Source organism: Pseudomonas graminis, from assembly GCF_001705435.1.
GTDB lineage: Bacteria > Pseudomonadota > Gammaproteobacteria > Pseudomonadales > Pseudomonadaceae > Aquipseudomonas > Aquipseudomonas graminis_B.
The window spans coordinates 1-113,097 of the sequence record NZ_MDEN01000055.1 but is presented as its reverse complement, the minus strand read 5'-3'; the positions used below and the strand labels follow the sequence as shown (position 1 = coordinate 113,097).

Here is a 113,097-nt window from a genome sequence, read left to right as displayed (position 1 = left end):
GGTCATCTTCAGACCTGGATACTTTTTGATCAGATCGCCGGCCAGCTTGTCGGTTTCGCGGCTGGCAGTGCCATTGCCAATCGCGATCAGATCGACGGAATGCTTGGCGCAGAGGGCTGCCAGTACCGCGATGGTCTGATCCCACTGGTTTTTCGGCACGTGGGGGTAAACAGTGGCGTAGTCCAGCAATTTGCCGGTGCTGTCGACGACGGCGACCTTGCAGCCGGTGCGCAGGCCCGGGTCAAGACCCAGCGTGGCGCGTGGCCCCGCCGGTGCGGCCAGCAACAGGTCGTGAAGGTTATGAGCGAATACGTTGATCGCTTCGGTTTCGGCACCTTCGCGCAGCTCGCCGAGCAGGTCGGTTTCGAGGCTGGAGTACAGCTTGACCTTCCAGGTCCAGCGCACGACTTCGGCCAGCCACTTGTCTGCAGGGCGGTTCTGGTTCTGCAGGCCGAAGCGCTCGCTGATCATCATTTCGCAGGGGTGCAGGGTGCCGGGCAATTCTTCCCCGACTTTCAGGGCCGAGCTCAGCACGCCCTCATTGCGACCCCGAAAGATTGCCAGCGCACGGTGGGACGGCATGCTCTTGAGCGGCTCGTCGTGTTCGAAGTAGTCGCGGAACTTGGCGCCTTCTTCCTCTTTACCCGGCACTACACGGGCACTGATCACGGCTTCGTGCTTGAGGAAACTGCGCAGCTTCTCCAGCAGCGTCGCGTCTTCGGCGAAGCGCTCCATCAGAATGTATTTGGCGCCTTCGAGCACGGCCTTGATGTCGGCGAAGCCTTTTTCGGCATCGACGAACCGCGCGGCTTCGGTTTCCGGGGTCAGGGTCGGATCGTTGAAGATCCCGTTCGCCAGCTCACCCAGACCGGCTTCCAGTGCGATCTGGCCTTTGGTGCGACGCTTCTGCTTGTACGGCAGGTACAAGTCTTCAAGGCGGGTCTTGGTGTCGGCAAGCTTGATATCGCGAGCCAGTTCAGGGGTCAGCTTGCCTTGCTCTTCGATGCTGGCAAGGATGCTGATGCGGCGCTCGTCGAGTTCGCGCAGGTAGCGCAGGCGCTCTTCCAGATGACGCAGTTGCGTGTCATCGAGGCTGCCAGTGACTTCCTTGCGGTAACGAGCGATGAAAGGCACCGTTGAGCCTTCATCCAGTAGCGCGACGGCCGCTTCGACCTGTTGCGGGCGGACGCCGAGTTCCTCGGCGATGCGGCTGTTGATACTGTCCATAAAACCACCTGGCAAATGTGTGTGCATAAAATCAGCGGCTGGCGAACCGCCTTGAACGAGCGTTGCCTGACCTTGAAGGCGGCGCATTATACCCAGTGAGCCTTGAATAGGGGATTGCCCGGTCGATACGCCGGTTTCAGCCCGCGTAGCCGCCGTGAATCAGCCTTAAGTGACTCAACGAGAGCACCCATGTGGATTCAGGAAAAATCTGCTAACAATGCACACGGTGCGCATCACTGCAGCTACGCCATAATGCGCGCCGAGATCAAAGGAGCTTCCAATGAGCAGCACTGCACAAACGGCTGAAGGCGAGAAAATCCTCATCGTTGACGATGACCCGGGCTTGAGCAGCCTGCTAGAACGCTTTTTCAACAGCAAGGGCTACCGCGCCCGGGCTGTGCCCAACGTGGAGCAAATGGATCGGCTGCTGGCGCGCGAAGTGTTTCACCTCGTGGTGCTGGACCTGATGCTGCCGGGCGAAGACGGGCTGTCCGCCTGCCGCCGCCTGCGCGCCGCGAACAATCAAGTCCCTATCATCATGCTCACCGCCAAGGGCGACGAGCTCAGTCGCATCAAGGGCCTCGAGCTCGGCGCTGATGACTACCTCGCAAAACCTTTCAACCCTGACGAACTGATGGCCCGCGTTCGCGCTGTGCTGCGTCGTCAATCCGCACCCGTACCTGGCGCGCCTGCCACGGAAGACGAAACCGTCACCTTTGGCGACTACGCTCTGTCCCTCGCCACCCGCGAGCTCAAGCGTGGCGACGAAGTGCACATGCTCACGACCGGTGAATTCGCCGTGTTGAAGGCATTGGTCATGCACGCCCGTGAGCCGCTGACGCGAGACAAGCTGATGAACCTGGCTCGGGGCCGTGAGTGGGACGCTCTGGAGCGCTCCATCGATGTCCAGATCTCCCGTCTGCGCCGTCTGATTGAAGTGGACGCTGCCAAGCCGCGTTACATTCAGACGGTCTGGGGAGTGGGTTATGTTTTCGTGCCAGACGGTGCCAACAAGCAGTAACAGCAAGTTCGACGGTAACCTGCCGGGCCTGTCTCACGCCCGCCTACGTTAGCCAGTCACCTCGATGTTCGCGAAAGCGGCCATTGGCGTGACTGGTTTTTGCTGTGTCATGTGTTCCGCAAATTCGCGAGCCCGGCTCGCTTCCGCAAAGTGTGTAGCTGCTGTTATGAAGACACCGCTCTGGTTCCCGCAAAGCTTTTTCTCCCGCACCCTGTGGCTGGTGCTCATTGTCGTGCTGTTTTCGAAGGCGCTGACCCTCGTCTATCTGCTGATGAACGAGGATGTTCTGGTCGATCGTCAATACAGCCACGGCGTTGCACTCACTTTGCGGGCTTACTGGGCGGCCGATGAGAGTGACCGGCAGACCATCGCTGACGCCGCCGGACTGATCCGCGTGGTGGGCGGTGGTGTACCGGAAGGCGAGCAGCACTGGCCGTACTCCGAAATCTACCAACGGCAGATGCAGGATGAGCTGGGCGCGGACACCGAGGTGCGACTGCGTGTCCACGCGCCCCCCGCGCTATGGGTGAGGGCGCCGAGTCTTGGCGATGGCTGGCTGAAAGTGCCGCTGTACCCGCATCCGTTGCGCGGGCAGAAAATCTGGAGCGTGCTGGGCTGGTTCCTGGCGATCGGATTACTCTCGACGGCCTCGGCCTGGATCTTCGTCAGCCAGCTCAATCAGCCGCTCAAGCGCCTGGTGTTTGCGGCCCGCCAGTTGGGCCAGGGCCGCAGCGTGCGTTTGCCGGTGGGTGACACGCCCAGCGAGATAACCGAGGTCTACCGCGCGTTCAACCAGATGGCCGAAGACGTGGAGCAGGCCGGGCAGGAGCGCGAACTGATGCTGGCCGGGGTGTCTCACGATTTGCGGACGCCGCTGACCCGGCTGCGTCTGTCCCTTGAGCTGATGCCGACCAATAACGAGTTCATGGAAGGCATGGTTCGCGACATCGAAGACATGGACGCGATCCTCGATCAATTCCTGGCATTCATCCGGGACGGGCGTGATGAAGAGGTCGAAGAAGTCGATCTGGTCGAGCTGGTCCATGAAGTCGTCGCGCCGTACAACAACCCGGTGGAGCAAGTACGGCTGTGCCTGGAGTCCATTCCGCCTTTCCCGTTGCGACGGGTTTCCATGAAACGTTTGCTCAACAACCTCATTGGCAATGCGATGCACCATGCCGGTGACGGGGTTGAAGTCGCGGCCTATGTTTCCGGCGACAGCGGCGCGCCCTACGTGGTGCTGAGTGTGCTGGACAGGGGCATGGGGATCGATCCGTCGGAGCTGGAAGGTATTTTCAATCCCTTCATCCGTGGTGACCGCGCCAGAAGCGGCAAGGGGACAGGGCTTGGCCTGGCGATCGTCAAGCGCATTGCCGCAATGCACGGCGGTAATGTCGAGCTGCGTAATCGTTCGGGAGGCGGGCTGGAGGCCAGAGTTCGCCTGCCGTTGGGGTTGTTGCTGCCGCGGGATGCCGATTGATTCGTTCGTGATTCTGCCTGGAGGCCGTGGGCGGGTGGGGTACTCGCGACCATAGCCTCCGTGCAGAGACGGGCTTGGGGGTTATCCTTTGCCTTTGGTGCGGGTCATGTGCGGCCCGCCGTTTTTCTCGATGTACTCGATGATTATCCCCGCGACATCCTTGCCGGTGGTGGTTTCAATGCCTTCAAGACCTGGCGATGAGTTCACCTCCATCACCAGTGGCCCGTGGTTGGAACGCAGGATATCGACGCCTGCCACACTCAGGCCCATGACCTTGGCCGCGCGAATGGCTGTCATGCGCTCTTCCGGGGTGATCTTGATGAGGCTGGCGGTGCCGCCGCGATGCAGGTTGGAGCGGAACTCCCCCGGTTTCGCCTGGCGCTTCATCGACGCAATGACCTTGTCACCCACCACGAAGCAGCGGATATCGGCGCCACCGGCTTCTTTGATGTACTCCTGCACCATGATGTCCTGTTTCAGCCCCATGAAGGCCTCAATCACGGATTCGGCCGCGGTCGCGGTTTCGCACAGCACCACGCCAATACCTTGCGTCCCCTCGAGCACCTTGATTACCAGAGGCGCGCCGTTGACCATCTGGATCAGGTCAGGGATGTCATCCGGTGAGTGGGCGAAGCCGGTGACGGGCAAGCCAATGCCTCGACGTGACAACAGCTGCAGCGAGCGCAGCTTGTCGCGGGAGCGCGCGATGGCGACGGATTCGTTGAGCGGGAACACGCCCATCATTTCAAACTGACGCAGCACGGCGCAGCCGTAGAAGGTCACGGAGGCGCCGATGCGGGGTATCACCGCATCAAAGCCTTCCAGGGGTTTTCCTCGGTAGTGGATCTGCGGCTTATGACTGGCAATGTTCATATAGGCGCGCAGGGTATCGACCACCACGACCTCATGGCCGCGCTGGATTCCAGCTTCGACCAGACGACGAGTTGAATACAGACGCGGGTTTCGCGAAAGCACAGCGATCTTCATGCAGCACCTGTGGCAGAGAGATTTGAAGCCGGGAACACCGGCTTGTCCTGAATATATGTCACACCCGGATTGACCACCAACTGGCCGTCAATCAGGGCTTTGGAACCCAGCAGCAGCCGGTAGCGCATGGCCTTGCGGCAGGCCAGCGTGAATTCCACCGGCCAGACCCTGTCCCCCAGCGCCAGCGTCGTACGAATGACGTAGCGAACCTGGGCGTGGCCGTTGGAGCTTTTGATGGTTTTCATCGCCACCAATTGAGCCTCACAGCGACGGTGACGCAGCTGCACCACCGTCCCCAGATGAGCGTTGAAGCGCACCCATTTCTCACCGTCCCGTTCGAACGGCTCTATTTCTGTCGCGTGCAGGCTGGAAGTGCTGGCACCGGTGTCGATTTTTGCGCGCAGCCCGGCGACGCCCAGATGGGGCAAAGCCACCCATTCGCGCAGGCCGATGACTGTCAGATGGTCAAATGTTTTCAAAGCGGTTCCGTTCGTTTACACGTTCTGCCAGGCGCCGGCATCGATGTGCGCCAGCGCTTGGAATGCAGGCTTGGCGAACCAGTAGCCCTGCATGAGGTAAATGTTGCAGTCGGCGAGGAAGTCCCGTTCGCCCGCATCTTCGATGCCTTCGGCGATCACTGTAACGTTCAGGTCCGTACACATTGTGACAATGCCGCGCACGATGGCCTGCCGTGCAGGGTCCAGATGGACGTTGCGCACCAGGGCCATGTCGAGCTTGATCAGGTCAGGCTGAAAGTCGGCGAGGAGGGTGAGTCCGGAGTGCCCGGCGCCAAAGTCGTCGATGGCGGTCTTGAAGCCGAACTGGCGATACTCCCGAAGAATGTTGGTCAGGTGGCTGTTGCTGCAGATGTGCTCGGTTTCGACGGTCTCGAAGATCAACCGGTCCAGCGGAAAGTTGTGGGCGCGGGCCGCTTCAAGGGTGCTGCGAATGCACAGGTCGGGGCGATACACCGCGTTGGGCAGGAAGTTGATCGACAGGTATTCGTCCATTCCCAGCCGGGCGGCAGTTGAAATCGCGCGGGTTCGGCACAATTGATCGAAACGGTAACGGTTGGTGTCGTCGATCTGGTTCAGGACAGACAGGGCACCCTCGCCGTTGACGCCTCGTACCAACGCCTCGTGAGCGAATACCGAGCGGTCGCGGACGTCCACGATGGGCTGATAGGCGAATTCAAATTCGAAATCCAGTGCGGAGCTTTCTCTGCAGCCCTGGCACCCACCAGTCAATGACGTTGGGAAGTCTGTCACGTCGTTCTCCTGAAGCCGGCGCTTTAGTCTGGTGGGCAGTGTAAACGAGGGTGGCGGTTACTGCGTCCCCGGCGTGACGTAGTACGATTCTGACCATTACAAGATTGAGGAATTCAGATGACACAGAAGTCAGACGAGGACGACAAAGTCCGTCTGGACAAATGGCTTTGGGCGGCGCGTTTCTTCAAGACGCGTGCGCTGGCAAAAGCCGCCATTGAAAGCGGTAAGGTTCATTGCCGCGGCGAGCGTTGCAAGCCGGGAAAAGAGCCGCGGGTAGGGGACGAGTTCCAGATCAGAGCGGGTTTCGATGAGCGGACCGTTGTGGTCCAGGCGTTGTCGATTGTCCGCCGTGGCGCCCCCGAGGCTCAGTTGCTGTACAGCGAAACCCCGGAAAGCCTCGCCAAACGCGAGCAAGCCGCCGAGATGCGCAAGGCCGGAAGCCTGGGCGTGACCACTGACGGCAGGCCGACCAAAAAGCAGCGTCGGCAATTGTTTCATTTTCGTTCGGGTGACGACTGACGATCTCGCCGCTTTCCGGGATCGCGCATTGATCGACCCCGGACTGCTCTGTAGCAACAGGCAGCTTACAAATGAGAGCCCTGCTTCATGATGCTCAGGCATTTGAGCAGCGGCAGGCGGCCCATCACGTTGAAGACTGGTGCCGTCAGTCGAAACAGAACCCCGGTAGCGGTGGCCACGAACGGGGTGTAGCAGCTCCAGCCCAGCGCGAGCAATGCGATCATTACACCGCCAATGTAGTCGTCCTGACCCCAATGGGCCCCGGCGACCAGGCGCGGCATCATGAACAGAAACGCCAGGGCCCAGATGACCACGCGCTGGCCGACTGTGCGGCTGTAGACGCTCATGAACATCGCCCAGATCAGCAGCACCGAAGCGTGGTCGCCCGGGAAGCTCTGGCTGGAACGATCCTTGAGCTGCCACTTGTCCTCCAGCTCCGGGAATATGTCGCTGAGCTTGATGGCATCGGGGATCATCACTGACGCGCTGTCATGTTGCAGCGCGCTGTGGTCGATGATTTTGGAAAACACCGTGCGGATGATCAGCAGCAGGATCAGCGTGAGCACAAAGCCGATCAGCGCGGCACGCGTTTGCAAGGATTTGAACACCCAGTCGCCCTTTATGAGCAGCGTGAGCAGAATCAGGCCGACGACGATGTCGAAGGGTCGCATGCTGGCAATCGTCCAGACCCACAGCCACGCCTTGTTTTGCTCAAGCGGGCGGTTCAGCAAGTGAAACAGGCCTTCGTCGAAGTGCGTGAAAGCCGCGTGTCCCGTGGGCCACACCCACAGCAGTAGCAGGCCCAGCGCCACCAGATTACACAGCAGGAATTTTTTGGCGTTCCACTTGGGTTGGAACAATGCGGGATAGTCCATAAAATGCCCCCATCGGCATGGCAGTGCACCAAGCGGTGCGAAACCGCGCTTTATAGGCGCTTGTCATCATTTTGTCATCCATTCAGATACCTTCTCCTATGTCAGACTTTGCGGATACCGATTACACCCAGCGTTTCATCTTTGACGAGAGCGACGTGCGCGGCGAGCTCGTGGCCCTTGAGCGCAGCTACGCCGAGGTCCTTGCCAAGCACCCGTATCCCGAGCCAGTGGCTCAGTTGCTCGGCGAAATGCTCGCCGCCGCTGCGCTGTTGGTGGGCACGCTGAAGTTCGACGGCCTGCTGGTTCTGCAGGCTCGGTCCCTTGGACCGGTGTCGTTGCTGATGGTCGAGTGCTCCAGCGAGCGTGAACTGCGCGGGATTGCGCGTTACGACGAGGCCTTGGTGAAGCCGGACGCCACGCTGCTCGACCTGATGCCCGATGGCGACCTGACCATGACCATCGATCCACGTCAGGGCAAACGCTATCAGGGCATCGTGGGCCTGGACGGCGTCGACCTGTCGGCCTGCCTGTCCGAATACTTTGTGATGTCGGAGCAATTGCCGACGCGTTTCTGGATCAAGGCCGACGGCAAACGCGCACGTGGGCTGCTGCTGCAACAACTGCCGGCTGAGAAGCTGAAAGATCAGGATGAGCGTGAAGCCAGCTGGCAGCATGTCAATGTGCTGGTTGACACCCTGACCGCCGAAGAACTGCTCAGCCTGACCAACGAAACCGTGTTGAAACGCCTGTTCCACGAAGACGTCGTGCGGATGTTCGACGTCCAGCCACTGGTGTTCCGTTGCAGCTGCTCGCGCGAACGTTCTGGCAATGCGTTGGTCAGTCTTGGTCTGGAAGATGCACAGCAGTTGGTGATCGAGCATCACGGTGCGGTGGAGATCGACTGTCAGTTCTGCAATCAGCGCTATCTGTTCGATGCAACGGATGTAGCGCAGCTGTTTGCAGGGGGCGGGGTAGATACCCCTTCCGATACCCGCCATTAATGTAGTGCGGGTCCTGCGCTGAAAGCTTTCCGCCCGGCCCGCTTGACTCTTCTTCATGTAGTTCTGACAGGAGGGCCCTACCTTTTTTGGGCTTTTCTGGCATAATCCGGCCACTTTTTAGCTGTAGTAGTGTTGGTTTTTCTACTACAAAACGTTTGGAGCACTCGGCCATCGAGCCGACGGGGAATCTCATGACGCAAGCCAATAACGCCGTTCACACCGATCTCAGTGTCGACGATCTGGTTAAAGAAGCCCTCAAACGCGAAGAAGGCGTGCTGTCCGATACTGGCGCACTCGTCGTGGAAACAGGCCACCGCACAGGCCGCTCGCCTGTCGACCGCTTCATCGTAGACGAACCCTCCACCCAGGCTGCGATCGCCTGGGGGCCGATCAACCGCAAGTTCCCGGCCGACAAGTTCGATGCCCTGTGGGCGCGTGTCGAGGCGTTCAACAACGCTCAGGAACACTTCGTTTCCCACGTGCACGTAGGCGCCGCCGAAGATCACTACCTTGCGGTCAAGATGACCACGCAGACTGCCTGGCAGAACCTGTTCGGTCGCTGCCTGTTCATCAATCCGGCCCAGTACAACCCGGCCGGCCGTGAAGAATGGCAAGTGCTCAACGTGGCTAACTTCGAGTGCGTGCCTGAGCGTGATGGTACCAACTCCGACGGTTGCGTCATCATCAACTTCGCCCAGAAGAAGGTCCTCATTGCCGGTATGCGTTACGCCGGTGAAATGAAGAAAGCCATGTTCTCGGTGCAGAACTTCCTGCTGCCGGCTTCCGATGTGCTGCCAATGCACTGCGCGGCCAATATCGGTGAAGACGGCGACGTGACGCTGTTCTTCGGTCTGTCCGGTACCGGTAAAACCACACTGTCCGCCGACGAGACCCGTTACCTGATCGGTGACGACGAACACGGCTGGGGCGAAGGCGTTGTCTTCAATATCGAAGGCGGTTGCTATGCCAAGTGCATCGACCTCTCCGAGAAGAACGAGCCGGTTATCTGGAAGGCCATCAAGCACGGCGCCGTGCTGGAAAACGTGGTGCTGGACGCAGCCGGTCATGCTGACTACGCCGACGGCAGCCTGACTCAGAACAGCCGCGCCGCTTACCCGCTCGAGCACGTTGAAAAGCGTTCCGAGAAGAACCTGGGCGGCGAGCCAAACGCGGTGATCTTCCTGACCTGCGACCTGACTGGCGTGCTGCCGCCGGTGTCGATCCTCAGCGAAGAACAAGCGGCCTACCACTTCCTGTCGGGTTACACCGCACTGGTCGGTTCCACTGAAATGGGTTCTGGCGCCGGCATCAAGTCGACGTTCTCTACCTGCTTCGGCGCACCGTTCTTCCCGCGTCCGGCGGGCGAATACGCAGAGCTGCTGATCAAGCGCATCCGCGGTTTCGGCTCCAAGGTCTACCTGGTCAACACCGGCTGGACCGGCGGCGGCTACGGTGTTGGCAAACGCTTCAACATTCCGACCACCCGCGGCGTTATCGCGGCCATTCAGAGCGGCGCGTTGATCGGTGCAGAAACCGAGCACCTCGACACCGTCAACCTGGACGTCCCGACCTCCGTGCCAGGCGTCGAAACCGGACTGCTCAACCCGCGCAACACCTGGGCTGACAAAGCGGCGTACGACGAAGCCGCCAAAGCACTGGCCGGCCTGTTCATCGAGAACTTCAAGAAGTTCGAAGTGAGCGACGCGATCAAGGCAGCGGGCCCGAAGCTGTAAGATCGGTACCTGCTAAAAAGAAACCGCCCTTCGGGGCGGTTTTTTTATCCTGCGCGGTAGCTAGCCGTCAGCCTTCGTCGTCACCGGAAAGTCCTGAGTGATGTCGAAGCTGCCCTTCGCCACAACGCTCTTCGCATTACACAGCTTGGCATCGAACCCCGGGTGGCGTTCGCCGTGCTCGGCCGCGTACGCAGCGGCTTCCCGAGTACATTCGTCGGTGGGCTGTTCAGGGGAAAGCGCCGCGTTGAACTGGAACGTGCCGATCAACCGATAGCGGTCGAGCAGTTTGTTGGGGGAGGTGAGTTTCTCGATTTTGCTGAAGACGAGCTGGACGTTGCTATTGCCCCCACCCTTGTCCGTGTCGAAATACTGATAGTACGAACCGGTGTCGTAGGACGCGCTATTTTCATCGTGGGCCACTTCGACGCGGCCACCCTGAAACATGATCGCTTTCTTCTCTTGATCAGGGTTGTCGAAAGAGAACCCGAGGATAGGGCCGATACTCACCTCATTGCGGTCGCCTTCGGCTTCCTGATCCGCGCTGAGTGTCAGCCAGTTGGAGCCGGGCAGCTTGCCGGGCAGGAAGCCAACGGCTACTTGATCGCCTTTTGCCTCGTAGTGCAGGTTGAGCGCGCCACTGACGTCGACAATCATGCTCTTCTGAAGGGGCGACGCACTTGCGGTCGCCGTCCCGGCTGTCTTGGCTTCATCGCCGCAGCCCGAAAGAAGAGCGGCGGTGACTGCGAGTAACAGCGGTAGCAGGCGTGTATGGGTTCGCGGGGCTGCTTGAGGCATGTTGTTCCGTCCGTAATCGCTGCGGTTGTCTCTGACTCTAGCCTCCTATGACCGCAGAATGCGCCGGCGGGTCAATGAGGCGATGACAAAAAACGGAACGAAGAAACCGCCCTCAGTGGGCGCGGTTTCTTCGGGAATTCTTTTTCGCCAGCGCAGCGCTCAGCCAGGAGGGCGTTGGCGTTGATCCGTGCAGTCAGAAACCTGAACGGCGGGATGCTTCGCGGGTGTGGATCGAACCTCAAGAGATATCTTTGTACGCGCTGGCTCCTTTCGCGAGGTTCGCCGCCAACCCTTCCGCAGGCTTAAACGGCGTTCCCGCTACCATGCTGAAACCGGTTCCCTTGTCGGCATAACTGACATACCGCTCTTTTTTGTGGTCTTCAACCAAAACAGTGTATGAGTGGCTTCGCATCTTGATGAACTTGGCTTCATGCATAACGATACTTTGGTGCAGTTTGCCAATGTCGATGGTCGACAAGTTGAGTTTTCTTTGTAACTTCGTTCCCCATCGGGTCAGACACACTTCGGCGTAATGCCGCACCAACTTGCCAGGCTCTGTCAGGTCACCTGGCCCACTCGCTCCCGAGAGCGACGCGTTACCCACCAGCGTCGCGTGACGTCCGGCCATGGGATAGATGCTGACTTTGGTCTTTGGAGCTGTTTTAGGAATGATGCAGGAAAATCCTTTAGAGCGTTCGTCGCGGGCATAGAACGCCACATATTCTTTGACGTTGCTGCCGAGAGAAACTTTTTCAAGCTGGTAATTCAAGGGGCCGGGCACCGGGTCCACCGCAAATATGTTGACCGGTATATGACGCGTGGCCGGATTAGCCAGCAGCGCATTGGCGAGCATGTGACAACTGACGCCGCCACGACTCCAGCCCACCAGATTGATTTGCTTTGGGATCAAGCCGCCTTTTCTCAGGTTCTTGATCAGCTGTTGCTGGAGTTCCTGCGGGCTGATGCGATTGCCGTAGTCGTACTGCCGCCAGAACCATGAGCCGTGTGCCTGGGCGTCGGGAATAGGCACATCGGCTCGCTTGAGGCGCTGGTAATCGGCTTCCGACAGTTTGGTTCTTTGCCAGTCGAATTTGCCCTGAATGATGTTGACGGCATGCTGCACATTCTCGTGCCAGCCTTTGCCGAAAGCGGGGCCAGTCCACCCGAATGCTTTGGGTTCGGTGAACAGCTCATCGGCCTGCATATTGCCGCTACCCGGCCCGTCAATGACGATCCACTCGGCGAACTCGTGACCTTCAATGTTATTGGCCAGCGTCGCAACCAGCTCACCGTTCCAGTAGTTCTTGTGCAGGTGGTCGTATTTAGTCGAGCCCGTGCCGCAAAAGAAAATTGTAAAAGTTGTCATATTTATAACCTCGTTGGTGGATAGGAATCACGAGGTTAGAAGACTGATTGTGGACGCGTCCGCTGTTGTTGTTACTTCATGTTCAGTGGAGCGCTAATGACTATCTGGTGGCGTGAATTGTTTTTCCATCACGCTGAATAATCCCGGGCCGCTGTGCAGTACTGCTCTTGCGCCAGTTTGTTCTTGTCGCTCTTATCTTTGGCGACGCGTTTGCTCCAGTCGCTGCACATGTCTTTGAAGTAGGGTACGGCGGCGCGGCGGCATTCACGGTGTTCGACACTGTCGGCCAGGAAGTTCATGCAGACACTGCTGGTTTCAATATGGTTGTTGGAAATGCGATAGCGGGCTTCATAGCGATTTCGCCCGTCTATTTCACGGATGAACACACCTGCTACTTCATAGCGCCGCGCGGGCTCGGTTTTGGGTTTGGCGGCGGCGGCCTTGTAGGTCGCCATGTAACGATCTGAAACCATGCCTTGGGGTCGAGTGGCTTGGGAGTCGTTGGCCTGAGCTTCACCGAAGCGGCAATTGATGACATCCCGGTCGATCACGTTGCCGTCTTTCAGGCAGGCGTCGAGCGGCCGCGCCGTGGCGGGTTGGGAGACTTCAACTTTGGGGGCGATATAAACCACTTGTTCGACGTTGCGCACCTGAGCGACGGGCTCTGGGTCAGTCTCACTGACCACCTCTGCGATGGGCGGCGCAGGAATGACCGTTGCTGCAGGCTTGGGCGTGCGAAACATTTGCGCGATCAGAAAGATAATCGCGATCAGCAGCGCGAGGCAGATCAGAACGCTACTCAGCGGCCAGTTGCCGTTGCCGGATGCGGCAGCTCGCCGGGCAGGATGCGAGCCGAGCACAACGTCGAATTGGCCGGGGGCCAGCCGTTGCATGGTAAGCCCGTCATCCTCGGGCTGGGGCGTGGATTGCATTGCCTCTCCTTGGCGAATCGTGTGTTGTCGACCGGTTTGCAGTCAATCGGGGTGGCTGACGTACAGCGCTTGAATACGCGTCGCGCGAGATTAATCCTCGGCATGACGTTTTGCCAGCATGGCGCGCGGTATTTGTCCGCGCTGTATCCTGTCCGATATTTCTGTAATGGTTTAGGTGTATTGCGCCCGGACCCACCGCGCTATGGTTCACGCCCTTGCGACGGTCAAAGGAGTGGCAGCACATGCATCAAACCCTTGAGCAGGTTTTCGGTTATCGGCAGTTTCGCGCCGGACAAGAGGCCGCCATCAGTGCCGTGTTGGCAGGGCGCTCCGCCGCAGCGATCTTTCCCACGGGGTCCGGTAAATCCCTCTGCTATCAGCTGCCGGCGTTGCTGCTGCCGCATCTGACGCTGGTGGTATCACCGCTGTTGGCGCTGATTCAGGACCAACTGGCTTTCCTCCAGCGACACGGCATTGCGGCGGCGAGCATCGACTCAGCCCAAAGCCGCGATGACGTCGCTGACGTCATGGCCAGGGCGCGCTCCGGCGAGTTGAAAATCCTGATGATCTCCGTCGAGCGCCTGAAGAACGAGCGCTTCCGGCATTTCATCACTCAGGTGCCGATTTCGCTGCTTGTAGTGGACGAGGCCCACTGCATTTCCGAGTGGGGCCACAACTTCCGGCCCGACTACCTCAAACTCCCTGACTACCAGCGCGAGTTCAATATCCCCCAGGCGCTGCTCCTGACAGCGACAGCGACACCCCAAGTCATCAGTGACATGCAGAGCAAGTTCGGCATCGCCCTGAACGATGTGGTGACGACGGGCTTCTACCGGCCCAACCTCACGCTGCGGGTCGAGCCGGTTGCAGGCCGGGACAAGCGCCGGCGTCTGGTGGAGTGGCTTGGCGAACGGGCCGGTCCGCCGAGCATTGTCTACGTTACGCTGCAGAAGACCGCCGAGTTCGTGGCGGCTCACCTGTCGCAGAACGGCATCCCGGCGCACGCCTACCATGCCGGTCTGCCCCACGATAAGCGCGAGTCGATCCAGCGGCAGTTCATGGACGGGCGTCTGAACTGCATCGTCGCCACCATCGCTTTCGGGATGGGCATCGACAAGAGTGACATCCGCAACGTCGTGCATTTCGATTTGCCCAAATCCATCGAGAACTACAGCCAGGAGATCGGTCGTGCGGGCCGGGACGGGGCGACGTCGGAGTGTCTGGTGCTGGCCAATCGCGACAGCCTGAACGTGCTGGAGAACTTCGTGTACGGCGACACACCGGAGCAGGAAGGCATCCGGTTGGTGCTGGAAGATCTGCAAGGCGCGCGTAACGACAGTCAGTGGGAGTTTCTGCTGGCGCCCTTGTCGGACCTCAGCAATATCCGTCAACTGCCGCTCAAAACGCTGTTGGTGCAACTGGAGCTGCGCGGGATCATTGCGCCGCGTTATTCGTACTTCGCGGAATACCGCTTCAAATACCTGATCGAACCGCAGGTGCTGGTGCAGCGCTTTCAAGGCGAACGACGTGAATTCGTGCAGGCGCTGACCGATACGTCAAGCCGGGCGCGGACGTGGGCAACCGTCAACTTCGACGCCATGTATCAGCAGTATCAGGCCGAGCGAGGGCGCGTGGTGACGGCGCTGGATTTCTTTCAGGAGAAGGGCTGGATCGAACTCGAAAGCAAGCAGATGACCGAGGTCTACAGCCTGATCGCCGCCGACTTCGACGCCCAAGCGCTAAGCGAAGAGTTGCATGACTACTTCGTCCACCACGAAAAGACCGAAGTCGCGCGCATCCACGCCATGCTCGAGCTGTTTGCCAGCCAGCAGTGCCTCAGTCATCGTCTGGCTCAATACTTTGGCGACGACCGTGCGCCCGCGCATTGCGGCCACTGCTCTGTGTGTGAGGGGCATGTCGCCGTGCTCCCCGAGGCGCCAGCCTTGACGCCGTTGAGCGAGCAGGACTTCGCGGATCTATGCAGCGAGTTCGTTGGCAAGCACCTGGAGGCCCGTGGGCATGAGCCGGGCGCGGAGTGCCTGACGCGGTTTCTGTGTGGGATCAGCGTGCCGATGTTTACCAAACTCAAGGCTCGGAACATCGGCGGGTTTGCGGCGCTGGAGGCTTACCCGTATGCGGACGTGCGGGAATGGATTCAGCGCCAGATTCAATAGCGGTCACGGATTTCATCAACCAGGAAGCACAGCAGACAAACCGGAGGGAACCCCCATGAACGACACCCCGCAGCGCGCCGATTATCGCCACTTCCAGCCGATCGTGACGCGCTGGCATGACAACGATGTGTACGGTCACATCAACAACGTCACGTACTACAGCTTCTTTGACAGCGCGGTGAATACCTACCTGATCGAACAGGGCGGACTGGATATCCATGACGGTGAAGCGGTGGGATTTGTGGTGAGTTCGTCGTGCGATTACTTTGCGTCGATTGCCTATCCGGAGCCGATCGAGGTCGGGCTACGGGTTGGCAAGCTGGGCAACAGCTCGGTGCAATATGAGCTGGCGGTCTTCAAGGCGGGGGAAGACGAGGCGCGGGCGGCAGGACGCTTCGTGCATGTATTCGTGGATCGGGCATCCAATCAGCCGGTGCCGATCCCTGCGGCGTTGCGGCAGGCGCTTGAGCGTTTGGTGGTCTGAAAATGATACCGGCCGCTTTATGGGCGGCCGGTGTTCATCGGGTCAGGTGCGCGAGTCGGGCTCGACGGCATCAGTCACGATGGTGTTTGCGATGACCATGCGCGTGACCGCGACCGTGTTTGTAGTCGCGGCGATCGCCACGGTAGCCACGGCCTCGGTCATCGTCACGGCGGCTTTCGTCGCCCATGTAGTTGCCGAGTGCGCCGCCCGCGCCGCCGCCTGCTGCTGCGCCAATCAGACTGCCGGTGCTGCCACCGACGCTGCGACCGACTACGTTGCCGCCAGCAGCACCCAGGCCGCCGCCGATGGCGGCTTCGGTACGGTTCCGGCGGTTTGCGCCCACTGCGCCACCAGCCGCGCCGCCAAGGCCGGCTCCGATTGCCGAACCTGTGCTGCCGCCGACCTGTTGGCCAACGACGGAGCCGAGTACCCCACCCAATGCGCCGCCCACGCCGGCCGTCACGTTATCGCCTGCTGAGGCAAAACCGCTGACCAGTGAGAACGATAACAACAGAATCGAGGAATACTTCATGTATTGATGCTCATAGGGATGACGCCGCGATCCTGCGATCATGAAGAAAATGTCACAATCTAAATCCGACGAATAACACGACCTGTATACAAAACGCTAACTTATTGTTTTGGCTTGGGAACCGAAGTCGTATTGGTGAGTCATACGCTACTTGATAAAGGCCCGAATCTCGCGATTCGGGCCTTTTTTTGTGGCGCTATATCCTGCTATCGCCGCAAGGAACCTGTGGGAGTGAGTTTGCTCACGAAGGGGCCGGGACCTTCAGCCTTTTTCTCCGGAGGCTGAAAGCAGGTCTTCGCGGGCAAGCGTGCTCCTACAAGGTTCTTCAGCTCAGGATCAAATAATCCGCGCTGTCTCCGTATGCCGTTCCAGCTTGATCGCCACGAACTTGGACGTCGGCGTGCTGCTGCCGTCGCCCACGCTTTCCAGCGGTACCAGCGGGTTCACTTCCGGGTAATACGCTGCAGCCTGGCCGGCCGGAATGTCGAACGGCAGCAGTGTGAAGCCCTTCACGCGACGTTCGATGGCATCGCCCCAGATCGACACGATGTCGACTTTCTGACCGGGTACGAAGCCCAGACGAATGATGTCGGCCTCGTTCACGAACATCACGTCACGCTGACCTTTCACGCCGCGGTAACGGTCGTCCAGGCCATAGATGGTGGTGTTGTACTGATCGTGAGAACGCATCGATTGCATGATCAGGTCCGGCACGATGCCTGTCCCGCGAATGCTTTCATGCACCAGGTCGCTCGGCAATACGTTCGCCTTGAAGTTGGCCCGCGCACTCGGCGTGTTCCAGCGACGGGAGCCTGCGGCGTTGCCCAGGTAGAAGCCGCCCGGGTTTTTGATCTTCTCGTTGAAGTTCTGGAATGACGGAATGGTGTCGGCGATCAGGTCGCGAATGCGGCTGTAGTCCGCCACCAGCCACAGCCAGTCCACCGGCTGCTTGCCCAGTGTTGCGTTGGCAATGCCCGCCAGGATCGCAGGCTCGGAACGCATCTGCGGCGACAGCGGCTTCAGCTGACCGTTGGACGCGTGGACCATGCTGAACGAATCTTCAACCGTTACCGCTTGCGGGCCTTCGGCCTGGATGTCGATGTCGGTACGGCCGAAGCACGGCAGAATCAGCGCTTCCTTGCCGTGGGCCAGGTGGCTGCGGTTGAGCTTGGTGCTGATCTGCACGGTCAGGTCGCAGTTGCTCAGGGCTTCGAAAGTGCGCGGGCTGTCCGGGGTGGCTTGAGCGAAGTTGCCGCCCAGACCGATAAAGACTTTCGCGCGGCCTTCGAGCATCGCGTGAATCGCTTCGACGACGTTATGGCCGTTTTCACGCGGCACCTTGAACTGGAAACGTTTCTCCAGCGCATCAAGGAAAAATGCCGGCGGACGTTCGTTGATGCCCATCGTGCGGTCGCCCTGCACGTTACTGTGACCGCGCACCGGGCACAGGCCTGCGCCTGGCCGACCGATGTTGCCGCGCAGCAGCATCAGGTTGGAGACTTCCTGAATGGTCGGCACCGAATGGCGATGCTGAGTGATGCCCATCGCCCAGCACATGATCACGTTCTTGCCTTTGGCGTACATCCGCGCGGCGAGTTCGATGTCGGTCAATGGCAGACCCGATTGCTCGACGATGAATTCCCACGAGGTGTCGTCAATGGCAGCGAGGTATTCCAGCACGCCATTGGTGTGTTCGTTGAGGAAGGTGTGATCGAACACCGATGGCTCGTTGTTCGCCTGGGCTTCGCGTTCCCATTGCAGCAGGAACTTGGCCATGCCGCGCAGCAGGGCCATGTCGCCGCCCAGTGCCGGACGGAAATACGCCGTGTTGGTCGGCTCGGAGCCGTTGCTGAGCATTTCCAGAGGGTGCTGAGGGTGCTGGAAACGTTCCAGGCCGCGCTCTTTCAGCGGGTTGACGCACACCACTTGCGCGCCGCGTTTGACCGCTTCACGCAGCGGTTCCAGCATGCGCGGGTGGTTGGTGCCCGGGTTCTGACCGAGGACGAAAATCGCGTCCGCGTGCTCGAAGTCATCAAACGTTACGGTGCCTTTGCCGACGCCCACGCTTTGCGACAAAGCAACGCCGCTCGCTTCATGGCACATGTTCGAGCAGTCGGGGAAGTTGTTGGTGCCGAAGGCACGCACGAACAGCTGATACAGATACGCCGCTTCGTTGCTGGCACGGCCCGAGGTGTAGAACTCGGCCATGTTCGGGTTCGGCAGATTGTTCAGGTGCTTGGCAATCAGCGCAAAGGCGTCGTCCCAGGCAATCGGCTTGTAGCGATCGGTCTGGGCGTCGTAGACCATTGGCTCGGTCAGACGGCCCTGATATTCCAGCCAGTAATCACTTTGCTCAAGCAGCGAGCTGACGCTGTAGCGGGCGAAGAAGGACGCATCGACGCGGCGCTTGGTCGCTTCCCAGTTCACTGCCTTGGCGCCGTTCTCGCAGAACTTGACCATGCCGCTTTCCGGCGAATCACCCCACGCGCAACCCGGGCAGTCGAAGCCGCCGTTCTGGTTGGTCTTGAGCATCGTGCGGATGTTCTTCAGGGCGTTGTCGCTGGTCAGCCAGAAGTGGGCGACGCTGATCAATGCGCCCCATCCGCCGGCCGGGCCTTTGTAGGGCTTGTAGCGGGGGGTCGATACCTTGTCGGCTTCTTTATGCATGCTCACGCTTGATTCTCCAACGCAGGACTGTAAACCCGCGGCGCACTGTGTTTAGGCAGATGAATGAGGTTGAGGTTGTGGCGTCGGGCCCATTGCAGCGCCAGGCCGGTGGGCGATGACAGGCTGACGAGGGTCTGAATGCCGGCACGTAATACTTTTTGAATGAGCTCCAGACTGCAGCGGCTCGTGACAATGGCCAGACCGCCCGTGGTCGGGATGTCCTGACGAATCAGCGCGCCGATCAGCTTGTCCAGAGCGTTATGTCGGCCGATATCTTCACGACCTAAAAGAATTTCGCCTCGAGCGTCCATAAACATCGCCGCATGGACCGCGCCGCAGTGTTCGCCCAACGGCTGAAATTGGCCCATACGCTCGCGCAGACCTTTCAGCCATTCGGCGGGGGGAAGGGGCGCGCCGGGCAGCACGTTGAGCTCGGGCAATGCCTGCTCGACGGCTTCGACGCCACAGAGGCCGCAACCGCTTGTGCCGGCCAGTTGCCGACGCTGGGTCTTGAGGTTCCAGAAGGCGCGGCTGGCGATTTCGACTTCTGCGGTCTGCGCAGAGCCGCAGCCACCGAGCTTGATGTCGTAGATCTCATCCGGTGATTCGATGAGGCCGCTGCCCACGCTGAAGCCGACGATGAAATCTTCCAGGTCAGTGGGCGTGACCAGCATGACCGCCTGGCTGATGCCGTTATAGGCAATCGCCAACGCGACTTCCTCGGCAAGCACATTGGGCTCGCTGACATCGTGTTCGAGGTTCGTATAGCTGTAGGACTGGCTTGCGGCGGGCGCGGGCAATTGTTGTGCGGGCGCCGTGATATCCATGTGCTTGGCGTGCATCGGGGGTGACCGGCAGATTGATTAGGCTTAAGCCTAGGCCTCCGGTCGAATTACGTCTAATCGCTAGTACTGATGCACCGATAGATGATGTCGATCAAGACGCCTCCATCATCGTGTGGTAAAGCGCCAGGCAGGCTTCAGCCAGTGCCGACCGCGGGGCCGAGCGACGCATGATCAAGCCGAGCCGCGCCAGGGTTTGTGCCTCTTCAATCGGCTGCAGTCGGAGGTGCTCGGTCAGTGACTCAAGGCCGCCGTCCAGCGGCATGATCGCGCAGCAGAACCCGCCATGCACCGCCTGCAGCAGCTGATGGACCGCATCGGTCTGGATGATCGGCTGCGGATGAAGGCCGCGACTGTGAAAGTTGTGATCGATGGATTGCCGAAAATGCATGCCACTGGTGAGCAGCCCAAGGGGCAGTTCGGTCAGGCTTTCCCAGCTCGATGTCGCTTCGGCAAAACTGAAATAACGCTGGTCGTACATCAGCCCCATGCGGGTTTCGGCCAGTTCCAATGAGTCGAAGCGCTCGGAGTCGAGTCGGTCGAGGTACGAAACCCCGAGGTCCAGGCGGTTGCTGGCGAGTTGATCGAGGATCTGCTCGGAGCTCAGTGATGAAAGCTCAAAGCGCATGCTCGGGTGCAGAGAATGCAGACGTTGCAGCAAGGGCAGTGGATCGAAATTCGACAGCGGCACCACGCCCAGCCGTAATGTGCCCACCAGATTCCCGCGACAGGCGGCCGCTTCAGCCTGCAAACCGTCGTAGGCCGCCAGCACCGTGCGCGCCCATGCCAGGACGCGTTCGCCCGGGGCGGTGAATCCTTCGAAACGTTGGCCACGATTGACCAGCGGCAGGTCCAGCTCTTCTTCAAGGCTGCGCAGACGCATCGACAGTGTCGGTTGCGTGATATGGCAACGCGCAGCCGCTTGCCCGAAGTGACGTGTTTCGTCGAGGGCGATCAGAAATTTCAGCTGTTTAATGTCCATCTTCATTCCTTGAGGCACAGGCTGGCCCGGCGAAGTCTATCGCGACCGAACGTCCAATGGCTTGAAACCTTGAGACCCGGCCACGGGTCGGAGGTTTGTCGGGCAATGTCAGCGGAACAGATGTTGCGCGGGAAACCACAACGACACTACGACGTCACCAAGGAGAAACCCATGAGTCTGTTCAGTTTTGTGAAGGAAGCCGGTGAGAAGCTTATCGACCTGCTCACCCCAGGAAACGCCAACGCCAGCGAAGAGCTGAAAAAGCACATCGAGTCTGTCGGGCTGGGCAATCCCAACGTTCATGCAACGGTCGACGGCGACAAGATCACTTTGACGGGCGAAGTCACCAGTCAGGAAGAGAAAGAGAAGATCGTGCTGGCTGCCGGCAACATTTCCGGTGTGGGTAGCGTTGATGATCAGCTGACTGTTGCCGCTGGCGCAACTGCTGTTACCGCTGCGAAGTTCGTCACTGTTGAGAAGGGCGATACGCTCAGCGCGATCTCCAAGCGCGTGTATGGCGATGCCAACAAGTATCAGAAGATCTTCGACGCCAACAAGCCGATGCTGAAGGACGTAAACAAGATCTACCCAGGTCAGTCTCTGCGCATTCCTGAGTAACGCGGCGGTCTTACTGACCGTACGCCAACTCTTGCAGGAGCGCCCTTGCCGGCGACATTCGGACATCACGACCCATGTTTGGGTGGGGTGTGCGAGTTAAGCGGGCAAGCGTGCTCCTGCTTCGTTTTGCGCTTATAACCCCTTCATCAACGCCCGATAATCCTCAACGGCTTCGAATTCTTCGGTGTCTTTCGGCCCTTTGCGGCTGTCCGGTTCGCGCACTGCCAGCAAATGGCCGATACCGTATCGCCCAGCGCTGCGCAAGATCGGCAAGGTGTCGTCGATGAACAGGCTGCGCGCCGGGTCAAACTTGATGTCGTCCTGCAGCGCATCCCAGAACTGCGGGTGTTCCTTGGGATAGCCATAGTCGTGGGAGCTGATTAAGCGCTCGAAGTAGGGCGCCAGTTCCAGTCTTTCCATCTTCAGCGACAGCGAGTCACGGTGAGCGTTGGTGATCATGATCACCCGTTTGCCGGCCTGCTTGATGGCGGCCAAAAACGTCTCGGCATCGGGGCGCAAGGCGATGAGGTGGGCGATCTCGACTTTCAGGTCTTTCACCGGCAGGTTCAACTCCGAACTCCAGAAGTCGGTGCAGTACCAGTTGAGGGTGCCGGCGTTTTTTTCGAAGAGAGGCATCAACTCCAGCTGCGCCATTGCCAGGCTGACCCCGTGCACCTCGGCGTAGCGCCTGGGCAGATGCTCCAGCCAGAAGTGATTGTCGAAATGCAGGTCGAGCAGGGTGCCGTCCATATCCAGCAGAACGGTGTCGATATCGCGCCAGGGCAAAGAAGGCATGCAGGTCTCTCGGCGTTGGAGGGGTCGCGTGGGTTTGCGGCGAAGACATCCGCAAAAGCCACGGTATAGTAACCCGACTACGCCAAGGAGCTCGTCATGCAGCAGAAACCTACCGTCCTCTCTCGCGAAATCGTCGCGAGCAGCCGCCTGTTCCGCGTTGAAGAGGTGCAGCTGCGCTTTTCCAACGGCGTCGAGCGCACCTACGAGCGGCTGGTCGGCAGCGGCAGCGGTTATGGCGCGGTAATGATCGTGGCCATGCTCGATGCCGATCACGCCGTGCTGATCGAGGAATACTGCGGCGGCACTGATCAGTACGAGCTGTCGCTGCCAAAGGGCTTGATCGAGCCGGGCGAGGACGTGCTGGCCGCCGCCAATCGCGAGCTCAAGGAAGAAGCCGGTTATGGCGCGCGGACCTTGGTGCACCTGACCGAACTGTCGCTTTCGCCGGGCTACATGAGCCAGAAAATCCAGGTCGTGCTGGCCACCGATTTGTATGAAGAAACGCTGCCCGGCGACGAGCCTGAGCCGATGCGTGTGGACAAGGTCAATCTGCGCGAGCTTGCCGCTCTGGTTCAGAACCCGCAGTTCACTGAGGGGCGCGCGCTGGCTGCGTTGTACCTTGCCCGCGACCTGCTGGCCGAGCGTGGGGATTTTCTGCCATGAACCCGACATTCGCGCCATTGCCGCACCCGCTGCTTGCCCCCGTCATCGAGCTTTGCCGCCAAGCTGGGGAAGTCATTCTGCCGTTCTGGCGCTCCGGCGTGGAGGTCGCGGTCAAGTCGGACGACTCGCCGGTAACGGCTGCTGATCTGGCCGCCCATGAGCTGTTGGTAGCGGGGCTCAAGGCGCTGGATCCGAGCATTCCTATTCTGTCCGAAGAGGACGCGAATATTCCGTTGAGCGAGCGCAGTCAGTGGCAGCGCTGGTGGCTGGTGGACCCGCTGGATGGCACCAAGGAATTCATTGCCGGCAGTGAAGAGTTCACCGTCAACGTGGCGCTGATCGAGAGCGGTCGCGTGGTGTTTGGCGTGGTGTCGATGCCGACCAACAACCGCTGCTATTTCGGTGGCGCCGGGCTGGGCGCGTGGCGCAGTGACGATTCGCAGCATCTGGCGCCGATCAGCGTGCGCAATGAGCCGGGCGCGGGAGAAGCGTTCACCGTGGTCGCCAGCCGGCGTCACTCAAGCCCCGAGCAACAGAAGTTGCTGGCCGGTTTGTCGGAAGTGATGGGTGAATTGGAGCTGGCCAATATCGGCAGCTCGCTGAAGTTTTGCCTGTTGGCCGAAGGGGCTGCCGATTGCTACCCGCGTCTGGCGCCCACCTCTCAGTGGGACACGGCTGCGGCCCAAGGTGTGGTGGAAGGCGCGGGCGGCGTGGTATTGAACCTGGACGGCACGACGTTCGAATATCCAGCGCGGGAGACGCTGCTGAATTCGTACTTCCTGGCGCTACCGGGGGAAGCCACGTGGCGCGACGCGTTGCTGGCGCTGGCGCTGACCTGAAGCTTTCGGTTCCCTCGTAGGAGCGTGGCTTGTCCCGCGATCGGCGACGCAGTCGTCGCAGATGCAGCGCTGGGTTTTCCAGAGCGAATTGCACCGATCGGATTTGCGACCGCTTCGCGATCGATCGCGGGACAAGCCACGCTCCTACAGGTGGAAGGATGTGTTCAGCGATGCAGCACGAACTGCCCGACGAATTCTACTGCCGTTTCTTCTGAATCTTCCGCCACGATCCGGGTGTGCAGCGCCAGTCGTGCGCGGCCGCGGCGTTGGTAGAGCTTCAGAAATTTCTCCCAGCTCGCTTCATCCGTTCCGTCGCAAATGGCGACGCCATCGCGGGTGACCGGCAGGGGATAACTGATCTGGCCGTCCTGGATCACGATGTGCCCGTCGTCGATCCCGGCTTCTTTGAGCCGCAAATACAACCAGCCCCATCCTGCCAGCACCGCGCCGCAATACAGGCTGCCGCCGAACAAGGTGTTCTTGTGATTGACGTTGGGCGCCAACGGCAGGTGTAGACGAAGTTGGTGCTCTCGCCAGCCCAGCACCTTGATGCCCATCTCCCGGGTGAGGGGGATGTCCCGGTGCAGCACCGCTTCCAGGTCTTCAGCAGACGAGCAACCCCGATCAGTCATTGTCGTCGGACCCCGCGCCGTTGAAGGTCAGTCCGTGCTTGCGCAGTTTGTCGTGCAGGGTTTTGCGTGGCAGGCCCAACGCTTCGGCGAGGCTACGGACCGAGGTGTGCGGGCGGGTCAATTCGGCGGCGATCAATGCTCGCTCGAACGCCTCGACCTGTTCGCTCAGCCCGCCATTGGACGCCACCAGATCTGGCTGCGCCTCGCCTTCCAGTTCCAGCTCAAGGCCCAAGGCGAAACGCTCGGCGGCGTTCTGCAGTTCACGCACGTTGCCCGGCCAGGTGTGGCGCAGCAGCAGCGCACGATGCCCAGGCTGCAGTTCATGGCGTGGCAGGCCGTGGCGCAAACTGGCGGTGTCGGCGAAATGCTGGAACAGCACCAGTGCATCTTCGCCACGCTCGCGCAGCGGCGGAATGCGCAATGGGGCAACGTTGAGGCGGTAATACAAGTCGGGCCGGAAACGCCCTTGATCCGCGGCCTGACGCAGGTCCTCCTTGGTCGCTGCGATCACCCGGATGTCCAACGGGATCTGCTGATTTCCCCCCAGGCGCTCGACCACGCGCTCTTGCAGCAAGCGCAGCAGCTTGACCTGAACGTCCATGCTCATGCTTTCGATTTCATCCAGAAACAGCGTGCCGCCGTTGGCGAATTCGAACTTGCCGATGCGCCGCTTTTGCGCGCCGGTGAAGGCCCCCGACTCGTGGCCGAACAGCTCGCTTTCCACCACTGACTCGGCCAGCGCCCCTGCGTTGATCGCCACGAACGGACCGTTTCTGCGATTGGACAAATCGTGAAGGGCGCGGGCGACCACTTCCTTGCCGGCACCGGTTTCACCGAGAATCAACACGTCGGCCTTGGTCGCGGCCAGCGCACCGATCTGATCGCGCAGGCGCTGAATGGGGGCAGACAACCCCACCAGTCGCGTGCTCAGTTGCTGACGATCGCTGAGCTCAAGGCGCAGGCTGCGGTTGTCCAGCACCAGCCGGCGCAGCGCCAGAGCCCGCCGCACGCTGTCGAGCAGTGCATCGCTGGCGAAGGGTTTTTCCAGAAAATCGTAAGCACCCGCGCGCATGGCCTGCACTGCCAGCGGTACGTCGCCGTGGCCGGTGATCAGTAGCACCGGCAGCTCAGGATCCTGGGCGTGCAACTGGTGGAGCAGTTCGAGGCCGTCAATCCCCGGCATGCGAATGTCGCTGACGATGACGCCCGGCCAGTCGCGCTCGATGCGCGCTTGCAGCCCTTTGGCGTCGCTCAGCGGCAGGATTTTCAGGCCGGCGAGGTCCAGCGTCTGGCTCAGCGCCTGGCGCAGGTGCGGGTCGTCGTCGATCAGCACCACCTGAATGCGGCTGTCGATGGCGTCGGTGCTCATGCAGATAAGTCCTCAGACGGTTGAAGGTTGACGCCCGAGGCGCCGGTGCGCATCCGCAACGTCAGCAGCGCGCCGCCTTCCGGGTGATTGGCGAACAGCAGCTCGCCACCCAGGGCGCGCATCAGCGTATCGCAGATCGCAAGGCCCAGGCCGAGTCCCTGTGTGCGTGTCTTGGTGGTGAAGAACGGCTCGCGGGCGTGCTCCAGTGCCTCTTGTGAAAAGCCCGGGCCGTTGTCACGGATGAACAGATTGACACCCTCGGCGTTGTACTCGGCGCTGATCCACAACTTGCGCGGCGGGCCTTTCTCGGTCAGTGCGTCCAGCGCGTTCGCCAGCAGATTGCCCAGCACCTGACGCAGGCGCGTCTCGCCGGCCTGCACCCACAAGGTGGCGGCGGGCAGGTCACGAATCAGTTCCACTTCCATCGCTCGCCGTCGCTTGGCAAGCAGGGCCAGTGCATCGTCCAGCGCCGGTTGCAACGCCACGCTTTCAGGCGCATGCCGGTCGCGCCTTGCGAAGGCGCGCAGGTGCGCAATGATCGAGGCCATACGACCGGTGAGTTCGCTGATCAGCTTGAGGTTGCCGCGGGCGTCCTCTGTGCGCTGATGGTCGAGCAGCACTTCGGCGTTTTCGGCGTAACTGCGAATCGCGGCCAGTGGCTGATTGAGTTCATGGCTGATGCTCGCCGACATCGTGCCCAGCGCCGACAGCTTGCCGGCCTGAACCAGTTCGTCCTGGGCGCGAAACAGTTCTTGCTGCGCCTGCTCGCGTTCGAGCACTTCCTGGCGCAGTCGCTGGTTGACGCCTTCCAGGTCGCAGGTCCGCTCGGCGACTCGCACTTCCAGTTCACGGCGCGCCTTGGCCTCGAAGTTGATGCGATCCAGATAATGCCTGCGCCTCTGCATCATTAGCCCCAGCAGCAACATCAAGACCAGCAACGCCGCGCCGCCAATCGCCACGACGGTTCGAACAGGCCTCGACAGGAGCACCTTGGGCGCGAGGATGTTGACGCTCCAGCCGGTTTCGTCGATCTGCTGGGTTTGCGTGAGCCAGCCGTTTTCATCCAGCTGCAGCGGGCGCGGATCGCGGGTCGGGTAGGGCTGAATGGCGACGATGGCCTGCTTTTCTTCCTCGCTGAGCGGGCGTGTGGCGCGGAAACGCCAGTTGGGGTTGGAGGTGAGGATCACCACGCCGTTGTGGTCGGTGACGAGCAACTGCTCTGGCGTCTTGCCCCACAACGTTTCAGTGAGGTCCAGATCAACCTTGACCACCAGCACGCCAATCACGGTATCGCCGTCGCGCACGGCGGCGGCGAAGAAGTAGCCGCGTTTGGCCGACGTCGTGCCCAAACCGAAAAAGCGGCCGAGGTTGCCGGCCATGGCGTTGCTGAAATACGGGCGAAAGGCGAAGTTGCGGCCGACGAAGCTGTCGCGTTTGTCCCAGTTCGACGCAGCGAGGGTCTCGCCATTGGGCGCCATCAGGTAGATCACCTCGGCGCCGGTCTGGCTGGCGGTGTTCATCAGCAGCACGTTCGCCTGGGTCTGGGCCTGTGTGTCCTGCGGGTTCGCCAGCATGGCGCGCAGGCCAGGCAGGTCGCCGAGAATCTGCGGCAGCACTTCGTAGCGGTGCAACGTGCCCAGCAGGTTGGCAACGTACAGGTCGAGGGTCTGGCGATTCTGGCTCAGCAGCTCATTGCGGTAATAGTGTTCGGCCAGGCGTTCGAGCGGCCACAACAGCGGGGCAAGGATCAGCGCCAGCAAGGCAAGGCTGCGCCAGCGAGGACGGCGGGGAAGGGCGTTAGTGCTGATCATGGAATCGCCGGTGGGTGCGTTGCGATGCAGGGCGGTTGCGGACGAATCAGTATTCCGCAGCCGCTCAACATCGAGTCGGCCCATTATGCCTACCGCTGCTGCGCTAAGCACTCCAGCAACGCATCGTGCCAGTCGGGCTGGCTGACACCCCACTCGCGCTGCAACAGGCTGCAATCCAGGCGTGAATTGAGCGGACGTGCGGCCGGCGTCGGGTACGCGCTTGAAGCAATCGGCTCAAGTACTGCGCAGGGTTTGCCGCTGTTGATCAATTGCTGACCGATCGCTTCAGCGAACCCGAACCAGGACGTCTCGCCGCTGGCGGTCAGGTGATAAACACCCCAGGCGCCCGGCGCCCCATCGCGCCAGCGTTCAATCAGCGCGCCGGTGCTGGCGGCGATGGTGCCGGCCCAGGTGGGTGCGCCGATCTGGTCGGCAACAATCGACAGCTTCTCGCGGTCTTGGAGCAAGCGCTGCATGGTCAGCAGAAAGTTGCGCCCGGTCAGGGAATACACCCAGCTCGTGCGCAAAATCAGGTGCTGCCCGCCCGCTGCGGCGATGGCCCGCTCGCCCGCCAGCTTGCTGCTGCCGTAGACGCCCAGCGGGTTAGGCGCGTCCGATTCAACCCACGCGCCGGCCTTGCTGCCGTCGAACACATAGTCGGTGGAATAGTGAATCAGCGGAATGCCCAGCGCGGCGGCTTCTTCAGCAAACACACCGGGAGACGTCGCGTTAATGGCGAAGGCCAGGTCCGGCTCGCTTTCGGCCTGATCCACCGCCGTGTGTGCGGCAGCGTTGATGATCAGGTCAGGCTTGATGTCGCGAACCACCGGGCGGATGGATTCCGGCTGACTCAAATCCAGCTGATCGCGACCCAGCACGATCAGCTCGCCCATGTTCTGCAGGCGTTGCTGCAGCGCCTGGGACACCTGGCCCTGTTGCCCGCTGATCAGAATCCGCAGCGGCGCGCTCACGGAAACAGGTCCGCGTCTTTCAAGAGCTTGCCGACCTGATCCTTGGCCGACAGTTGAGGCGCTTCGCTCAAGCCCCAGTCGATGCCCAGCTCGGGATCGTCCCAGCGAATGCAGCGCTCGGCCGACGGCGTGTAGTAGTCGGTGGTCTTGTAGAGGAACTCGGCGTAGTCGCTCAACACCACGAAGCCGTGGGCGAAACCCTTGGGAATCCACAGCTGACGAGCGTTCTCGGCAGACAGCTCCAGACCGAACCACTGGCCGAACTGCGGGGAGCTGCGACGGATGTCGACGGCGATGTCCAGCACGCGGCCAGCGGTCACGCGCACCAGTTTGCCCTGCGGGTTTTCGATCTGGTAATGCAGCCCGCGCAGGACGCCTTTTTGCGAGCGCGAGTGATTGTCCTGCACGAACTGATCGGCGACGCCGGTGGCCTCGGCGAAGGCCCGGGCGTTGAAACTTTCGTAGAAGAAGCCACGCTCATCGCCGAACACTTTGGGTTCGATGATGAGGACTTCAGGCAACTTGCTGGCAACCACTTTCACTGACTTTCCCCTGCGATCTTGAACAGGTACTGACCGTAGCCGGTCTTGCCGAAATAGTCAGCCCTGTTCAACAGGTGAGCGCGGTCAATCCAGCCGTTCTGGAAAGCGATTTCTTCCAGGCACGCGACTTTCAGGCCCTGACGATGCTCGATGGTTTGCACGTACTGCGACGCGTCCAGCAGGCTGTCATGGGTACCCGTGTCGAGCCAGGCGAAGCCGCGGCCAAAGCGCTCGACGCGCAGGTCGCCGCGCTTGAGGTAGGCGTTGTTGACGTCGGTGATCTCCAGCTCGCCGCGCGGGGACGGCTTGACGTCCTTGGCGATCTGAATGACTTCATTGTCGTAGAAGTACAAACCCGTCACGGCGTAGCTCGATTTAGGCGCCTTGGGCTTCTCTTCGATGGACAGCGCATGGCCGTGCTCGTCGAAATCGATCACGCCGAAACGCTCCGGGTCCTTGACCCAGTAGCCAAACACGGTCGCGCCAGAGGTGTTGTCCGCCGCACGCTTGAGCTGCTCGCTGAAGTGCTGACCGTGGAAGATGTTGTCGCCCAGAATCAGGCACACCGAGTCATCGCCGATGAATTCTTCGCCAATCAGGAATGCCTGCGCGAGGCCGTCCGGCTTCGGTTGCTCCTTGTAATGAAAGTGCACGCCGAACTGACTGCCGTCACCCAGCAGCGCCTTGTATTGCGGCAGGTCCAGCGGCGTCGAGATGACCAGAATGTCTTTGATCCCGGCCAGCATCAGCACCGAGATCGGGTAATAGATCATCGGCTTGTCGTAGATCGGCAACAGCTGTTTGGAGACCCCGAGGGTGATCGGGTGCAGGCGCGTGCCAGAGCCGCCGGCCAGAACAATTCCTTTAGTCATGCAATCAGTTCCTTCACGTTGGTGCCCAGGCGTTCGCCCTGATAACTGCCGTCTTGCACGTTGCGGCACCATTCAAGGTTGTCGAGATACCACTGCACGGTTTTGCGCAGGCCGGATTCGAATGTCTCTTCCGGTGTCCAGCCCAGTTCGCGTTCGATTTTGCTGGCGTCGATGGCGTAGCGCATGTCATGGCCGGGGCGGTCGGTCACGTAGGTGATCAGGTCCGCGTAGTTCGCCACGCCTTTGCGCTGTTCCGGCGCCAGCTCTTCGAGCAGCGCGCAGATGCCGCGCACGACGTCGATGTTCTTTTGTTCGTTGTGGCCGCCAATGTTGTAGGTCTCGCCGACCTTGCCCTCGGTTACCACTTTGAGCAGTGCGCGGGCGTGATCTTCGACGAACAGCCAGTCACGCACTTGCAGGCCGTTGCCGTACACCGGCAGCGGCTTCCCGGCCAGGGCGTTGAGAATCACCAGCGGGATGAGCTTCTCGGGGAAATGGAACGGGCCGTAGTTGTTCGAGCAGTTGGTGACAACCACCGGCAGCCCGTAGGTGCGCTGCCAGGCACGAACCAGATGGTCCGACGCCGCTTTGCTGGCCGAGTACGGCGAGCTTGGCGCGTAGGGCGTGGTTTCGGTGAACAGGTCGTCCACGCCGTGCAGGTCGCCATACACTTCGTCAGTGGAGATGTGGTGAAAGCGGAAGGCGGCGCGCTCGGCGTCGGGCAAGGTCAGCCAATAGCTGCGAGTCGCTTCCAGCAGGCTGTAGGTGCCGACGATGTTGGTCTGAATGAATTCCGACGGTCCGTCAATCGAGCGGTCAACGTGGGATTCAGCCGCCAGGTGCATGATCGCGTCAGGCTTGAAGCGCGTGAGGACTTTACTCACTGCGGCCTGATCAACGATGTCCTGTTGCACGAACTCATACCGAGTGTTCGTGGCGATGCTCTGCAGCGACTCAAGATTGCCGGCGTAGGTCAGCTTGTCGAAATTGAGAACGTCGTGATCGGTGTTGTTGATCAGATGACGGATCAGCGCAGAGCCGATGAAGCCGGCGCCACCGGTAACAAGTATTCGCATGGATAAACCTTCTTCCCTGGAAAGACGTAAGACGATAAAGGCGTAGGACGATGGAGCATAGCTTGTGGGGCCTTGCTGACTGGCGCAAGAAGCAATCCACCGACGAGCGATGATATTAATTGATGGCCCATCGTAATTAGCGCCATTAAACCGCCGCAGGTGTTGCACGAGTTTAACGCCTGGCCTATCTATCGGTCTCTCAAGGCATTTCTTGACTGTCGCAGGTCGCGGGGTTGCTTAACGGTCGCGCAACTGGCGATATTGTCGGCGTGCCTTTATCTCTCAGGACTCCCTCCATGTCGCTCGACACTTTGATTCGTCGCTCCAGCCTGCCATGCCCGGACGTCGACGCCGCGCAGGCCGCCGAATGGCTGACGACGTATTACGGGCTGTCGGGGACGTTGAAGGCGTTGGGCAGCCATCAAGACCGAAACTTCCTGCTGGACTGCGATGACGGGCGACGTTTCGTCCTGAAGATCTGCCACGGTGCTTACTCAGCCACCGAACTTGCCGCGCAACATGCAGCGTTGCGGCATCTGGGCGCTGCGCCGCAAATGCGCGTTCCGGCAGTGATGCCGGCGCTGAAGGGTGAGGACTTGCTGTCCGTCGAGCACAACGGCAATGCCGTGCACCTGCGCGTTCTGGAGTTTATCGACGGGCAGTCACTGGCTCACGTCGCGCATCTGAACCGGCACATCGTGACCGGATTGGCGCAGCTCTGTGCCCGTGTCGACGTGGCGCTGGCCGGGTTCGAGCACCCAGGCCTGGACCGTGTGTTGCAGTGGGACCCGCGTCACGCCTTCGCGTTGATCGAGCACCTGCTCCCGGTCATCGCCGATGCCGACAAGCGCGCCTGTATCGCCGAGGCCGCCGAGCAGGCCCAGGCCTATTTGCTGCCGCTGGTGGCGTCGCTGCCGGTGCAGGCCATTCACATGGACATCACCGAGTACAACGTGGTCTGGGCGAGAGATGCCCATCGCCAGTGGCAGCTTCAAGGGCTGATCGACTTTGGTGATCTGGTGCGCACGTGGCGCATCGCTGACCTCTCGGTGACCTGCGCCGCGCTGCTGCACCATGCCGAGGGCGATCCGTTTTTCATCCTTCCCGCCATTCAGGCCTATCACCGGATCAACCCGCTTCAAAGCGAGGAACTGCTGGCGCTGTGGCCATTGATCGTGGCGCGCTCGGCCGTACTGGTCTTGAGCAGCGAGCAACAGGCGAGCATTGAACCGGACAATGCTTACATCCAGGCCAATCTGGCCAGCGAGTGGAACATCTTCGACGTCGCCACTTCCGTGCCGATTGCGTTGATGGAAGCGGCGATTCTCGACGCGGTGGGTGAATGGGAAGCGGACAAAGAGGCCGAGCCGTTCTCGCCGCTGTTGCCGAGCTTGAGCGGGCAGGGTTTTGCTTTGGTCGATCTGGGTGTGCTCAGCGAGCATTTCGTCGCGGGCAACTGGGAACAAAGCGGCATCGACGAGCAACTGCTGAAAGAGGCGGCCGAACATGGTCTGGCCGCCAGTCGCTATGGCGAATACCGGCTGTCCCGCACCCTGCCAGACAGTGCAAAAGAGCCGGACACCTTCGCGCTGCATACCGAATTGCAGATCCCCCATGGCACCGCTGTTCATGCGCCATTTGCCGGCAGCCTGCGTCACACGGCCGACGGCGCGTTGCAGTTGGTGGGCGCCGAAGTGAATCTGCGTCTGTGGGGCGTGCGCTCTGACTTTGACGCCGGTGTCGAGTTCGGCGCGGGCGACGTGATCGGGCAGGGCGGCGGCGCGTTGATCGTGCAGCTGTGTTCGGAGCCGGACGTGAGCCCGCCGCTGTTCACTGCGCCTTCGCGAGCCGCAGCCTGGCGTGCGTTGTGTCCGTCACCCAAAGGGCTGCTGGGTTTCGATTGCGATGCGCCGACGTTGGCAGATTCTGCTGCGCTGCTTGCCCGTCGCGATGCCAGTTTTGCTCGGTCCCAAAAGCATTATTACCAGGCCCCGCCGCAGATCGAGCGCGGCTGGCGCAACCACCTGATCGACATGCAAGGCCGTTCTTACCTGGACATGCTCAACAACGTCGCGGTGCTCGGTCATGGTCATCCACGCATGGCCCAAGTCGCCGCGCGGCAGTGGTCGCTGCTCAATACCAACTCACGCTTTCATTACGCGGCGATCGCCGAGTTTTCAGAGCGCCTGCTGAAGCTGGCGCCCGCCGGGATGGATCGGGTGTTTCTGGTGAACAGCGGCACCGAGGCGAATGACCTGGCGATTCGTCTGGCCTGGGCCTACAGCGGCGGGCGCGATGTCTTGAGCGTGCTGGAGGCTTATCACGGCTGGTCGGTGGCGACCGATGCCATTTCGACGTCCATCGCCGACAACCCGCAAGCGCTGAGCACGCGCCCGGATTGGGTGCATCCCGTGGTTGCGCCCAACACGTATCGCGGTGAGTTTCGTGGCGCGGACAGCACACCGTTCTACCTGCGCAGCGTGGACGCGCATCTGACTGCGATGGCCGAGCAGGGGCGGCAAGTGGCGGGTTTCATCTGTGAACCGGTGTACGGCAACGCCGGCGGAATCTCGCTGCCGCCGGGCTATTTGCAGCAGGTCTACGACAAAGTCCGCGCCCAGGGCGGCGTGTGCATCGCCGATGAAGTGCAGGTGGGGTATGGCCGTCTCGGTCACTCCTTCTGGGGCTTCGAAGAGCAGGGCGTAGTGCCGGATATCATTACGATGGCCAAAGGCATGGGCAACGGTCATCCCCTCGGCGCCGTTATCACCCGTCGCGAAATCGCTGAAGCGCTGGAGGCTGAGGGCTATTTCTTTTCGTCGTCCGGTGGCAGCCCGGTGAGTTGCCGCATCGGCATGGCGGTGCTCGACGTCATGGAAGAAGAAAAGCTGTGGGAAAACGCCCAAGTGGTTGGCGGCTATTTCAAGGAACGCCTGCTGGCGCTGATCGACAAACATCCGCTGGCCGGGGCCGTCCATGGTTCGGGGTTCTATCTGGGGCTTGAACTGGTCCGCAATCGAGAGACGCTGGAGCCTGCAACCGAGGAAACGACCTACCTGTGTGATCGTCTCCGTGAGCTGGGGATCTTCATGCAACCTACGGGGGATTATCTGAATGTTCTCAAGATCAAGCCGCCCATGGTCACCACCCGGCGAAGCGTGGACTTCTTTGTCGACAGCGTGTCGAAGGTGCTCAGCGAACTGGAGAGCTGAGTGGGCTCTTATCCGTCACGATTGGACTTTATTCCGATATATATCGGCGTTAGATGCCCGGATCTGCGCCGATTGCTTGATTAGTGTTTTTAAATCCGATTTTTATCGTCTATAACGTCTGTCTTCTTTTGCCGCAGACGCCCTCGTCGTTTCATGGAGTTCTGATTACTGTGACCACTCTCAACAGCACCCCCCGCGCCGATGGTTTCTATATGCCTGCCGAGTGGGCGCCGCAGACGCAAACCTGGATGATCTGGCCCGAGCGCCCTGACAACTGGCGTCTGGGCGGCAAGCCGGTGCAGAACGATCATGTTGCTGTGGCCAAGGCCATCGCCCGGTTTGAGCCTGTCACCGTCGGCGTCTCGGCTGCACAGTACGACAACGCCCGCGCCCGCCTGAATGTGCCCAACATTCGCGTCGTCGAGATCAGCAGCAACGACGCCTGGGTGCGTGACAGCGGGCCGACCTTCGTCATCAACGACGCGGGCGAGGTCCGTGGAGTCAATTGGGGCTTCAATGCCTGGGGCGGTTTCGACGGCGGGCTGTACGCGCCGTGGAACCTGGATGAACAGGTCGCCAGCAAAGTGTTGGAAATCGAGCGCTGCCCCCGCTACGTCACTGAAGGTTTCGTGCTGGAAGGCGGCTCGATCCACGTCGATGGCGAGGGCACGCTGATCACCACCGAAGAATGCCTGCTCAATCGCAATCGCAACCCGCATCTGTCCCGCGACGACATCGAAGCCGTGCTGCGCGATCACCTGTCGGTCGAGAAGATCATCTGGCTGCCGGACGGTCTGTACAACGACGAGACCGACGGGCATGTGGATAACTTCTGCTGCTACGTGCGTCCCGGTGAAGTGTTACTCGCCTGGACAGATGATCCGAAAGACCCCAATTTCCCGCGTTGCCAGGCGGCCATGGCGGTGCTGGAAAACGCCCGCGACGCCAAGGGACGCCCGTTCGTCGTGCACAAGATGCCGATCCCGGGCCCGCTGTTTGCCACCGAAGAAGAGTGCGCCGGGGTGGATCAGGTGCACGGCAGTCAGGAGCGCAACCCATCGGTGCGCCTTGCGGGTTCCTACGTGAACTTCCTGATCGTCAACGGCGGCATCATTGCCCCGTGTTTCGACGATCCGATGGATGACACGGCCCGCCAGATTCTCCAGCAGCTGTTCCCTGAACACGAGGTGGTCATGGTCCCGGGCCGCGAAATGTTGCTGGGTGGAGGCAACATTCACTGCCTGACGCAGCAGCAGCCGGCGCCCCACCGCAGCTGAGTTGGTTCGCTTCTTGCTGTTATCAAGCCCATCAGACGATGGGCTTTTTTATGGCTGGACGGTTTCAAGCCGGTCGTAGGAAGACGGGATCCCAGCAGCGCGTAAATGCCCTTGCGGGGTCGTCCGTCTGTAACAAAAGCTCCGTAGATTTCGCAGTCCACGACATAAGAGGTTGTCCTTATGAACGCAGGTCATGAGTTGCGAGTGGCTCGAGGTTTTTCTGCGAGCAGTGAAGCACGGCAGATGATGGCGGACTGGTTACGGACGACCCGGATCCCGCTGGTGCGCATGCAAGAGCTGCAGGCGCTGAAACAACGCGGTGATTTTCGCAAGATGCTGTCCAGGCGATACCCCAGCGGGTTGATCAATGACGCGGAAATCGAAGCGCTGCTGGGCGTGCTCCACAGCTGACGAAGGGTGAGAACAGGCACTGCAGAGCCTCCGTTTGACTCCCGTCAAATTGACACCTTCCGCAGACGGGGGATAGCATTCGCGCCTCCACCGCCTGTGGCCTAGCGCCATGTACGTGCATCAGTCCTCCACTGTGATGATTTCGTGCGGGCTTCCGGGACTGTTTCAGAGCCGGAAGACGCAATTGCCCACACCGGGCATTTGCCACAGCGCGCGATTAATCCGCTCACAAGGACAACAAGATGAAACAGCGTATCGGCCTGCTCGCCCTGAGCATTCTCGCCGCCACTCACGCCATGGCGGACGGTCAGGCAGATTCCAAGGGATTCGTTGAAGACAGCAGCCTGAAGATCAACCTGCGTAACGCCTACATCAATCGCGATTACAAAAACGGGCCGCAGGACCGCTCGGAATGGGGGCAGGCGTTCATGGCCGGCTACACATCCGGTTTCACCCAAGGCGTGGTGGGCGTCGGCGTTGATGCTTTCGGCCTGTACGCAGCGCGTCTGGACGGTGGCAAGGGCAAGAGCGGCGCAGGCGGTATCGACTTCTTCAAGCAGGGCGACAGCGGCAATGCGGCGGACGACCTGTCGCGTTTCGGCGGTGCGGTCAAATTCCGGGTGTCCAATACCGAACTGAAGTACGGCGACATGATGCCCGAGCTGCCAGTGCTGACGTACGACGGCTCGCGCCTGCTGCCTGAGTCCTACACCGGCACCATGATCACCTCCAAAGAGATCAAGGGCCTTACCCTGGTGGCCGGCCGCTTCACCGCCGAAGCCCGCAAGAGCGCCGAAGGCCGCGACAGCGGTGATCTGAAGAGCATCAACGTGTACGGCGGCAGCTATAAATTCACCGAGGCCCTCAGCGCTGCGTTTTACGCCTCCGACGACGAAGACGTGCTGAAAAAGCAGTACGTGAACCTGAACTACGTCTGGGCGATGCCGAAAGATCAGTCGCTGACCTTCGACTTCAACGGCTACAAGACCAAGCTGGACAAAGACTTCGCCGTCGACGACGCCCGCGACAACAAGATCTGGAGCCTGGCGGCGACCTGGGCGGTGGGCATCCACTCATTCACCCTCGCGCATCAGCGCAGCACCGGCGAGACCGGCTACACCTACGGCGGCTACCGCAACGCAGGCGGCACCGGCGATGGCGGCAACACCATCTACCTGGCGAACTCCTACTGGTCGGACTTCAACGGCAAGGACGAGCGTTCGTGGCAGGTGGGCTATGGCGTGAACCTGGGCACCGTCGTGACGCCGGGCCTCAGCTACCGCGTGGCCTACGTGCGCGGCGACAACATCGACGACGGCAGCGACCGTGGGCGTGGCGAAGAGCGCGAACTGTTCAGCCAGTTGACCTACGTGGTCCAGAGCGGCCCGGTCAAAGACCTCTCGGTACGCCTGCGCAACTCGTTCCTGCGCGTCTCCAACGATGTGGACCAGTACAACGTCGGCGGTAACGAAACGCGGATCTTCGTCGATTACCCGATCAACGTGTTCTGATGTCGAACGGCTGAAGAGCTGACGGCTTCACCCAGACGCCCCGGTCGCAAGATCGGGGCGTTCGGGTATGAAGGTTCACTGAACTGGCGATCCTGCCCGCTCTCCCGCTACCATCGCCGCATCCCACTCCAGCCGGTTTCACCATGGCAATCGCCGCGCCGCCCGACCTCTCCAACACCGCCGTCCCTGTGCAGCCTCTGTCACGGACGTATCCCCGCGGATTGTACATCGAGCCCCATGAACATGAGTGGGGGCAGGTGCTGTATGCGATGTCGGGGGTGATGTGGGTCGAGACGCCCCATGAGGCGCTGGTCGTGCCGCCGCAGCGCGCGGTCTGGTTGCCGCCCGGCGTGCCCCATGGGATTCGCGTGGTGTCGGATCTGGAAATGCGCAACATCTACCTGCGGCCGGCGCTCGCCCGAACCCTCGACGCCACCGTTCAGGTACTGGAAGTCGGCCGATTGCTGCGCGAGTTGATCGTCGGTCTGGTCGCCGAGCAGGACAAGGAGTCGGACTACTACGACGCCGTGGTGAAACTGGCGTTGCTCGAACTCAAACGCGCCCGGCGTTCGCTGCTGAGAGTGCCGATGCCCGATGACAGCGACCGCAGGCTGATGAGCGTTTGTCAGGCGGTGATGATCGAGCCATCCATCGACGTGTCATTCGAGCAGCACGCGGAAAACGCCGGCGCCAGTGTGCGAACGTTGTCCCGGCTGTTTCAGGCGGTGCTCGGCATGGGCTTCGCCGAATGGCGGCGGCAGGTGCAACTGGCGACCTCGGTGGCGGAGATCATTCAGGGCGTGCCGGTCAACGCCATTGCCCGATTGATGGGGTACTCGCCCAGCAGCTTCAGCGACATGTTCCGCCGCGAACTGGGCATGGCGCCCTCGCAGTACCCGGTCGTTGATCCATCCCACTAACGCCTGCGCCGATACTGTCCGAAATTCAGAAGCTCTTGGCCGGCAGCCCTTGCCGGCCCTCCTTACACTCTGGTCATCGCTTAACGCCGTCGCGCCTCTGGTCGCAGTGGTTGGCCTGCTTGACATGCAGGCCGGTGAATGGCTCTGGCGTGGGCAGGCAGTTCTTCTCCCATCTGGCCTCCTGAACCGACGGCCCCCTTTCCCCACTCTGGATGAATCCATCATGAAAGCACTGCAATTCTCCCGCACCGGCGACCTGGCTGCGCTGGAAGTCGTCGATCTGCCCACGCCCGTCCCGGCGGCCGGCGAAGTTCTGGTGCAGATAAAAGCAGCGGGCCTGAACCCCAGCGACGTCAAAAACGTCCTGGGCCGCTTCCCCTACACCACGATGCCACGCATTCCGGGTCGTGATTTTTCGGGCGTGGTCGTGGAAGGCCCGCAGGAACTGATCGGCAAGGAAGTATGGGGCACCGGCAAGGAAATCGGCTTTGTCCGCGACGGCTCCCACGCCGGCTACATCACGCTGCCGGCCAAAGGTGTGGCGATCAAGCCCGCGTCGCTGAGCTTTACTCAGGCCGCCAGTCTGGGCGTGCCGTACACCACGGCATGGGACGCGCTTGAGCGCAGCCTTGTGCAGGCCAGCACCCGGTTGCTGGTCATCGGCGCCAATGGCGCAGTGGGAAGCGCCGCCATCGCACTGGCGAAAGTGCGCGGCGCTCAGGTGCTGGCAGCGGTGCGTAAGCCGGATCAGCTGAAAGCGCTGCAAGAGCAAGGCTTCAGCGCGATCCAGCTCGACAAACCGGAAGACCTCGGTGCTCAAGTGAACGCTGTTTTTCCAGGCGGCGCCGACGTGATCTTCGACACCACCGGCTTCTGGCTGCCGGCTTCTGTGCCTGCGCTGGCCCAGTTCGGTCGCATCGCAATCATCGCCGCGCCGGTGGACGGCCACGTGCAATTGCCCGCGCTTGCGCTGTACCGCAAGGGCGGTTCGGTGGTGGGGATCAACTCGCTGCTGTACGGCGTCGAAGCCTGTGCACGGATGCTGGAGCAGTTTGGTAAACAGTTCGACGACCGCACCTTGCCGCTGCCAACCGGGCTGATTGAGTCGCCGTTGGAGGAAGGCCTGGCGCGTTATGCGGAAGTGAATCAGGGCGGCGCCGACAAGGTCATTCTGCTGCCGTGACAGGCAAGCACGAATCTTGGGGCAAGGCCGCCGGATTACTGGACGGGTAGCCCTTTGAGGTAGTCATGCTGGACGCGTTTGATCGAGCCGTTTGCCCGCAGCGTCTCGATCGCGGTTTTCAGCTTTTCGACCATCTGGGGGTCGCAGTCTTTCGAGCACGCCAGATACAAATCGGCAGTCATCAATGCCCGGCTCATCATCAGCGGGCGATCACTGATCTGCTTCCAGATATAAAGCGTTTCCGGCACGCCGTTGAACCACGCATCCACCCGGCCCTTGAGCAGCATCAGCGCCGGGTTCTCGCCAATCTTCAGCGGATAAATCTGCGCGGCTGAAAAACCTTCCTCACGTAGACGCGTCTCCTGCGCCGAGCCACTGCCCACGGCAATCATCTTGAAGGCCTTGCGCGCCTCCTCAAACGTCTCGACGTGACGATCAAGGCTGAAAAATGCCCGGTCCATTGTCATCACCGGCGCGATCCAGATGAAGTTGTCTTCGCGACTTTGCGTGCGGGTCAGCGGCGCGATGAGCTTGTTGGTACCAAGCTCCACATCCCGCTGCGCCCGCGGCCACGGTGGCGACAGCAGGTGGGCGGAATACCCGGCCATCGCCATGGCTTGGAGGGTGATGTCGCCCGCGATTCCGTGCTGGTCGCCTTGACTGACCATGGTCAGCGGCGGCGCTTCGGCCACGTACACGTCAACGACCGGCAGCGCAAACGCCGTTGACGAGCACGCCAACAGCGCGCTGGCCGCATAACGGGTACAACAGGAAATCCATTTCATGGCAGTTATGCTCAGGGGAAATAAGGCGCCAGGACAGCCCTTGTGCCGGGTTTGTTATCCAGTCTGGCATCGATCTTCATTTCTGCCGGTCGCAGTGCGCGTCCTGCGTCTACTGCAGAGAACATACTCAGGTGGCGGCGACTCAGGTCTTGTTGTGCTCATTGGTGTAGCGACCGCTCATCTCCCAGCCACACTCCACCAACATCTCGATCCAGTCTTCGTACGAGTCATCCACATCCAGCAAGTTCATGAATTGATCTTCGATATGGCACCGAAAGGTCTGCTCCTCGACGTTCCACTCCACATCCCGAATCCGCCAGACGCGCTGCATCGGCAACTGAATGTTCAAGCCATGGAAAGGGACGAACGGCAGCTCCACTTCGTAGAGCAGCTTGGACCATTCAGACGAAATCTCCGGGGTCTGGTGGGTCCAGACGTACTTGATCAATCGGACTTTGTGCACGGTTGGGCCTTCTGTCGTGTTTCTGATGACGGGTCGCTGTCCTGACGTAGACGCGAGGGCCCGTTGGATGGGTATACGTTACTCGATGGGGGCGGGATGGGGGAGGGGGCGCTCTGAATCTAAGGGCGCCGTTTGAACCTGACGGTTTGGTTCTCTCCGCGTGGCAGCCGTTTAGGAGCGATCCTGGTGAATGACTACGTTGAGCCCTTCTTCCTTGTCTGGGGCTTGGAAGTAGCTGGTGATCAAATCGAATTCAGCGTCGGTTGCCGCGAAGTCATGCTCGCCACGCTCGTTTCTGAGGTGCAGCCGGGCTCGGCAGGTTTCGTCATCGACGTCGATGAAGTGAAGGCTGTGCGAGGCCTGGGCGGTATCCGCCAGGCTGCGTAACCAGTGGCGGTCTGCGGGAGTGTTGGCGGGGAAATCAATCACCACATTGATCCCGGCTTTTAGCATGTCGATGACCAAGGGGCCGATGACATCTCGGAGTCTTCTTGAGAGTGACACGTAGTCGGCGACCGAGTGGATCTGGTCTGGATAGAGTCTTGAGAGCCAATGGTCTTCAGTCAGCAGGATTGCTGCTTGTTCGGCTTTTAGAGAATTCGCTAGGGTGGATTTCCCTGATGCGATCTTTCCGCACAGGAGGTGGAGTGTGGGCTTGGCCATTAAGACGTGTCCTTATGTCGAAGCACGATGATGCCTGTGGATTGAGGTCGGGACAATCAGGGGCAGTGCCGGGATGGCTGAGGCTTTTGAGTTGGTAAGTTCGTACTGCATCTCTCAATTGGAGAGATCTTGGTCCGGGGCAGCGTGAAAACTCGGGATCGGTACTAGAGGAGAAACTTGTACCAAGATCAGGCTATTCCGAGGCTGCTGAGACAAGGCGGTGTCGGATGCTCTGCACAGGCCGTCTGTTCTCAAATCGAGCCCAAATACAAAAGGCTCACCTTTCGCTGGGCCTTATTGCCAAATCTGGTGCGGCACCAGACTATGTGGTTCTTGTTATGAGGGCAGAGTTTTCCCGGGCTGAAGATTGGTGGGCTTTGCGACCTACCCCAAAGCTATCTATAAATAAGCCTGCTGATCATAGTGTTTTTTGTAATCGAATCTGAGAGAGAAGGTTAGCACTATAATGTGCGTGATGAAGGCAGATAACTAGAAGCGCTGAGCCGCATCATTGAATTGGTTCACGCCTTGGTGTGAACCAATTTCAAGTAGGAGATGTTCTAATTGTCACCCTGCACGGCTAAATCCATAAACATTTTTTACTCGCTGTGCAAAATAGCCACCTACGGAAGAGGCATGTACTAATTCTTGATATACATCGTCAGGTACATCATAGTACTCATATATGGATCCGTTTAGGAACTCTATTTCGAGAGTCTGCGAAGAGGCATCATGCCCAACAGATGCTATATTTGAAGAGCTAACAGATACACGTTCCATGATTTTTTCCTATTGTGAAATATCTTGGTTTCTCCAGGCGCTTACTAGCCTTGAGTAATCTTCATTGCTTCGTGTAGAGCTCCATTTTTCACCAATTTTTGGATCTGAGCTATTAGGGTATTTGTCATCTGGTAAGATATTGAACCTACACCGTGTTGGAAGTTGTGCTGCTTCGCCAACTATAATTGCCTCCCCGGTTCTTAGGACAGGAAGTGAGTCAACAATCCCGGCTAAACCGTCCGACATTGCTGCTTTAACTATTCCGCGATCCGTAGCATTGTTTATACGCAGTGAAATGATTGTTCCACATTGAGATAGAATGGTTTCATCTATCTCGGAGGGGCGCTGACTAACAATCATGGCTCCGACGCCGAATTTCCGACCTTCTTTAGCAATTCGCTGGACCATCTCTTTTGCGTGGCCGCCTTCTGACTTGCCAAGATAGCGATGAGCTTCTTCTAGAACTATAAGAAGCGGTCGCTCGCGCATACCTTCTGTAAGATTCCTGCCCCAAATTGCTGATTCAAAAATAATATCCAGGACTGCACATAAAAGAAGCGTCAGCCGCGCTGAGGGCATGCCTGACAAGTCAAATATGGTTATCGGTTTATCATGGCCTAACCAATCTTCTAAAAGCTCATGTAAGTCTTTATTAGTCGCGCCGGCACTGTCTGGATTCCAATCACCAGGCTCTAACAGAAATGAATACTGTGTGTCTATCAGCCGTGACTTCATCAAGTCAAGCTGCCTCTTCATTGCTCCGGCGCCACCTTTTTTTGGCAGTGCAGGGCCAGTTCCGGGAGGAAGAAATTTAGGCGCGACTAAGGAGTCAAAGTCTCCTCGTCCGTTTACAGCATATGCCGGGGTGGTCATCGCATTGTCACTATAATTAATAGTATCCTCGTGACAAAGGTCATACCAGATTTTCTTTAATCTATAAGGCAGCGGGGTAGTGCTTGTTATCTTATCTGCGTCTATGTTCTGTATGTTGTTTTTGACGATGCCAAGTTTCTTCTCGTCTACGGTTTTATCCATGAAAAGTGATCGTTGAGAGTCGTTAGGGTTGTTGCAAAGGAAGTCTATAAGTTTGTCTGGCGAAATGCACCAAAATGGTATGTATAACTGATTTTCGCCTGAGGGCATAATTGAGAAGGTCTTGGCTACATCATTAAGTGCTGGGCCATATTCGCCGTGAATATCTATCAGTAGAATTCTCGCAGAGGGTAAAGAGCTACCATCCTGTTTTATCACCATCGAACGAAGGATGCTGGCAGTACTTGTCGACTTTCCGGAGCCGGTAGATCCTAATACTGCAGAATGACGAGCGACCAATTTGTCCAAGTCCAAGCTTATTTCGATTCCCTCGGAGCTGGATAGCCTCCCGACTTGAAAGTGACTATTTAAATTTTTTCGGAATATCAACTTTAGATCACTCTCCACAACAAAGTGAACGTGATCGCCTATGCTTGGATATTCGCTTATTCCGCGATCAAAATTTCCTCCAATGGATTCTCCTACTAACTCTACTTTAATCCATTTTCTATCTGAAGATATTTTTGAGTCGGCATCAACCGTTGATGATTCGCTAGATTCAGAAATCACTCCGTATAGATGGTTGTAGCCCAAAGGTATTTTAACGAAACTTCCGACTTGCCCTATCCGGTAATTACGCCCTTCCAGCACGACAATTCCGGACTCTACCGAGGCGGCTAGCTCAACGGCCAATGACGAGCTCGAAACAGCGCTCACCACTCCTAAAAAAGTTGGTAGGATAGCAGTCATATGGTTTCCTCTAGCATATCCAACGGGGCTGGAGGCGCCGCATCTTGAGATATATCGCTACCAGCTGTTGCTAAAAAACGAGCTAGCCGAAGGAAGTCTCCAAGTAAGAACTTATTGTCCTTGTAGTATTCCGCTCTGATTTCGTGCCAGTTTTTGGTTGGAGGGGTGCCGATTTTCCACTTCGCTTCCACGCCATTGATAACTGCCCCATCGCTACAAAAGACACTTATTCCTGGGCACTTTAGGGCCAGTTCCTTTGCGGCTTTTTCATCGGCTAGGCTGTTAAATTGAAAGGCGAATAGCGCGGCTGTAGGGTTCGCCAATAGGCACTCAAGCAGGCGAGAGGAAATATGTGCATCTGCAAAAGAAAACCCAGTACATAAAATTAATGTGTCGGGCTCAAGGATGAAATTTTTAAGGCGTTCAAAAAGAGAGGAAAAGGGAGCAGCTTGTGTCTGGTCATATTTTATATGCGAAGGATATACCATGTTGGCATTTTTTGAGTTCGGTACACGAACAACTTCACCGTTGGCATTTGATTCCCAGCCAATGGAGCCATGGAGTTTCCAAAGCCTAACCCAGCGTGGCGGAAGATCATTTTTTGAAATGCTTGATGGATCGAAAAACGCGCTCTTGGATCCGCTGAATCCGTCAAAATATGGTGTTTTTGCTCGCTCTAAGGCATGCTCAATCAAAAGGTCATAATTTGTAGTGAAAATCTCAACCGCATACTTTCTATTAATTCCATTAATCCATGACACGACTTCGGAATAGGGGTTTGCTCCCACTGGTAGATCCTTCGCCACTACCTCCCGAATCGAGTTGCATATTGCTTCAGATAACGCAAAAAAATCCTGCTCCGAAAAATCAAATAGCCTGCCTCCACCTATCACCTCTGCAAGCATCCTGACGCGTGATAGAACTTTTTCAAGATTTGAATCAGCAAAGGAGGATTTTATTTGATCGTAGACTCCTCGTTGACTCTCAGAAAGCTCGGCTAACACTATTTTTTCGAGGCCGGCAATATTTGGTATCAGCGGCTGCCAGGCTCCAGCCTCACCTATATTTATGCTCACAGGTGCACCCGCGCCGATGAGCAGACCTATTTTCTTTCTTCCATTTGTAGCAAGTTGGCGAAATCCAAACATGTGCTGGTCTGGGTTGTGCGAGGTATTTTCCACATTCTCACCTGCGATTTTATTGGCGTTCCCATCGTAATAGCGGAGATTTATTTTTTACGCCTACTATGGGCCTTTTAGATCGGCAAACTTCGCAGCCATTGTTGGGTTACCGCGGTTTAGTTTTTTTATTGTGACATCCTGCGCTTTGTCGTTCGCCAAGCGAAGATTCCTGTCTGTACCTAAGAGCGCTTCTTTTGTTTTTTGGAGATGGTCAATTGATTTATCGATTTCGCTAATGGCTGTCTGGAATCGTTTTGCGGCTAAGTCGTAGTTCTTTGCAAAAGCTGATTTAAATGTTTCCAGCTCGGATTCGAAGTTCTCGATATCTATATTTTGCTCTTTCATGAGAGCAAGTTCGGACTTGAACTGCAAAGAATTTATCGCGGCATTCCGTAGTAAGGTTATAATCGGTATGAAAAACTGAGGTCTGACGATATACATTTTGGGGAATCTATGGAAAACGTCGACGATGCCTGTATTGTATAGTTCGCTTTCAGGCTCTAATAGGGACACTAGCACGGCGTACTCGCATCCTTTTTCGATGCGATCTTTATCCAGTTCTCTAAGAAAGTCTTCATTCTTTTTTTTGTTGCAGTTTGATCGTCCTCGTTCTTCATTTCGAACATTACGGAAACTATATCTGTTCCCGCTTCATCCCAGTCGCGAAATATGTAATCTTCTTTACTGCCAGTCCGTGTGTCGTTATCTTTTTCGAAGTAGGCTCTTGGGAAGGCAGTAGATCGGATACGATTAAACTCCGTTTCACAGTGCTGCTCGAGGGTTTCACCAACCATCTTTGTTGATAGTCGAGCCTTCATGTCCCGCAAGCGCTCGATAGCGTCATCGCGATCTTTGATTTGCGTTTCGTATTTATCCTTAAGGGACTTTTCAGCAAGTTTTTTCTCTAGTTCGGCTTTCTCGAGGTCACTTTGCAGTTTATCTCGCTCTTTCTCAATAGAGCTGACGGCCTCGGTAATTGCGAATTTTTTTCCGATCTCAATGGACTCGATTTTAGATTTTAACTCTTGAATTTCAGAATCTTTAGTCGCCTTGGTTTTTTGCAATTCGTTTAGAAGCTTTGCCTCTGCTAATTGAGAGGAGGATTGTTGCTCTCTATGTATTTTCTCAAGTTCGTATGTAAGAGCATCTCTTTCTTTTTCTACACCGTTTAATGCTTCACTGATCGCTAGTTTTCGAGCCAGTTGCTCATTGTTAATACAGGATCGAAGTTCTTGAATCTCTGAGTCCTTGCTAGCAGTCGCCTTATACAATTCGCTAGCTGCTTTCGCAGTCGCGAGCTCAATGGCGCTCCGCTTCTCTAATTCGGCTAGGTCGAGTCTTTCATGTAGTTGTTTCTCGAAGTCAGTATCTCGGACCTGCTTCAGAATATCTGCGTATCCAGCTTCATCGATTTTGAAGGCCTTTGCACAATGCGGACAGATAATTTCATGCATTTTTTGCCTCCGTGCAGATTTCTGAGTTCCTGATACTTGAGGACCAGCTTCCAGCTGCTGGCCTAGGTGGTTAGCTCGCTTGCGTGTCGGGGTATCAGTCCCCCGACCTCATAACCTCATTCGACTCTAGCACATGGCAGCGTGCTATCAAGGTGAGATGTTCCACGCAGGTTCCGAGTGCCCCTTAAGGGTTATTCGGACCAGCTCCCATTGTTGGCTTTATAACGACCGCTTGCGCTGAACACTCATGATTCTCAATCGATCAGTTAGTAATTGGGCGGTCAGCGTAGTAGCAACGCGTCGAAGGGTAGAGGGTGGAAGCTGCATTGGACGACGAGACCAGTGACGCGAGATCCTGAGCCAGGGAAGGCAGTGATGTGATGACAGGGGCATGCTTGACTGTCAGTCAGGTACAGCCCATTCCTTGGGCTGCGGCACCACCATCTGCATCGCTGTTGCTAGTGACTTCGGTGTTTGTCACGCCGATTGTCACGAGGGGAAATGCCGCAATGCCTTGTACAAGTTGGTCTGCAGCGGCGGTAAGAGCGCCCCTCTCTTTCCGGAAGAAAGAGACGGGCGCAGGTTGGCGCAAGGAAATGCCTACGCGAATAGATCGCAGCAGGGCAGCTACAAAGACGAACCGCCCACCTTGGCGATCGATACCTCAATCAACGCCCGCGCCGCATCGAGCTGATGCACCACCGAGCGCGCCAACGGGCGGAATTCCAGCGTGCAGTTATCTGCGACTTCGTAGGCGGTGGCTGCGGCGCAGGCGAGGTATTCGGAGGCGGTGAGCAATGCGTCCTCAACTCTGACGCCGGGCTTGACCGAGAACAGGCTCAGGTTGCCGAGGTTGGCGTTGGTGCAGGTTGATTGTAGGGCGGGTGTTTCGGGTGGGTGAGGGGTGGATCTAATCATGGTGTCTCTCCTGACTTGATGAGACCGACGCCGTTCGCGACTAAACGAATAGGTGGCGGCTGTACGCGGGTTAGTCGACCGGGAAGTCAGGCACCCGGCGCACCCGAAGGTGCCCCTCGTACAGCCACCATAAAAGGACAGAACCGATGTCGATGACAGCGGCTCAGGTTATGGGGCGTTACGCGCCTGACATGTTCGGGCGACTAAACCCGGTCGTTGTTTGCAACGACACGCGGGAAGGTAGTCGCCGGATCAGACACGTTCAAGCGGTCGAGAGGATATCGCTTAATTTCAGAAGCGTCCTACGGGATTTCGGACTTTTTGTAGGGGTTGGGCAGGTAGGTAGGACGGTAGTGCGGCGGAGGGCGCCTTCGCGGGCAAGCGCGCTCCTACGGGGATTGGCGGTGTGGCATTTGGCACAAACAAAAAAGGCCCACCTTTCGGTGAGCCTTTTTGCTAAATCTGGTGCCGGCACCAGGAGTCGAACCCGGGACCTACTGATTACAAGTCAGTTGCTCTACCAACTGAGCTATACCGGCGTTGTGGGCGCTGATTATAGGGATTTGATCTGGCGAGTAAAGCCCTAATTTCAGTTTTTTCGCGGCCCTTATGCCGGAAGGTGATTACCGTTATTCACAATCCGCAAAAACCGAAGGCGACGATCGGTCAGATTCAGTAACCATTCTCAATTGTTCGCAAGCTACTGTTTTAGCGCCAATTTTACGCTGACCAAAAAATGAACAAATGGTTGCATCCCTCCCAAAGCAGGATTTCCGGGCGTTCGCTGGGATTTCATCAACAGACTTATCCACAGGCGCGCGCGTCAAAAAATGCTCACGGCCGTTCTGCGAGAATGAGCAGATTCCGCGGAGTGACTTGGCGGTCGCAGAAGGTGCCGATACGCACGTCGTACCCGCCCTCGGTCAGATAAAGCGCACGGTCGAGGATGAGCCACATTTCCAGCGGTCGGCGGAAGAGGTTGCGCAGCAATTCGAGGTTGCGCACTTCGGCCAGACGCGCCCATCCCGCCGCCTCAAGGACCGTCCAGTCCTGAGTGCCGGGGGAGGGGAGTTGCTTGAGTTCGGCGAGGTCGCGGCAGTAGTCGGCGAAGGGTTTGTCGAGCCAGGCGCTGGGCAGTGAGGGCGTTGGCAGGTAGTCGTCGACGCCGCGCAGCGCTCGCTGCAGCAGGTCGAAGCCGAGGCGGCGGGCCATGGAGGTGTCGCGCTGGCGGCGTACGCGGGCGCCGGCGGTGACGGTTTCGCTGAGGGGCAGGCCGAGGTCATCGATGGAGAGCGTAAGCGGGGACGCTTTGCCCTGCTGGGAGATCGGCAGGTAGTGCTCGCCGGCGATGCGGTTGTAGCAGCAGGGCGCGATGGCCAGTTGTTGGCAGCGCGCGTCGCTGGCGAGGTGCATGAGGCGCACATGAAGGTCGCCGCAGGCGTGGAGGGCGACGGGCGTGTGATGGGCTTCGAGGCGCGCGCCGGCATCGTCGGCCATGACGTCTTGATGCAGATGGTTCGCGGTGACGCCCAGTTTGTTGCTGAGTTGCCGTCCTGCTTCAACCAAGTGCGCATCGTATTCCAGGCAGGTCAGGGCTTGGCCGCCCTGGGCGAGGCGCCGACCGAGGTGGCCTTTGCCCGAGCACCAATCCAGCCAGTGGGTTGGCTGTCGCTGAAAGCTCAAGCTTCTGGCGAAGGCCTCGATCTGTTGCCACTTGCGGCCGGGCACGTCGGCGCTCATGCGCGATGACACAGGCTCCAGGCTGACGGGAGGCAGCGGGTCGATCTCGCTTAATGCCTTCGACTGTAAAGCTAGCTGAGCAAAGGGCTGAGGCGCACTGAGCTGTTCGGGATGGTTGTGCGCCGCTTCTGCCTCTTCAAGCGAGCGTTGTCGCAACCAGCGTGACAGCTCGGGGTGCTGGGACTCCCACGGCAGGTGGCGATGGGTGAAAGGTCGTGGGCGCCACAGGGCCTGATGCTCCAGGAGGAAGGCATCAAGCGCGGCGAATCGGGATTGGAGTTGCGCGGGTGTGAGTGGCATTGGGTTATGGCAGTTGAGCGGTGATGTGCAGCATACGGTGAATCAGTGCCTGAGCGCGTTTATCAGGCTCGGCAATCTTCGGCGGCTGAATGCCGCTTTCGCGAGCAAGCTCGCTCCCACCTGGACCGTGTTCTCTGCGGGAGCGCGCGGCGATCCTCAGCGCCCTTGGCTGGCGTCCACTCGCAAATAGCGCTCAAGCAGCTTGAAGCCTTGCACCAGCACGAACGACATCACTAGGTAGATCAACCCGGCGATGAGGAAGGTCTGCTCCGGCATGTAGGTTCGCGCGTTGATAGTGCGGGCCATGCCGGTGATGTCGAGCAGGGTCACGGTGCTCGCCAGTGCGCTGGCCTTGAGCATCAGAATGACTTCGTTGCTGTAGGCGGGCAGGCCGATGCGTGCGGCGCGGGGCAGGATGATGTACAGCAGCGCTTTGCCTTTGGACATGCCCAGTGCGCGGGCCGCTTCGATTTCACCGGGCGGCACGGCCTGAATGGCGCCGCGCAAGATCTCCGCGATGTAAGCGGTGGTGTGCAGCGTCATGGTCAGTGCCGCGCAGAAGAACGGATCGCGCAGGTAAGGCCACAGCGGACCCTTGGTGACGGCGTCGAATTGCGCCAGGCCGTAATAGACCAGAAACAGCTGCACCAGCAGCGGTGTGCCACGGAAAAAGAAGATGTAGGCGTAAGGCAGCGCGCGGACATAGGCGTTACGTGAGGCGCGGGCGATGCCCAGCGGAATGGCGAGAATGAGGCCGGCAATCACCGCGACGGCGACCAGTTCCAGCGTGACGGTGGCGCCGTGCAGCAGTTTCGGCAGCCATTTGAGGACGAAGTCCCAACTCATGACGCGCTCCTCGCAAAGCCCACGGAGGCACGTTTCTCCAGCCATGCCAGGCCGATCATCGACAGTGCGGTCATGCACAGGTACATCAGCGCCGCGACCATATAGAAGGTGAAAGGCTGCTTGGTGGACGTGACGGCGATCTGCGCGTGACGCATGACCTCTTCAAGCCCGATGACCGAGACCAGCGCCGTGTCCTTCATCAGGATCATGAACAGGTTGCCGAGCCCCGGCAGCGCAATGCGCCACATCTGCGGCATCACCAGTTTGAAGAAGATGCGCGATCGCGACATGCCCAGCGCCAAGCCGGCCTCGCGATGACCTTTCGGGATCGACAGCATGGCGCCGCGAAACACCTCGGTGGCGTACGCGCCGAAGCACAGGCCTAGGGCAATGACGCCAGCCGCGAAAGCACTGAGCGACAGGTTCGGAATATCGAACAGCTTGCCGATCGCCCGCATCGAGCTGACCGTGCCGAAGTAGATCAGCAACACCCACAGCAATTCGGGGATGCCGCGAACCAGCGTGGAATACGTGCCGCCCAGCCACTGCAAGGCCCGATTCGGCGATGTCTTCGCCAGCGCCCCGAGCAGGCCGAGCACCAGCCCCAGGCAGAGGGCCGACAGCGCAAGTTGGAGGGTCATCAGCATGCCGGCGGCCAGGGCCGGGCCGAATCCATAGAGATCGAAGTTCATGGCGTTGTTTGTCTAGAGGACAGACGCCACCGTCTGCGCGGGCAAACGGCGGCGATGGTCAGGCAGGTCAAAGGATGCTGAACGGGAAGTACTTGTCGTTGATCTTCTTGTAGGTGCCGTCGGCGATGATTTCTTTCAAGGCTTCGCTCAGCTTGTCGCGCAGCGGGTCGTCTTTGCGCACCGCGATGCCGATCTTGTCGTCAACCGGAAGGGCGTCACCTTTGAACTCGAAGCTCTGGCCTTCCTTGCCTTTCAGCCACTCGTAGCTCGCGTATTTGTCGCCGAGCAGTGCGTCGAGGCGGCCCGACGCCAGGTCGAGGAAGGCGTTTTCCTGGGAGTCGTACAGCTTGACGGTCACGTCGTCGCCCCAGTTGTCTTCCAGCCACGTCCCGGACAGGGTCGCGCGTTGGGCGCCGATGGTCTTGCCCTTCAACGTTTCCTTGATGGCGGCCAGGTCGCCGCTGAGGTTCGTGGTCTTAGGCGCGACAAATTGCAGCTTGTTGGAGTAGTACGGAATGGTGAAATCCACGGCCTGCTTGCGTTCTTCGGTGATCGACATCGACGAGATCAGGAAGTCGAACTTCTGCGCATTCAGGGCTGGAATGATGCCGTCCCAATCGGAGGTGACGGTCTCACAGGTCACTTTCATCTTGGCGCACAGGGCGTTGCCGATCTCCACGTCAAAGCCCACCACCTGACCGCTGGCGTCTTTGTTGTTGAACGGCGGATAGGCGCCCTCGATGCCCATTTTCAGGGTGTCGGCAGCAAAGGCGCTGGAGGCCATGGCCAGGGTGGCGGCAGCGGCCAACAGAATGTTTCTCAGGGTCTGCATCGATGTTGCTCCGTTAGCGATTGCTGGACATGAATTGTTTGCAGCGCGCCGACCGCGGGTCATCGAAGACCTGGTCTGGCGAACCTTGTTCTTCTATCAGCCCTTGGTGCAGGAAAATCACTTCGCTGGACACCTGCCGGGCGAAATTCATTTCGTGGGTCACCATCAGCATGGTCCGGCCTTCTTCGGCCAAGCCACGAATAACACTAAGCACTTCTTGCACCATCTCGGGATCGAGGGCAGACGTGGGCTCATCGAACAGAATGACCTTGGGCTGCATCGCCAGCGTGCGCGCAATCGCGGCACGTTGCTGCTGACCGCCCGACAACTGTGCCGGATACGCATGACGCTTGTCGGCGATCCCCACTTTGGCCAGCAATGCTTCGGCAACTTCGGTGGCCTCGGCCTTGCTCTGCCCCAGCACGCGGCGCGGAGCCTCGGTGATGTTATCGAGGACGGTCATGTGCGGCCAGAGATTGAAATTCTGAAAGACAAAGCCGATCTCGCTGCGCAGGCGGTTGATCTGACGGTTGTCGGCAGCGATCAGTTCACCTTTGCGGGTGGCTTTGAGCTTGAGCTCTTCGCCGGCCACGAGAATCTGCCCCTGATGCGGGTTCTCCAGCAGATTAATGCAGCGCAGCAGCGTCGACTTGCCTGAGCCAGAGGAACCCAGAATCGAGATCACGTCGCCATCGCGCGCACTCAGCGAGATGCCCTTGAGCACGTCGAGTTCGCCGTAGCGCTTGTGCAGATTGCGGATTTCCAGGGCGGGCGTGGCCTCGGCCATGTTCAGTCCTCGTGTATTCGGTGGGCTCATCGGGTTGTCGAGTGGACGCAACCTGGCGGCGGCAGCAGTCGTGCTGCGCGAGGCCTTTTGAGGATGAGCTTGATGAGCGCCGGCGCAGAATGCCGTTGCGCAAAAAGGGCGCGATGGTGCCAGCTTTAACCGCCGTGGGGAAGGGTGTTCCGGCCATTGCGGGGATTGATGGCCGTTAATGTGCGCTTATTTGGTGCTATTTCATCTTGAGTGTGTATTTTCGGTGCGGCTAATCGTCACCCTCCTGTTGCTCCAGGTAACGTTTCCTACGCGACTGGCGAATTGCTATTGCATTCATGGACTTGCGTAAATGGTCTGGAGCGCGCGTATCCCGCTGCGACGTCGTATCTGAAACATCCTGGCGTAATTCTTGCGTAAAAAATAAATAACAGAGCTGTTGTGTTCTCTTTACGAAGAGCCGCCACGCGTCCTGATCCGTACAGAAATCCTTCTAAGGTTGGTTCCATGAGCAGTACACCCAACGCTTCAAACCTAGAACAAGGGCTCAAACCGCGGCACATCACCATGCTGTCCATCGCGGGCGTCATCGGCGCCGGCCTCTTCGTCGGCTCCGGCCACGCGATTGCCGAAGCCGGGCCGGCTGTGCTTCTGGCCTACGGCGCCGCGGGTACGCTGGTGGTGCTGGTGATGCGCATGCTGGCGGAAATGGCCGTCGCTTCGCCGGACACCGGTTCTTTTTCGACCTACGCCGACCGCGCGATCGGGCACTGGGCCGGCTTCACCATCGGCTGGCTGTACTGGTGGTTCTGGGTGCTGGTCATCCCGCTGGAAGCCAACGCCGCCGCGACCATCCTGCATGCGTGGTTCCCGAACGTGGCGATCTGGGCGTTCACGTTAGTGATCACCCTGCTGCTCACCGCGACCAACCTCTTCAGCGTGAAGAACTACGGAGAGTTCGAGTTCTGGTTCGCGCTGATCAAAGTGCTCGCGATCATCGGCTTTGTGGTGCTGGGCATTGCGGCGGTGATGGGTCTTCTGCCGAACAGCCAGGTCAGCGGCGTCAGTCATTTGTATGACACGCAGGGTTTCCTGCCTAACGGCATGGGGGCGGTGCTGGCGGCGATGCTGACCACCATGTTCTCGTTCATGGGGACGGAGATTGTCACCATCGCGGCGGCAGAATCGAAGAATCCCGGCCAGCAAATCACCAAGGCCACCAATTCGGTGATCTGGCGGATCTGCCTGTTCTATCTGCTTTCGATCTTCCTCGTCGTCTCGCTGGTGCCTTGGAACGACAGCCGTCTGGCTGAAGTGGGTTCGTACCAGACCGTGCTCGATCTGATGGGCATTCCGAATGCCAAGCTGATCGTCGACATCGTCGTGCTGGTCGCCGTGACCAGTTGCCTGAACTCGGCGCTGTACACGGCTTCACGCATGCTCTTTTCCCTCGGCAAACGTGGCGACGCCCCTGCTGTTTCCCAGCGCACCACAAAAGCCGGCACGCCTTACTGGGCGGTGCTCCTGTCGACCGGCGCTGCGTTTGCTGCCGTGTTCGCCAACTACGTCGCACCTGCGGCGGTGTTCGACTTCCTGCTCGCAAGCTCGGGCGCCATCGCACTGCTGGTGTATCTGGTCATCGCCGTGTCTCAGCTGCGTATGCGCCGCAAGCGTGAAGCAGAAGGCCAGGCCGTCGACTTCCGCATGTGGCTGTTCCCCGGCCTGACCTGGGCAGTGATCGTGTTCATCGTCGCCGTGCTGACCATCATGCTGTTCCAGGAAGGCCACCGCATGGAGATCATTGCCACCGGGCTGTTGAGCCTGATGGTCGTGGCTGCTGGCCTGATCGTGTCGAGCCGTCGCAAAGCGGGGAAGGCAGGCAAGGTTGTGCTGAATTGATGGAGCAGTGAGTCGGTTGTGACCGACCGCTGTCGAGAAGCCGCTATCAGGGATGATGGCGGTTTTTTTTCGTCTCGATGATTGGGTCGCAGTGGGGGGCAGTGTCTCAGCGCATCCTGCCCAGCACCGATTTGCCGCGCACTTGATGCAGCACCACTGCGGCCAGATGCAGCGCCACCAACCCTGCCAATACCGCGCACAGGACGTGATGCAACTGATGCAGCTCCAGCAGCGCGATCTTTGAATGGATGAGCTGTGGCAGTGGTACCAGCGCCAGCAGCATGACCGGGTGGCTCATCATCAGCACCCCGGTAATCAACACGCCGGCTACTGCCCCGTAGATAGCTTTGTGCGCAGCGCTGGCCAGTCGCGCCTGGACGTTTTTAGCGGAGGGCCGCGCAGGGGCTTTCACCGCCAGCCACAAACGCCAGGCAAAGAACGGAATAAACAGGCTGGTCAGTTGGGGATTAAACGACTCGACCCATTGCCGAAACGGGTTGCTCTCATCGAGCAATGCCACGCCGAAGCCGCTGAATGTCGCCCACAGGATGACGGCCGCGGACAGCCAATGCAGGAAAATTCGGGTTCGGGAGTAAGTGCTCGTTTCGCCTGACGTCGGTGCCGGCAAAGCGGTGTTTAGAGGTGTCAAAACGGCCAGCCTTTAGTTGAGAAGGAGTTGCATTCTCGTAATGGCGCAAAGCTACCGTTTTGACCGGGGTCATGTAAATCAAAAAACGTTTTAAGAACGCCCGCCTGCACCTTTCGCGTTCTTTTTCTGCAGGATCACGGACGCTTCGTTGTAGGCAGTCTGGAAGGCGTCGCTGCCGATCCATTCAACGGCCGAGTCTTCATCTTCCTCGTGGAACAGCCCGCGGTAGGTGATCAGCAGGCCCATCATGAAGTCGGTCGCCGGCTCTTCGTCTTCTTCGGCAATCACCAGCTCCAGCACCGGGTATTGCAGGAAGACCACGCACAGCGCCAGCAAGCTTACTGATTCGGCCTGCTTCATTGCTTCGAACAGGTCGTCGAAATCCGCAGGGTCGAAACCGTTTTCTTCGATGTCTTTGAAATCAAACGTGCTCAGGTCGATCTCGACGTCATCGAAAGGCTCGTTGACGAAGGCATGGTTGAGCACCGGGTGAATAACGCTCGGCCGGGCCTTGCCGGAACGGTTCTGCTTGGCTTTGGCCTTTGCACGCTGGGCGCGTTTTTGCTGTTTGTCGGGGGAGGCCATGACGGCGGTTCCTTGTGCGGTGCAGCCATTCGCATGGCCCAGGATCATCGGGCGCGTATTGTATTCAGTCTTGCGCCGGTTCGTCGTGCTTGTTGCGGTCGATCCCCAGCATCTCCAGTGTGGATTCCATCTCGATCTCGTCGAGAACCGCGCGGAAGGCCTCGTAGAAATCATCGTCGTGGATGCGCGCCCTGACGGTAGCCTCGTCCAGTCCGTGGGCCCACATCAAGTAAGCGCCAAGCGTGTTCACCAGGACGTCGAGGTAGTCGTCGAAGTCGATGTCGTAGAAAGCGTGGGCGGCTATGGGACCTCTGGCAAAGGCATCGAGCAGATCGAGGAACCCTTGCTGCTCGGCAAGCTTGAGCACTTCGTAATGCGCGAGTCGCTGCTCCTGAGACGGCTCTGGCGCAGGGGAGTGATACACCTCCGCTATCAGCATTTCGTCCTCAGTGATCGACATCTCGTCGGACTCGCCTCTTATCACCGCCGCCATCGCCTCCCGCTCTTCTTCGTCCATGGTTTCAAGGATGTCGGGCTCTACGAAATTCTTCAGCAGGGTATCGTCGTCCAGCAGCGCTGCGTCGTCGTCCGAGACGAAATCAGGCATGAAGTAATCCGGGACGATCGGGTTGGGAGTCTGCGGATGCTGGCGAGCGACACGCTGCTCTTTGGCTTTGGTCTTGGCGCGCTTGGCTCGTTTTTGTTGCTTGCTGACAGATGCCATCACGAAGCTTCCTTGGTTAGCTCAAGCCTGCGATGTTAATAAATTGCGCCCAATAAAAAACCCCTGAATCTTTCGATGCAGGGGTTTTTCGGGATTTATGGTGCCCAGAGACGGGATCACAGGGGCGAGTCTTATGCGAGGCTACATTTTCAATTGCTCAAACTTCCCGGGCGCTGAAAATTTCCAGACCACCTTGAATGCCGCACCGCCCGAGATCAGCTCCGCCTGCCGAATGATGGCAGGCCACCATCGGACAAGATTTTCGGCCTTACTCCAGTAGGTCGTTTGGCCCCATTGCCTCGCGAGGCAGAAAACCGGTAGCCCGCACTCTCTGAAGGCCTGCCGCTCGGCGTTTCCCTTGGAGAACTTGTCTTGTGACACCACGGCCCACCCGCCTTCGGCAGTGAGGTCGGTAATCCAGTGGATGTCACTTGTGTCCGCTGGAAACCTGTCCCTAAGTGGGATTACGACATGGCCTTCGCCTCTGCATAGCTCGTGCAAGGCTCTGGCAATGGACGGTGGAAGATTGTTATCGATCAGAAAATTCAAGCAGCGATCCTATGCTCAAAGGTCACCGCAGCGTCCACTGCTGCGGTCGGAATTTCGAAAATCACGGACACACGTTTTGCGTCTTGGCCTTCAGCCAGGTAAGCCTGATAAATCGACGCCGTATCGATACCAGCGGCGGAGAGCACCGGTTTTCCAAAGTTGCGGTTCGGGTCCAGCACGATTCCCCTGCTTCGCTTGACTGGATACCAACGCTGCGCCTTTCCCTCGCCCGTATAGTCAATGCCCTCATACAGCGCAGGGGCGATTACTTGCCTGAATGCATACTGACGTTTCGCCAGATCCAGGATCGCCTCGTCGCCAGTTTCATCAAAAACGGTAGCGAATATGCTCCTGCCGTCAGTCTGGAATCTTCTGCAGGTGAACGGATAGTGCTGGTCAAAAATTTCCTTGGCTTGCCTGGATGCCGCGCGAATAGCTTGAAGGCTCACGCCGTGCTTTCGGAAGACATCAACAAATCTGATCTCAAGCAGGTCGTGGAAGCCAAGCAGCTTCTCGTCTCCGACATCCAGCTCAGGAAGCCACAAACCGGAGTGCTCCACACCATCCGCCTTATAGCCGAACAGCCATCTGCGAATGTCCTTGGCGGGTATGCCTGTGTAAAGGGCTGCTTCTGAGGGCGTGTACACGCCGACCCCAATGAGGCGGCTCGACGATTCGACAGTCTTCATGCACACCTCCCGTGTCCGTGGCTGCTCAAAAAAATGCATTCTGAGGTTGATCAGGGTCTCGTTCAACTGATCTTGGGCGGATGCTCAGGGCAAAATTTTAAAAAGGTGGGGGCGCGGACGGGTGAAAGTTTGATGATCCCGTGCTGTGCCTGGAGTGGCGACGCTTAACAAATCCATTCGTAGCAGGCGTCTGTACGGCGGAGACCTCCGAGGGCACCCTAGTTATTCGCGCCCAATAAAAAACCCCTGAATCTTTCGATGCAGGGGTTTTTCGGTATTTATGGTGCCCAGAGACGGAATCGAACCGCCGACACGGGGATTTTCAATCCCCTGCTCTACCGACTGAGCTATCTGGGCAACGGGGCGCATTAAACGTGTTTTTCAGGATGTCGTCAAGCGGGGTGTCGAAAAAAATCTGAATTATTTCCTCCGCTTACGACGAACACTGTCTGCGAAGGGTTATTCGGCAGGGGGAACGTAGCCGTCGGCCTTGGCGTATTCCTCGCCGGACAGGTATTTGTCCATCTCGGTCTGCAGGAATTTGCGATCTTCGGCGTTCATCATGTTCAGACGACGCTCGTTGATCAGCAGGGTCTGGTGTTTCTGCCAGTCGCCCCAGGCTTTCTGCGAGACATGGTTGTAGATGTCTTCACCTTTGACGCCCGGATACGGCGGACGGTCCAGGCCAGGCAATTCTTCTTTGTATTTGCGGCACATCACGGTGCGGGTCATGAGGACTCTCCTGCATTCAATACGTCGGCTGCGTTTTTCAGCAGTTTCTTCACCGGGGCGGCAAGGCCCAGGCGCGGCGGGGTGGCGAGGTTATACCAGAGCCAGTCGTCCTCGGCCACGTGATGGGCGGACGCGCGGACCCGGACCAGCCAGGGTTCGATGCTCAGCTGAAAGTGGCTGAACGTGTGGATCAGGCCCGGCAAGGCTTGATGCTCGCCCAGCTCAAGGGCGTGCTGGTTGGCCAGATGCTGCATGTCGTTGAAGTCGTCCAGTTCCGGCAAGCTCCACAGCCCGCCCCACAGCCCGGTCGAAGGGCGGCGATACAGCAGAATCGCGCCTTCGTCGTTGGCAAACATCGGCATCAAGGTGCGCTTTTGCGGCACGACCTTGCGCGGTTTAGGAATTGGATAACGGGTTTCCTGGCCCAGCATGTGGGCTTCGCAGCCACGCTCGAGGGGGCAGAGGAGGCAGCTGGGTTTGGTCCGGGTGCAGAGCGTGGCACCCAGATCCATCATCGCCTGGGTGTAGTGATTGACCCGGCTGTGCGGCGTGTAGCGCTCGGCCGTGGTCCACATCTGCTTCGCCACTTTGGGCTCGCCGGGATAGCCTTCCTGGGCGGTGAAGCGGGCGAGTACGCGCTTGACGTTGCCATCAAGGATCGGCGCGCGCAGGCCCATGCTGATGCTGGCAATCGCGCCGGCCGTTGAGAGGCCGATACCCGGCAGCTCGACGAGCTTTTCCACGTCGCGGGGGAATTCTCCGCCGTGCTCGGCCACCACGATTTTCGCGGCCTTCTGCAGGTTGCGCGCGCGGGTGTAGTAACCCAGCCCGGTCCACAGATGCAGGACCTCATCTTCCGGCGCGTTGGCCAGAGCCTGCACGGTAGGCAGCGCTTCCATGAACGTGTCGAAATAGCCAAGCACGGTGCTGACCTGGGTTTGCTGCAGCATGATTTCCGACACCCACACGCGGTACGGGGTGATGTCGTGTTGCCAGGGGAGGTCGTGACGGCCGTGGCGGTCGTACCAGTCGAGAACGGCGGAGGAGAACTGCTCGGGTTGCATCAAGGGTTCCGGTGATCAAAGAAGTTGGGTTGCTATATCCGCAGCCAGACGCCGCGCTGTCGGCGGCCAGTCAAAATGAATGTGGGAGTGTGCGCACTCCCACCACTTAACTGCGCGGCGCCTGAGTCAGGCTTAACGCTTGAACAATCCCTTGATCGCGTCCTTAAGCTCGGGACTGACCTTGTCCCCCAGCTTTTCATCGATCTTGTCGCCAATCCGGTCGCCTGCCAGCTTTGCAGCGACCTTGCCCAGGCCGTCGTTATCCAGACGACAGGCCTTCGCGCCCATTTCCAGCGGGCCACGGCAGAGCACCGGCCATTCGATGCCGACAAAGCGCGGGTTCACTTCGCAGGCAGGGTCCGGCATGTCGCTCTTGTCGCCTTCGATGATCACCCCGACGCGATAGTTCATGCCCATGACGCGCAGGTCGATGTCGCCATCGCCGTTGACGGTCAGGCCCGGGGTGCGGACTTTCAGGTCCGGGTTGCTGGCCACGCCGTTGCGGAACACCAGATTGCCATTCAACTGCTGGAAGGGCGTGTCCTTGCCACGCGGCTCGCCACTTAAGCTCTTGCGGTTGAGCGTCGAGATGCCGCGGCAGAGCTGCTGCTCGAGGTTGGCGTTGACCAGCACGCCGTCGTTCAGCGCAAAACTGGCAGTACCGTTGAGGCTCTCGACCAGCGCCTTCTCGCTGTTGCCTTTGGCGGTCACATCGCTGTTGAGGTTGAGCAGGCCGCGCAGAGGCGGCGTGGTGCCCTGGCTCTGAATGAAGTGTTCCACCGGCACTTTGGCGATGTGCGTCTGCACGCTGGCCAACGGCACCTCGGGACGCGCGTCGAGATTGCCCTTGACCTCGAAATTACCGTTGTACAGATCGCCGCGCAGGCTGTTGACAGTTATCACGCCATCGAGCGCCGAGGTTTTCAGCGCCGCATTCTGGATCGGCAGTTTCTCCAGGGTCAGTTTGCCGAAGCTCAGATCGGCGTCGACATCCAGTTTGCGCAGGCGCTCAAGCGGCAGCAGCTTCGCGTCGCTCCAGGCGCCTTGGGTCGGCTGATTCGGCAGAGGCGAGGTGCCTGAGGCCGCCATGGCTTCGGCCTCGGCGCCCTGAACTTCGGCTCTGCGAGCGGCGCCCGCGCTCTTCGCCTGCTCGCCTTCTGGCTTGCGATAGCGGTCGGCGTCGAACGTGTCGGCCTTGAGTTGCAGGCGCAGGGATTGCTTGGCGAAGTCCTCCACGGCGATGTGGCCGCTGATGGTGCTGTCGTCGAGTTTCACCGTGAGGTCGTCCAGCGCCACGCTGTTGGGCGTTGCCGCGATGCGGGTGACCAGTTCCAGTTTGTTCAGGCTGCCGTCACCAAGGGTCGGCGCAGGCTGGCCGATGTTGTCGAGGAAGTCGCGCAGGTTGAACTGCGCAATCGAAATGCCCCCCGTGAGCTGCGGGGTCTTGTCCAGGTCACGCACATGCAGCTCGCCGATGGCGCGCAGCTGGTTGGCGGACAGCTTCAGGTTGGTCCATTCCGCGACGTTGGCGGACATGTCCGCCAGCAACTGGCCCTGGGCCGAGAACGTCAGCGTCTTGCCCTGAAGTGGATCGCCCGTCACATCACCCGAGAAACGCATGTCGTCGAGCTGATAACGCTTGAGGGCGCGATCAAAGCGCAGCTTGCCCGTCAGTTCGGTTTTGGTGCGCACGACGGGTTGATTGGTGCTGAGGAATGCGGTCAGTTTCAGCGGGATATCGGTCGCGTTGTGGATCGGGCCGGTGCTCAGCTGAATGCTCTCGGCGGTGAACTGCCGGGCCTTGGGAATATCGTTGAAATCGATCCGCGCGTTGTTCACGGTCAGGCTGTCGATGTCCAGCTTGAGCGGCTGCCACGGCTTGTCGGGCTTGGCCGACGCGGTATCAGTTGGCGCTTCCGGCGTGGCGGGGGGCTGGGCTGGATTGGCCGCGGTCGCGGGTACTTTGCCGATGTCTTCCCAGTTGCCGTGGCCGTTTTCATCGCGGGTCAGCGTCAGGTTCAGGCCCTCGACGCGCACGTCGCTCATCTGAACTTCTTTGCGCAGCAGCGGCAGCACGCGCACGGACAGCCCGAGCATCTGCAAGTCGGCGAAGGGTTTGGTCGGCTCGCTCAAGGTGGCAACGCTGGCGTCGTGCAGCTCCAGGCCAAGCCATGGAAACAGGCTCCAGCCGATGTCGCCATTGAGCGTCAGCTCGACATGGGCGCGATCGCGAACCAGTTTTCGAATCTCGTCTTTGTAGTCGTTGGGATCAAAAAAGTGGGTCAGGGCAAAGCCAAGAGCCACGATGATCAGCAACAGCCCGAGAAGGGTGAGCCCCAGGATTTTGCCGAACGCTTTCATGGGCGAGTCCTTGTGTCGAGTCGTTCAAAATTTAGCCCGCGAGTATAGCGTTCTCACGCAAGCACCGGGTTTTGGATCGCCATAGACGTTGCCGATCGAGTTGGCGGCGACCTGCACAGTGACAGACGGCACTAAAAAGGTAGTAGCAGAATGCTTTCTTTTAGGCCGCAAATGGTAATCTCGCGCCATTCGCCAGCCGTGCTGCGTCGAATTGTCACGTAAAGAGATGTCCTGCCGATAAACCACCGAGGCCTGCGTGCTTTAAGAGTGGTGGTGGGGCTATGTCGCTGTTCTTGCGGGATACAACTATAAATTGGGGGCAACAATAAGATGACTACGAGCACTGCTCTGGGCGGTACTGCCGCTCAGCCTGCGTTCTTGTCCAAAGAGCGCATTATCGCCAAGCGCGGTTTCAACCGTTGGCTGGTTCCGCCAGCTGCATTGGCAATCCACTTGTGTATCGGCATGGCCTACGGCTTCTCGGTGTTCTGGCTGCCGCTGTCCAAGGCAATCGGCATCAAGACCGCTGTCGCCTGCCCGGCTGACATGGGTTTCTTCGAGCAAGTCATTTCGTCCAGCTGTGATTGGCCGATCTCCATGCTCGGCTGGATCTACACCCTGTTCTTCATTTTCCTGGGTTGCTCCGCAGCGATCTGGGGCGGCTGGCTGGAACACGCAGGCCCGCGCAAGGCCGGTGTTGTATCGGCACTGTGCTGGTGTGGTGGTCTGCTGATCTCGGCGCTGGGCGTTTATACGCACCAGATCTGGCTGATGTGGATCGGCTCGGGCGTGATCGGCGGTATCGGTCTGGGCCTGGGTTATATCTCGCCGGTCTCGACGCTGATCAAGTGGTTCCCGGACAAGCGCGGCATGGCGACCGGCATGGCGATCATGGGTTTCGGCGGTGGCGCGATGGTTGGCGCTCCGCTGGCAACCGCACTGATGAGCCACTTCGCCACGCCTGACAGCGTCGGTGTCTGGCAGAGCTTCGCGGTGATGGCGGTGATTTACTTCGTCTTCATGATCGGCGGTGCACTGTCCTATCGCGTTCCGCCGACCGGCTGGAAACCTGAAGGCTGGACCGCTCCTGCGAAGAAAGCCAACAGCGCGATGATCACCAACCGTCACGTGCACGTCAGCGTTGCGTGGAAGACCCCGCAGTTCCGTCTGGTCTGGCTGGTGCTGTGCCTGAACGTTTCGGCAGGCATTGGCATCCTCGGCATGGCTTCGCCCCTGCTGCAGGAAGTGTTCGGCGGCAAACTGCTGGGCAACGATCAGCCTTTCGGGCAGTTGGATGCCTCGCAACTGGCGGCCATCGCGGCCATCGCAGCCGGCTTCACCGGTCTGCTGAGCCTGTTCAACATCGGCGGACGTTTCTTCTGGGCATCTTTCTCGGACTACATCGGCCGTAAAGCCACCTACTTCGTGTTCTTCGCGCTGGGCTTTTTGCTCTACGCATCGGTACCGACACTGGGTCACCTGGGCAGCGTTGCGCTGTTCGTGGCGGCGTTCTGCGTCGTGCTGTCGATGTACGGCGGTGGTTTCGCAACCGTTCCGGCGTACCTGGCCGACCTGTTCGGTACGCAAATGGTCGGCGCGATCCACGGTCGTCTGCTGACCGCCTGGGCTGCCGCTGGCGTGCTCGGTCCGGTGCTGGTGAACTACCTGCGTGAGTATCAGCTGAGCCACGGCGTTGCACGCGCCGATGCTTACGACATCACCCTGTACATCCTCGCGGGTCTGCTGGTGTTGGGCTTCATCTGCAACCTGCTGGTGCGTCCGGTGGCCGACAAGTACTTCATGACTGACGAGCAATTGAAGGCTGAGCAAGCTTTCGGTCACGATGTCGGCGCCGATCACAGCACTTCGCTGGAATGGAAAGCCGATCCAAGCACCAAGCCACTGGCGATTCTGGCCTGGCTGGCAGTGGGCATTCCGTTGGCATGGGGCGTGTGGATCACTCTGCAGAAGACTGCGGTGTTGTTTCACTAAAAGCTGATCGAGGCAGCCTGAGATGTATCAGGCTGACCTGAAACCTGTGGGCGCGACCGGGGTGGCGATCCACCTTGCTCGCGAAGACGGTCTAACAGTCGACAGAGATGTCGAACGTCAGGGCCTATTCGCGACCAAGCTCGCTCCCACATTTTTTTGCCTGAATGTATTCGCTTGTACACACATGTCTATCGCATGCGGCCGGCATTTCCCTCGGTCAGGCATTGCTCGCTTCATGTTTCTGTTTCCCCGCCACACGCCTATAATGGCCGCCTTTTCGCCCAATGATTTAGCGGAGCTGGTGATGGCCGAACGTATGGTGTTCGTCGAGCGCGACACCCTGGAAACCCAGATCAAAGCCTCGATCAACCTGGATGGCACCGGAAAGTCCCGATTTGATATCGGCGTTCCTTTTCTTGAACACATGCTCGACCAGATCGCCCGTCACGGGCTCATCGATCTGGACATCGAATGCAAAGGCGACCTGCATATCGACGATCACCACACCGTGGAAGATGTCGGCATCACGCTGGGTCAGGCGTTCAGCAAAGCCATCGGCGACAAAAAGGGAATCCGTCGCTACGGCCACGCCTACGTCCCGCTGGATGAAGCGCTGTCGCGCGTGGTCATCGACTTCTCCGGTCGGCCTGGCCTGCAGATGCACGTCCCGTACACCCGCGCCACCGTCGGCGGCTTTGATGTGGACCTGTTCCAGGAGTTCTTCCAGGGCTTCGTCAACCACGCCAATGTCACGCTGCACATCGACAACCTGCGCGGCCACAACACCCACCACCAGATCGAAACCGTCTTCAAGGCGTTCGGCCGTGCATTGCGCATGGCAGTGGAGCTTGATGACCGCATGGCTGGCCAGATGCCGTCGACCAAAGGCGTGCTGTAATGCAGACCGTCGCTGTTATCGACTATGGCATGGGCAATCTGCACTCGGTGGCCAAGGCGCTGGAGCACGTTGGCGCCGGTCGCGTGCTGATCACCAGCGACGCCGACGTCATCCGTGAAGCCGACCGTGTCGTGTTCCCCGGGGTCGGCGCGATTCGTGACTGCATGGCTGAAATCCGCCGCCTGGGCTTCGATGCCCTGGTGCGTGAAGTCAGTCAGGACCGTCCGTTTCTCGGCATCTGCGTGGGCATGCAGGCGCTGATGGAGCGCAGCGAAGAGAGTGGCGGCGTCGATTGCATCGGCGTATTGCCCGGTCAGGTGCGCTTTTTCGGCAAGGATCTTCACGAAGACGGCCAACATCTGAAAGTCCCGCACATGGGCTGGAACGAGGTGGCGCAGGCCGTGGATCATCCGCTCTGGGCCAACATTCCGGACATGGCGCGGTTCTATTTCGTACACAGTTACTACATCGAATCGCCCAACCCGCAGCAGATTGTCGGACGTGGCCATTATGGTCATGACTTCGCCGCTGCCTTGGCCGATGGCTCACGTTTCGCCGTGCAATTCCACCCCGAGAAGAGCCATACCCATGGCCTGCAGTTACTGCAGAACTTCGCGGCGTGGGACGGCAGCCGGTAATGAGCAAGAAGACCAAGCCGCCGATCCTGACCCTCACTCCCGAGCAGGAGAGCGAGGCGTGCCACACGATCAAGCGGTTCATGGAAGACCGTTTCGAGCTGGATCTGGGTTCGTTCGAGGCGGCTGAAATTCTGGAATTGTTCACCCGCGAGATCGCACCGCATTACTACAACCGGGCGATCTTCGATGTTCAGACGCACCTCAAGGAGCGTTTCGAAAGCATCGAAAGCGACCTGTGGGCGTTGGAGAAGAGCAGCTAGAAGCGTCAAGCCTCAAGCTGCAAGAATTAGTAGAGATGCGACTTGCAGCTTATGGCGTGCGGTTCGCGGCTTTTAGACGAAGGAAAAGCTGATGCTCATTATTCCCGCGATCGACCTTAAAGACGGCGCATGTGTACGTCTGCGCCAGGGTCGGATGGAAGATTCCACGGTGTTCTCCGATGATCCGGTGAGCATGGCTGCCAAGTGGGTCGAAGGCGGTTGCCGTCGCTTGCACCTGGTTGACCTGAACGGCGCATTCGAAGGCCAGCCGGTCAATGGTGATGTCGTGACCGCGATTGCCCGTCGTTACCCGAACCTGCCGATCCAGATCGGCGGCGGTATCCGCTCGCTGGACACCATCGAGCACTACGTCAAAGCCGGCGTAAGTTACGTGATCATCGGTACCAAGGCGGTCAAGGACCCTGACTTCGTCGCCGAAGCCTGCCGCGCGTTCCCGGGCAAAGTGATCGTGGGCCTGGATGCCAAAGACGGCTTCGTCGCCACCGACGGCTGGGCTGAAGTCAGCACCGTGCAGGTGATCGACCTGGCCAGGCGCTTTGAAGCAGACGGCGTCTCGGCCATCGTTTATACCGACATCGCCAAAGACGGCATGATGCAGGGCTGCAATGTCCCGTTCACCGCCGCGCTGGCTGCCGCGACCCGCATTCCGGTGATCGCTTCGGGCGGCATTCATAACCTGGGCGACATCAAGGCGCTGCTCGACGCAAAAGCACCGGGCATCATCGGCGCAATTACCGGCCGTGCGATCTATGAAGGCACGCTGGATGTGGCTGAAGCCCAGGCGTTTTGTGACAGCTACGCAGTCAGCTCCGAGCAGTAAGCTTCAAGCTGCAAGCTGACCTCGATCCGCTTCTACTTGCAGCTTAAAGCTTGAAGCTTGTTACTTAAGGACTAACCATGGCCCTCGCCAAACGCATCATCCCTTGCCTGGACGTCGACAACGGCCGCGTGGTCAAGGGCGTGAAGTTCGAGAACATCCGCGACGCCGGTGATCCGGTCGAGATCGCCCGGCGTTATGACGAGCAGGGTGCCGATGAGATTACCTTCCTCGATATCACCGCCAGCGTCGACGGCCGCGACACCACGCTGCACACCGTCGAGCGCATGGCCAGTCAGGTGTTCATCCCACTGACCGTGGGTGGCGGCGTGCGCACCGTGCAGGATATTCGAAACCTGCTCAACGCCGGTGCCGACAAGGTCTCGATCAATACCGCTGCGGTCTTCAACCCCGAGTTCGTCGGTGAAGCCGCTGCCCGCTTCGGCTCGCAGTGCATCGTCGTGGCCATCGACGCCAAGAAGGTTTCGCTGCCCGGCGAAACCCCACGCTGGGAAATCTTCACCCACGGCGGTCGCAAGCCGACCGGCCTCGACGCGGTGATGTGGGCGAAGAAGATGGAAGACCTCGGTGCCGGCGAAATCCTGCTGACCAGCATGGACCAGGACGGCATGAAGAGCGGCTTCGACCTGGGCGTGACCCGGGCGATCAGCGATGCCCTCGGCATCCCGGTCATTGCTTCCGGTGGCGTCGGCAATCTGCAGCATCTGGCAGATGGCGTGCTGGAAGGTCATGCCAGCGCGGTGCTGGCAGCGAGCATTTTCCACTTCGGCGAATACACCGTGCCAGAAGCCAAGGCGTTCATGGCCAGGCAAGGGATTGTGGTTCGCTGACCCTGATGCGCTGGCTGACCATAGCCTGGTCAGCCAGCGCCACTTCCTTGATCCAGCTTACTCGGCGACTCTCCGATCAGGGCAGCAATAGATCGGTGCGCGGCGACGATGCCTGACTGGCCATGTCGTAGGCCTTGGAGCACAGCTTCATCGGTGATGGTGTCGCCTTGATGATCATCACCTCGTCGAATTCAGGTCTGTATCCCTGCGGGTCATCGCACTGCACCGTGTCAGCCGGGCCGGATTTGAACGTGTACACCCAAAGCGTCGGGTTGGAGTAGTACGGCATCACTTTGTAGCCGCCATCGGCCATGCGCTCGATGGTCAGTTCCGGCATTCGGGTCGGACCCGGCGGCGCGATTTCCATTGCCACAATCACCGGCTTGTTCATCATCTCTTGCGCGGGTCGCTGGTCAGGGGAGTCCACACCGATGATGCACAGAAAATACAGGCCGGCCTCCGGGCCTACGCGATCATCGATCAACGCCTGCGTGGCGCCCTGGGCGTTGCTGTAGTGATGCGGGCTTTCACATTCCGTCGGCGTGCGAACGGCTTTGTAGCGGTAGAGAGGGGTGTCCAGCGAGAACGGCCACGACCACGTGGGCAAAACGGTACGGCCCTGATCGTCGAGGGTTACCCGGCTATAGGGGTTTGGCGAGTAGCTCGCCCCCAATGTCATCTTGAGCGTCGATTGCAACGTGCATTCAATGTCCAGCGGGTTGAATACGCCTTGGCTGAAGCAGGTCTTGAGGCCCAGCGCCGGGCTGGAATAAGAGGTGTCTGGGGATAGCACCGGTAGCCCGTTGTTGATCTCGCAGGGCGCGTTCGGCTGGCAGCGATTTTCCTCTTTGACGCCCTTCGTGGACGTGCTGAGTACGCCAACGATCTGATTGGAAACCCGGTCCAGGACGGGGCTCCCCGAACTTCCCGGCGCCACACCTTGGCAGCGATGTTTATGAAATCCGCGGAAGACGTACACATCCTCCAGCAGGTCCGCGCTACCTTCCAGCGGGCATGCCGACGGGCGTAATGCAGGTGCGTCTTCGTGGCCTGAAGGGACGCCGACGATCACCAGATTCACGCCGTTGCCAGGTGCATGGGTACTGATGCTCAGTGGCTCGATGCCTTTGTCGAGCAGCGACTGCAGCGATGTGTCCAACTCGATAATGGCCAGGTCTGCACCACGTGTGGTCGCTCGCACCAGTCTTTTCAACCGGGAACGCTCGGTGTTTTGCAGGTTGCCCAGGAAGTAATCAAAATCGATATGGCCATCCAAAGGGATGTCGCTCGAGATATTCATGGCGTCCTGACTCACGCAATGGCCACTGGTGAGGATGTAAGCAGGCCCTGATGCAACCGGACTGCCGTTGCGTGAATCAATCAAGGACGCGCTGCAATGGATGTCGGGCCTCTCTTTGCTGGGTTGCAGACGGCCTACCGCCCTCCATGGGGCGTGACGGTTTTGCGCGTTATCGAGAGGGATGGCCGCCGAGTCATTCTCCAGTCCTTGGCCATAATCGTTTGCCTGGGTAACGCCTGCGCCCATGAGGCTGATGAGCGCGACGCTGCACACAGCATGTGTGAGATTTTTCATTGAATACCTGTCTGGTCTGTTGGCGCCCGCGTCTGGTGCGGGCGGTTGGAAAGAGGCCGTCAGGTAGTCAGATAAAATGCGCTCGGGTCACATACATATTTATGGCTTCAGCGACAAAGCACGGCTGCCGGCCGAAGGCTCTGGACAACGGTGCGGAGGGCCTGCACCCTGTGCGAAGTCATGGATAGAGATGAGTCAAATGCTGAGAATTTCAGCTTTTCTTTTTGCGCTGTTCGGTTGTGTTGCAAGCGCAGTGATTCATGCAGAAGAGCTGAACGGCTCTGCTGGCGGAAGCACGCGGGCGGACACCTCGTTTGTCCTGCTGACAGAGAACTTCCCGCCTTACAACATGGCCACGGACGGGAAAAACTTCGCCCAGGAAAGCAACATCAAGGGCATCGCCGTCGAGGTGGTGCGCGAGACCTTCAAGCGCGCCGGTATCGGCTACAACCTGACCCTGCGCTTTCCCTGGGATCGCATCTACAAACTGGCGATGGAAAATCCCGGCTACGGCGTGTTCGTGACCGCGCGATTGCCCGAGCGCGAAAAGCTCTTCAAGTGGGTCGGACCGATCGGCCCGGACGACTGGATTCTGCTGGCGCGGGCTGACAGCCCAATCCAGCTGAGCACGCTTGAAGCCGCGCGGTCTTATCGAATCGGCGCCTACAAGGGCGACGCCATTGCGATGGAGCTTGCGCGTCAGGGCATGAAGCCGATCACGGTGCTCAGCGACAAGGACAACGCCCGGAAGCTGGTCGACGGTCAGCTCGACCTGTGGGCCACCGGCGATCCGGCGGGCCGCTACCTGGCGCGGCAAGAAGGCATCACGGGATTGAAAACCGTGCTGCGCTTTAACAGCGCCGAACTGTTCCTTGCATTGAACAAAGACACCCCGGATGCAGTAGTCCAGCGGCTGCAACGTGCGCTGGATCAGCTGCGCAAGGAAGGCGTGGTCGATTCGATTTTCGCCGAATATCTCTAAGGACTGCTAGCACCTCTGGCGAAGCGCCTTCGGCCTAGCGATAACGCCCGTTCTTGCCATGGCCGGCCATCGCCTCATTTCCGCGCTCAGTGACCATGTGGCGGATCTCGATCAGCTCTATACCTTGGGATTTAAGCTTGGGCAGCTCGCGCTCAAGCACGTCAAGCGTCACCGGATAGGGGTGGCCGATCATCACGGCCGAGCCCTGCTTGTGCGCCAGTTTGATCGCCGTCTGGAGCTGGCCGCTAATGGCCTCTGCGGTGCGCTCGTCGTCCAGGAAGACGTCGCGGGACACGCTGGCGAGACCGATCTTCTGCGCCTCGGCGGCGGCAACGGTTTTGGCGCTGGTGCGGCTGTCGACCAGAAACAGATGGCGGCGCTGCAACTCGCCCACCAGCCAGCCCATGGCCACCGGCTCTGCCGTCATGCGGCTGCCCATATGGTTGTTGATGCCAGCGGCAAAAGGGACTTTCAGCAGCGCGGCGTTCAGACGCGATTCGAGTTCGGGGAGTGGCAGTTCGGGATGCCAGGCGTACGGCCCGGTCGCGGGGTCCATGGGCATGTGCAGCATGACCGTCTTGCCAGCCTTGTGCGCCTGACGGGCAAACTCGGTGGCGTGGGGCGTGTCAGGCATGATTGCCAGCGTCACGGGGCCGGGAAGGGCCAGCGCGCGGCTGTCCCGATCAGGGTTCTGTCCGAGATCGTCGATGATCAAACTGAGATAGGCGACCTTCGGCGCTTTGCCGACGGTCGCTGAGGACTCGGCGGGCGCCGCATGTGCAGCACCCGTTGTGAAGGCAAGGGCGCAGATCAGCCCGGTCAACCAGACGCGCATCTCAGTTGCCGCGCGTGACACTCAAACCCTTGAGCAAGCTGAGGGCCTGGTTCATCTGGTAGTCATCGTCCTGCGGACGCGCCTTGCCAGCCTTCGCCTTGGTGGTCGGCTTGTCCGCGCCGCCGTTGCCGTTGCCCAGGTGGCCGAGCAGATCAGCCTCTTTGTAGTTGTCGCCATCGGCTTCGGCGGTGAGCTTGGCGCGTTTGACTTCGATGTCCGGGTTGATGCCCTGGGCCTGAATCGAGCGACCGTTAGGCGTGTAATACAGCGCGGTGGTGATCTTCAGCGCGCGGTCGTTGGCCAGCGGCAGAACGGTCTGCACCGAGCCTTTGCCGAACGTATCGGTACCCATCAGGATGCCGCGCTTCTGGTCTTGCAACGCGCCGGCGACGATTTCAGACGCCGAGGCGCTGCCGCCGTTGATCAGCACAACCAGAGGCACGCCCTCGCTGGCGTCGGCCGGGTCTGCCGAGAAGCGCAGTTCGGAATTGGCGATGCGGCCTTTGGTGTAGACGATCAGGCCCTTGGTCAGGAAGTGGTCAGCCACTTCAACTGCCGCCTGCAACACACCGCCCGGGTTGTTGCGCAGGTCGAGGATCAGGCCGCTCATCTTCTTGCCGTTGTCTTTGCGCAGCTTGGCCAGTGCCTTACCGACTTCTTCACCCGTTTTGACCTGGAACTGGGTGATGCGGATATAGCCGTAACCCGGCTCCAGCATCTGCGCTTTCACGCTTTTGACCTGAATGGTCGCGCGCGCCAATGTCACATCGAACGGATTGCCGCCGTCACGAACCAGCGTCAGGGTGATTTTCTCGCCCAGCTTGCCGCGCATTTTGTCCACGGCTTCCTGCATGGTCTGGCCCTGGGTCGGCGTGCCGTTGATCTTCACGATCAAGTCTCCAGCCTCGATACCAGCCTTGGACGCAGGGGTGTCATCGATGGGGGAGACGACTTTTACAAAGCCGTCTTCGACGCCCACTTCGATACCCAGCCCGCCGAACTCGCCGCTGGTGCTTTCCTGCAGCTCCTGGAAGTCTTCCGGGCCCAGATAAGCGGAGTGCGGGTCGAGGTTGCTGAGCATGCCCTTGATGGCGTTTTCCAGCAGAGTCTTGTCATCAACGGGCTCGACGTAAGCCGCTTTGATCCGGTCCATGACCTCGGCGAAAGTGCGCAGCTCGTCGAGCGGCAGCGGCGCCTTGATATTCGCGGCGTTGGCGGGCGCAGTGGCGGCAGGCACAGCAGCCGGGGTGGCGCCGGCAGCCTGGGCCAGAGGAGCGCCGATAACCACGGCGATAGTCAGGGCCAGCGAGGTGAGGCGGGACGAAAACAGCATGTCTTACGAACTCCTGAGTGAGGTGTCGACTTATCCTTGAGTGCGACACCATTGGGCCGGATCACTAGGGCGACCCTGCTGACGAATAGCGAAATACAACGCCGGAGTGTCCTGACCGCCACCACTGTTACCGACAGTGGAGATCGCTTCTCCGGCTTTTACGACGTCACCGGCCTCTTTCAACAGGCTCTGGTTGTGACCGTACAGACTCAAATAACCATTGCCGTGGTCGAGGATGACCAGAAGCCCGGCGCCGCGCAACCAGTCGGCGAAGACCACCCGACCACCGTGCACCGCGCGGACCTGGCTGCCTGCAGCCGCACTGATCAACACACCGTCCCACTTGGTGCGCTCGTCATCGCCACGGCTTTCGCCGAATCGCGCCAACAATCGACCATCGACGGGCCAAGGAAGTTTTCCCCTTGCTTGCTCAAAAGCGCCGCCATAGGACTGACCGGCACTGGAAACCATCGCGCCGGGCGCCTTGGTCGGGCGCCGAGGGGCCACATCGCTATCGTCCTTCGCGTCGTCTTTCGCGCGGTTTTTCGCCAGCGCTTCTTGCTCGCGTTGCCGTTTCTCGGCTTCTTGCTGCGCCAACAGCGCTTTCTGACGCGCCTCTTCGGCTTCGCGGGCCTGACGGGCGAGAGTTTCTTCAATGGTCTTGAGGACCTTGGTCAGGTCGGCCTGATCCTGCTGCCGCGACTGCAGCTTCTGGTCGCGGGCTTTGTAATCCTGATTCAGCTTGGCCAGCGCCACCTGACGTTCCTGGCGGACGGTGTCGAGCTGGGCTTTCTGGTCATCCAGCGAACTCTTCTGCACCAGAAGCTGCGCTTGCTGCAGGTCGATGTCTTTCTCGACGCCGGCCAGCTGGCGCAGGGTTTCGTTGAAGCTGCGCAACTGCTCCAGGCGTGCCTTGCTCAGGTAATCGTAATAGGTGAGGGTGCGGGCGAATTTTTCAGGGTTCTGCTGATTGAGCAGCAGTTTGAGGTATTCCTGGCGGCCGCTCTGATAAGCAGCGCGGGCCTGGATGGCGATCAATCGTTGTTGTTCAACGCGTGCGCTCTGGAGTTTTTTTTTCTCCTGGTCGAGCCGTTGCAGCTCGCTTTCACTCTTTTTTAGTTCCTTTTGCAGGGCCTCCACCTGCTTTTCCAGCTTGCCCATCTCGGTTTCAGTGGAGCGCAGGTCTTTCTGGACCCCGGACTTTTCTTCTTGCAACTGGCCCAGCGCTTTCTTCAGTTCGGTGATGTCCTGACGCGTGGCATCCAGCTGTTTCTGCGTTTGTGCGCGATCATCGTCGGCGAAGGCCGGATTGAGCAGACAAATCAAGGCGAGGGTGATCAGGGCGCGAAGCATGAGGTTGGGCGATACCAGGAGTAAAGACGGGCCTAGTATGCCCGGCGGTGGCTGCAAAAAAAACGCTCGGACGACGTGGCCGTCAGACATTTCATACAAAACCGGCCCGCCAGCGACTGGCGGGCCAGTTCAAGAGGCTTACTTGGCGACCAGAATCGGGGTGCCGGTCATCTCTTGCGGGATTTCCATGCCGAGCAGCATCAGCATGGTCGGTGCCACGTCGGCCAACACGCCGCCTTCGCGCACCTTCAGGTCACGCTTGCCGACATAAACGAAAGGCACCGGCTCAGTGGTGTGAGCAGTGTGAGGCTGGTGGGTCTCCTCGTTGGTCATCTGTTCGACGTTGCCGTGGTCGGCCGTGATCAGCGCTTCGCCGCCGACTTTTTCCAGCGCCTGGGTGATGCGGCCGACGCAGACGTCGAGGCATTCGACTGCCTTGACCGCTGCTTCCATGATCCCGCTGTGGCCGACCATGTCGCCATTGGCGTAGTTGACGACGATCACGTCGTAACGCTGATGCTCGATGGCGTCGACGATTCGGTCGGTGACTTCCGGCGCGCTCATTTCCGGCTGCAGGTCGTAGGTCGCGACTTTCGGGGACGGGATCAGGATGCGTTCTTCGCCGGGGAAGGGTTCTTCACGGCCGCCCGAGAAAAAGAACGTCACGTGGGCGTACTTCTCGGTTTCGGCGATGCGCAGCTGCGTCTTGCCGTTGTTCGAGAGGTATTCGCCGAGCACGTTGTGCAGGCCGGCTTTTTCGAACGCCGCGGGTGCGTCGATGTTGGCGGCGTACTTGGTCAGCGTCACGAAGCCGGCCAGTCTGGCCTGACGACGACGGGCGAAGTCTGCAAAATCGTCTTCGACGAACACGCGGGTCAATTCGCGGGCACGGTCGGAGCGGAAGTTCATGAACACCACCGCGTCGCCGTCCTCCACTGTCACCGGCGCACCAATGCGGGTGGCTTTGACGAATTCGTCGTTTTCGCCGCGCTCATAAGCAGCGTCCAGCGCGGCCTTGGCGGTGTCGGCGTGGAATTCCGACGTGCCGTCAACAATCAGGTTATAGGCCGACTCGACACGGTCCCAGCGATTGTCGCGGTCCATGGCGAAATAACGGCCGATGATCGTGGCGGTGCGACCTTTGCCCAGGCGCGCGTAAGCGGCTTCCATGGTGGCGAGGTATTGATGGGCGCTGCGCGGTGGCGTGTCGCGCCCATCGAGGAAGGCGTGCAGGTAGATCTTGTCGGCGCCGCGCTGGGCCGCGAGCTCAACCATCGCCACCAGGTGATCTTCATGGCTGTGAACGCCGCCGTCGGACAACAGGCCGAGGATGTGCACGGCCTTGCCAGCGCCCACGGCCTGATCGACGGCTTTGCAGATGGCGGGATTTTCGAAGAACTCACCGTCGCGGATCGCTTTGGTCACGCGGGTGAAGTCCTGATACACCACACGGCCGGCGCCCAGGTTCATGTGGCCGACTTCGGAGTTGCCCATCTGCCCGTCAGGCAGACCGACATCCATGCCGGACCCGGAGATCAAGCCGTTTGGCATGGTCTGGTACAAGCGATCGAAGACCGGCATCTTCGCTGCGTAGACCGCATTGCCGTGGTGGCTGTCGCTGTGACCGAAGCCGTCCAGGATGATCAGAACCAAAGGTTTAGGCGTGGTAGTCATGAATCCCACTCTTGGCTAATAGGTGAAGTAGAAAAAAGATCGACAGTTTAGGGACAAGTTCAAATCAGCGACAAGCTAAACGGAGTGACTGCCGTACGGGCTTTGGCCCACCTTGGGGGCTGTGTATACTGGCCGACATTTTAACGCCCTGGAACCTGATGATGGTTGCTCACCTGATTGAATTTGCCACGAACCACTATTTGCTGACGGGTGCTTTCGTCATCCTGCTGGGCCTGCTGATCGCAACGGAGCTTAGCAAAGGTGGCCGCAGCCTGAGCACCGGTGAACTGACCGCCATGGTCAACCGCGATGAAGCCGTTGTTATCGACGTGCGCGCCAAGAAAGACTTCACGGCTGGCCACATCGTCGGTGCCGTGAATTTCCCTCAGGACAAAATCCTGACCCGCACCGCGGAGCTGGAGAAATTCAAGCCTAAAACACTCATTATCGTTGATGCCGCTGGCCAGCACGCCGGCCACACCGCCCGTGAGCTGCTGAAAGCGGGCTTCAACGCCGCCAAGCTGTCCGGTGGTGTCTCATCATGGCGCGGCGACAACCTGCCGTTGGTGAAGTGACATGACCGACGTCGTCGTCTACTCCAGCGATTACTGCCCATATTGCTCCCGCGCCAAGTCGCTGCTGGCGGGCAAGGGCGTCGGCTTCCAAGAGATCAAGGTCGACGGCAAGCCACAGATTCGCGCTGAAATGACCAAAAAATCCGGGCGTACCTCGGTTCCGCAGATCTGGATCGGCTCGGTCCATGTGGGCGGTTGCGACGACCTGTTCGCCCTGGAGCGCGCCGGCAAGCTGGATAAGCTGCTGAGCGCCTGAATTCGAGCCGGGATGTGGAAGCGATGGTTCGTCGCACAGCCCGGAAGCCTACAAGACCTCAATGTAAGGATTTGAGATGACTGATCAACCGAATAACGGCGCCATTTCCAACGAAGAAGAAGCACCGCAGTTTTCCCTGCAGCGCATCTATGTTCGCGACCTGTCGTTCGAAGCGCCAAAAAGCCCGGCGATCTTCCGTCAGGAATGGACCCCGAGCGTCAGCCTGGACCTGAACACCCGCCAGAAGCAGCTGGAAAATGACTTCTACGAAGTCGTGCTGACCCTGTCGGTCGAAGTGAAGAACGGCGAAGAAATCGCCTTCATCGCTGAAGTGCAGCAAGCCGGTATCTTCCTGATCAAGGGCCTGGATGCCAGCTCGATGAGCCACACCCTGGGCGCGTTCTGCCCGAACATCCTTTTCCCGTACGCTCGCGAAACCATCGACAGCCTGGTTGTCCGTGGCTCGTTCCCTGCGCTGATGCTGGCCCCGGTGAACTTCGACGCCTTGTACGCGCAAGAACTGCAACGCATGCAGGAAAGCGGCGAAACGCCAACGCCTACCGTTCAGTAAGCGTTGTCGCTGCAATGAAAAGCGCCCGTGAGGGCGCTTTTTGGTGGGCGTCTGTTCTGGGCTGGATGACGACGGCCTAGTTATCTATTTACCGGTATTCTCAGGTATTCGAATTAATTACCACGGTGTTTCCAGGTTTCTGGCTAGTCGCAATTACAGTTGACTTGTTTATTTCGATTTGGTCTTTAAGAACGCTTGTATTGTTGATGACCTCTTTTACTATTAGGCAGGGCACGATTTTCTGCCCTTTCCTAACAGTCACATGGATGAGTGGTTATGAACAGTGAGAAAGATGGCGCAGTTGATGCAGACGTGGAGGGGTGCAGTAATCCAGTTTTTCAGTTCTATACAAATACTGGCTATGTTAACTATCAAAGTTTACAGGAAGGAAAGCTAAGTTTTGGCTGGTCGAAGAGTGACTGGTTGGTTAATCATCCTCGAGGAAAAGTGAGCGTTGAGTTCCGTACACGCGCAAGCGGCAGCTTTTCCAGCGCCGCTGCTGGGTTCCAGAACGAAAACACAGATACAGCAACGAGTGTGCTCACCCAGGATATTGCACTTGAGCTCAGCAAAGAGGCGACTACCCCATTGATCAACGGATATATAACCTTCAACTCCAAGGTGCAGGGGGAGGAGGGTTATAAGGCTTACTCGGAAGAGAGGGTGCTATTCTTGATTGACGATCAACTGCCCGCGCTGAGCTGCGACAATATCGTTGCTGATAAAGCGGAGTTTGATCTTGATGCGACGCCTTCCGAGGATCTGGTTTTTAGACAGGCAACGCCTGATGGTAGATCAGGTACTGTGGCCCCAGTGGTGGTTTTCGGTAGTACGACTTTGTCGGTGACGCCCGTGGCTTTCAATGAGAAGTATGGAAGGATCCGGGGAGCGTTAAACATCACAATGGCTAAGAGATATTTGCGCTACTGGGTAGGTGAGGAAGTATTCGTTGGGTGCAAGTGGAGTTTTGGGCAAGGGAGCAAATACAAAGAGTACTATTCCGAAATGCAGAAGTTGAAAGTTACAGGCACCCCGGCCTGAGTGTTTATAGCTATCGTGCCGGCCCCCGGTGTTAGCCGGGGGCTTTAGCATTTACCGGAACCCCAACTGCCGCCAGCCCTCATACACCGCAACCGCCACGGTATTCGACAGATTCAGACTGCGGCAGCCTTCGCGCATCGGCAGGCGCAGGCGTTGATCGCTCGACAGCGGATCCAGCACCTCCGGTGGCAGGCCTCGGCTTTCCGGGCCGAAGAGGAAGGCATCACCCTCCTCGAATTGCGCATCGTGAAAAACCCGCGAGCCCTTTGTGGTAAAAGCGAACAGCCGCGGATGGCCGATGCTTTCAAGGCAGCTCGGCAGGTCGGCGTGACGATGCAGCGTGGCGTATTCGTGGTAATCAAGGCCGGCTCGACGCAGGCGCTTGTCATCCAGCTCGAAGCCCAGCGGCTCGATCAAATGCAGGCTGCAGCCGCTGTTGGCGCAGAGCCTGATGATGTTGCCGGTATTCGGCGGAATTTCTGGTTGAAAAAGGATCACGTGAAACATGCACGGCTCCGAACGAAAGGACGGGATGCATTCTACCCCTGAAGAAGACCCCAGACCGAAGCTGTGGCCCAAGTTTCTGGGCTCGGTGGCGATCGTCGGCGTCATGGTCGGGCTGATGATCGGCCGCGTGACGACCCCGGACCCGATTCAGCTGCAAAGCATCGAAGTGTTACCCAGCGGCGTTGCCGTGTGGTTCAACCGCGAGCCGCAGCTCCACGGCGAACACATCGATGGCGCGGTGGCGTTGCTGTTCAACGCCCAGGGTCAGCCGCAGAAGGGCGGACTGAAGCTCAACGGCAAAGACGTGCGCTGGAGGGTGCAACGAAGCGATAAGGGATTGTTGCTGAACCTGCTGGCGGCCCGTCCTCTGCACGGCGACTGGCGCGGTGCAACCCAGGACGGGCGCTGGAGACTGGAGGTCAGTCTCCGAGAGGAATAAAAGAGGGGAATCCCCGGCCTGCCTGTACCAAGGTCCCCAAAACTGGTGATGTATAACCTATTGCAGCCTGCGTGCCAGTTTTGAGAAAAGTCTGTAGGAATATTCGTAATGTCCCACAGGCGTCGGGTTTAGGGCCTTGGAGACCGTGCCTTTTCAATGCCTGCATCGAGCTGAGGTTCGAATCGGCTTTCGGAGTTGGACGTTTGATGAGCGTTTTTGCACGCTATTCGCGCATTTACCCGTGTCGAGTGACCAAAGTGATGCACGCCCTAAAGCAGCCGCAAATCTACAGCGCACTCACCGGCCTCATCCCGGCTGAAGCCGGTCCCACTAAAAGCATCAGCGCAGCTGCCGGCCTTTTATCAGAACGGCGCATCACCCAGGATCGTCGCACGGTGCATCACACGGCGCTGCGGGCGGTAATCGTCCACCGCGTAATGCTGGGTCACGCGGTTGTCCCACATGGCCACGTCGTTTGCCTGCCAGCGCCAGCGCAGGGTGAACTCCGGGCGCGTCCCATGGGCGAACAGCAACTTCAGAATCGCCTCGCTTTCAGCAGCTCCCAGTTCATTGATCCGGGTGGTGAAACCCTCGTTCACGAACAACGCCTTGCGACCGCTGACCGGGTGCGTGCGAATGACCGGGTGCGACAGCGGCGGGTTCTTACGGCGCGTCTCCTCCCAGCGCGCGAGGTCTTCAGCCGTGTTGCCAAAACGCTCCAGCGGAAATGACCGGGTGAAGTCATGGGTCGCGGTCAAGCCGTCGAGCAAGGTCTGCATCGGCCCGGACAGCGCTTCGAACGCGGCGATGCCGCTCGCCCACAACGTATCCCCACCGTAAGCCGGCACCTGCTTGGCGCTGAGCACCGCACCCAGCGCAGGCGTTGGCAGAAAGGTGACATCGGTGTGCCAGATGGCGTTGTCGCGCACGTCGGTGACCGCGGTGTCGAGAACCAGCACGTCAGGCTGTTCCGGCACGTTCGGGTAGATCGGATGAATGTGCAGGTCACCAAAGTTGGCGGCGAAGCGCGCTTGCTGCTGCGGCGTGATCGGCTGGTCGCGGAAGAACAGCACCTGATGATCAAGCAGCGCCTGTTCGATGACGTTGCGTTGTTCGCCGGTCAGGTCGCGGCTGAGGTCAACGCTGCTGATCTGTGCGCCCAGTGCCGGGCTGAGCGGGTGGATGTCGATGCTCATGATGGTCTCGAGTGTGCTCGTGTGTTCGGCGCCGAGGTGACGGCGTAGTCAGTCATAAGGTTGTCGATTCAGTGGTTCTGGCCATGCCAGGGCACGAGCTTGCGTTGCAGCGCGCGCAGGCCCATTTCCAGCGCGAAAGCGATCAGCGCGATGACCAGAATCCCCAGCACTACCACGTCGGTCACCAGAAATTGCGCGGCTGACTGGACCATGAAACCCAGGCCACTGGTGGCGGCGATCAGCTCGGCGGCCACCAGCGTCGACCACCCCACGCCGAGGCCGATGCGCACGCCGGTGAGGATGTCGGGCAGGGCGCTGGGCAGAATGACGTAGCGAATGAGTTGCCAGCGGGTGGCACCCAGGGATTGAGCCGCGCGCAGTTTTGCGCTGTCGACCGTGCGCACACCGGTGGCGGTGGCAATGGCGATCGGCGCGAAGATCGCCAGATAAATCAGCAGGACTTTGGAGAATTCGCCAATGCCGCACCAGATCACGATCAACGGCAGGTAGGCCAGCGGCGGCACCGGACGATAGAACTCGATCAGCGGGTCGAAAATGCCTCGCGCGATTCGGTTGTGACCAATGGCGATGCCGATGGGGATGGCCGTCAGCACGGCGAAGAAAAGCGCCAGGCCGATGCGCTGCAAACTCGCGCCCAAGTGCTGCCAGAGCGTGGAGTCCATATAGCCCTTGGTCATCAGCAACCAGGCTTTTTCCAGCACAGCGGCGGGCGGCGGCAGAAACAGCGGTTCGACCCACTCAAGGGCTGTGATCACCCACCAGCCGCCCAGCAGGACGGCGAGGGTAAGGGCGCTGATGGTGCGCGTGCTCAGATAAAAAGAAGAGGGCTGATGGCGTGCGGTGTTTGCCGGCGCGCGGGTGAGTGCCGGCTCCGGCGATTGATAAAGACTCATGCCCGTTGCTCCCGAACGCTCTGCCGCCGGGAAAATACCCGCGCCAACACGTGCTCGCGGGTTTCGATGAAGCGAGGGTCGGACTTGATGGCGCGGGCCGATTCACCTGCGCTGTAACGCTGACCGAAGTCGAGCTTCAGGTGCTCGACGATGTGACCGGGGTTGGGCGCAAGCAGAATCAGATCGGTCGACAGGAACACCGCTTCCTCAATGTCGTGGGTGATAAGGAAGACCGGCTTGGCGCTGCGTTGCCAGACCTGCAGCAGCAGCTCTTGCATCTGTTCACGGGTAAAGGCGTCCAGCGCGCCGAAAGGCTCGTCCATCAGCAGCATACGTGGGTCGGCCGCCAATGCGCGGGCGAGGCCCACGCGTTGTTTCTGCCCGCCTGACAATTCCCAGATACGCCGCTTCTCGAAGCCGGCGAGATCGACCAGCGCCAGCATATCGCGCGCTTTGGCCTCGCGTTTTTCACGGGCGATGCCCGCCAGCTCCAGCCCGAATGCGACGTTGGCCAGTACATCCTGCCAAGGCAGCAGAGCGTCATCCTGAAACACGACGCCACGCTCGGCGCTCGGCCCGCTCACCGGCACGCCATCGAGGGTAATGCGGCCTGCGCTGGGCGCGACGAACCCGGCAATCAGGTTCAGCAACGAAGTCTTGCCGCTGCCGGATGGGCCCAGGGCAACCAGCAGTTGCTGCGGACCGAGGGTCAGGGAAATATCCGACAGCACCGGCGAGGCCGCACCGGGATACTGTGCGCTGATGCGCTCCAGTTGTAACAGGGCCATGGCATGGACTCCGCTTCTGATAGATGTGCATGAACGGCCATGGCTGTCGAAGCCGGCGCGGTATCGGGTGGACGCTTGCGCTTACGGGGTGACGAACTTCGCGCTCACATAAGGGCTGTAATCGGCCAGCACGGCGTCGACCTTGCCCTGCTCCTTGAGAAACGCGGCGGTCTTGGTGATCGCGTCGGTGGTTGGCGCGCCCAGCTCACTGACCTGATCGGCCGCCAGTGGGTAGACGTTGCCCTGCAACAGGCCGGGGATGTCGCCCGGTTTGACGCCGGACAGCTTCACCAGTTTGTCGACGTTGCTCGCGTTGACCAGCCAGGCCGCTGGATCCTTGCGGTAGGCGGCGTAGGCGTCCAGGGTGGTTTTGGCGAAGGCTTTGACGACCTCAGGATACTTGTCGGCGAAGTCTTTGCGCACGATCCACGCATCAAAGGTCGGCGCGCCGACCTTCGCCAGCTCGCCCGACGTGATCAGCACTTTGCCTGTCTCCTTGGCGACGCCGAGTGCCGGGTCCCAGACGTAAGTGGCGTCGATGTCACCGCGTTTCCACGCCGCCGCAATGGCCGGTGGGGCGAGGTTGAGAATGGTCACTTTTGCCGGGTCGATCTTCCAGTGCTTCAGGGCGGCGAGCAGGCTGTAGTGGCCGGTCGATACGAACGGCACGGCGATCTTCTTGCCGATCAAATCCTGTGGGCTGTTGATGCCGGAGCCATTACGCGCAACCAGCGCCTCGGCAGCGCCGATCTGGGTGGCAATCAGGAACGTCTCCACGGGTACTTTTCGCGTGGCCGCCGCAGTGAGAGGGCTGGAGCCGAGATAGCCGATCTGTACGTCACCCGACGCGATCGCGGTGATCACGTCCGCCCCGTTATCGAATTTACGCCATGAAATCTTTGAGCCCGTCGCCTTTTCATAGGCGCCATCGGCCTGGGCGACCTTTGCCGGGTCCACGGTGGTCTGGTAGGCGACGGTAAAGTCGGCGGCCTGAACGAACAGCGCCGAGCCGGCGAGCGATAAGGCCGCGAGGACGTGTAGGGGCTTGAGCAGTTTCATGGTGACGCTCCGTGGCAAGGCACACCGCCTTCGAATGGCGCAGAGCGTAAATGATCTAAGAAACTCGAAATAAATAACCTTTTGGAATGTGCTTAGCGTTTATTTCCATACGGGTAGGTGTCTTCCCCCGCATGGAGTCCTTGAGAAAGCGCCTGCTGCGATGGGAGGTCATCGAATCGTCACAATTTGTAAATACGATCGCGACGCCTGTTTAAGGATGTGCTGCGGGGATGTGTGGTCGTCTTGTGAGCAGATTTAGACGGCTGATCAGCGCAATGGGTGAATGAGCGGGCTGGATGACGCGCTTTATCCATTTTTCTGCGGCGTCAGCGGAAAAGTGACGGACAGCAGGGTGACAACTGCAATGTTTGCGTCTACTGCGCATGAAATCTGATTTTTTTCAGTGAGTTAGGAAGGCAGTTCTCACCCAGTTTCGCAGGCGGACCGTGACTTGCCGGTCAAGTTCCGGTTGTACGACAGCACTAAACGTATCGATCTGACGAACGGCACTGAAATATGTTTTGGGAATTAGGGATTCGGGCCGATACACTCCGCAACGGACGGCTGAAACGGCTTGTGACATATAACTGCTTGGCATAAAAGCAGGTCTAACAAGTCTTTTTGGGTTTAAAGGATTTACCTTACCTTGCAGCCAGCTGTAACGCGGTCTAGTCAATTAGTCTTGGGGCCATTGACTCGCCGAGTCAGGTCCGGCGCTAATCGCGCATCCTCGGCTTTGAGCCTTACGCTCGGGCCCGGGAACTACAAAAATTAGATTCATGAGGAGCGATACACAATGAAGAAGTCCACCCTGGCCTTGGCCGTATACGCAGGTGTCTTGGCTACTCAGGCTGGTGCAGCTGGTTTCCTGGATGACAGCAAAGCGACACTCAGTTCCCGTACCCTTTATTTCGAACAAGATCCGCGTGAGAACCCGGCTACCGGTAAAGCGCAGGATCAGCGTCAGACCGCCCAGGGTTTCCTGTTCAACTTCATCTCGGGCTACACACCGGGCACTGTTGGTTTTGGTCTTGACGTTCAAGGCATGTACGGCATCAACCTGGGTGGCGGTATCGATAACCGCAACCCTAACGGCAGCACGGCGAACACTGTTTCCCCGACTTCTTCCGACGGTACGCCGGTGGCTGACTGGGCTCGCGCTGGCGCCAACGCCAAGGTCAAACTGTCCAAGACCGAGCTGAAAGTGGGTAACGCTCTGCAGCCTAACCTGCCGATTCTGGTCTCGAACGACGGTCGTCTGCTGCCGCAGACCTTCCAGGGTGGCATCGTTACTTCCAAGGAACTCGACGGTCTGACACTGACTGCCGGTAAGCTGACTCAGGCAGCAGGTCGTGCATCCAGCAACTACGCTGACATGTCCCTGGCCGGTGGCTACAAAGGTTCGAACAACTTCCAGTTCGCTGGCGGCGACTACAAAGTCACCAAAGACCTGACTGTTCAGTACTACTACGCGAACCTGGAAGACTACTACAAGCAGCACTTCCTGGGCCTGGTGCACATTCTGCCGATCGCGGAAGACCAATCGTTCAAGACTGACCTGCGTTACTTCCACAGCACTTCTGATGGCAAAAACGCCCACCAGGAAGTCAACAGCGGTTACCGCTTCGCCAACGGCTACAGCAAAGATGGTCAGGGCGAAGTTGATAACGACACCTGGACTGCAATGTTCACCTATACCCTGGGTGGCAACGCATTCCTGTTGGGTTACCAGTCTGTGAGCGATGACGGCGGCATGCCGATCATGAGCAACGGCAACGTCACCCGTAATAACCTCTCCAACGGTCGTAACGAAGGTGAAGGCGGTAACAGCGTTTACCTGTTCACCGATAGCATGATCACCAACTTCACCCGTGCCGGTGAGCAGACCAAGTTCGGTCAATACTCGTACGACTTTGCACGCCTGGGCGTTCCTGGTCTGAAAGCTGCCATTGCTTATCTGTATGGCGATCAGATTCGTCTGCAGAACGCATCGCTGGGCCGTGGCTCCGAGTGGGAACGTGACATGCGCGTCGACTACGTGTTCCAGGACGGTCCTATGAAAGGCTTTGGTGTGACTCTGCGTCGCGCCAACCTGCGTTCTGACTCCGACCTCTACGCCAGCCAGCAAGACACCGACCAGACTCGTCTGATCTTCAACTACACCTACGCCTTCAAATAAGCGTGATGTGTTGAAAAGAGCCCCGCTTCGGCGGGGCTTTTTTATGCCCGAAATAATGTTATCCAGCACCAATCGTTCCTTTTGTTTTCAGATGCTGGGATGCACAGTGATTGATAACTCATTATCCAAGGAGCACGACTCAATGGGCCTTAAACTCGGCGACATCGCACCCGACTTCGAACAGAACTCCAGCGAAGGACCGATCAGGTTTCACGAATGGCTGGACGGCAAATGGGCGGTACTGTTTTCGCACCCCGCCGACTTCACGCCTGTCTGCACTACCGAGCTTGGCTTCACCGCAAAACTCAAAGACGAATTCGACAAGCGCAACGTCAAGGCGATTGCCCTGTCCGTTGACTCGGCCGAATCCCACACCAAGTGGATCGGTGACATCAACACCACACAGAACACCCTTGTGAATTTCCCGATACTGGCGGACGAAGATCGCAAAGTTTCCGAGCTCTATGACCTGATTCACCCGAATGCCAGCGAAACCCTGACCGTGCGCTCGCTGTTCGTGATCGACCCGAACAAGAAGGTCCGCCTGACCATCACCTACCCTGCCAGCACCGGGCGCAATTTTCACGAGATCCTGCGGGTGATCGATTCGCTGCAGCTGACCGACAACTACAAAGTCGCCACGCCGGCAAACTGGAAGGACGGTGAAGACGTCGTGATCGTGCCGTCGATCAAGGACGAAGCGGAGATCAAGGAGCGTTTCCCCAAAGGCTATACAGCCGTTACGCCGTACCTGCGCCTGACGCCACAGCCAAATCGCTGATACACCCGCTTTGAGCACTACATGAGGGCCGATTTATCGGCCCTTTTTTTATGCTGTGAACGCCATCCACGAAGGAATTCCCACCTATGTGGGAGTGAGCTTGCTCACGAAGGGGCCGGGGCATGCAGCCACCTTCTCTGGAGAATGAAAATCAGTCTTCGCGAGCAAGCTCGCTCCCACGGGATCGCGTATTACCGAAGAATTTAGCAATCTATATATTCCTTTTGGTGCTAACTAAATGAATAAATATGATTTTAGAGAATAACAATCCCCTGTTATGGTCTCACCGTCCTGGCGAGATTGCCGGCCATGAATCCCTTTCTGCCTTACTGGTCCGCCATCGGACGAGCAGGTGCCACCTCTTAGCTACACACCAAAGGAGCGTGCCATGGGCACCGTTATTTTGCGTCGAGGCCTGGTCGCTCTGTTTGCTGCGGCGGTTTCTTTCGGCGTCGTTACTCAGGCCCAGGCCGATACCTTGCGCATCGGTTACCAGAAATACGGCACGCTGGTGCTGCTCAAGGCCAAAGGCTCGCTCGAGAAAAAACTCGCCGATCAAGGCGTGCAAGTCCAGTGGACCGAATTTCCCGGTGGCCCGCAGTTGCTTGAAGGCCTGAACGTGGGCTCGATCGACTTCGGTGTGACGGGCGAAACCCCGCCCGTGTTTGCCCAAGCCGCTGGCGCTGATCTGCTGTATGTCGCCTCCGAACCGCCAGCGCCGACCAGCGAAGCGATTCTGGTGCCCAAGGATTCGCCGATCTCTTCGGTCAAAGACCTCAAGGGCAAGAAAGTCGTTCTCAATAAGGGCTCGAACGTGCATTACCTGCTGGTGCGCGCGCTGGAAGAAGCCGGCTTGAAGTACACCGATATCCAGACCGTTTTCCTGCCGCCCGCCGATGCCCGTGCCGCTTTCGAGCGTGGCAGCGTCGATGCCTGGGTGATCTGGGATCCGTACCAGGCCGCCGCCGAACAGCAACTGCAGGCACGAACCCTGCGCGACGGCAAAGGCATCGTCGACAACAACCAGTTCTACCTGGCGACCAAACCCTATGCGCAGCAGCACCCCAAGGTGATCCAGACCCTGGTGGAAGAAGTGCGCGCTGTCGGCGAATGGTCCAAGGCCAACCCGGAAGAGGTCACCAAGCAGGTCGCGCCGCTGCTCGGCCTGCCAGAAGACATCACCCGCCTGTCGGTGAAGCGTCAGGGCTATGGGGCGCTGTTCATCACGCCTGAAACCGTCGCTGCGCAACAGAAAATCGCCGACACCTTCTACCAGCTCAAGCTGATCCCTAAACCATTGCGCATTGCTGATGTGATCTGGACGCCACCCGCTGCTGTCGCGAAAGCCCAGTAAGCCCGGCATTGGAAGGAGACAACTCCATGAGCGTGGAAAGAATCACCCACAGACTGGCGCCCTGGTTGCTACCGGTCCTGCTGTTGGCGATATGGCAACTGGCGGTCAGCGCGGGCTGGCTGTCAACCCGCATTTTGCCGGCGCCTAGCGCTGTGATTGAGGCCGGCGTTACGTTGGTACGCAGCGGCGAAATCTGGACCCATCTGGCGATCAGTGGCTGGCGTGCCGGTATCGGCTTTGCCATCGGCGGCGGGATTGGTTTGGCGCTCGGCTTCATCACCGGGCTGTCGAAATGGGGCGAGCGCCTGCTCGACAGCTCCGTGCAGATGATCCGTAACGTGCCCCATCTGGCGCTGATTCCGCTGGTCATCCTGTGGTTCGGCATCGACGAGACCGCGAAGATATTTTTGGTCGCGCTGGGCACGCTGTTCCCGATTTACCTGAACACGTATCACGGCATTCGCAACATCGACCCGGCGCTGGTGGAGATGTCCCGCAGCTACGGTTTGAGCGGCTTCGGGCTGTTCCGCCACGTGATTCTGCCGGGCGCGATGCCTTCGATTCTGGTCGGTGTGCGGTTTGCCTTGGGCTTCATGTGGCTGACCCTGATCGTCGCGGAAACCATTTCCGCCAGCTCCGGCATTGGCTATCTGGCGATGAACGCCCGGGAGTTTCTGCAGACCGACGTCGTAGTGCTGGCAATCGTGCTTTATGCCGTCCTCGGCAAATTGGCAGACCTCGCGGCGCGTGGTCTGGAACGGGTCTGCCTGCGTTGGCACCCGGCGTATCAAGCGGCTAAAGGTGGCGCGCAATGAGCAATCTCCAACAACCGGCAAACCTGTTGCGCGGGATTCCCTTGCAGGTCCGCAAGCTCAAGAAGACCTTCGGCTCGCGGGAAGTATTGAAAGACATCGATCTGCACATCCCGGCCGGGCAGTTCGTCGCCGTCGTGGGTCGAAGCGGTTGCGGCAAGAGCACCTTGCTGCGCCTGCTGGCGGGCCTCGATCAGCCATCGAGCGGCCAATTGCTGGCCGGTAACGGCTCGCTGTCGGATGCGCGGGAAGACACGCGACTGATGTTCCAGGAGGCGCGCTTGCTGCCCTGGAAAAAGATCATCGACAACGTGGGCCTTGGCCTTAGCGGCGACTGGCGCGGCAAAGCACTGGAAGCGCTGGAGGCAGTGGGTTTGGCGGAGCGCGCCAATGAATGGCCGGCGGCGTTATCGGGTGGGCAAAAACAACGTGTGGCGCTGGCCCGCGCGCTGATTCACCAGCCGCGCTTGTTGCTGCTCGACGAGCCCCTTGGTGCGCTGGATGCCCTGACCCGAATCGAGATGCAGCAGCTGATCGAAAACCTGTGGAAGAAGCACGGCTTCACCGTACTGCTGGTGACCCACGATGTCAGCGAGGCGGTGGCCATTGCCGACCGGGTCTTGCTGATCGAAGAAGGCCGCATCGGTCTTGATTTACAGGTTGATCTGGCCCGTCCAAGGGCGCGTGGCTCCTACCGACTGGCCGCGCTGGAAACCGAAGTGCTCAACCGCGTGTTGTCGCTGCCCGGCAACCCGCCCGACCCCGAACCGACTTCACCGCTGCCCACGCAATTGCGTTGGGCCAACTAACTCCAGAGGCAATCACGCCCCCGGAACTGATCTCACAAAGGAAGCCTTACCATGACTATCAAAGCCATCAACGTGCGTAACCAGTTCAAAGGCACCATCAAGGAAATCGTCACCGGCGACGTGCTGTCCGAGATCGACGTGCAAACCGCTTCGGGCGTCGTCACTTCCGTCATCACCACCCGCTCCGTGAAAGAGCTGGAACTGGTGGTCGGCAGCGAAGTGATCGCTTTCGTGAAGTCCACCGAGGTGTCGATCGCCAAGTTGTGATCGATGCTGAATCGCAAGCGCGCTCCTACGCAGCGCTCAATGGATGCACGTTATTGCTCTATTGAGCGCTTCGGCAAATACGGCGGCAGGTACAAACCCAGATACGCATCAAACACCCGCAATCCTTCCTCGGCCATGCGCGGGGTAATCGCGTTGTGCAGTTGCACCGAGCGCGCGTACACCCGATCTGCAAGTTCCAGCGCCAGGGCAAACACTTCGACATCATCGGGCAGCGTCGGCAGTTGAAAATGCCGGGCGAACAGCTCATGCATGAGGTTGCCCAGTTCAATGTCGTGCTGGCGATCCGCCTGGGTGACTTCGGCCAGACCGTGCTGGGCGAGGATCAACTGCCGCGCGGCGGCGTCGTCGCTGTAGATCGCGAGCATGCGCGATTCCACCACGTGCGACAGGTCACGCCACTGATTCAACCGATCATGATCGATGGGCTGCTGCAGGCTTTCGCGAAAGGCCTCGTGGACATCGGCCGTCAGCGCTTCGAGCAGCGCGGGAACGCTGGCGAAGAAGTGATACACGGAAGAAGGCGGTATTTCGGCGCGCTCGGCGACGCTGTAGATGGAGAGGCTCGCCACGCCGTCCGAGGCCAGCAGCGCACGTGCGGCATCGAGGATCGAGTCGATCCGCGCCTGACTGCGTGCACGAGGTTTGCGGGGCGGAGCAAGGCGGGTCATCAGTGCTCTCTCGGTCGGGGCCGACGGCATTCTACAGTGGCAGCCGGGAGATTGCCTTCCCGGCTGAAGCCGGTCCCACAGGGTGTCCGCGCAGCTCATGAATGAAAAACGCCACCGATTCTCTCGAAAAGGTGGCGTTTTCTTAACCCGTGCAGCCATCAAACCGTGTGCAGATACCAGTTGTACTCGAGGTCAGAGATGGAGTGCTCGAACTCCTCCAGCTCACTTTCCTTGCACGCAACGAAGATATCGATGTACTTCGGATCGATGTACTTGGCCATGACTTCGCTGTCGTCCAGCTCGCGCAGTGCATCACGCAAGTTGTTCGGCAGGCTTTGCTCGTTCTGCTCGTAGGAGTTGCCTTCCACGGGCGGGCCGGGCTCGATCTGGTTGGTCAGGCCATGGTGAATGCCTGCCAGCACCGATGCCATCAGCAGATACGGGTTGGCATCCGCACCTGCAACCCGGTGTTCAATACGGACCGAATCGGCGGTACCGGTCGGTACGCGCACGGCCACGGTCCGGTTGTCCAGACCCCAGCACGGCGAGTTCGGAACGTAGAATTGAGCACCAAACCGGCGGTACGAATTGACGTTCGGGCAAAGGAACGCCATCTGCGCGGGTAGGGTCTCGAGCACACCGCCGATCGCATGACGCAATGCGGCGTTCTGCTCGGGATCCTCACTGGTGAAGATGTTTTTGCCATCACGATCAAGGATCGAAATATGCACGTGCAAACCGTTGCCTGCCTGGCCTGGGTAAGGCTTGGCCATGAAGGTGGTGTCCATCTCATGGTCGTAGGCGATGTTCTTGATCAGGCGCTTGAGCAGCACCGCGTAATCACAGGCTTTCAGCGCGTCGGCGGTGTGGTGCAGGTTCACTTCGAACTGCGCCGGAGCACTTTCCTTTACGATCGCGTCGGCAGGGATGCCTTGCTCTTTCGCACCTTCCAGAATGTCCTGGAGGCAGTCGACGTACTCGTCCAGATCGTCGATCAGGTAAACCTGTGTCGAGTGCGGACGTTTGCCGGAAATAGGCGAGCGCGGCGGTTGCGGGCGGCCGTTCACGTTTTCCTGATCGATCAGGTAGAACTCAAGCTCGAATGCAGCGCAGATGGTCAGGCCCATCTCGTCGAACTTGCTGACAACCTGGCGCAGCACTTCGCGCGGATCGGCAAAGAAGGGCGTGCCTTCCAGCTCGTGCATGGTCATCAGAAGTTGTGCGGTAGGACGCTTCTGCCAGGGCTCATTGCAGAGAGTGTCGGGGATTGGATAGCAGATTCGGTCAGCGTCACCGATGTCCAGACCCAGACCGGTGCTTTCCACCGTCGAGCCGTTGATATCCAGTGCGAATAGGGAAGCTGGGAGGTTGATGCCTTTCTCGTAAACCTTATGAAGGCTGGTGCGTTCGATGCGCTTGCCGCGCACCACTCCATTCATATCTGCAATCAGAAGGTCAACGTATAGAACCTCAGGATGTTCCTTAAGGAACGCGTTCGCTTCGTTGAGCTGAACGGCACGCGGGGGTACCGACATGATGCAACACCTTTGTTGTTGAAAATATCAATCATCGAGCATTACGGGTTTCAGTCAATCCGAAAGGCCAGACGAAGTCAAGGGAGCCCTGATTTGCCCTAAAAGGGCGCCAAAAAGCCATTTTCGCCGCACTTTAGGGCAAATGTGAGGCACCTAACATGATGCAAACTGCGGGTTTGAGCAGGGCGTGTTTTATTTTTTACGGGCGTGTTGTGGAAAAAAATGAACAACGCTAAGCTCGATTGCAACCCATAACAGCAATAATACCGGGGGTCCCATGCTTCGCCTTCCGCTGATCGGCCTTACCGCCTGCACTCAGCCATTCGGGCACCGGCTTTTCACTTCACACGCTTTCAGTGTAGCGGTCCAGCCAGCGCGGCGGGCGCTGCGCATGTCTCTGCGTGGCACCTCGACACCTTACTCTTTATCCACGCCCCCATTCCACCGGGCGCGTCTTTTGCTTCGGCTGACTGACCCGGCCCAGGCTGTCTGCGGCATCCGCGACCGCGCGTTTTGCACAAGCACGACTATCTTTGAGTCTTCCAGGCATGTGGCGATGCCTGAATTCAACATGCGACACCCTGACGCCAGCGCTTCAAAGAACGCCTGACCGCCATGACGGCGACCAGGAATTAAAACCCTGAGGTATTTATGAGTACCAACCTCGACCAGCTCACCGATTGGTTGAAAGAACACAGGATTACCGAAGTCGAGTGCATGATCGCCGACCTCACCGGTATCACACGGGGCAAGATTTCACCGACCAACAAGTTCATTGCCGAGAAGGGCATGCGCTTGCCGGAAAGCGTATTGCTTCAGACCGTGACGGGCGATTACGTCGAAGACGACATCTACTACGAATTGCTGGACCCCGCAGACATCGACATGTTTTGCCGTCCTGACCAGAGCGCGGTGTTTCTGGTGCCCTGGGCCATCGAGCCGACTGCGCAGGTGATTCACGACACCTACGACAAGCAAGGCAACCCCATCGAGCTGTCCCCGCGCAACGTCCTCAAGAAAGTGCTCAAGCTCTATGCCGACCAAGGCTGGCAGCCGATCGTGGCGCCGGAGATGGAGTTCTATCTGACCAAGCGCAGCGACGACCCCGACTACCCGCTGCAGCCACCGGTGGGTCGCTCGGGTCGTCCGGAAACCGGTCGTCAGTCGTTCTCGATCGAGGCCGCCAACGAATTCGATCCCCTGTTCGAGGACGTCTACGACTGGTGTGAACTGCAGAACCTCGACCTGGACACGCTGATCCACGAAGACGGCACGGCACAGATGGAGATCAACTTCCGTCACGGCGACGCGCTGTCTCTGGCGGACCAGATTCTGGTGTTCAAACGCACCATGCGCGAAGCCGCCCTCAAGCACGATGTGGCCGCGACCTTCATGGCCAAGCCCATGACCGGCGAGCCCGGCAGCGCCATGCACTTGCACCAGAGCATCATCGACATCGAGACCGGCAAAAACATCTTCTCCAATGAAGACGGCACGATGAGTCAGCTGTTCCTGCAGCACATCGGTGGACTGCAGAAGCTGATCCCCGAGCTGTTGCCGCTGTTCGCGCCCAACGTCAACTCGTTCCGCCGCTTCCTGCCGGACACCTCTGCGCCGGTAAACGTGGAGTGGGGCGAAGAAAACCGCACCGTTGGCCTGCGTGTGCCGGATGCCGGCCCGCAGAACCGTCGCGTGGAAAACCGTCTGCCCGGCGCCGATGCCAATCCGTATCTGGCCATCGCTGCCAGCCTGTTGTGCGGTTTCATCGGCATGGTCGAGGGCCTCAACCCCAGTGCTCCCGTGGTCGGTCGTGGTTACGAACGCCGCAACCTGCGCTTGCCGTTGACCATCGAAGACGCGCTGGAGCGCATGGAAAACAGCAAGACGGTCGAGAAGTACCTCGGCAAGAAATTCATCACCGGCTATGTCGCGGTCAAGCGCGCCGAGCACGAGAACTTCAAGCGTGTGATCAGTTCGTGGGAGCGGGAATTCCTGCTCTTTGCCGTCTGACGTCCCGGGGCGTCGCCGGACTCCCAGTGAGTCGACGGCGCTCCACACGCGATACCACAATGGAGTGATTCATGAGTTCCAACAACCCGCAAACCCGCGAATGGCAAGCCCTCAGCAGTGATCATCACCTGGCGCCGTTCAGCGATTTCAAGCAGTTGAAAGAGAAAGGCCCGCGCATCATCACCAACGCCAAGGGCGTTTACCTCTGGGACAGCGAAGGCAACAAGATCCTCGACGGCATGGCCGGGCTCTGGTGTGTTGCTATCGGGTACGGTCGCGAAGAACTGGCGGATGCTGCCAGCAAGCAGATGCGCGAACTGCCCTATTACAACCTGTTCTTCCAGACCGCTCACCCGCCGGCACTGCAACTGGCCAAGGCCATTTCCGACATTGCCCCCGAGGGCATGAACCACGTGTTCTTCACCGGTTCAGGCTCCGAAGGCAACGACACGGTGCTGCGTCTGGTGCGTCACTACTGGGCGATCAAGGGCCAGCCGAGCAAGAAAGTCATCATCAGCCGCGTCAACGGTTACCACGGCTCGACCGTCGCCGGCGCGAGCCTGGGCGGCATGACCTACATGCACGAGCAGGGCGATTTGCCGATTCCGGGCATCGTGCACATTCCGCAGCCTTACTGGTTCGGTGAAGGCGGCGACATGACCCCCGACGAGTTCGGCGTCTGGGCGGCCGAACAGCTGGAGAAGAAGATTCTCGAACTGGGCGTGGACAATGTCGGCGCATTTATCGCCGAGCCGATTCAGGGCGCCGGCGGAGTCATCGTTCCGCCCGACACCTACTGGCCGAAGATCAAAGAGATCCTGGCCAAATACGACATCCTCTTTGTGGCCGACGAAGTCATCTGTGGCTTTGGCCGCACCGGCGAATGGTTCGGCAGCGACTTCTACGACCTCAAGCCTGACCTCATGACCATTGCCAAGGGCCTGACCTCCGGCTACATCCCCATGGGTGGCGTCATCGTGCGCGACGAAGTGGTCAAGGTGCTGAACGAGGGCGGCGACTTCAACCACGGTTTCACCTACTCCGGTCACCCGGTGGCGGCAGCCGTGGGGCTGGAGAACATTCGCATTCTGAGTGAAGAAAAGATCGTCGAACGGGTGAAGTCTCAAACGGCACCCTATTTGCAAAAGCGTCTGCGCGAGCTGAGCGATCACCCGCTGGTGGGTGAGGTGCGGGGCGTCGGCATGCTGGGCGCTATCGAACTGGTGAAGGATAAGGCGACTCGGGAGCGCTATGTCGGCAAAGGAGCAGGCATGATTTGCCGCACTTTTTGCTTCAACAATGGCCTGATCATGCGGGCCGTGGGCGACACCATGATCATCTCGCCGCCGCTGGTGATTACCTCCGCCGAGATCGACGAGCTGATTGAAAAGGCGCGCAAGTGCCTGGACCTGACGCTTGAGTCATTGCAGGGCTGAATTTTTATCGGGAAATTGCCAGACTGTCCGCCGTCTAGACGCCGCTTACATAAAAAACACTGGAGCCGTACGAATGAAGAAATTTGGCAAAACCCTCCTGGCCTTGTCCCTCATGGGCGCAGTGGCCGCCGCTGCACACGCCGATGACAAAGTCCTGCACGTCTATAACTGGTCCGATTACATCGCACCCAACACCATCGCCGATTTCGAGAAAGAGTCGGGCATCAAAGTGGTGTACGACGTGTTTGACAGCAACGAGACCCTGGAAGCCAAGTTGCTGGCCGGTAAGTCGGGTTACGACATCGTCGTACCGTCGAACAACTTCCTGGCCAAGCAGATCAAGGCCGGCGTCTACCAGGAGCTGGACAAGTCCAAGCTGCCAAATTACAAAAACCTCGACCCTGCCTTGTTGAAAGCTGTGTCGATCAGCGACCCGGACAACAAGCACGCATTCCCGTACATGTGGGGCTCGATCGGCATCGGCTACAACGCTGAAAAGGTCAAAGCCGCCCTGGGCGCTGATGCACCGGTCAACTCGTGGGACCTGCTGTTCAAGCCGGAAAACGCTGCCAAGCTGAAAGGCTGCGGGATCAGCTTCCTGGACTCGCCAACCGAAATGCTGCCAGTGGCGCTGCATTACCTGGGCCTGCCGACCGACAGTCAGAAGAAGGAAGACCTGCAGAAGGCCGAGGATCTGTTCAAGAAGATTCGTCCTTCGATCACCTACTTCCACTCGTCCAAGTACATCTCGGACCTGGCCAACGGCAACATCTGCGTCGCCGTGGGTTACTCGGGTGACATCTACCAGGCCAAGGCGCGCGCTGAAGAAGCGGGCGGCAAGGTCAAAGTCAGCTACAACATTCCGAAAGAAGGTGCAGGCAGCTTCTACGACATGGTCGCCATCCCGAAAGATGCCGAAAACGTCGAAGGCGCCTACAAGTTCATGAACTTCATCCTGCAACCGAAGGTAATGGCTGAAATCACCAACTCCGTTCACTTCCCGAACGGCAACAAGGCGGCCACCGAGTTCGTCGACAAGGACATCACGTCTGACCCGGGCGTATACCCGCCAGCGGACGTTCTGGCCAAGTTGTACGCGATCGCCGACTTGCCGGCGGCGACTCAACGCCTGATGACCCGCAGCTGGACCAACATCAAATCGGGTAAATAAGCCTGACCGGGTGCGTCGTCCTGTACGGCGCACCCGTGGGAGCGAGCTTGCTCGCAAATGCTGACTGCTTCAAATGAATGCAGGACTGACACACCGCAATCGCGAGCAAGTTCACTCCTACAGGTTTTGCGTCAGCCGTCATGACACCCGCGTCACAAAAAGTTTTTTTGCGAGAAGGGTTTATCGAAGGTAAGTTGCGCGCCGGATGTGTCACAGGCAGTCGTCACTGTCATCGGTACGGGCAACAGGCCCACCTACTAAAAAAGGACTGCACACGTGTCTATTTCTTTATTTTCAAAAGGCTTGCTACTCGGGGCCGGGCTTACGCTCGCTGCCGGTGCCTACGCGGATTCCACCGTTCGCATTTATAACTGGTCCGATTACATCGGCACCACAACGCTGGAGGACTTCACGTCCAGCACCGGGATCAAGACCAAGTACGACGTCTTCGACTCCAACGAAACCCTGGAAGGCAAGCTGCTGGCGGGCCACACCGGGTATGACGTGGTTGTGCCGTCCAATCACTTCCTCGGCAAACAGATCAAGGCCGGGGCGTTTCAGAAGCTCGACAAATCGCAGCTGCCCAATTACGCCAACCTCGACCCGGAACTGCTCAAGCGCCTGGAGAAGAACGACCCGGGCAACCAGTACGCCGTGCCGTACCTGTGGGGCACCAACGGCATCGGCTACAACGTCGACAAGATCAAGGAAGTGCTGGGCGTCGACACCATCGATTCCTGGGCCACGCTGTTCGAGCCCGAGAACATCAAGAAGCTGCAGAAATGTGGCGTCGCGTTCCTCGACTCGGCTGACGAGATGCTGCCCGCAGTCCTCAACTACATGGGGATGAATCCGAACAGCACCGACGAGAAAGACTACAAGGCGGCCGAAGCCAAGCTGCTCAAGGTCCGCCCGTACGTGACCTATTTCAACTCGTCCAAGTACATTACTGACCTGGCCAACGGCGACATCTGCATCGCGGCCGGTTTCTCCGGTGACGTCTTCCAGGCCAAGGCCCGTGCCGCAGAAGCCGGCAAGGGCGTCAAGATTGCCTACTCGATCCCGAAAGAGGGCGGCAACCTGTGGTTCGACATGCTCGCCATTCCTTCGGATGCGCCGGACGTGAAGGCCGCTCATGCGTTTATCAACTACATCCTCAAACCCGACGTGATCGCCAAGGTCAGTGACCAGGTGGGTTACGCCAACCCGAACCCGGCTTCGGGCGCTTTGATGGATCAGGACATTCGCAACGACGAGGCGGTTTATCCTTCGAAGGACATACAGGCGCGCCTGTACGTCAACTCCGAGCTGCCGCCCAAGATCCAGCGCATCATGACGCGCAGCTGGACGAAGATCAAAACCGGTAAATAAAGACCTTGGCGCCCGACCCCATTGGCCGGGCGCAAAAACAGTTGGGAGTTTCACCCATGGCAGTTGCCTCCGGCGCCTACAAGAAATCCCTTGAGGGTGGTCAGCAACCGAAACAGGTGCTGGTCAAAATCGATCGGGTCACGAAGAAGTTCGATGAGACGATTGCTGTGGACGACGTGTCTCTGCAGATCAACAAGGGTGAAATTTTTGCCCTGCTCGGCGGCTCCGGCTCGGGGAAATCGACCCTGCTGCGCATGCTTGCCGGCTTCGAACGCCCGACCGAAGGGCGCATTTACCTCGACGGCGTCGACATCACCGACATGCCGCCGTACGAACGTCCGATCAACATGATGTTCCAGTCCTACGCGTTGTTTCCGCACATGACTGTGGCACAGAACATCGCTTTCGGTCTGCAGCAGGACAAACTGCCCAAGGCCGAGATCGAAGCGCGGGTCGCCGAGATGCTCAAACTGGTGCAGATGACTCAGTACGCCAAGCGCAAGCCGCATCAGTTGTCCGGCGGTCAGCGTCAGCGTGTGGCACTGGCGCGTTCGCTGGCGAAGAAGCCGAAACTGCTGCTGCTCGACGAGCCCATGGGCGCGCTGGACAAAAAACTGCGTTCGCAGATGCAGCTGGAATTGGTGGAAATCATCGAGCGCGTCGGCGTGACCTGCGTGATGGTGACCCACGACCAGGAAGAGGCCATGACCATGGCCGAGCGCATCGCGATCATGCACCTGGGCTGGATCGCGCAGATCGGCAGCCCGATCGATATCTACGAAACGCCGACCAGCCGCCTGGTGTGCGAGTTCATCGGTAACGTCAACCTGTTCGACGGTGAAGTCATCGAAGACATGGAAGGCCACGCCCTGATCAGCAGCCCTGAGCTGGAGCGCAAGATCTATGTCGGCCACGGCGTCACCACGTCAGTGGAAGACAAGCGCATTACCTACGCGCTGCGCCCTGAAAAGCTGCTGGTGACTACCGAACAGCCGTCGTTCGAGCACAACTGGTCCCGGGGCAAGGTACACGACATCGCCTATCTGGGCGGTCACTCGGTGTTCTATGTGAAGCTGCCGTCGGGCAAGCTGGTGCAGTCGTTTGTCGCCAACGCCGAGCGCCAGGGCACACGGCCGACCTGGGACGACGAAGTCTTCGTCTGGTGGGAAGACGACAGCGGCGTGGTGTTGCGCTCATGAAAATCCGAAAGATAAAACGGGCTTTCAATCGAATAAAACCCACCGGGCGCCAGGCCGTTATCGGCGTGCCGTTCCTGTGGCTGTTTCTGTTTTTCGCGCTGCCGTTTCTGATCGTTATCAAGATCAGCTTCGCTGAAGCCGATGTAGCGATTCCGCCGTACACCGAGATCTTCACCTTCGTCGAGCAGAAGCTCGACATCGTGCTCAACTTCGCCAACTACGCGCTGCTGACCAGTGACGACCTGTACATCTCGGCGTACCTGGGTTCGCTGAAGATGGCCTTCATCAGCACCGTGCTGTGTCTGTTGATCGGCTATCCGATGGCGTACGGCATCTCCATCGCCCGCAAAGAAATACAGACGGTGTTGCTGCTGTTGATCATGATGCCGACCTGGACCGCGATCCTGATCCGCGTCTACGCATGGATGGGCATCCTCAGCAACAACGGCCTGCTCAACGCTTTCCTGATGTGGCTGGGCGTGATCAGCGAGCCGTTGCAGATCCTGAACACCAATCTCGCGGTGTACATCGGCGTGGTGTATTCGTATCTGCCGTTCATGATCCTGCCGCTGTACGCGAATCTGGTGAAGCACGATCAAAGTCTGCTGGAAGCCGCATCGGACCTGGGTTCGAGCACCTTCAACAGCTTCTGGAAGATCACCGTACCCCTGTCCAAGAACGGCATCATCGCTGGCTGCATGTTGGTGTTCATTCCGGTGGTGGGCGAGTTCGTCATCCCCGAACTGCTGGGCGGCCCCGAGACGCTGATGATCGGTAAAGTGCTGTGGCAGGAATTCTTCAACAACCGTGACTGGCCGGTAGCGTCGTCGCTGGCGGTGGTGATGCTGTTGATCCTCATCGTCCCGATCATTCTGTTCAACCGCAGTCAGGCCAAAGAGCTGGAGGGCAAGGCATGAGAGGCTTCCGATTCTCGAACCTGATGTTGGTGCTGGGCCTGATCTTCATCTACGCGCCCATGGTCATTCTGGTGATCTACTCGTTCAACGCCTCCAAGCTGGTAACGGTCTGGGGGGGCTGGTCGGTGAAGTGGTATGTCGGGCTGCTCGACAACACGCAATTGATGAGCGCGGTCATGCGCTCGCTGGAAATCGCCCTCTACACGTCAATCGCTGCCGTGGCGCTGGGCACCATGGCGGCGTTCGTGCTGACGCGCATCACCCGCTTCAAGGGCAAGACGTTCTTTGGCGGCCTGGTCACCGCGCCACTGGTGATGCCGGAAGTGATTACCGGTCTGTCGCTGTTGCTGCTGTTCGTGGCGATGGCGCAGTTGCTCGGCTGGCCCGAGGAGCGTGGCATCGTCACCATCTGGATCGCTCACACGACGTTCTGTGCGGCGTATGTGGCGGTGGTGGTGTCGGCGCGTCTGCGTGAGCTGGACATGTCCATCGAAGAAGCGGCAATGGACCTGGGTGCACGGCCATGGAAGGTGTTCTTTTTGATCACCATTCCGATGATCGCGCCATCGCTGGCAGCCGGGGCGATGATGTCCTTCGCGCTGTCGCTGGACGACCTGGTGCTGGCGAGCTTCGTCTCCGGCCCGGGCTCGACGACCCTGCCGATGGAAGTGTTCTCGGCAGTGCGCCTGGGCGTGAAGCCTGAGATCAACGCGATTGCCAGCTTGATTCTGCTGGCGGTGTCGATTGCGACCTTCCTGGTCTGGTTCTTCAGCCGCCGCGCGGAAAACAACCGCAAACGCGCGATCCAGCAAGCCATCGAAGAAGCCGCCGCAGACGGCTGGAAACAGCCGGACATACGCCGTGCGAAGGTGGTCGAGTCGGTTTGATAGTAGGACCGGCTTCAGCCGGGAAGAGGCCGGTGTGTTCGCTATAGATTTGCAGCGTAACGTCCAACGCCTTCCCGGCTAAAGCCGGTCCTACAGTCGGTGTGCCAGGCAGTCAATGATCGTTCCCACGCTCTGCGTGGGAATGCATCTCCTGACGCTCCGCGTCACAGCGATGGACGCGGAGCGTCCCGGGCGGCATCCCCACACGGAGCGTGGGGACGATCATCACTCACACGGGGTTAACGCCCCGGCACTAACCTCAATACCTCTTTGCTGTTGCCCGCCACATCCCCTTCACTGAACCGCTCCGGCACGTACTCGCCGTTGACGTAGCGTTGCGCCTGATCGGCGTAGTGCTTGTCGAACAGCACGCCGCTCTGGCCCACCGGGTTAATGCCCAGAGCATGGGCCGGGTCGGCGAAGTCGATGAGGCGGCGCGTCGATGGCCCGTACGTCACCGGCCACGGCGCGGGGCCCAGGCTCGCTGACAGGTTGTTCGGCACCTCATGGGTACCGGGCGCCGCGAACGGCCCGACATTGAACAGCATGTCCAGCGGCGGCTGTTTGCCCAGCGGATGTTCGTGGGTCAGCGTGTGCGCCTTGCCCCACGTCCATTCATCCGGGTTCTGCCCGTACAGCGATTTCAAATGCGAGACCGCGGCATGCCAGGCGACCTTCACCGTGTTGTCGCGGCTCTCGGGCTCTCGAGAATGGCGATTGTTCCACCACGGCGAATTCGCGTCGGCCGCCAGTCGCGGCAGCGCCAGGTCAATGAGGCGGGTCGACAGCAGCGTGGTGAACAGCCCGTCGCTCAGCTCGTCATGGAAAGCCTCATCGGTCAGGTTGAACAGGAACTGATTGAACAGCGTCGCCCCCACCGAATCCACGGAGTAGTCACCGTTCCACGCCGCCATGCGCTCCAGCAAGTCGTGCTCCTCCGGCTCGCTCACCACCCGGCGCAGCACCGGAATCAACGGCGTGAGCATCTGTGCGGCGTAATCCGTCCGGGTGCCGAGCTGCAGCGCTTTGCTGTTCTCCAGATTCCATTTCACCTTGTCGTTGCTCAGTTGGTTATTCAGCTGACGACCGCGTTCGGGGAGATTGTAATAGCCCGGAATCTCCATCCCCGTAGGCGACACCGGCTGGAAGTTCGCCGAGACGATATAACCCCGTGTCGGGTTCTCTTCCTGCGGGTTTGCGCTGAAAGGGTAGAAGCCATTCTTGTCAGCCTGCTCGGAGGCGCCGTCGAGAATGAACGTCGGATTGACCCCCGCAGGCCGCCTGGGCAACTGTGCCGCAGCCCACCAGCCGATATCACCCCTGGCGTTGGCGTAAACGACGTTCAGGCCCGGCGACTGGATCTTCTCGGCGGCGCTGCGCATCTTGTCCAGCGTGTCGGCGCGGTTGGCTTCATAGAAGCCCTGGAGGATCGGGTTGTCCGACTCGAGAAACGACCACCACATCGCAATCGGCGTATCGCTCGGCTGTCGCGCCCCATTGCCACCCATCGCGTCATTGACGATTGGGCCGTGGGGTGACTGCCGCAGGGTCAGGATGACGGGAGATTCGCCCTTGACCTCGATCTGTTCGGTGCGGGACGTCATGTCCACCCAGGCGCCGTGATACCAGACTTGATCGGGATTGTCGGGGTTGGTTTTCTCGGCGATCAGGTCCAGATCATCGTTCTGGAACATGGTCAGGCTCCAGCCGAAGTCCAGGTTGTGGCCGAGCAGGGCGAAGGGGTTGAGCGCCTGAAAATGCCCGTATAGCTCAAAGCCCGGCGCCGTAAGCTGCGCTTCGTACCAGACTGCCGGTACCGAGAAACGAATGTGCGGATCACCCGCCAGCAGCGGTTTGCCACTCTGGGTGCGGCTGCCGGAGACCGCCCAGGCATTGCTACCCTCGAACTGCGGCAGGCCGGCTCTCTCCAGTGCCTGCTGGCTGAGCAGCGCCAGGTCATTGAGGCCTTCCCAGTCGTTGCCGGTCAGCGCAGGCGTTTGATTGCCCCCGGAAGACTGCCCAAGCGCGCCTTTGGGCTGCCAGTCCAGATCGAAGATTTTCAAGTATTCCGGGCCCAGTTGATCCCGCACATAGGTCATCAACGGCTCGGTGCGAAAAGCGGCCGCGAAGCTGTACGCCAGATACCCGCCGACGCTGAGGGTGTCTTGCGCCGTGAACGGCCGCTCGCGAATGCCCAGCACGTCGAACTCGATCGGTTTGGGATGCGTCGCCTGGTATTGATTGATGCCGTCCAGATACGCCTGCAGCGCCTTCCACGCCGGCGTGTTTTTATCCTGGCGCGCGACGTAGGCATCGGCGTGTTCGCGGATGCGCAGGCTGCGGAACAGCTTGTCGGTGTTGACCAGCTTGGGGCCAAGGACTTCAGCGAGCTCCCCGCGCGCCAGCCTGCGCAGGATTTCCATCTGGAACAGGCGGTCCTGAGCGTGGACGTAGCCCAGCGCGCGGTACAGATCGTCCTGATTGTCGGCGCGAATATGCGGCACGCCCCGCTCGTCGTAACGCACGGTGACCGGGGCCTGCAGCCCGGTGAGGCTCATCTCGCCATCGCGGACCGGCTGCTTGCCGTGGATGTACCACGCGCCTGCGCCCCCGATGAGCACCAACACTGCGACGACGACGTAAAGGCTGCGTTTCATCCGGGGGCTCAAATGAGAATCGGGAAGGTTTTGCAGGCTACAGATTTGTCTCGCGACTGGGTAGACGGAGCGCCCATGGATTTAAGTGGCGCAACTTGCCACGCCGCTGCGGACAGATGACACTTCCGTGCGGCCGCTTCCTACACTCCCCCATCTGGAATTCCGATGTCCGACACGTTCGACCCCGACCATTTGCGTGCTGAGCTCTTGCCGCTGAGCACGTTGCAGGCGCCATCTGAAGAGGCCCAGGCTTATCAGCGTTTCTACGGTTTGAATGCGCTCGGGCCCAATGGCGCGACCAGTAGCCGGATCGGGCGCGTTGAAGTGGGCGGCTACGACATCGTCGCGGAGATGTGGATGCCTGATCAGCCGGTCGGGACGCTGGTGCTGATGCACGGCTTTTACGATCACGTCGGGCTGTACCGTCACGTCATCGACTGGGCGTTGGGGCTTGGGCTGGCGGTGATTGCCTGCGACTTGCCGGGCCATGGACTGTCCAGTGGGGCGCGGGCGAGCATTACCGACTTCGCGGAGTATCAGGCGGTGCTGGATCGGCTGTTTGTCGAAGCCGAGCGCCTCACGCTGCCCAAGCCGTGGCACTTGTGCGGGCAAAGCACTGGCGGCGCGATTGTCATCGACCACTTGCTTCATCATGGCGACGCCAGCCCGGCGCAGGGTCAGATCATCCTGCTGGCGCCGCTGGTGAGACCGCGTGGCTGGGCCTTGTCGAAACTCAGCTATTACCTGCTGCGCGGCTTCGTCAAAGCCATCGACCGGCGCTTCAGCGAAAACTCAAACGCCCCGACCTTTCTGCCCTTTCTGCTCGCGGACCCGTTGCAGCCGCGACGCTTGCCAACGGTGTGGGTGGGCGCGCTGGCGAAATGGATCGAGCGCATCGAACGCGCGCCGCGCAGCCGCCGCAGCCCGCTGATCGTGCAGGGCGAGTCAGACATGACAGTGGACTGGAAACACAATCTGCCGGTGCTCAAGGACAAGTTCGCCGAGCCGCAGATCTTCATGTTGCCCGAAGCGCGTCACCATCTGGTCAACGAGTCACCGGAGCTGCGCGCGCGGTTTTTTGAGTTTCTGACCCAGCGGATGGGGTAGGGCTCCAAGGCCGGCTTGCCGGCTGACAGAACGAATGCAGGACCGGCTTTAGCCGGGAAGGCCTGAGTCGTCACACCGGAGGATGGAGGGTGTGCCAACAGTCACCTTCCCGGCTGAAGCCGGTCCTACCAACGTCATTTGACCGTCTGCCCGACCGCCAATCCCGCGCGAACGGCTGCCAGCGCCGCCTTGTAATAGGCCTTGCCTTCGTTGGACTCGGCAAAGGTCGCGAACTCGTCCAGCTCGCCGTCCGACAGGTCGCGGTACACATAAAGCAGCGTGTTGTTCACGTCCTTGCCGATCTGCCCCATGAGCCGCTGACGCTGACTGTCGAGCATCGCCTGGGTCGTTCCGCCACCCATCAGGCCTGGAATCATCGAACTCAGACTGTCGGCAGCGACGCCAGCAATCGCCATGCTGACCTCGGCGCCGGCTTCCTTGGCGGGAAGGGCGTTGGCCAGGTGGCCGATGATCAGCAGACGATTGTCATCCGCCTGAATGTGCGGCAGGCCTTGGGCGTTTTTGGCCAGTTGGTCCGGGCGCGTGGCGGTGAGCTCGGCATTGACGATCTTGCGGCCAAGGGGCGACTGGAAAAACTGCAGCGCCGGGTTCGGGTCCTGCAGCGTCTGGCGCAGCATTTGCTCCCCGCGCTGGTCCATCGCCTGCGGCGCGAAACGCTGATTGCTGTTGCTCACCAGAGCGTCGAACACGGCCGGTGGAAGGCTGTTGCGGTAACGCTGCTGGGCGGCTTTGAGGGCATCGACAAAATGAGCGCGTTGTTCCGGCCAGCCGGCGAGCGTGTACAGCTGATCGTGGCCGTCTGCCCAGGCGGGCAAAGTGCAGAACATCAACAGCAGGAAAAACAGACGGCGCATTAGAGACTCCTGTCGGCAGGCCGCCATTCTCGGTGGGGCAGCGGGGATTTGTCGAGTTAACACTTGCCAGACCCCGCTAAAAACCTCAGGTTCGATCAGCGGTAGGGCAAAACCGCCGGGCGTATTCAAACCCGTAAAAATATTCCTCATTCGCCGGACTGCAGGCCCTGTCGGATTAATCGGCGTATGGATACTATGCGCGCCATGCGCATATCCCCTGATCACCCGCTGCTGTTGCGAATCGTCGACGACTTGGCCGAGCGTGGCTGGTCGCAGCAGAACATCTTCCTGCCCGACACCCTGACCCGCGAGCTGGCGCTTGAATGCCGCACGCGTGCCGTTCAGGGCGAGCTCGCGCCTGCCGCAGTGGGGCGCGGGCCGGCGCAGGAGGTTCGCGAGGGGATTCGTGGCGATCACATTCAGTGGCTGGAAGCGGGGCAGGCCGAGCCGTGCGATCGCTATCTGGACCTGATGGAGAGCCTGCGTCAGGCGCTGAACCGAGGCCTGTTTCTCGGCCTTGAGGACTACGAAAGTCACTTCGCGCTCTATCCGCCGGGGGCCTTCTATCTCAAGCACGTGGACCGTTTTCGCGATGACGACAAACGCATGGTCTCGGCGGTTGTTTATCTCAACGACGGCTGGTTGCCGGAGCACGGCGGCCAGTTGCGGATGTACCTCAAGGACGGCGTCGAGTATGACGTGCAGCCCACCGGCGGCTGTCTGGTGGTGTTCCTCTCGGGCGACATGCCCCACGAAGTCATGCCGTCCACCCGTGAGCGGCTGTCGCTGACCGGTTGGTTCAGGCGGCGCGGGAACGAGCCGTTCGAGTTGTAACTGGCTTGCTGTCCGTCTGCATCCGCCCAACATGAAATCTTCTACATCCCGCCACTCAGCGAAATACTTCGCGTCCAACCGCAGCTAAGGTAAAGGTCGTTCCTGAGCGGTTGGCTGTCGGGATGAAGAGGCTTCAAGCCCCGAGCCCGCCAGCCGCACATCGATAAAACGGAGAAATCATGAAGACGTTATTCGCGAGAACTGCCCTGACCGGACTGCTGTTGGCGGCGAGCTTGCTGGCCCAGGCCGCCGACATGCCGCGTACTGCCTCCCCAGCGGGCGCAGAGGTTTACATCATCTCGCCGAAGGACGGCGCGACCGTCAACGGCGCATTCAAGGTGCAATTCGGTCTCAAGGGCATGGGCGTCGCCCCGGCCGGTGTGGACGTCCCGGACACTGGTCATCACCACCTGCTGATCGACGTCAAGGATCAGCCCGACATGACCGCGCCGCTGCCGACCACCGACAACATCCGCCACTTCGGCAAAGGCCAGACCGAAACCGAGCTGAACCTCACGCCGGGCCAGCACACCCTGCAACTGCTGGTCGGCGACAAGAACCACGTTCCGCTGAATCCACCGGTCGAGTCGCAGAAGATCATCATCACGGTGAAATGACGCGCTGCAGAAGGGTGTCTTGCGCACAGCCGGCGTGTTGCCTGATTCGCGCACAAAAAAAGGAGACCCGAAGGTCTCCTTTTTTATCACCCTGGAACCAACGTCCTAGAACAGAACGCGGCTACGGATGGTGCCGTTGATGTGCTGCAGTTTCTCTTGCGCCAGATCGGAGTACTCGGCGTCAACGTCGATGACCACGTAACCGACTTTCTCGTTGGTCTGCAGGAACTGACCGGAGATGTTGATGCCGTTTTCCGCGAAGACCTTGTTGATCTCCATCAGTACGCCCGGGATGTTCTGGTGGATGTGCAGCAGGCGGTGCTTGCCCGGGTGAGCCGGCAGGGCCACTTCCGGGAAGTTGACGGAAGAAACCGACGTACCGTTGTCGCTGTACTTGACCAGTTTCTCTGCCACTTCCAGACCGATGTTGGCCTGGGCCTCAGCGGTCGAGCCGCCGATGTGCGGGGTCAGGATCACGTTGTCCAGGCCGCGCAGCGGGCTTTCGAACACGTCGTCGTTGGAGCGGGGCTCGACCGGGAACACGTCGATGGCCGCGCCGATCAGGTGCTGATCCTTGATCGCTTCAGCCAGGGCGTCTAGCTCGACCACCGTGCCGCGCGCTGCGTTGATCAGGATGGCGCCCTTCTTCATCGTGCGAATTTCTTTCTCGCCGATCATCCACTGGGTTTCGTTGGTTTCCGGAACGTGCAGGGTGACGATGTCGGACATGCCCAGCAGCTCGTTCAGGCTCGATACCTGAGTGGCGTTGCCCAGCGGCAGCTTGGTCAGGGTGTCGTAGAAGTACACCTGCATGCCCAGGCCTTCAGCCAGGACCGACAGCTGAGTACCGATCGAGCCATAGCCGATGATGCCGAGCTTCTTGCCACGAATTTCGAACGAGTTGGCTGCGCTCTTGATCCAGCCACCGCGATGGCAGGAAGCGTTCTTCTCCGGGATACCGCGCAGCAACAGGATGGCCTCGGCCAGCACCAGCTCCGCCACCGAACGGGTGTTGGAGTAGGGGGCGTTGAACACAGCGATGCCGCGTTCGCGGGCTGCGTTCAGATCAACCTGGTTGGTACCGATGCAGAAGCAGCCGACCGCGACCAGTTTCTTGGCGCTGTCGAACAGTTCTTCAGTCAGTTGGGTGCGGGAACGAATACCGATGAAATGAGCGTCGGCAATCTTTTCCTTCAGTTCGGCTTCCGGCAGAGACTTGGTGTGGTACTCAATGCTGGTGTAACCGGCGGCCTTGAGGACGTCGACCGCGGACTGGTGGACGCCTTCGAGAAGAAGGAACTTGATCTTGCTCTTGTCGAGGGAAGTCTTGCTCATCTGCGTAAACCTGTGTCCCGGAGAGAAATGGCAGTAAGTGAAGCGCGCGCCAATCGGCCGAAAGCTCGATTGGCGGGGGGCGTATGCTAGCATATGCACCCCGCGAAACACCCCATTCCTGGACGTGAGCCGTTCTCAGGATGACCATGAATTGTTCGAGAGTTCTGTTGATGACCCATCCTGCGCTGATAGATGAGCTGAAGACCCTGGTTGAGCCCGGCAAGGTCCTGACCGACGCCGATTCCCTCGAAACCTACGGCAAGGACTGGACCAAACATTTCGCCCCGGCGCCCACCGCCATCGTCTTTCCCAAGACCACCGAACAGGTGCAGGCGATCGTCCGCTGGGCCAACGAACGCAAGGTTGCGCTGGTGCCGTCGGGTGGTCGCACCGGGTTGTCCGCCGCCGCCGTTGCCGCCAACGGTGAGGTGGTCGTCAACTTCGATTACATGAATCAGGTGCTCGAACTCAACCTGACAGACCGCACTGCCATCTGCCAGCCAGGCGTGGTCACCAAGCAGCTGCAGAATCTCGCCGAAGAAAACGGCTTGTATTACCCGGTGGACTTCGCGTCTTCAGGCTCCAGTAATATCGGCGGCAACATCGGCACCAACGCCGGCGGGATCAAAGTGATTCGCTACGGCATGACCCGCAACTGGGTCGCGGGCCTCAAAGTGGTCACCGGTAAGGGCGACCTTCTCGAACTGAACAAAGACCTCATCAAAAACGCCACCGGCTATGACATGCGCCAACTATTCATTGGCGCTGAAGGCACGCTCGGGTTCGTGGTCGAGGCGACCATGCGTCTGGACCGCGCGCCGAAAAACCTCACCGCGATGGTCCTCGGGACCACCGATTTCAACGCCATCATGCCGGTGCTGCACGCGTTCCAGAGCAAGCTGGACCTGACCGCATTCGAGTTCTTCTCGGACAAGGCGCTGGCCAAGGTCATGGCGCGCGGTGACGTGCCGTCCCCGTTCGAAACCGATTGCCCGTTCTACGCACTGCTGGAATTCGAAGCGACCACCGAAGAAGTGGCCAACCACGCGCTGGAAACCTTCGAGCACTGTGTTGAGCAGGGCTGGGTGCTGGATGGCGTGATGAGCCAGAGCGAACAGCAACTGCAGAATCTGTGGAAGCTGCGCGAATACATTTCTGAAACCATCTCCCACTTCACGCCGTACAAGAACGACATCTCGGTCACCGTTTCGAAGGTCCCGGCGTTTCTCGCTGAAGTGGACGCGATCGTTGGCCAGCATTACCCGGATTTCGAAATCGTATGGTTCGGCCATATCGGCGACGGCAATCTGCACCTGAACATCCTCAAACCGGAAAACCTGAGCAAGGACGAGTTCTTTGCCAAGTGCGCAACGGTGAACAAGTGGGTGTTCGAGATCGTCCAGAAGTACAACGGCTCGATCTCCGCAGAACACGGCGTCGGTATGACCAAGCGTGACTACCTGCACTACAGCCGTTCGCCGGTGGAAATCGAATACATGAAGGCCGTCAAAGCGGTGTTCGACCCGAACGGCATCATGAACCCCGGCAAAATCTTCGCGGTGTAAGCGGTTCCCCCATTACAACAAGCTTCTCAGGAGCGCTCATGAGCTATCAGCACAAGTACGTCGACGGCACCAAGGTTCACTTTCCGCTCGGTAAAGTCGTCTGCATCGGCCGAAATTACGCCGAGCACGCCAAGGAACTGGACAACCCGGTACCGACCGAGCCATTGCTGTTCATCAAACCGGGCAGCTGCGTGGTCGGTATCGAGGGGGGCTTCAGCATTCCTCAGGACCGGGGTTCGGTGCACTACGAAGCCGAGATCGTCGTGCTGATCGGCAAGCCGCTGAGCAAGAACCCGAGCCGCGAAGAAGTCCTCGATGCGATCTCCGGCTTCGCTCCGGGCCTGGACCTGACGCTGCGTGACGTGCAGTCGAAGCTGAAAGAGAAAGGCCTGCCGTGGGAAATCGCCAAGTCGTTCGACGGCGCGGCGGTCATTGCGCCGTTCGTATCCGCTGACGCCTACCCCGATCTGACCGACATCGCCATCCGCCTGACCATCAACGGCGAAGTCCGCCAGGACGGCAACAGCAGCCACATGCTCAACCCGATCGTGCCGATGATCCAGCACATGGCCTCGCAGTTCTCGCTGCAGGCCGGCGACCTGATCATGACCGGCACGCCCGCAGGCGTAGGACCGTTCACTGTTGGCGATGAGATCGTGCTGGAGCTGACTGGCCAGAGCCGTTTCGAAAGCGACGTTCGCGGATGACACAGCGTAAAAGCCGTGCGCGTTTCCGCTGGTGGTGGTTGCTCGTTGCAGCGCTGGTGATTTTGGCCGGTCTGTCTTATGCCTGGCACTGGGACGATCGCGGCCTGTTGTGGCTGCGCGAGCGCAACGTCACGCAGGCCGAGCGCGCAGCGGGCATCTGGCTGCCGGATTACAAGGTCGACATCGACGCCAAGCCGCTGGCCGGCATGGAAGAGGACGAGGCCTCGGACCTGTCCTACGACCCGTCGACCAAAACCCTGTATTCGGTGATGGGCAAAAACCCTTTCCTTTCCGAGATCACGCTGACCGGCGACGTCATTCGCAAAATCCCGCTTGTAGGCTGGGGCAACCCCGAGGGTGTAGCCGTTCTGGGCGACGGCCTGATTGCCATCGTCGATGAGCGTCAGCACCTGATGACCATCGTCCACGTCACGCCTGAAACCAAAACCCTCAACATCGCCGACTTCCCCAAGTACGACCTGGGTCCCTCGAAGGATCAGAACAAAGCCTTCGAAGGCATCGCCTGGGACCCTCGGGATCAGCAGTTCCTGTTTGGCGAAGAGCGTCCGCCGGCGTTGTACAGCTGGAAGGCCGACGGCAGCAGCGAAGTGAAGGGCGAGAAGCGCAAGCTGATCAACGACAACCTGATCGTGCGCAATCTGTCGTCCCTGTACGCGGACCAGAGGACCGGGCATTTGCTGGTGCTGTCCGCCGAGTCGCACATGCTGCTGGAACTGGACGGCAAGGGGAATCAGGTCAGCTTCATGACGCTGCTGCATGGTTTCAACGGGCTGAGCCAGACCATCCCGCGCGCCGAAGGGGTGGCGATGGACGAGAACGGCACCATTTACATGGTCAGCGAACCCAACCTGTTTTACACCTTCAAGCGGCAGTGACGCCGGGCCGGTTTCGACTTGATGGTCTGCCCACTTTCGCTTGAGCTCTGAAAAGGTCGAACGAGATGTCACATCGCTTTCAGTTTGGCTTCAGAATACGGTGATATTAAAGCCGCCCCACTGAAGTCGAGCCCCCTGCATGCGTCGTGTGTCCCCGTTCCAGAGCGTCCTGCTCACGTTACTTGTCCTGTTGATACTGACCGCGTCCTTTTTCGTGGCGCGCGAATACCGGGTCATCGAGCGGCTCTGGTTCAACTGGTACGTGTTCTGGCAATCCAGCGACGCGCAAGCGCTGGGCCTCGACGCCTATGAGGTCGAGATTGAGGCGCGGGCCATCGACGGCCTGACGGCTAACGTCTCGGCCCTCAGCTTCGATCCGCAGCGCAAGACCCTCTTTACCGTGACCAACAAAAATCCCGAGCTGGTCGAGCTGAGTCTGGAAGGGCGGATTCTCAGACGAATTCCCCTGACCGGGTTCGGAGACGCTGAAGCGGTCGAATACATCAGCCCCGGGATTTACGTCATCAGTGACGAGCACAGTCAGCGGCTGATCAAGGTTCACGTGGATGACGACACTACATTCCTCGACGCCGCCGATGCCGAGCAGTTGACCCTGGGCATGGATGCCGGCGGCAATAACGGCTTCGAAGGCCTGGCCTACGATAATCAGGGCCGCCGCCTGTTCGTCGCCAAAGAGCGGCGGCCGGTGCAGATCATCGAAGTGCGCGGCTTTCCTGACGCCGGAACCCATTCCCCGAACATCCTGGAAGTGACGTCCAGCAAGCAGCGGGATGCCGGCCTGTTCGTGCGTGACCTTTCCAGTCTGCAGTTCGATGAGCGCAGCGGGCACTTGCTGGCGCTGTCGGATGAGTCGCGGCAGATTCTCGAGCTGGACACTGAGGGCAAGCCCGTCGCTAACGTGTCACTGACCAAGGGCAGCATGGGCCTGAGCAAAAGCGTGCCCCAGGCCGAGGGCATCGCCATGGGGGAAGACGGCACGTTGTACGTGGTGAGCGAGCCGAACCTGTTTTATGTGTTCAAGAAACGCTAACCCGGCGCTGGATGTGGCGAGGTTGGGAGAGCTGCGCATCACGGGTGGGCGTGACCGAGATCCCCAGCCCACCGCTGTCCAGCAAAATCAGCCTTGCCCCGCAACAATCAGCGCTTGAGGGTTTTCACGCCTTCTTGGGTGCCCAGCAGCAGCAGATCCGCCGGGCGCGCGGCGAACAGGCCGTTGGTGACGACGCCGACGATGTTGTTGATCTGCGCTTCCGCTTCCATCGGGTTGGTGATGTTCATGTTGTGCACATCGAGGATGATGTTGCCGTTGTCCGTCAGCACGCCCTCGCGGTAGACCGGGTCGCCGCCCAGCTTCACCAGTTCTCGGGCCACGTGGCTGCGGGCCATCGGGATCACTTCGACCGGCAGGGGAAACGCACCCAACACCGGCACCAGCTTGCTGGCGTCGGCGATGCAGATGAAGGTTTTGGCCACGGCGGCAACGATCTTCTCCCGGGTCAGGGCTGCGCCGCCGCCTTTGATCAGGTTCAGGTGCTCGTCGCTTTCGTCGGCGCCGTCGACGTAAAACTCCAGGTCGCTGACCGTGTTCAGCTCATACACCGGAATGCCGTGGCCCTTGAGGCGTGCGGCCGTTGCGTCGGAGCTCGCGACTGCGCCGTCGAACGCGCCTTTGTGCAGGGCCAGCGCGTCGATGAAGCAATTGGCGGTAGAGCCGGTGCCCACGCCCACGACGCTTTTGTCGTCGAGCTTCGGAAGGATGAAATCGACGGCGGCCTGGGCAACGGCCTGTTTGAGTTGATCCTGGGTCATGCGAGGTGGGCTCCGGTTACAGGGAATAGCGATAGGTCCGAGGGCCGGCAGTATAACGACATGCCGTGGTCAAAGCCTGAGTCTTGATATGGTCGTGCGCCGGGCCGAGGGGTAGACTTCCGGGTCTTGCCCCTTCGCCAGCGATTCTTCCCCGATGCTCGAGCACTACGTCAAAAAGATCCTTAACTCCCGCGTGTACGACGTTGCCGTGGAAACCCCGCTGCACGCCGCCCGCCAGCTCTCCGAGCGCCTTGGCAACAACGTGCTGCTCAAACGCGAAGATTTGCAGCCGGTGTACTCGTTCAAGATTCGTGGCGCGTACAACAAGCTGGCGCAGCTGAGCCCGGAAGAACTGGCGCGGGGCGTGGTGACGGCGTCGGCGGGCAACCATGCCCAAGGCCTGGCGCTGGCGGCGAAGACCTTGGGCGTGTCGGCCACCATCGTGATGCCGAAGACTACGCCGGAGATCAAGGTCGAAGGCGTGCGCTCCCGGGGCGGAAAGGTCGTACTGCACGGCGACTCGTTTCCCGAAGCGCTGGCGTATTCGCTGAAGCTGGTCGAGGAACATGGCTACGTCTACGTCCACCCCTACGACGACCCTGACACCATTGCC

106 protein-coding genes, 2 tRNA genes and 1 pseudogene (1 of these 109 only partly in view) are annotated in these 113,097 nt (G+C 59.5%); 50 read left to right on the top strand and 59 right to left on the bottom strand.

The genetic code is table 11. The features are described from left to right. A protein-coding gene (locus tag BBI10_RS05835) for a Tex family protein (RefSeq protein ID WP_065987441.1) crosses the window boundary here: on the bottom strand, positions 1-1,227 show its 5' portion. 1,098 nt of this gene lie to the left of the window's left edge; 1,227 of the gene's 2,325 nt are visible here — the first part of the coding sequence; it begins with the start codon at positions 1,225-1,227; the stop codon falls past the left edge of the window. A gap of 280 nt (positions 1,228-1,507) precedes the next feature. Here BBI10_RS05835 and ompR point away from each other — a divergent pair, with 280 nt between their 5' ends. Further along, positions 1,508-2,248: an osmolarity response regulator transcription factor OmpR gene (ompR, locus tag BBI10_RS05830; protein ID WP_065987440.1), complete on the top strand. Its 741-nt coding sequence runs from the start codon at positions 1,508-1,510 to the stop codon at positions 2,246-2,248. A gap of 166 nt (positions 2,249-2,414) precedes the next feature. Continuing rightward, positions 2,415-3,728, top strand: a complete 1,314-nt coding sequence (locus BBI10_RS05825) for an ATP-binding protein (protein ID WP_065987439.1) — start codon at positions 2,415-2,417, stop codon at positions 3,726-3,728. Between the two features lie 81 nt (positions 3,729-3,809). On the opposite strand, the gene rimK is transcribed toward BBI10_RS05825, so the two are convergent. Genes rimK through BBI10_RS05810 form a run of 3 tightly spaced genes read right to left on the bottom strand, consistent with a single transcriptional unit; the run spans position 3,810 to position 5,983 of the window. Then, complete coding sequence (rimK, locus tag BBI10_RS05820) at positions 3,810-4,715, bottom strand: 30S ribosomal protein S6--L-glutamate ligase (RefSeq protein ID WP_065987438.1); 906 nt, start codon at positions 4,713-4,715, stop codon at positions 3,810-3,812. Then, positions 4,712-5,161 (bottom strand): ATP-dependent zinc protease family protein, encoded by a 450-nt coding sequence (locus tag BBI10_RS05815; RefSeq protein WP_192131017.1) that lies wholly within the window; start codon positions 5,159-5,161, stop codon positions 4,712-4,714. Before BBI10_RS05815 ends, rimK begins: the two co-directional genes overlap by 4 nt. Before the next feature lie 48 nt (positions 5,162-5,209). Beyond that, positions 5,210-5,983: an EAL domain-containing protein gene (locus BBI10_RS05810; RefSeq protein WP_065987436.1), complete on the bottom strand. Its 774-nt coding sequence runs from the start codon at positions 5,981-5,983 to the stop codon at positions 5,210-5,212. A 117-nt stretch (positions 5,984-6,100) separates the two neighbouring features. Here BBI10_RS05810 and BBI10_RS05805 point away from each other — a divergent pair, with 117 nt between their 5' ends. Next, positions 6,101-6,502: an RNA-binding S4 domain-containing protein gene (locus BBI10_RS05805; RefSeq protein WP_065987435.1), complete on the top strand. Its 402-nt coding sequence runs from the start codon at positions 6,101-6,103 to the stop codon at positions 6,500-6,502. Between the two features lie 65 nt (positions 6,503-6,567). Here BBI10_RS05805 and BBI10_RS05800 read toward each other — a convergent pair whose 3' ends face one another. Beyond that, a complete protein-coding gene (locus BBI10_RS05800; RefSeq protein ID WP_065987434.1) occupies positions 6,568-7,377 on the bottom strand; it encodes a phosphatase PAP2 family protein in 810 nt (269 codons plus the stop codon). 98 nt (positions 7,378-7,475) lie between these two features. Between BBI10_RS05800 and hslO the strand changes: the two genes are divergently transcribed. Together hslO and BBI10_RS05790 are read left to right on the top strand one after the other, a co-directional pair. Further along, entirely contained in the window at positions 7,476-8,378 is a 903-nt protein-coding gene (hslO, locus tag BBI10_RS05795) for an Hsp33 family molecular chaperone HslO (RefSeq protein WP_065987433.1), read from the top strand. A 191-nt stretch (positions 8,379-8,569) separates the two neighbouring features. Next, on the top strand, positions 8,570-10,111 hold the full coding sequence (locus BBI10_RS05790; RefSeq protein WP_065987432.1) for a phosphoenolpyruvate carboxykinase: 1,542 nt from the start codon (positions 8,570-8,572) through the stop codon (positions 10,109-10,111). Between the two features lie 60 nt (positions 10,112-10,171). On the opposite strand, the gene BBI10_RS05785 is transcribed toward BBI10_RS05790, so the two are convergent. The 3 genes from BBI10_RS05785 to BBI10_RS05775 form a co-directional block, all read right to left on the bottom strand. After that, positions 10,172-10,906: a hypothetical protein gene (locus tag BBI10_RS05785; protein ID WP_141695127.1), complete on the bottom strand. Its 735-nt coding sequence runs from the start codon at positions 10,904-10,906 to the stop codon at positions 10,172-10,174. Between the two features lie 238 nt (positions 10,907-11,144). Beyond that, a complete protein-coding gene (locus BBI10_RS05780; protein WP_065987430.1) occupies positions 11,145-12,272 on the bottom strand; it encodes a hypothetical protein in 1,128 nt (375 codons plus the stop codon). A 128-nt stretch (positions 12,273-12,400) separates the two neighbouring features. Further along, positions 12,401-13,204 (bottom strand): OadG family protein, encoded by an 804-nt coding sequence (locus BBI10_RS05775; protein WP_065987429.1) that lies wholly within the window; start codon positions 13,202-13,204, stop codon positions 12,401-12,403. A gap of 242 nt (positions 13,205-13,446) precedes the next feature. Here BBI10_RS05775 and BBI10_RS05770 point away from each other — a divergent pair, with 242 nt between their 5' ends. Continuing rightward, positions 13,447-15,378 carry a RecQ family ATP-dependent DNA helicase gene (locus tag BBI10_RS05770; protein ID WP_065987428.1) on the top strand — a complete coding sequence of 644 codons (1,932 nt, stop codon included), beginning with the start codon at positions 13,447-13,449 and terminating at the stop codon, positions 15,376-15,378. A gap of 55 nt (positions 15,379-15,433) precedes the next feature. Then, positions 15,434-15,862 carry an acyl-CoA thioesterase gene (locus BBI10_RS05765; RefSeq protein ID WP_065987427.1) on the top strand — a complete coding sequence of 143 codons (429 nt, stop codon included), beginning with the start codon at positions 15,434-15,436 and terminating at the stop codon, positions 15,860-15,862. 70 nt (positions 15,863-15,932) lie between these two features. Here the strand turns inward: BBI10_RS05765 and BBI10_RS05760 are convergent, their stop codons facing one another. From BBI10_RS05760 to BBI10_RS05745, 4 genes are all read right to left on the bottom strand, one after another. Continuing rightward, the gene (locus BBI10_RS05760; protein ID WP_065987426.1) at positions 15,933-16,394 is read right to left on the bottom strand and encodes a glycine zipper domain-containing protein; all 462 of its coding nucleotides are present in this window, start codon (positions 16,392-16,394) and stop codon (positions 15,933-15,935) included. A gap of 336 nt (positions 16,395-16,730) precedes the next feature. Further along, positions 16,731-19,061, bottom strand: a complete 2,331-nt coding sequence (locus BBI10_RS05755) for an FdhF/YdeP family oxidoreductase (RefSeq protein WP_167355775.1) — start codon at positions 19,059-19,061, stop codon at positions 16,731-16,733. Positions 19,062-19,063: 2 nt separating this feature from the next. After that, positions 19,064-19,903 carry a formate dehydrogenase accessory sulfurtransferase FdhD gene (fdhD, locus tag BBI10_RS05750; RefSeq protein ID WP_065987424.1) on the bottom strand — a complete coding sequence of 280 codons (840 nt, stop codon included), beginning with the start codon at positions 19,901-19,903 and terminating at the stop codon, positions 19,064-19,066. 94 nt (positions 19,904-19,997) lie between these two features. Beyond that, the gene (locus tag BBI10_RS05745) at positions 19,998-20,885 is read right to left on the bottom strand and encodes a LysR family transcriptional regulator (protein ID WP_065987423.1); all 888 of its coding nucleotides are present in this window, start codon (positions 20,883-20,885) and stop codon (positions 19,998-20,000) included. Between the two features lie 171 nt (positions 20,886-21,056). Here BBI10_RS05745 and lysM point away from each other — a divergent pair, with 171 nt between their 5' ends. Next, on the top strand, positions 21,057-21,503 hold the full coding sequence (gene lysM / locus BBI10_RS05740; protein ID WP_065987422.1) for a peptidoglycan-binding protein LysM: 447 nt from the start codon (positions 21,057-21,059) through the stop codon (positions 21,501-21,503). 132 nt (positions 21,504-21,635) lie between these two features. Here the strand turns inward: lysM and yrfG are convergent, their stop codons facing one another. Further along, positions 21,636-22,298, bottom strand: coding sequence for a GMP/IMP nucleotidase (gene yrfG / locus BBI10_RS05735; protein WP_065987421.1), 663 nt, complete (start codon positions 22,296-22,298; stop codon positions 21,636-21,638). A 96-nt stretch (positions 22,299-22,394) separates the two neighbouring features. Here yrfG and nudE point away from each other — a divergent pair, with 96 nt between their 5' ends. Both nudE and cysQ read left to right on the top strand, forming a co-directional pair. After that, positions 22,395-22,961 (top strand): ADP compounds hydrolase NudE, encoded by a 567-nt coding sequence (gene nudE, locus BBI10_RS05730; protein WP_065987420.1) that lies wholly within the window; start codon positions 22,395-22,397, stop codon positions 22,959-22,961. After that, positions 22,958-23,800: a 3'(2'),5'-bisphosphate nucleotidase CysQ gene (gene cysQ, locus BBI10_RS05725; RefSeq protein ID WP_065987419.1), complete on the top strand. Its 843-nt coding sequence runs from the start codon at positions 22,958-22,960 to the stop codon at positions 23,798-23,800. Before nudE ends, cysQ begins: the two co-directional genes overlap by 4 nt. Positions 23,801-23,964: 164 nt before the next feature. Here cysQ and BBI10_RS05720 read toward each other — a convergent pair whose 3' ends face one another. The 7 genes from BBI10_RS05720 to rfbB form a co-directional block, all read right to left on the bottom strand. Then, entirely contained in the window at positions 23,965-24,432 is a 468-nt protein-coding gene (locus BBI10_RS05720) for a YiiD C-terminal domain-containing protein (RefSeq protein WP_065987418.1), read from the bottom strand. Next, positions 24,425-25,801: a sigma-54-dependent transcriptional regulator gene (locus BBI10_RS05715; protein WP_065987417.1), complete on the bottom strand. Its 1,377-nt coding sequence runs from the start codon at positions 25,799-25,801 to the stop codon at positions 24,425-24,427. The genes BBI10_RS05720 and BBI10_RS05715 overlap by 8 nt, the downstream gene beginning before the upstream one ends. Further along, complete coding sequence (locus tag BBI10_RS05710) at positions 25,798-27,612, bottom strand: sensor histidine kinase (RefSeq protein WP_065987515.1); 1,815 nt, start codon at positions 27,610-27,612, stop codon at positions 25,798-25,800. Before BBI10_RS05710 ends, BBI10_RS05715 begins: the two co-directional genes overlap by 4 nt. An 89-nt stretch (positions 27,613-27,701) precedes the next feature. Then, entirely contained in the window at positions 27,702-28,583 is an 882-nt protein-coding gene (rfbD, locus tag BBI10_RS05705) for a dTDP-4-dehydrorhamnose reductase (protein ID WP_065987416.1), read from the bottom strand. After that, positions 28,580-29,125: a dTDP-4-dehydrorhamnose 3,5-epimerase gene (gene rfbC, locus BBI10_RS05700; protein WP_065987415.1), complete on the bottom strand. Its 546-nt coding sequence runs from the start codon at positions 29,123-29,125 to the stop codon at positions 28,580-28,582. The genes rfbD and rfbC overlap by 4 nt, the downstream gene beginning before the upstream one ends. Then, on the bottom strand, positions 29,122-29,997 hold the full coding sequence (rfbA, locus tag BBI10_RS05695; protein ID WP_065987414.1) for a glucose-1-phosphate thymidylyltransferase RfbA: 876 nt from the start codon (positions 29,995-29,997) through the stop codon (positions 29,122-29,124). Before rfbA ends, rfbC begins: the two co-directional genes overlap by 4 nt. Continuing rightward, on the bottom strand, positions 29,994-31,073 hold the full coding sequence (gene rfbB / locus BBI10_RS05690; RefSeq protein ID WP_065987413.1) for a dTDP-glucose 4,6-dehydratase: 1,080 nt from the start codon (positions 31,071-31,073) through the stop codon (positions 29,994-29,996). The genes rfbA and rfbB overlap by 4 nt, the downstream gene beginning before the upstream one ends. 296 nt (positions 31,074-31,369) lie before the next feature. Here rfbB and BBI10_RS05685 point away from each other — a divergent pair, with 296 nt between their 5' ends. From BBI10_RS05685 to BBI10_RS05665, 6 genes are all read left to right on the top strand, one after another. After that, on the top strand, positions 31,370-34,285 hold the full coding sequence (locus tag BBI10_RS05685; RefSeq protein ID WP_065987412.1) for an aminotransferase: 2,916 nt from the start codon (positions 31,370-31,372) through the stop codon (positions 34,283-34,285). Positions 34,286-34,455: 170 nt separating this feature from the next. After that, on the top strand, positions 34,456-35,562 hold the full coding sequence (gene aguA / locus BBI10_RS05680; RefSeq protein ID WP_065987411.1) for an agmatine deiminase: 1,107 nt from the start codon (positions 34,456-34,458) through the stop codon (positions 35,560-35,562). Between the two features lie 180 nt (positions 35,563-35,742). Further along, positions 35,743-35,973: a hypothetical protein gene (locus BBI10_RS26490; RefSeq protein WP_083233037.1), complete on the top strand. Its 231-nt coding sequence runs from the start codon at positions 35,743-35,745 to the stop codon at positions 35,971-35,973. Positions 35,974-36,215: 242 nt separating this feature from the next. Continuing rightward, entirely contained in the window at positions 36,216-37,484 is a 1,269-nt protein-coding gene (locus BBI10_RS05675; RefSeq protein ID WP_065987410.1) for an OprD family porin, read from the top strand. 143 nt (positions 37,485-37,627) lie between these two features. After that, positions 37,628-38,404 (top strand): AraC family transcriptional regulator, encoded by a 777-nt coding sequence (locus BBI10_RS05670; protein ID WP_065987409.1) that lies wholly within the window; start codon positions 37,628-37,630, stop codon positions 38,402-38,404. Between the two features lie 223 nt (positions 38,405-38,627). Next, entirely contained in the window at positions 38,628-39,587 is a 960-nt protein-coding gene (locus BBI10_RS05665; RefSeq protein ID WP_065987408.1) for a quinone oxidoreductase family protein, read from the top strand. A 35-nt stretch (positions 39,588-39,622) separates the two neighbouring features. Here BBI10_RS05665 and BBI10_RS05660 read toward each other — a convergent pair whose 3' ends face one another. From BBI10_RS05660 to BBI10_RS05605, 14 genes and pseudogenes are all read right to left on the bottom strand, one after another. Continuing rightward, complete coding sequence (locus BBI10_RS05660; protein ID WP_065987407.1) at positions 39,623-40,372, bottom strand: substrate-binding periplasmic protein; 750 nt, start codon at positions 40,370-40,372, stop codon at positions 39,623-39,625. 142 nt (positions 40,373-40,514) lie between these two features. Beyond that, a complete protein-coding gene (locus BBI10_RS05655; protein WP_065987406.1) occupies positions 40,515-40,835 on the bottom strand; it encodes a hypothetical protein in 321 nt (106 codons plus the stop codon). 171 nt (positions 40,836-41,006) lie between these two features. Further along, positions 41,007-41,498 carry an AAA family ATPase gene (locus BBI10_RS05650; RefSeq protein WP_065987405.1) on the bottom strand — a complete coding sequence of 164 codons (492 nt, stop codon included), beginning with the start codon at positions 41,496-41,498 and terminating at the stop codon, positions 41,007-41,009. 567 nt (positions 41,499-42,065) lie between these two features. Continuing rightward, on the bottom strand, positions 42,066-42,278 hold the full coding sequence (locus BBI10_RS26485; protein WP_083233036.1) for a KTSC domain-containing protein: 213 nt from the start codon (positions 42,276-42,278) through the stop codon (positions 42,066-42,068). Between the two features lie 9 nt (positions 42,279-42,287). Further along, positions 42,288-44,060 carry an ATP-binding protein gene (locus tag BBI10_RS26480; RefSeq protein WP_083233035.1) on the bottom strand — a complete coding sequence of 591 codons (1,773 nt, stop codon included), beginning with the start codon at positions 44,058-44,060 and terminating at the stop codon, positions 42,288-42,290. Next, positions 44,057-45,241, bottom strand: a complete 1,185-nt coding sequence (locus BBI10_RS05645) for an SIR2 family protein (protein WP_083233034.1) — start codon at positions 45,239-45,241, stop codon at positions 44,057-44,059. The genes BBI10_RS26480 and BBI10_RS05645 overlap by 4 nt, the downstream gene beginning before the upstream one ends. 63 nt (positions 45,242-45,304) lie before the next feature. After that, positions 45,305-46,695, bottom strand: a pseudogene (locus BBI10_RS05640) (DUF2130 domain-containing protein). A gap of 627 nt (positions 46,696-47,322) precedes the next feature. Then, the gene (locus BBI10_RS05635) at positions 47,323-47,613 is read right to left on the bottom strand and encodes a DUF6124 family protein (protein WP_065987403.1); all 291 of its coding nucleotides are present in this window, start codon (positions 47,611-47,613) and stop codon (positions 47,323-47,325) included. 463 nt (positions 47,614-48,076) lie between these two features. Beyond that, positions 48,077-48,152, bottom strand: a tRNA-Thr gene (locus BBI10_RS05630). Between the two features lie 295 nt (positions 48,153-48,447). Beyond that, positions 48,448-49,653 (bottom strand): methyltransferase, encoded by a 1,206-nt coding sequence (locus BBI10_RS05625; protein ID WP_065987402.1) that lies wholly within the window; start codon positions 49,651-49,653, stop codon positions 48,448-48,450. A 156-nt stretch (positions 49,654-49,809) separates the two neighbouring features. After that, the gene (locus tag BBI10_RS05620) at positions 49,810-50,499 is read right to left on the bottom strand and encodes an ABC transporter permease (protein ID WP_065987401.1); all 690 of its coding nucleotides are present in this window, start codon (positions 50,497-50,499) and stop codon (positions 49,810-49,812) included. Further along, positions 50,496-51,191, bottom strand: a complete 696-nt coding sequence (locus BBI10_RS05615) for an ABC transporter permease (protein ID WP_065987400.1) — start codon at positions 51,189-51,191, stop codon at positions 50,496-50,498. The genes BBI10_RS05620 and BBI10_RS05615 overlap by 4 nt, the downstream gene beginning before the upstream one ends. A 67-nt stretch (positions 51,192-51,258) precedes the next feature. Further along, entirely contained in the window at positions 51,259-52,023 is a 765-nt protein-coding gene (locus BBI10_RS05610) for an ABC transporter substrate-binding protein (protein ID WP_065987399.1), read from the bottom strand. A gap of 13 nt (positions 52,024-52,036) precedes the next feature. Further along, on the bottom strand, positions 52,037-52,810 hold the full coding sequence (locus tag BBI10_RS05605; RefSeq protein ID WP_065987398.1) for an ABC transporter ATP-binding protein: 774 nt from the start codon (positions 52,808-52,810) through the stop codon (positions 52,037-52,039). Between the two features lie 495 nt (positions 52,811-53,305). Between BBI10_RS05605 and gabP the strand changes: the two genes are divergently transcribed. After that, positions 53,306-54,697 carry a GABA permease gene (gene gabP / locus BBI10_RS05600; protein WP_065987397.1) on the top strand — a complete coding sequence of 464 codons (1,392 nt, stop codon included), beginning with the start codon at positions 53,306-53,308 and terminating at the stop codon, positions 54,695-54,697. Positions 54,698-54,803: 106 nt separating this feature from the next. Here the strand turns inward: gabP and BBI10_RS05595 are convergent, their stop codons facing one another. The 9 genes from BBI10_RS05595 to BBI10_RS05555 form a co-directional block, all read right to left on the bottom strand. Continuing rightward, the gene (locus tag BBI10_RS05595; protein WP_208600736.1) at positions 54,804-55,346 is read right to left on the bottom strand and encodes a cytochrome b; all 543 of its coding nucleotides are present in this window, start codon (positions 55,344-55,346) and stop codon (positions 54,804-54,806) included. A gap of 90 nt (positions 55,347-55,436) precedes the next feature. After that, positions 55,437-55,931, bottom strand: coding sequence for a hypothetical protein (locus BBI10_RS05590; protein WP_065987396.1), 495 nt, complete (start codon positions 55,929-55,931; stop codon positions 55,437-55,439). A gap of 64 nt (positions 55,932-55,995) precedes the next feature. Next, positions 55,996-56,655, bottom strand: a complete 660-nt coding sequence (locus BBI10_RS05585; protein ID WP_065987395.1) for a hypothetical protein — start codon at positions 56,653-56,655, stop codon at positions 55,996-55,998. 141 nt (positions 56,656-56,796) lie between these two features. Beyond that, a complete protein-coding gene (locus BBI10_RS05580) occupies positions 56,797-57,204 on the bottom strand; it encodes a hypothetical protein (protein WP_065987394.1) in 408 nt (135 codons plus the stop codon). After that, positions 57,201-57,788 carry a DUF433 domain-containing protein gene (locus BBI10_RS05575; protein ID WP_208600737.1) on the bottom strand — a complete coding sequence of 196 codons (588 nt, stop codon included), beginning with the start codon at positions 57,786-57,788 and terminating at the stop codon, positions 57,201-57,203. The genes BBI10_RS05580 and BBI10_RS05575 overlap by 4 nt, the downstream gene beginning before the upstream one ends. 386 nt (positions 57,789-58,174) lie before the next feature. Next, positions 58,175-58,250, bottom strand: a tRNA-Phe gene (locus BBI10_RS05570). A 102-nt stretch (positions 58,251-58,352) separates the two neighbouring features. Then, positions 58,353-58,625, bottom strand: coding sequence for an oxidative damage protection protein (locus tag BBI10_RS05565; protein WP_065987392.1), 273 nt, complete (start codon positions 58,623-58,625; stop codon positions 58,353-58,355). Next, positions 58,622-59,689: an A/G-specific adenine glycosylase gene (mutY, locus tag BBI10_RS05560; protein WP_065987391.1), complete on the bottom strand. Its 1,068-nt coding sequence runs from the start codon at positions 59,687-59,689 to the stop codon at positions 58,622-58,624. The genes BBI10_RS05565 and mutY overlap by 4 nt, the downstream gene beginning before the upstream one ends. Positions 59,690-59,821: 132 nt before the next feature. Next, complete coding sequence (locus BBI10_RS05555; RefSeq protein WP_065987390.1) at positions 59,822-62,050, bottom strand: AsmA family protein; 2,229 nt, start codon at positions 62,048-62,050, stop codon at positions 59,822-59,824. A gap of 330 nt (positions 62,051-62,380) precedes the next feature. On the opposite strand from BBI10_RS05555, the gene BBI10_RS05550 reads away from it, so the two are divergent. From BBI10_RS05550 to hisF, 6 genes are all read left to right on the top strand, one after another. Continuing rightward, positions 62,381-64,042 (top strand): OFA family MFS transporter, encoded by a 1,662-nt coding sequence (locus BBI10_RS05550; protein WP_065987389.1) that lies wholly within the window; start codon positions 62,381-62,383, stop codon positions 64,040-64,042. Between the two features lie 304 nt (positions 64,043-64,346). Beyond that, positions 64,347-64,940: an imidazoleglycerol-phosphate dehydratase HisB gene (hisB, locus tag BBI10_RS05545; protein ID WP_065987388.1), complete on the top strand. Its 594-nt coding sequence runs from the start codon at positions 64,347-64,349 to the stop codon at positions 64,938-64,940. After that, the gene (hisH, locus tag BBI10_RS05540) at positions 64,940-65,578 is read left to right on the top strand and encodes an imidazole glycerol phosphate synthase subunit HisH (RefSeq protein ID WP_065987387.1); all 639 of its coding nucleotides are present in this window, start codon (positions 64,940-64,942) and stop codon (positions 65,576-65,578) included. The genes hisB and hisH overlap by 1 nt, the downstream gene beginning before the upstream one ends. Next, positions 65,578-65,838, top strand: coding sequence for a DUF2164 domain-containing protein (locus BBI10_RS05535; RefSeq protein ID WP_037016295.1), 261 nt, complete (start codon positions 65,578-65,580; stop codon positions 65,836-65,838). The genes hisH and BBI10_RS05535 overlap by 1 nt, the downstream gene beginning before the upstream one ends. A gap of 91 nt (positions 65,839-65,929) precedes the next feature. Then, entirely contained in the window at positions 65,930-66,679 is a 750-nt protein-coding gene (hisA, locus tag BBI10_RS05530) for a 1-(5-phosphoribosyl)-5-[(5-phosphoribosylamino)methylideneamino]imidazole-4-carboxamide isomerase (RefSeq protein ID WP_065987386.1), read from the top strand. Positions 66,680-66,756: 77 nt separating this feature from the next. Continuing rightward, entirely contained in the window at positions 66,757-67,527 is a 771-nt protein-coding gene (gene hisF, locus BBI10_RS05525; protein WP_065987385.1) for an imidazole glycerol phosphate synthase subunit HisF, read from the top strand. 76 nt (positions 67,528-67,603) lie between these two features. On the opposite strand, the gene BBI10_RS05520 is transcribed toward hisF, so the two are convergent. Next, positions 67,604-69,121 (bottom strand): trypsin-like serine peptidase, encoded by a 1,518-nt coding sequence (locus tag BBI10_RS05520; RefSeq protein ID WP_083233032.1) that lies wholly within the window; start codon positions 69,119-69,121, stop codon positions 67,604-67,606. A gap of 199 nt (positions 69,122-69,320) precedes the next feature. Here BBI10_RS05520 and BBI10_RS05510 point away from each other — a divergent pair, with 199 nt between their 5' ends. Beyond that, positions 69,321-70,103, top strand: coding sequence for a substrate-binding periplasmic protein (locus tag BBI10_RS05510; RefSeq protein WP_065987513.1), 783 nt, complete (start codon positions 69,321-69,323; stop codon positions 70,101-70,103). A 34-nt stretch (positions 70,104-70,137) separates the two neighbouring features. On the opposite strand, the gene BBI10_RS05505 is transcribed toward BBI10_RS05510, so the two are convergent. The 4 genes from BBI10_RS05505 to gpmI form a co-directional block, all read right to left on the bottom strand. Then, positions 70,138-70,938 (bottom strand): divergent polysaccharide deacetylase family protein, encoded by an 801-nt coding sequence (locus BBI10_RS05505; RefSeq protein WP_065987382.1) that lies wholly within the window; start codon positions 70,936-70,938, stop codon positions 70,138-70,140. A 1-nt stretch (position 70,939) separates the two neighbouring features. After that, on the bottom strand, positions 70,940-72,271 hold the full coding sequence (locus BBI10_RS05500; protein ID WP_065987381.1) for a S41 family peptidase: 1,332 nt from the start codon (positions 72,269-72,271) through the stop codon (positions 70,940-70,942). 30 nt (positions 72,272-72,301) lie between these two features. After that, positions 72,302-73,624, bottom strand: a complete 1,323-nt coding sequence (locus BBI10_RS05495) for a murein hydrolase activator EnvC family protein (RefSeq protein WP_065987380.1) — start codon at positions 73,622-73,624, stop codon at positions 72,302-72,304. A gap of 138 nt (positions 73,625-73,762) precedes the next feature. After that, entirely contained in the window at positions 73,763-75,298 is a 1,536-nt protein-coding gene (gene gpmI / locus BBI10_RS05490; protein WP_065987379.1) for a 2,3-bisphosphoglycerate-independent phosphoglycerate mutase, read from the bottom strand. A 161-nt stretch (positions 75,299-75,459) separates the two neighbouring features. Here gpmI and BBI10_RS05485 point away from each other — a divergent pair, with 161 nt between their 5' ends. The 4 genes from BBI10_RS05485 to BBI10_RS05470 all read left to right on the top strand — a co-directional run bounded on the left by BBI10_RS05485 (position 75,460) and on the right by BBI10_RS05470 (position 77,741). Continuing rightward, positions 75,460-75,873 (top strand): rhodanese-like domain-containing protein, encoded by a 414-nt coding sequence (locus BBI10_RS05485; RefSeq protein WP_065987378.1) that lies wholly within the window; start codon positions 75,460-75,462, stop codon positions 75,871-75,873. A 1-nt stretch (position 75,874) separates the two neighbouring features. After that, positions 75,875-76,129, top strand: coding sequence for a glutaredoxin 3 (gene grxC, locus BBI10_RS05480; protein ID WP_065987377.1), 255 nt, complete (start codon positions 75,875-75,877; stop codon positions 76,127-76,129). Positions 76,130-76,205: 76 nt separating this feature from the next. After that, positions 76,206-76,700, top strand: a complete 495-nt coding sequence (gene secB, locus BBI10_RS05475; protein ID WP_065987376.1) for a protein-export chaperone SecB — start codon at positions 76,206-76,208, stop codon at positions 76,698-76,700. 276 nt (positions 76,701-76,976) lie between these two features. Next, positions 76,977-77,741, top strand: coding sequence for a hypothetical protein (locus BBI10_RS05470; protein ID WP_065987375.1), 765 nt, complete (start codon positions 76,977-76,979; stop codon positions 77,739-77,741). Between the two features lie 51 nt (positions 77,742-77,792). Here BBI10_RS05470 and BBI10_RS05465 read toward each other — a convergent pair whose 3' ends face one another. Continuing rightward, positions 77,793-78,248: a tRNA (cytidine(34)-2'-O)-methyltransferase gene (locus tag BBI10_RS05465; RefSeq protein ID WP_065987374.1), complete on the bottom strand. Its 456-nt coding sequence runs from the start codon at positions 78,246-78,248 to the stop codon at positions 77,793-77,795. Here BBI10_RS05465 and BBI10_RS05460 point away from each other — a divergent pair. Next, entirely contained in the window at positions 78,247-78,687 is a 441-nt protein-coding gene (locus tag BBI10_RS05460) for a hypothetical protein (RefSeq protein WP_065987373.1), read from the top strand. The genes BBI10_RS05465 and BBI10_RS05460 overlap by 2 nt on opposite strands. A gap of 362 nt (positions 78,688-79,049) precedes the next feature. Here BBI10_RS05460 and tauD read toward each other — a convergent pair whose 3' ends face one another. From tauD to tauA, 4 genes are all read right to left on the bottom strand, one after another. Next, a complete protein-coding gene (gene tauD, locus BBI10_RS05455; protein ID WP_065987372.1) occupies positions 79,050-79,883 on the bottom strand; it encodes a taurine dioxygenase in 834 nt (277 codons plus the stop codon). 68 nt (positions 79,884-79,951) lie between these two features. Continuing rightward, entirely contained in the window at positions 79,952-80,797 is an 846-nt protein-coding gene (tauC, locus tag BBI10_RS05450) for a taurine ABC transporter permease TauC (RefSeq protein WP_065987371.1), read from the bottom strand. After that, positions 80,794-81,585 (bottom strand): taurine ABC transporter ATP-binding subunit, encoded by a 792-nt coding sequence (gene tauB / locus BBI10_RS05445; protein ID WP_065987370.1) that lies wholly within the window; start codon positions 81,583-81,585, stop codon positions 80,794-80,796. The genes tauC and tauB overlap by 4 nt, the downstream gene beginning before the upstream one ends. A gap of 81 nt (positions 81,586-81,666) precedes the next feature. Continuing rightward, a complete protein-coding gene (gene tauA / locus BBI10_RS05440) occupies positions 81,667-82,644 on the bottom strand; it encodes a taurine ABC transporter substrate-binding protein (protein WP_065987369.1) in 978 nt (325 codons plus the stop codon). 796 nt (positions 82,645-83,440) lie between these two features. Here tauA and BBI10_RS05435 point away from each other — a divergent pair. From BBI10_RS05435 to BBI10_RS05410, 6 genes are all read left to right on the top strand, one after another. Further along, on the top strand, positions 83,441-84,823 hold the full coding sequence (locus tag BBI10_RS05435; protein WP_065987368.1) for an OprD family porin: 1,383 nt from the start codon (positions 83,441-83,443) through the stop codon (positions 84,821-84,823). A gap of 142 nt (positions 84,824-84,965) precedes the next feature. Continuing rightward, positions 84,966-85,604: a peroxiredoxin gene (locus BBI10_RS05430; RefSeq protein WP_065987367.1), complete on the top strand. Its 639-nt coding sequence runs from the start codon at positions 84,966-84,968 to the stop codon at positions 85,602-85,604. A 388-nt stretch (positions 85,605-85,992) separates the two neighbouring features. Further along, positions 85,993-86,958: a sulfonate ABC transporter substrate-binding protein gene (locus tag BBI10_RS05425; protein WP_065987366.1), complete on the top strand. Its 966-nt coding sequence runs from the start codon at positions 85,993-85,995 to the stop codon at positions 86,956-86,958. A gap of 26 nt (positions 86,959-86,984) precedes the next feature. Beyond that, positions 86,985-87,773, top strand: coding sequence for an aliphatic sulfonate ABC transporter permease SsuC (gene ssuC, locus BBI10_RS05420; RefSeq protein WP_065987365.1), 789 nt, complete (start codon positions 86,985-86,987; stop codon positions 87,771-87,773). Further along, complete coding sequence (gene ssuB / locus BBI10_RS05415; protein WP_065987364.1) at positions 87,770-88,579, top strand: aliphatic sulfonates ABC transporter ATP-binding protein; 810 nt, start codon at positions 87,770-87,772, stop codon at positions 88,577-88,579. Before ssuC ends, ssuB begins: the two co-directional genes overlap by 4 nt. A 51-nt stretch (positions 88,580-88,630) precedes the next feature. Further along, a complete protein-coding gene (locus tag BBI10_RS05410; RefSeq protein ID WP_037016233.1) occupies positions 88,631-88,846 on the top strand; it encodes a TOBE domain-containing protein in 216 nt (71 codons plus the stop codon). A gap of 50 nt (positions 88,847-88,896) precedes the next feature. Here the strand turns inward: BBI10_RS05410 and BBI10_RS05405 are convergent, their stop codons facing one another. After that, positions 88,897-89,535, bottom strand: a complete 639-nt coding sequence (locus BBI10_RS05405) for a TetR/AcrR family transcriptional regulator (RefSeq protein WP_065987363.1) — start codon at positions 89,533-89,535, stop codon at positions 88,897-88,899. 158 nt (positions 89,536-89,693) lie between these two features. Beyond that, a complete protein-coding gene (locus BBI10_RS05400; protein WP_065987362.1) occupies positions 89,694-91,070 on the bottom strand; it encodes a glutamine synthetase family protein in 1,377 nt (458 codons plus the stop codon). A 651-nt stretch (positions 91,071-91,721) separates the two neighbouring features. Here BBI10_RS05400 and BBI10_RS05395 point away from each other — a divergent pair. The 7 genes from BBI10_RS05395 (at position 91,722) to BBI10_RS05365 (ending at position 100,061) form a co-directional block, all read left to right on the top strand. Then, positions 91,722-93,080: a glutamine synthetase family protein gene (locus BBI10_RS05395; RefSeq protein ID WP_037016227.1), complete on the top strand. Its 1,359-nt coding sequence runs from the start codon at positions 91,722-91,724 to the stop codon at positions 93,078-93,080. A 71-nt stretch (positions 93,081-93,151) separates the two neighbouring features. Beyond that, positions 93,152-94,516 carry an aspartate aminotransferase family protein gene (locus tag BBI10_RS05390; protein WP_065987361.1) on the top strand — a complete coding sequence of 455 codons (1,365 nt, stop codon included), beginning with the start codon at positions 93,152-93,154 and terminating at the stop codon, positions 94,514-94,516. 73 nt (positions 94,517-94,589) lie between these two features. Next, positions 94,590-95,687, top strand: coding sequence for a polyamine ABC transporter substrate-binding protein (locus BBI10_RS05385; protein WP_065987360.1), 1,098 nt, complete (start codon positions 94,590-94,592; stop codon positions 95,685-95,687). Between the two features lie 276 nt (positions 95,688-95,963). Continuing rightward, on the top strand, positions 95,964-97,058 hold the full coding sequence (locus BBI10_RS05380) for a polyamine ABC transporter substrate-binding protein (RefSeq protein WP_065987359.1): 1,095 nt from the start codon (positions 95,964-95,966) through the stop codon (positions 97,056-97,058). 56 nt (positions 97,059-97,114) lie between these two features. Then, positions 97,115-98,257 carry a polyamine ABC transporter ATP-binding protein gene (potA, locus tag BBI10_RS05375; protein ID WP_065987358.1) on the top strand — a complete coding sequence of 381 codons (1,143 nt, stop codon included), beginning with the start codon at positions 97,115-97,117 and terminating at the stop codon, positions 98,255-98,257. Continuing rightward, on the top strand, positions 98,254-99,174 hold the full coding sequence (locus BBI10_RS05370) for an ABC transporter permease subunit (RefSeq protein ID WP_065987357.1): 921 nt from the start codon (positions 98,254-98,256) through the stop codon (positions 99,172-99,174). The genes potA and BBI10_RS05370 overlap by 4 nt, the downstream gene beginning before the upstream one ends. Then, on the top strand, positions 99,171-100,061 hold the full coding sequence (locus BBI10_RS05365; protein ID WP_065987356.1) for an ABC transporter permease subunit: 891 nt from the start codon (positions 99,171-99,173) through the stop codon (positions 100,059-100,061). Before BBI10_RS05370 ends, BBI10_RS05365 begins: the two co-directional genes overlap by 4 nt. A 239-nt stretch (positions 100,062-100,300) precedes the next feature. Here the strand turns inward: BBI10_RS05365 and BBI10_RS05360 are convergent, their stop codons facing one another. Further along, entirely contained in the window at positions 100,301-102,718 is a 2,418-nt protein-coding gene (locus tag BBI10_RS05360; protein WP_065987355.1) for a penicillin acylase family protein, read from the bottom strand. Between the two features lie 165 nt (positions 102,719-102,883). Between BBI10_RS05360 and BBI10_RS05355 the strand changes: the two genes are divergently transcribed. Then, on the top strand, positions 102,884-103,825 hold the full coding sequence (locus tag BBI10_RS05355) for an alpha/beta hydrolase (RefSeq protein WP_065987354.1): 942 nt from the start codon (positions 102,884-102,886) through the stop codon (positions 103,823-103,825). Between the two features lie 134 nt (positions 103,826-103,959). Here BBI10_RS05355 and BBI10_RS05350 read toward each other — a convergent pair whose 3' ends face one another. Further along, the gene (locus BBI10_RS05350; RefSeq protein ID WP_065987353.1) at positions 103,960-104,700 is read right to left on the bottom strand and encodes a DUF2059 domain-containing protein; all 741 of its coding nucleotides are present in this window, start codon (positions 104,698-104,700) and stop codon (positions 103,960-103,962) included. A 195-nt stretch (positions 104,701-104,895) separates the two neighbouring features. Between BBI10_RS05350 and BBI10_RS05345 the strand changes: the two genes are divergently transcribed. Together BBI10_RS05345 and BBI10_RS05340 are read left to right on the top strand one after the other, a co-directional pair. Then, on the top strand, positions 104,896-105,534 hold the full coding sequence (locus BBI10_RS05345; RefSeq protein ID WP_065987352.1) for a 2OG-Fe(II) oxygenase: 639 nt from the start codon (positions 104,896-104,898) through the stop codon (positions 105,532-105,534). Between the two features lie 179 nt (positions 105,535-105,713). Further along, on the top strand, positions 105,714-106,151 hold the full coding sequence (locus tag BBI10_RS05340; RefSeq protein WP_065987351.1) for a DUF4399 domain-containing protein: 438 nt from the start codon (positions 105,714-105,716) through the stop codon (positions 106,149-106,151). 105 nt (positions 106,152-106,256) lie between these two features. Here BBI10_RS05340 and serA read toward each other — a convergent pair whose 3' ends face one another. Beyond that, complete coding sequence (serA, locus tag BBI10_RS05335; protein WP_065987350.1) at positions 106,257-107,486, bottom strand: phosphoglycerate dehydrogenase; 1,230 nt, start codon at positions 107,484-107,486, stop codon at positions 106,257-106,259. Positions 107,487-107,656: 170 nt separating this feature from the next. Here serA and BBI10_RS05330 point away from each other — a divergent pair, with 170 nt between their 5' ends. The 4 genes from BBI10_RS05330 to BBI10_RS05315 all read left to right on the top strand — a co-directional run bounded on the left by BBI10_RS05330 (position 107,657) and on the right by BBI10_RS05315 (position 111,705). Next, positions 107,657-109,051: an FAD-binding oxidoreductase gene (locus BBI10_RS05330; RefSeq protein WP_065987349.1), complete on the top strand. Its 1,395-nt coding sequence runs from the start codon at positions 107,657-107,659 to the stop codon at positions 109,049-109,051. A 38-nt stretch (positions 109,052-109,089) separates the two neighbouring features. Continuing rightward, positions 109,090-109,758 (top strand): fumarylacetoacetate hydrolase family protein, encoded by a 669-nt coding sequence (locus BBI10_RS05325; RefSeq protein ID WP_065987348.1) that lies wholly within the window; start codon positions 109,090-109,092, stop codon positions 109,756-109,758. Continuing rightward, on the top strand, positions 109,755-110,654 hold the full coding sequence (locus BBI10_RS05320) for an SdiA-regulated domain-containing protein (protein WP_065987347.1): 900 nt from the start codon (positions 109,755-109,757) through the stop codon (positions 110,652-110,654). Before BBI10_RS05325 ends, BBI10_RS05320 begins: the two co-directional genes overlap by 4 nt. 139 nt (positions 110,655-110,793) lie before the next feature. Next, the gene (locus tag BBI10_RS05315; RefSeq protein WP_065987346.1) at positions 110,794-111,705 is read left to right on the top strand and encodes an SdiA-regulated domain-containing protein; all 912 of its coding nucleotides are present in this window, start codon (positions 110,794-110,796) and stop codon (positions 111,703-111,705) included. 107 nt (positions 111,706-111,812) lie between these two features. Here the strand turns inward: BBI10_RS05315 and rpiA are convergent, their stop codons facing one another. Beyond that, the gene (rpiA, locus tag BBI10_RS05310; RefSeq protein ID WP_065987345.1) at positions 111,813-112,484 is read right to left on the bottom strand and encodes a ribose-5-phosphate isomerase RpiA; all 672 of its coding nucleotides are present in this window, start codon (positions 112,482-112,484) and stop codon (positions 111,813-111,815) included. A 154-nt stretch (positions 112,485-112,638) separates the two neighbouring features. Here rpiA and BBI10_RS05305 point away from each other — a divergent pair. After that, positions 112,639-113,097: pyridoxal-phosphate dependent enzyme (locus BBI10_RS05305; RefSeq protein ID WP_141695124.1), on the top strand; the 459-nt coding region annotated here is incomplete at its 3' end.

Bases quoted from the DNA above. Each gene is read 5' to 3' on its own strand.
- ompR (WP_065987440.1), top strand. From the start codon at position 1,508: ATGAGCAGCACTGCACAAACGGCTGAAGGCGAGAAAATCCTCATCGTT.
- BBI10_RS05825 (WP_065987439.1), top strand. From the start codon at position 2,415: ATGAAGACACCGCTCTGGTTCCCGCAAAGCTTTTTCTCCCGCACCCTG.
- rimK (WP_065987438.1), bottom strand. From the start codon at position 4,715: ATGAAGATCGCTGTGCTTTCGCGAAACCCGCGTCTGTATTCAACTCGT.
- BBI10_RS05805 (WP_065987435.1), top strand. From the start codon at position 6,101: ATGACACAGAAGTCAGACGAGGACGACAAAGTCCGTCTGGACAAATGG.
- BBI10_RS05800 (WP_065987434.1), bottom strand. From the start codon at position 7,377: ATGGACTATCCCGCATTGTTCCAACCCAAGTGGAACGCCAAAAAATTC.
- hslO (WP_065987433.1), top strand. From the start codon at position 7,476: ATGTCAGACTTTGCGGATACCGATTACACCCAGCGTTTCATCTTTGAC.
- BBI10_RS05790 (WP_065987432.1), top strand. From the start codon at position 8,570: ATGACGCAAGCCAATAACGCCGTTCACACCGATCTCAGTGTCGACGAT.
- BBI10_RS05785 (WP_141695127.1), bottom strand. From the start codon at position 10,906: ATGCCTCAAGCAGCCCCGCGAACCCATACACGCCTGCTACCGCTGTTA.
- BBI10_RS05780 (WP_065987430.1), bottom strand. From the start codon at position 12,272: ATGACAACTTTTACAATTTTCTTTTGCGGCACGGGCTCGACTAAATAC.
- BBI10_RS05775 (WP_065987429.1), bottom strand. From the start codon at position 13,204: ATGCAATCCACGCCCCAGCCCGAGGATGACGGGCTTACCATGCAACGG.
- BBI10_RS05770 (WP_065987428.1), top strand. From the start codon at position 13,447: ATGCATCAAACCCTTGAGCAGGTTTTCGGTTATCGGCAGTTTCGCGCC.
- BBI10_RS05765 (WP_065987427.1), top strand. From the start codon at position 15,434: ATGAACGACACCCCGCAGCGCGCCGATTATCGCCACTTCCAGCCGATC.
- BBI10_RS05760 (WP_065987426.1), bottom strand. From the start codon at position 16,394: ATGAAGTATTCCTCGATTCTGTTGTTATCGTTCTCACTGGTCAGCGGT.
- BBI10_RS05755 (WP_167355775.1), bottom strand. From the start codon at position 19,061: ATGCATAAAGAAGCCGACAAGGTATCGACCCCCCGCTACAAGCCCTAC.
- fdhD (WP_065987424.1), bottom strand. From the start codon at position 19,903: ATGCACGCCAAGCACATGGATATCACGGCGCCCGCACAACAATTGCCC.
- BBI10_RS05745 (WP_065987423.1), bottom strand. From the start codon at position 20,885: ATGGACATTAAACAGCTGAAATTTCTGATCGCCCTCGACGAAACACGT.
- lysM (WP_065987422.1), top strand. From the start codon at position 21,057: ATGAGTCTGTTCAGTTTTGTGAAGGAAGCCGGTGAGAAGCTTATCGAC.
- yrfG (WP_065987421.1), bottom strand. From the start codon at position 22,298: ATGCCTTCTTTGCCCTGGCGCGATATCGACACCGTTCTGCTGGATATG.
- nudE (WP_065987420.1), top strand. From the start codon at position 22,395: ATGCAGCAGAAACCTACCGTCCTCTCTCGCGAAATCGTCGCGAGCAGC.
- cysQ (WP_065987419.1), top strand. From the start codon at position 22,958: ATGAACCCGACATTCGCGCCATTGCCGCACCCGCTGCTTGCCCCCGTC.
- BBI10_RS05720 (WP_065987418.1), bottom strand. From the start codon at position 24,432: ATGACTGATCGGGGTTGCTCGTCTGCTGAAGACCTGGAAGCGGTGCTG.
- BBI10_RS05715 (WP_065987417.1), bottom strand. From the start codon at position 25,801: ATGAGCACCGACGCCATCGACAGCCGCATTCAGGTGGTGCTGATCGAC.
- BBI10_RS05710 (WP_065987515.1), bottom strand. From the start codon at position 27,612: ATGATCAGCACTAACGCCCTTCCCCGCCGTCCTCGCTGGCGCAGCCTT.
- rfbA (WP_065987414.1), bottom strand. From the start codon at position 29,997: ATGACTAAAGGAATTGTTCTGGCCGGCGGCTCTGGCACGCGCCTGCAC.
- rfbB (WP_065987413.1), bottom strand. From the start codon at position 31,073: ATGCGAATACTTGTTACCGGTGGCGCCGGCTTCATCGGCTCTGCGCTG.
- BBI10_RS05685 (WP_065987412.1), top strand. From the start codon at position 31,370: ATGTCGCTCGACACTTTGATTCGTCGCTCCAGCCTGCCATGCCCGGAC.
- BBI10_RS26490 (WP_083233037.1), top strand. From the start codon at position 35,743: ATGAACGCAGGTCATGAGTTGCGAGTGGCTCGAGGTTTTTCTGCGAGC.
- BBI10_RS05675 (WP_065987410.1), top strand. From the start codon at position 36,216: ATGAAACAGCGTATCGGCCTGCTCGCCCTGAGCATTCTCGCCGCCACT.
- BBI10_RS05670 (WP_065987409.1), top strand. From the start codon at position 37,628: ATGGCAATCGCCGCGCCGCCCGACCTCTCCAACACCGCCGTCCCTGTG.
- BBI10_RS05665 (WP_065987408.1), top strand. From the start codon at position 38,628: ATGAAAGCACTGCAATTCTCCCGCACCGGCGACCTGGCTGCGCTGGAA.
- BBI10_RS05660 (WP_065987407.1), bottom strand. From the start codon at position 40,372: ATGAAATGGATTTCCTGTTGTACCCGTTATGCGGCCAGCGCGCTGTTG.
- BBI10_RS05650 (WP_065987405.1), bottom strand. From the start codon at position 41,498: ATGGCCAAGCCCACACTCCACCTCCTGTGCGGAAAGATCGCATCAGGG.
- BBI10_RS26485 (WP_083233036.1), bottom strand. From the start codon at position 42,278: ATGGAACGTGTATCTGTTAGCTCTTCAAATATAGCATCTGTTGGGCAT.
- BBI10_RS26480 (WP_083233035.1), bottom strand. From the start codon at position 44,060: ATGACTGCTATCCTACCAACTTTTTTAGGAGTGGTGAGCGCTGTTTCG.
- BBI10_RS05635 (WP_065987403.1), bottom strand. From the start codon at position 47,613: ATGATTAGATCCACCCCTCACCCACCCGAAACACCCGCCCTACAATCA.
- BBI10_RS05625 (WP_065987402.1), bottom strand. From the start codon at position 49,653: ATGCCACTCACACCCGCGCAACTCCAATCCCGATTCGCCGCGCTTGAT.
- BBI10_RS05620 (WP_065987401.1), bottom strand. From the start codon at position 50,499: ATGAGTTGGGACTTCGTCCTCAAATGGCTGCCGAAACTGCTGCACGGC.
- BBI10_RS05615 (WP_065987400.1), bottom strand. From the start codon at position 51,191: ATGAACTTCGATCTCTATGGATTCGGCCCGGCCCTGGCCGCCGGCATG.
- BBI10_RS05610 (WP_065987399.1), bottom strand. From the start codon at position 52,023: ATGCAGACCCTGAGAAACATTCTGTTGGCCGCTGCCGCCACCCTGGCC.
- BBI10_RS05605 (WP_065987398.1), bottom strand. From the start codon at position 52,810: ATGGCCGAGGCCACGCCCGCCCTGGAAATCCGCAATCTGCACAAGCGC.
- gabP (WP_065987397.1), top strand. From the start codon at position 53,306: ATGAGCAGTACACCCAACGCTTCAAACCTAGAACAAGGGCTCAAACCG.
- BBI10_RS05590 (WP_065987396.1), bottom strand. From the start codon at position 55,931: ATGGCCTCCCCCGACAAACAGCAAAAACGCGCCCAGCGTGCAAAGGCC.
- BBI10_RS05585 (WP_065987395.1), bottom strand. From the start codon at position 56,655: ATGGCATCTGTCAGCAAGCAACAAAAACGAGCCAAGCGCGCCAAGACC.
- BBI10_RS05565 (WP_065987392.1), bottom strand. From the start codon at position 58,625: ATGACCCGCACCGTGATGTGCCGCAAATACAAAGAAGAATTGCCTGGC.
- mutY (WP_065987391.1), bottom strand. From the start codon at position 59,689: ATGCAACCCGAGCAGTTCTCCTCCGCCGTTCTCGACTGGTACGACCGC.
- BBI10_RS05555 (WP_065987390.1), bottom strand. From the start codon at position 62,050: ATGAAAGCGTTCGGCAAAATCCTGGGGCTCACCCTTCTCGGGCTGTTG.
- BBI10_RS05550 (WP_065987389.1), top strand. From the start codon at position 62,381: ATGACTACGAGCACTGCTCTGGGCGGTACTGCCGCTCAGCCTGCGTTC.
- hisB (WP_065987388.1), top strand. From the start codon at position 64,347: ATGGCCGAACGTATGGTGTTCGTCGAGCGCGACACCCTGGAAACCCAG.
- hisH (WP_065987387.1), top strand. From the start codon at position 64,940: ATGCAGACCGTCGCTGTTATCGACTATGGCATGGGCAATCTGCACTCG.
- BBI10_RS05535 (WP_037016295.1), top strand. From the start codon at position 65,578: ATGAGCAAGAAGACCAAGCCGCCGATCCTGACCCTCACTCCCGAGCAG.
- hisA (WP_065987386.1), top strand. From the start codon at position 65,930: ATGCTCATTATTCCCGCGATCGACCTTAAAGACGGCGCATGTGTACGT.
- hisF (WP_065987385.1), top strand. From the start codon at position 66,757: ATGGCCCTCGCCAAACGCATCATCCCTTGCCTGGACGTCGACAACGGC.
- BBI10_RS05520 (WP_083233032.1), bottom strand. From the start codon at position 69,121: ATGAAAAATCTCACACATGCTGTGTGCAGCGTCGCGCTCATCAGCCTC.
- BBI10_RS05510 (WP_065987513.1), top strand. From the start codon at position 69,321: ATGCTGAGAATTTCAGCTTTTCTTTTTGCGCTGTTCGGTTGTGTTGCA.
- BBI10_RS05505 (WP_065987382.1), bottom strand. From the start codon at position 70,938: ATGCGCGTCTGGTTGACCGGGCTGATCTGCGCCCTTGCCTTCACAACG.
- BBI10_RS05500 (WP_065987381.1), bottom strand. From the start codon at position 72,271: ATGCTGTTTTCGTCCCGCCTCACCTCGCTGGCCCTGACTATCGCCGTG.
- BBI10_RS05495 (WP_065987380.1), bottom strand. From the start codon at position 73,624: ATGCTTCGCGCCCTGATCACCCTCGCCTTGATTTGTCTGCTCAATCCG.
- gpmI (WP_065987379.1), bottom strand. From the start codon at position 75,298: ATGACTACCACGCCTAAACCTTTGGTTCTGATCATCCTGGACGGCTTC.
- BBI10_RS05485 (WP_065987378.1), top strand. From the start codon at position 75,460: ATGGTTGCTCACCTGATTGAATTTGCCACGAACCACTATTTGCTGACG.
- grxC (WP_065987377.1), top strand. From the start codon at position 75,875: ATGACCGACGTCGTCGTCTACTCCAGCGATTACTGCCCATATTGCTCC.
- secB (WP_065987376.1), top strand. From the start codon at position 76,206: ATGACTGATCAACCGAATAACGGCGCCATTTCCAACGAAGAAGAAGCA.
- BBI10_RS05470 (WP_065987375.1), top strand. From the start codon at position 76,977: ATGAACAGTGAGAAAGATGGCGCAGTTGATGCAGACGTGGAGGGGTGC.
- BBI10_RS05460 (WP_065987373.1), top strand. From the start codon at position 78,247: ATGCACGGCTCCGAACGAAAGGACGGGATGCATTCTACCCCTGAAGAA.
- BBI10_RS05465 (WP_065987374.1), bottom strand. From the start codon at position 78,248: ATGTTTCACGTGATCCTTTTTCAACCAGAAATTCCGCCGAATACCGGC.
- tauD (WP_065987372.1), bottom strand. From the start codon at position 79,883: ATGAGCATCGACATCCACCCGCTCAGCCCGGCACTGGGCGCACAGATC.
- tauC (WP_065987371.1), bottom strand. From the start codon at position 80,797: ATGAGTCTTTATCAATCGCCGGAGCCGGCACTCACCCGCGCGCCGGCA.
- tauB (WP_065987370.1), bottom strand. From the start codon at position 81,585: ATGGCCCTGTTACAACTGGAGCGCATCAGCGCACAGTATCCCGGTGCG.
- tauA (WP_065987369.1), bottom strand. From the start codon at position 82,644: ATGAAACTGCTCAAGCCCCTACACGTCCTCGCGGCCTTATCGCTCGCC.
- BBI10_RS05435 (WP_065987368.1), top strand. From the start codon at position 83,441: ATGAAGAAGTCCACCCTGGCCTTGGCCGTATACGCAGGTGTCTTGGCT.
- BBI10_RS05430 (WP_065987367.1), top strand. From the start codon at position 84,966: ATGGGCCTTAAACTCGGCGACATCGCACCCGACTTCGAACAGAACTCC.
- BBI10_RS05425 (WP_065987366.1), top strand. From the start codon at position 85,993: ATGGGCACCGTTATTTTGCGTCGAGGCCTGGTCGCTCTGTTTGCTGCG.
- ssuC (WP_065987365.1), top strand. From the start codon at position 86,985: ATGAGCGTGGAAAGAATCACCCACAGACTGGCGCCCTGGTTGCTACCG.
- ssuB (WP_065987364.1), top strand. From the start codon at position 87,770: ATGAGCAATCTCCAACAACCGGCAAACCTGTTGCGCGGGATTCCCTTG.
- BBI10_RS05410 (WP_037016233.1), top strand. From the start codon at position 88,631: ATGACTATCAAAGCCATCAACGTGCGTAACCAGTTCAAAGGCACCATC.
- BBI10_RS05405 (WP_065987363.1), bottom strand. From the start codon at position 89,535: ATGACCCGCCTTGCTCCGCCCCGCAAACCTCGTGCACGCAGTCAGGCG.
- BBI10_RS05400 (WP_065987362.1), bottom strand. From the start codon at position 91,070: ATGTCGGTACCCCCGCGTGCCGTTCAGCTCAACGAAGCGAACGCGTTC.
- BBI10_RS05395 (WP_037016227.1), top strand. From the start codon at position 91,722: ATGAGTACCAACCTCGACCAGCTCACCGATTGGTTGAAAGAACACAGG.
- BBI10_RS05390 (WP_065987361.1), top strand. From the start codon at position 93,152: ATGAGTTCCAACAACCCGCAAACCCGCGAATGGCAAGCCCTCAGCAGT.
- BBI10_RS05385 (WP_065987360.1), top strand. From the start codon at position 94,590: ATGAAGAAATTTGGCAAAACCCTCCTGGCCTTGTCCCTCATGGGCGCA.
- potA (WP_065987358.1), top strand. From the start codon at position 97,115: ATGGCAGTTGCCTCCGGCGCCTACAAGAAATCCCTTGAGGGTGGTCAG.
- BBI10_RS05370 (WP_065987357.1), top strand. From the start codon at position 98,254: ATGAAAATCCGAAAGATAAAACGGGCTTTCAATCGAATAAAACCCACC.
- BBI10_RS05365 (WP_065987356.1), top strand. From the start codon at position 99,171: ATGAGAGGCTTCCGATTCTCGAACCTGATGTTGGTGCTGGGCCTGATC.
- BBI10_RS05360 (WP_065987355.1), bottom strand. From the start codon at position 102,718: ATGAAACGCAGCCTTTACGTCGTCGTCGCAGTGTTGGTGCTCATCGGG.
- BBI10_RS05355 (WP_065987354.1), top strand. From the start codon at position 102,884: ATGTCCGACACGTTCGACCCCGACCATTTGCGTGCTGAGCTCTTGCCG.
- BBI10_RS05350 (WP_065987353.1), bottom strand. From the start codon at position 104,700: ATGCGCCGTCTGTTTTTCCTGCTGTTGATGTTCTGCACTTTGCCCGCC.
- BBI10_RS05345 (WP_065987352.1), top strand. From the start codon at position 104,896: ATGCGCGCCATGCGCATATCCCCTGATCACCCGCTGCTGTTGCGAATC.
- BBI10_RS05340 (WP_065987351.1), top strand. From the start codon at position 105,714: ATGAAGACGTTATTCGCGAGAACTGCCCTGACCGGACTGCTGTTGGCG.
- serA (WP_065987350.1), bottom strand. From the start codon at position 107,486: ATGAGCAAGACTTCCCTCGACAAGAGCAAGATCAAGTTCCTTCTTCTC.
- BBI10_RS05330 (WP_065987349.1), top strand. From the start codon at position 107,657: ATGACCCATCCTGCGCTGATAGATGAGCTGAAGACCCTGGTTGAGCCC.
- BBI10_RS05325 (WP_065987348.1), top strand. From the start codon at position 109,090: ATGAGCTATCAGCACAAGTACGTCGACGGCACCAAGGTTCACTTTCCG.
- BBI10_RS05320 (WP_065987347.1), top strand. From the start codon at position 109,755: ATGACACAGCGTAAAAGCCGTGCGCGTTTCCGCTGGTGGTGGTTGCTC.
- BBI10_RS05315 (WP_065987346.1), top strand. From the start codon at position 110,794: ATGCGTCGTGTGTCCCCGTTCCAGAGCGTCCTGCTCACGTTACTTGTC.
- rpiA (WP_065987345.1), bottom strand. From the start codon at position 112,484: ATGACCCAGGATCAACTCAAACAGGCCGTTGCCCAGGCCGCCGTCGAT.